The 105,687-nt window shown below is 59.1% G+C and carries 73 protein-coding genes (2 of these 73 running past the window's edge); 29 read left to right on the top strand and 44 right to left on the bottom strand.

Going from position 1 to position 105,687, the window contains the following annotated elements; genetic code table 11:
• From msrQ to OKW98_RS05390, 6 genes are all read right to left on the bottom strand, one after another.
• Positions 1-268 carry the beginning of a protein-methionine-sulfoxide reductase heme-binding subunit MsrQ gene (msrQ, locus tag OKW98_RS05415; RefSeq protein ID WP_265388268.1) on the bottom strand. Its footprint begins 353 nt before the window's first position, so 268 of the gene's 621 nt are visible here — the first part of the coding sequence; its start codon is at positions 266-268; its stop codon lies beyond the left edge, outside the window.
• Positions 268-1,281, bottom strand: coding sequence for a protein-methionine-sulfoxide reductase catalytic subunit MsrP (gene msrP / locus OKW98_RS05410; RefSeq protein WP_265388267.1), 1,014 nt, complete (start codon positions 1,279-1,281; stop codon positions 268-270). The genes msrQ and msrP overlap by 1 nt, the downstream gene beginning before the upstream one ends.
• Positions 1,282-1,352: 71 nt before the next feature.
• The gene (gene pssA, locus OKW98_RS05405; protein WP_265388266.1) at positions 1,353-2,201 is read right to left on the bottom strand and encodes a CDP-diacylglycerol--serine O-phosphatidyltransferase; all 849 of its coding nucleotides are present in this window, start codon (positions 2,199-2,201) and stop codon (positions 1,353-1,355) included.
• Positions 2,202-2,350: 149 nt separating this feature from the next.
• A complete protein-coding gene (gene ilvC / locus OKW98_RS05400) occupies positions 2,351-3,367 on the bottom strand; it encodes a ketol-acid reductoisomerase (protein WP_265388265.1) in 1,017 nt (338 codons plus the stop codon).
• Positions 3,368-3,413: 46 nt separating this feature from the next.
• Positions 3,414-3,905 (bottom strand): acetolactate synthase small subunit, encoded by a 492-nt coding sequence (gene ilvN, locus OKW98_RS05395; RefSeq protein WP_074892648.1) that lies wholly within the window; start codon positions 3,903-3,905, stop codon positions 3,414-3,416.
• Between the two features lie 2 nt (positions 3,906-3,907).
• Positions 3,908-5,632: an acetolactate synthase 3 large subunit gene (locus OKW98_RS05390; RefSeq protein ID WP_265388264.1), complete on the bottom strand. Its 1,725-nt coding sequence runs from the start codon at positions 5,630-5,632 to the stop codon at positions 3,908-3,910.
• 410 nt (positions 5,633-6,042) lie between these two features.
• Here OKW98_RS05390 and OKW98_RS05385 point away from each other — a divergent pair, with 410 nt between their 5' ends.
• A complete protein-coding gene (locus tag OKW98_RS05385) occupies positions 6,043-6,471 on the top strand; it encodes a DUF4124 domain-containing protein (protein ID WP_265388263.1) in 429 nt (142 codons plus the stop codon).
• Between the two features lie 3 nt (positions 6,472-6,474).
• On the opposite strand, the gene OKW98_RS05380 is transcribed toward OKW98_RS05385, so the two are convergent.
• The 3 genes from OKW98_RS05380 to mrcB are packed head-to-tail and all read right to left on the bottom strand — an operon-like array spanning position 6,475 to position 9,890.
• Entirely contained in the window at positions 6,475-6,804 is a 330-nt protein-coding gene (locus tag OKW98_RS05380; RefSeq protein WP_265388262.1) for a YqcC family protein, read from the bottom strand.
• Entirely contained in the window at positions 6,797-7,537 is a 741-nt protein-coding gene (locus tag OKW98_RS05375; RefSeq protein WP_265388261.1) for a tetratricopeptide repeat protein, read from the bottom strand. The genes OKW98_RS05380 and OKW98_RS05375 overlap by 8 nt, the downstream gene beginning before the upstream one ends.
• A 31-nt stretch (positions 7,538-7,568) precedes the next feature.
• Positions 7,569-9,890, bottom strand: a complete 2,322-nt coding sequence (mrcB, locus tag OKW98_RS05370) for a penicillin-binding protein 1B (protein ID WP_265388260.1) — start codon at positions 9,888-9,890, stop codon at positions 7,569-7,571.
• 133 nt (positions 9,891-10,023) lie between these two features.
• Between mrcB and OKW98_RS05365 the strand changes: the two genes are divergently transcribed.
• The 3 genes from OKW98_RS05365 (at position 10,024) to OKW98_RS05355 (ending at position 12,523) form a co-directional block, all read left to right on the top strand.
• Positions 10,024-11,559 (top strand): AAA family ATPase, encoded by a 1,536-nt coding sequence (locus OKW98_RS05365; RefSeq protein WP_265388259.1) that lies wholly within the window; start codon positions 10,024-10,026, stop codon positions 11,557-11,559.
• 102 nt (positions 11,560-11,661) lie between these two features.
• Positions 11,662-12,006 (top strand): pentapeptide repeat-containing protein, encoded by a 345-nt coding sequence (locus OKW98_RS05360; RefSeq protein WP_265388258.1) that lies wholly within the window; start codon positions 11,662-11,664, stop codon positions 12,004-12,006.
• A 238-nt stretch (positions 12,007-12,244) separates the two neighbouring features.
• Positions 12,245-12,523, top strand: a complete 279-nt coding sequence (locus OKW98_RS05355) for a TfoX/Sxy family protein (RefSeq protein WP_265388257.1) — start codon at positions 12,245-12,247, stop codon at positions 12,521-12,523.
• Positions 12,524-12,713: 190 nt separating this feature from the next.
• On the opposite strand, the gene deoC is transcribed toward OKW98_RS05355, so the two are convergent.
• The 3 genes from deoC to OKW98_RS05340 form a co-directional block, all read right to left on the bottom strand.
• On the bottom strand, positions 12,714-13,490 hold the full coding sequence (gene deoC / locus OKW98_RS05350; RefSeq protein WP_265388256.1) for a deoxyribose-phosphate aldolase: 777 nt from the start codon (positions 13,488-13,490) through the stop codon (positions 12,714-12,716).
• Between the two features lie 167 nt (positions 13,491-13,657).
• Complete coding sequence (locus OKW98_RS05345; RefSeq protein ID WP_265388255.1) at positions 13,658-14,425, bottom strand: heme ABC transporter ATP-binding protein; 768 nt, start codon at positions 14,423-14,425, stop codon at positions 13,658-13,660.
• Positions 14,425-15,408, bottom strand: a complete 984-nt coding sequence (locus OKW98_RS05340; protein WP_265389657.1) for a FecCD family ABC transporter permease — start codon at positions 15,406-15,408, stop codon at positions 14,425-14,427. Before OKW98_RS05340 ends, OKW98_RS05345 begins: the two co-directional genes overlap by 1 nt.
• A gap of 217 nt (positions 15,409-15,625) precedes the next feature.
• Here OKW98_RS05340 and OKW98_RS05335 point away from each other — a divergent pair, with 217 nt between their 5' ends.
• Entirely contained in the window at positions 15,626-15,955 is a 330-nt protein-coding gene (locus OKW98_RS05335) for a Rieske (2Fe-2S) protein (protein ID WP_265389656.1), read from the top strand.
• On the opposite strand, the gene sfsA is transcribed toward OKW98_RS05335, so the two are convergent.
• On the bottom strand, positions 15,933-16,676 hold the full coding sequence (sfsA, locus tag OKW98_RS05330) for a DNA/RNA nuclease SfsA (protein ID WP_265388254.1): 744 nt from the start codon (positions 16,674-16,676) through the stop codon (positions 15,933-15,935). The genes OKW98_RS05335 and sfsA overlap by 23 nt on opposite strands.
• A complete protein-coding gene (locus OKW98_RS05325; RefSeq protein WP_265388253.1) occupies positions 16,676-17,848 on the bottom strand; it encodes a pyridoxal phosphate-dependent aminotransferase in 1,173 nt (390 codons plus the stop codon). Before OKW98_RS05325 ends, sfsA begins: the two co-directional genes overlap by 1 nt.
• A 349-nt stretch (positions 17,849-18,197) precedes the next feature.
• Between OKW98_RS05325 and dksA the strand changes: the two genes are divergently transcribed.
• From dksA to pgi, 10 genes are all read left to right on the top strand, one after another.
• Complete coding sequence (gene dksA, locus OKW98_RS05320) at positions 18,198-18,641, top strand: RNA polymerase-binding protein DksA (protein ID WP_265388252.1); 444 nt, start codon at positions 18,198-18,200, stop codon at positions 18,639-18,641.
• A 177-nt stretch (positions 18,642-18,818) separates the two neighbouring features.
• Entirely contained in the window at positions 18,819-19,706 is an 888-nt protein-coding gene (gluQRS, locus tag OKW98_RS05315; protein ID WP_265388251.1) for a tRNA glutamyl-Q(34) synthetase GluQRS, read from the top strand.
• Between the two features lie 121 nt (positions 19,707-19,827).
• Complete coding sequence (locus OKW98_RS05310) at positions 19,828-20,004, top strand: hypothetical protein (RefSeq protein ID WP_002552060.1); 177 nt, start codon at positions 19,828-19,830, stop codon at positions 20,002-20,004.
• A complete protein-coding gene (locus OKW98_RS05305) occupies positions 19,988-22,942 on the top strand; it encodes a sensor histidine kinase (protein ID WP_265388250.1) in 2,955 nt (984 codons plus the stop codon). Before OKW98_RS05310 ends, OKW98_RS05305 begins: the two co-directional genes overlap by 17 nt.
• A gap of 22 nt (positions 22,943-22,964) precedes the next feature.
• Entirely contained in the window at positions 22,965-24,404 is a 1,440-nt protein-coding gene (locus tag OKW98_RS05300) for a sigma-54-dependent transcriptional regulator (protein ID WP_265388249.1), read from the top strand.
• 755 nt (positions 24,405-25,159) lie between these two features.
• Entirely contained in the window at positions 25,160-26,557 is a 1,398-nt protein-coding gene (locus OKW98_RS05295; RefSeq protein ID WP_265388248.1) for a polynucleotide adenylyltransferase PcnB, read from the top strand.
• A gap of 6 nt (positions 26,558-26,563) precedes the next feature.
• Positions 26,564-27,046: a 2-amino-4-hydroxy-6-hydroxymethyldihydropteridine diphosphokinase gene (gene folK, locus OKW98_RS05290; RefSeq protein ID WP_265388247.1), complete on the top strand. Its 483-nt coding sequence runs from the start codon at positions 26,564-26,566 to the stop codon at positions 27,044-27,046.
• Between the two features lie 210 nt (positions 27,047-27,256).
• Positions 27,257-28,057, top strand: coding sequence for a 3-methyl-2-oxobutanoate hydroxymethyltransferase (panB, locus tag OKW98_RS05285; RefSeq protein WP_265388246.1), 801 nt, complete (start codon positions 27,257-27,259; stop codon positions 28,055-28,057).
• Entirely contained in the window at positions 28,054-28,905 is an 852-nt protein-coding gene (gene panC / locus OKW98_RS05280; protein WP_265388245.1) for a pantoate--beta-alanine ligase, read from the top strand. The genes panB and panC overlap by 4 nt, the downstream gene beginning before the upstream one ends.
• Positions 28,906-29,250: 345 nt before the next feature.
• Entirely contained in the window at positions 29,251-30,915 is a 1,665-nt protein-coding gene (gene pgi / locus OKW98_RS05275; protein ID WP_265388244.1) for a glucose-6-phosphate isomerase, read from the top strand.
• Between the two features lie 69 nt (positions 30,916-30,984).
• Here pgi and OKW98_RS05270 read toward each other — a convergent pair whose 3' ends face one another.
• The gene (locus tag OKW98_RS05270; RefSeq protein WP_265388243.1) at positions 30,985-31,554 is read right to left on the bottom strand and encodes a hypothetical protein; all 570 of its coding nucleotides are present in this window, start codon (positions 31,552-31,554) and stop codon (positions 30,985-30,987) included.
• 323 nt (positions 31,555-31,877) lie between these two features.
• On the opposite strand from OKW98_RS05270, the gene OKW98_RS05265 reads away from it, so the two are divergent.
• Positions 31,878-33,056, top strand: a complete 1,179-nt coding sequence (locus OKW98_RS05265) for an acetyl-CoA C-acetyltransferase (RefSeq protein ID WP_265388242.1) — start codon at positions 31,878-31,880, stop codon at positions 33,054-33,056.
• 575 nt (positions 33,057-33,631) lie between these two features.
• On the opposite strand, the gene mgtA is transcribed toward OKW98_RS05265, so the two are convergent.
• Complete coding sequence (gene mgtA, locus OKW98_RS05260; RefSeq protein WP_265388241.1) at positions 33,632-36,367, bottom strand: magnesium-translocating P-type ATPase; 2,736 nt, start codon at positions 36,365-36,367, stop codon at positions 33,632-33,634.
• A 703-nt stretch (positions 36,368-37,070) separates the two neighbouring features.
• On the opposite strand from mgtA, the gene OKW98_RS05255 reads away from it, so the two are divergent.
• The 3 genes from OKW98_RS05255 (at position 37,071) to OKW98_RS05245 (ending at position 41,470) form a co-directional block, all read left to right on the top strand.
• Positions 37,071-38,087 (top strand): class I SAM-dependent rRNA methyltransferase, encoded by a 1,017-nt coding sequence (locus OKW98_RS05255; RefSeq protein ID WP_265388240.1) that lies wholly within the window; start codon positions 37,071-37,073, stop codon positions 38,085-38,087.
• Between the two features lie 111 nt (positions 38,088-38,198).
• A complete protein-coding gene (locus tag OKW98_RS05250; protein ID WP_265388239.1) occupies positions 38,199-41,153 on the top strand; it encodes a DUF748 domain-containing protein in 2,955 nt (984 codons plus the stop codon).
• A gap of 26 nt (positions 41,154-41,179) precedes the next feature.
• Positions 41,180-41,470, top strand: coding sequence for a DUF2845 domain-containing protein (locus tag OKW98_RS05245; RefSeq protein WP_265388238.1), 291 nt, complete (start codon positions 41,180-41,182; stop codon positions 41,468-41,470).
• A 373-nt stretch (positions 41,471-41,843) separates the two neighbouring features.
• Here OKW98_RS05245 and OKW98_RS05240 read toward each other — a convergent pair.
• The 4 genes from OKW98_RS05240 to OKW98_RS05225 all read right to left on the bottom strand — a co-directional run bounded on the left by OKW98_RS05240 (position 41,844) and on the right by OKW98_RS05225 (position 48,425).
• Positions 41,844-43,027 (bottom strand): IS3 family transposase gene (locus OKW98_RS05240; protein ID WP_265388237.1). Its coding sequence is split into 2 segments (ribosomal slippage): positions 41,844-42,763 and positions 42,763-43,027, totalling 1,185 coding nucleotides; the frame shifts between segments, so codons are not numbered across the junction.
• Between the two features lie 482 nt (positions 43,028-43,509).
• Positions 43,510-44,883, bottom strand: coding sequence for an HlyD family type I secretion periplasmic adaptor subunit (locus OKW98_RS05235; protein WP_265388236.1), 1,374 nt, complete (start codon positions 44,881-44,883; stop codon positions 43,510-43,512).
• Positions 44,873-47,026, bottom strand: a complete 2,154-nt coding sequence (locus tag OKW98_RS05230; RefSeq protein ID WP_265388235.1) for a type I secretion system permease/ATPase — start codon at positions 47,024-47,026, stop codon at positions 44,873-44,875. Before OKW98_RS05230 ends, OKW98_RS05235 begins: the two co-directional genes overlap by 11 nt.
• 49 nt (positions 47,027-47,075) lie before the next feature.
• Positions 47,076-48,425, bottom strand: a complete 1,350-nt coding sequence (locus OKW98_RS05225) for a TolC family outer membrane protein (RefSeq protein ID WP_265388234.1) — start codon at positions 48,423-48,425, stop codon at positions 47,076-47,078.
• A gap of 401 nt (positions 48,426-48,826) precedes the next feature.
• Between OKW98_RS05225 and OKW98_RS05220 the strand changes: the two genes are divergently transcribed.
• Complete coding sequence (locus OKW98_RS05220) at positions 48,827-60,856, top strand: retention module-containing protein (RefSeq protein WP_265388233.1); 12,030 nt, start codon at positions 48,827-48,829, stop codon at positions 60,854-60,856.
• 83 nt (positions 60,857-60,939) lie between these two features.
• The gene (locus OKW98_RS05215; RefSeq protein WP_074892614.1) at positions 60,940-61,278 is read left to right on the top strand and encodes a tryptophan synthase subunit beta; all 339 of its coding nucleotides are present in this window, start codon (positions 60,940-60,942) and stop codon (positions 61,276-61,278) included.
• 1,657 nt (positions 61,279-62,935) lie between these two features.
• On the opposite strand, the gene lapD is transcribed toward OKW98_RS05215, so the two are convergent.
• Both lapD and lapG read right to left on the bottom strand, forming a co-directional pair.
• Entirely contained in the window at positions 62,936-64,882 is a 1,947-nt protein-coding gene (gene lapD / locus OKW98_RS05210) for a cyclic di-GMP receptor LapD (protein ID WP_265388232.1), read from the bottom strand.
• A gap of 8 nt (positions 64,883-64,890) precedes the next feature.
• Entirely contained in the window at positions 64,891-65,586 is a 696-nt protein-coding gene (gene lapG / locus OKW98_RS05205) for a cysteine protease LapG (RefSeq protein WP_416148051.1), read from the bottom strand.
• A 170-nt stretch (positions 65,587-65,756) separates the two neighbouring features.
• On the opposite strand from lapG, the gene OKW98_RS05200 reads away from it, so the two are divergent.
• Positions 65,757-66,917, top strand: a complete 1,161-nt coding sequence (locus OKW98_RS05200; RefSeq protein WP_265388230.1) for a glycosyltransferase family 4 protein — start codon at positions 65,757-65,759, stop codon at positions 66,915-66,917.
• A gap of 11 nt (positions 66,918-66,928) precedes the next feature.
• Here the strand turns inward: OKW98_RS05200 and OKW98_RS05195 are convergent, their stop codons facing one another.
• Genes OKW98_RS05195 through OKW98_RS05185 form a run of 3 tightly spaced genes read right to left on the bottom strand, consistent with a single transcriptional unit; the run spans position 66,929 to position 71,452 of the window.
• Positions 66,929-68,341, bottom strand: coding sequence for a TolC family outer membrane protein (locus tag OKW98_RS05195; protein WP_265388229.1), 1,413 nt, complete (start codon positions 68,339-68,341; stop codon positions 66,929-66,931).
• Positions 68,338-69,663, bottom strand: coding sequence for an HlyD family type I secretion periplasmic adaptor subunit (locus OKW98_RS05190; protein WP_265388228.1), 1,326 nt, complete (start codon positions 69,661-69,663; stop codon positions 68,338-68,340). Before OKW98_RS05190 ends, OKW98_RS05195 begins: the two co-directional genes overlap by 4 nt.
• Before the next feature lie 25 nt (positions 69,664-69,688).
• Entirely contained in the window at positions 69,689-71,452 is a 1,764-nt protein-coding gene (locus tag OKW98_RS05185) for a type I secretion system permease/ATPase (protein WP_265388227.1), read from the bottom strand.
• A 602-nt stretch (positions 71,453-72,054) separates the two neighbouring features.
• Between OKW98_RS05185 and OKW98_RS05180 the strand changes: the two genes are divergently transcribed.
• The 3 genes from OKW98_RS05180 to cysC all read left to right on the top strand — a co-directional run bounded on the left by OKW98_RS05180 (position 72,055) and on the right by cysC (position 75,953).
• Positions 72,055-73,500 carry a mannose-1-phosphate guanylyltransferase/mannose-6-phosphate isomerase gene (locus OKW98_RS05180; RefSeq protein ID WP_265388226.1) on the top strand — a complete coding sequence of 482 codons (1,446 nt, stop codon included), beginning with the start codon at positions 72,055-72,057 and terminating at the stop codon, positions 73,498-73,500.
• Between the two features lie 630 nt (positions 73,501-74,130).
• A complete protein-coding gene (locus OKW98_RS05175; RefSeq protein ID WP_265388225.1) occupies positions 74,131-75,333 on the top strand; it encodes a sulfotransferase family 2 domain-containing protein in 1,203 nt (400 codons plus the stop codon).
• Entirely contained in the window at positions 75,330-75,953 is a 624-nt protein-coding gene (gene cysC, locus OKW98_RS05170) for an adenylyl-sulfate kinase (RefSeq protein ID WP_265388224.1), read from the top strand. Before OKW98_RS05175 ends, cysC begins: the two co-directional genes overlap by 4 nt.
• A 505-nt stretch (positions 75,954-76,458) precedes the next feature.
• Here cysC and OKW98_RS05165 read toward each other — a convergent pair.
• The 13 genes from OKW98_RS05165 to OKW98_RS05105 all read right to left on the bottom strand — a co-directional run bounded on the left by OKW98_RS05165 (position 76,459) and on the right by OKW98_RS05105 (position 93,573).
• Positions 76,459-78,990 carry a glycosyltransferase family 4 protein gene (locus OKW98_RS05165; protein ID WP_265388223.1) on the bottom strand — a complete coding sequence of 844 codons (2,532 nt, stop codon included), beginning with the start codon at positions 78,988-78,990 and terminating at the stop codon, positions 76,459-76,461.
• Positions 78,990-80,588, bottom strand: a complete 1,599-nt coding sequence (locus OKW98_RS05160) for a class I SAM-dependent methyltransferase (protein ID WP_265388222.1) — start codon at positions 80,586-80,588, stop codon at positions 78,990-78,992. The genes OKW98_RS05165 and OKW98_RS05160 overlap by 1 nt, the downstream gene beginning before the upstream one ends.
• Entirely contained in the window at positions 80,588-81,802 is a 1,215-nt protein-coding gene (locus OKW98_RS05155; protein ID WP_265388221.1) for an ABC transporter ATP-binding protein, read from the bottom strand. Before OKW98_RS05155 ends, OKW98_RS05160 begins: the two co-directional genes overlap by 1 nt.
• Positions 81,799-82,593, bottom strand: a complete 795-nt coding sequence (locus tag OKW98_RS05150) for an ABC transporter permease (protein ID WP_265388220.1) — start codon at positions 82,591-82,593, stop codon at positions 81,799-81,801. Before OKW98_RS05150 ends, OKW98_RS05155 begins: the two co-directional genes overlap by 4 nt.
• Positions 82,594-83,229: 636 nt before the next feature.
• Complete coding sequence (locus tag OKW98_RS05145) at positions 83,230-85,077, bottom strand: hypothetical protein (RefSeq protein ID WP_265388219.1); 1,848 nt, start codon at positions 85,075-85,077, stop codon at positions 83,230-83,232.
• A 236-nt stretch (positions 85,078-85,313) separates the two neighbouring features.
• The gene (locus tag OKW98_RS05140) at positions 85,314-86,246 is read right to left on the bottom strand and encodes a glycosyltransferase family 2 protein (protein WP_265388218.1); all 933 of its coding nucleotides are present in this window, start codon (positions 86,244-86,246) and stop codon (positions 85,314-85,316) included.
• On the bottom strand, positions 86,239-86,643 hold the full coding sequence (locus OKW98_RS05135) for a GtrA family protein (protein ID WP_265388217.1): 405 nt from the start codon (positions 86,641-86,643) through the stop codon (positions 86,239-86,241). Before OKW98_RS05135 ends, OKW98_RS05140 begins: the two co-directional genes overlap by 8 nt.
• Positions 86,630-87,565, bottom strand: coding sequence for an NAD-dependent epimerase/dehydratase family protein (locus OKW98_RS05130; RefSeq protein WP_265388216.1), 936 nt, complete (start codon positions 87,563-87,565; stop codon positions 86,630-86,632). The genes OKW98_RS05135 and OKW98_RS05130 overlap by 14 nt, the downstream gene beginning before the upstream one ends.
• Positions 87,562-89,277: a thiamine pyrophosphate-binding protein gene (locus OKW98_RS05125; RefSeq protein ID WP_265388215.1), complete on the bottom strand. Its 1,716-nt coding sequence runs from the start codon at positions 89,275-89,277 to the stop codon at positions 87,562-87,564. The genes OKW98_RS05130 and OKW98_RS05125 overlap by 4 nt, the downstream gene beginning before the upstream one ends.
• A 3-nt stretch (positions 89,278-89,280) precedes the next feature.
• A complete protein-coding gene (rfbH, locus tag OKW98_RS05120) occupies positions 89,281-90,594 on the bottom strand; it encodes a lipopolysaccharide biosynthesis protein RfbH (protein WP_265388214.1) in 1,314 nt (437 codons plus the stop codon).
• A 21-nt stretch (positions 90,595-90,615) separates the two neighbouring features.
• Positions 90,616-91,704, bottom strand: coding sequence for a CDP-glucose 4,6-dehydratase (rfbG, locus tag OKW98_RS05115; RefSeq protein WP_265388213.1), 1,089 nt, complete (start codon positions 91,702-91,704; stop codon positions 90,616-90,618).
• Positions 91,705-91,712: 8 nt separating this feature from the next.
• The gene (rfbF, locus tag OKW98_RS05110) at positions 91,713-92,486 is read right to left on the bottom strand and encodes a glucose-1-phosphate cytidylyltransferase (protein WP_265388212.1); all 774 of its coding nucleotides are present in this window, start codon (positions 92,484-92,486) and stop codon (positions 91,713-91,715) included.
• A gap of 13 nt (positions 92,487-92,499) precedes the next feature.
• Entirely contained in the window at positions 92,500-93,573 is a 1,074-nt protein-coding gene (locus tag OKW98_RS05105; RefSeq protein ID WP_265388211.1) for an FAD-binding oxidoreductase, read from the bottom strand.
• 423 nt (positions 93,574-93,996) lie between these two features.
• Between OKW98_RS05105 and gmd the strand changes: the two genes are divergently transcribed.
• From gmd to OKW98_RS05090, 3 genes are all read left to right on the top strand, one after another.
• Positions 93,997-95,028 (top strand): GDP-mannose 4,6-dehydratase, encoded by a 1,032-nt coding sequence (gene gmd / locus OKW98_RS05100; protein WP_265388210.1) that lies wholly within the window; start codon positions 93,997-93,999, stop codon positions 95,026-95,028.
• Positions 95,028-95,924, top strand: a complete 897-nt coding sequence (locus tag OKW98_RS05095) for a GDP-mannose 4,6-dehydratase (RefSeq protein ID WP_265388209.1) — start codon at positions 95,028-95,030, stop codon at positions 95,922-95,924. The genes gmd and OKW98_RS05095 overlap by 1 nt, the downstream gene beginning before the upstream one ends.
• A 135-nt stretch (positions 95,925-96,059) precedes the next feature.
• A complete protein-coding gene (locus OKW98_RS05090) occupies positions 96,060-97,181 on the top strand; it encodes a glycosyltransferase family 4 protein (RefSeq protein WP_265388208.1) in 1,122 nt (373 codons plus the stop codon).
• A 593-nt stretch (positions 97,182-97,774) separates the two neighbouring features.
• Here OKW98_RS05090 and OKW98_RS27425 read toward each other — a convergent pair.
• The 4 genes from OKW98_RS27425 to yedA form a co-directional block, all read right to left on the bottom strand.
• Entirely contained in the window at positions 97,775-97,870 is a 96-nt protein-coding gene (locus tag OKW98_RS27425; RefSeq protein ID WP_416148045.1) for a (2Fe-2S)-binding protein, read from the bottom strand.
• Between the two features lie 128 nt (positions 97,871-97,998).
• Positions 97,999-98,094: a (2Fe-2S)-binding protein gene (locus tag OKW98_RS27420; RefSeq protein ID WP_416148045.1), complete on the bottom strand. Its 96-nt coding sequence runs from the start codon at positions 98,092-98,094 to the stop codon at positions 97,999-98,001.
• A 1,046-nt stretch (positions 98,095-99,140) separates the two neighbouring features.
• Positions 99,141-100,478 carry a DEAD/DEAH box helicase gene (locus OKW98_RS05085; protein WP_133776094.1) on the bottom strand — a complete coding sequence of 446 codons (1,338 nt, stop codon included), beginning with the start codon at positions 100,476-100,478 and terminating at the stop codon, positions 99,141-99,143.
• 60 nt (positions 100,479-100,538) lie between these two features.
• A complete protein-coding gene (gene yedA, locus OKW98_RS05080) occupies positions 100,539-101,438 on the bottom strand; it encodes a drug/metabolite exporter YedA (RefSeq protein ID WP_265388207.1) in 900 nt (299 codons plus the stop codon).
• Between the two features lie 492 nt (positions 101,439-101,930).
• On the opposite strand from yedA, the gene OKW98_RS27320 reads away from it, so the two are divergent.
• Positions 101,931-104,279 carry a DUF4214 domain-containing protein gene (locus OKW98_RS27320; protein ID WP_322114167.1) on the top strand — a complete coding sequence of 783 codons (2,349 nt, stop codon included), beginning with the start codon at positions 101,931-101,933 and terminating at the stop codon, positions 104,277-104,279.
• 21 nt (positions 104,280-104,300) lie between these two features.
• On the opposite strand, the gene OKW98_RS05065 is transcribed toward OKW98_RS27320, so the two are convergent.
• Both OKW98_RS05065 and OKW98_RS05060 read right to left on the bottom strand, forming a co-directional pair.
• Positions 104,301-104,915: a PolC-type DNA polymerase III gene (locus tag OKW98_RS05065; RefSeq protein WP_265388206.1), complete on the bottom strand. Its 615-nt coding sequence runs from the start codon at positions 104,913-104,915 to the stop codon at positions 104,301-104,303.
• Positions 104,916-105,223: 308 nt separating this feature from the next.
• A protein-coding gene (locus OKW98_RS05060; RefSeq protein WP_108121635.1) for an NYN domain-containing protein crosses the window boundary here: on the bottom strand, positions 105,224-105,687 show its 3' portion. The gene runs 16 nt beyond the window's last position; the window shows 464 of its 480 coding nt (coding positions 17-480); the start codon falls outside the window, past its right edge — the gene reads right to left on this strand; the stop codon is at positions 105,224-105,226.

Here is a 105,687-nt window from a genome sequence, read left to right as displayed (position 1 = left end):
AACCCAGCAGGTGCAGTGACACATAAGTAAAACACCACAGCCCCAGCTGCCGGCGGACCGCGACCCAGCCGGGCCAGCCCGTCGTGCGCTGCAACGGGGTCATGGCCAGCGAGATCAAAAGCAGGGTCAATGTCCCCAGGCCCAAGCGATCAACCAACACTTTCCCTGGATCAGGCCCCAAAGCAAAGATCCACGCCTGGTATAACCAATACATGGGAACTACAGCCGCTGCGATGAACACCGACACTCGCCAGTAGATGAAACGCATCAATAGTTTTTCCGTAAATCCAGGCCTGTATACAGAGAAGCGACTTGCTCCCCATACCCGTTGAACATCTCGGTCTGGCGAATGTTCGGACTGAACAACCCGCTGGGTAGACGCCGCTCGTGTGCCTGGGTCCAGCGTGGGTGGTCCACTGTCGGGTTCACATTGGCATAGAAGCCGTACTCGCTTGACGCGATGCTTTGCCAGGTCGTCTTCGGTTGCTCGCTTGTCAGACTGATGCGCACGATGGACTTCACGCTTTTAAAGCCGTATTTCCACGGCACCACCAAACGCAACGGCGCACCGTTCTGATTGGGCAGCTCCCGCCCATACATACCCACCGCCAGAATCGCGAGCGGGTTCATCGCCTCATCAAGGCGCAGTCCTTCTACATAAGGCCAGTCGATCAACGCGAACCCTGAGCGCTGACCAGGCATCGTCTTCGGGTCCTGCAGCGTTTCGAAGCGGATGTATTTGGCGTTCGCCGTGGGTTCAACCTGTTTGAGCAGCTCGGAGATCGGGAAACCCAGCCACGGAATCACCATCGACCACGCCTCTACGCAGCGCAGACGATAGATACGCTCTTCCATCTGATAGGGCTTCATGAAGTCTTCAAGCGCATAGCGGCCAGGCTTGCCGACCTCCCCATCAATAACCACGCTCCACGGCTCGGTTTTCAAGGAGCCGGCGTTTTGCGCAGGATCTCCCTTGTCGGTGCCGAACTCGTAGAAATTGTTGTAGTGGGTCGCGTCCTTGAACGGCGTGATCGTCTCGTCCTTGACGGTAACGGCTTGCCACTTCGTCGCAGGCAATTTGCCTTTGAACCAGTCAGGAGCCGCGCCGGCTTCGACGTCGGCGTAGCGCGAGGCCTCATCGGCTTGGGCCCAACGCGGCATCGCGCTAACGGCGAGTCCGGCAAGTGAGCTGCCAAGCAATGCTCGACGCGAGAGGTAAAGGGATTCGGGCGTGACATCCGACTCTTTGCAATCGGATGTAGAGGGGATCTTGATCAGCATGATGACTCCGCAGTTATAGAGAACTGAAGCATCTATAGCTGCGGAGTATGCGGGAAATGCAGGCTGACTAACTACCTCTGGCGACGCAGACGCAGCAGGTATTGGATCGGACCCGATGCTGCATAGCCGAGGAAGATCAGCAGCAGAATACGCGGCGGATCACTGAACACGACGGCAAACACCAGAACCACCGCCAGGATCGCAACAAACGGCACGCGCCCCTTGAGATCCAGCTCCTTGAAGCTGTTGTACTTGATGTTACTGACCATCAGCATCCCGGCGGCTGCAACCAATAGCGCGACCAGGAACGACAATTTCGAACCCTGAATGCCGTAATCGCTGAATGCCCAGACGGTACCCGCGACAACGCCCGCGGCGGCAGGACTTGCCAGGCCAATGAAGTAACGCTTGTCAGCCTTGCCCACCTGAGTGTTGAAGCGGGCCAGACGCAACGCTGCCCCCGCGACATAGATGAAGGCGACCATCCAGCCGACCTTACCCATGTCACCCAGCGCCCAGCCAAACGCCAACAATGCCGGCGCCACGCCGAAAGCGACCATGTCGGACAGCGAGTCATACTCTGCGCCGAATGCGCTCTGGGTGTTGGTCATCCGTGCAACGCGGCCATCCAGACCATCCAGCACCATCGCAACGAAGATGGCGATGGCGGAAAACGCGAAGTATTTACTCGCACTCACCTGATCACCCGCACTCAACGCGCTCTGCGCACTCATGGCGCTGATGATTGCGTAGAAGCCTGCGAACAGGTTCGCGGTGGTGAACAGATTGGGCAGCAGGTAGATGCCGCGATGGCGCACCTTGCGCCCTTCCGCGTCCTGACCCTCTTCAATGTGTTCATCAATCGGTAGCAGGCTTTCGGCGTCATAAGCCTTGTTCGGCTCTTCGGGACGTTCGCTCATGGACAATACCTTGCAGCTGAAGAATTTCGACAAATGCTTGCGACCGCTCGGCCGTCAAACGATGCAGCTTTATACCAGATGAGCCCCCATAACGAAAAAACGCGACCCGAGGGCCGCGTTTTTTTCCTGCAAGAACCGGATCTGCGATGTTAGTTCTTGGCTTGGTCGACGATCTTGTTCTTCGCGATCCAAGGCATCATCGAGCGCAGTTGCTCACCGATAACTTCCAGGCCGTGCGCTTTGTTGTTACGACGCTTGGCAGTCATCGAAGGGTAGCCGCTGGCGCCTTCGGCGATGAACATCTTGGCGTATTCGCCGTCCTGGATGCGCTTCAGAGCGTTGCGCATGGCCTGACGGGATTCGGCGTTGATGACTTCCGGACCGGTCACATACTCGCCGTATTCGGCGTTGTTGGAGATCGAGTAGTTCATGTTGGCGATACCGCCTTCGTACATGAGGTCTACGATCAGCTTCAATTCGTGCAGGCACTCGAAGTACGCCATTTCCGGCGCGTAACCGGCTTCAACCAGTGTCTCGAAACCGGCTTTGACCAGTTCAACGGTACCGCCACACAGAACGGCTTGTTCGCCGAACAGGTCGGTTTCGGTCTCGTCCTTGAACGTGGTTTCGATAATGCCGGTGCGGCCGCCGCCAACGCCCGAAGCGTACGACAGAGCGACGTTCTTGGCGTTGCCCGAAGCGTCCTGGTAAACGGCGATCAGATCAGGGATGCCACCGCCTTTGACGAACTCGGTACGCACGGTGTGGCCCGGTGCTTTTGGCGCGATCATGATCACGTCGAGGTCGGCACGAGGAACAACCTGGTTGTAGTGGATCGCGAAGCCGTGGGAGAAGGCCAGTGTTGCGCCCTTCTTGATGTTCGGCTCGATTTCGTTCTTGTACAGCTGGGACTGGAATTCGTCCGGGGTCAGGATCATGACCAGGTCTGCAGCGGCGACGGCGGAAGCCACGTCGGTCACTTTCAGGCCGTGAGCTTCAGCTTTGGCGACAGTGGCCGAACCCTTGCGCAGGCCAACGGTGACATCAACGCCGGAGTCTTTCAGGTTGCACGCTTGAGCGTGACCCTGAGAACCGTAACCGATGATGGCAACTTTTTTGCCCTGGATGATCGAAAGGTCGCAGTCTTTGTCGTAATAAACTTTCATGAAATTCCCCTGATAACTTGGCCGCAAGGCCATTTGCAAAATGAGTTTAAATGCTCAGCACTTTGTCGCCACGGGCAATACCCGTGACGCCGCTTCGTACGGTTTCCAGAATGGCAGTGGTGCCAATCGCCTGAATGAAGCTGTCCAGCTTGTCGCTTGTCCCGGTCAACTGCACGGTATAGACGCTGCTGGAGACATCAACGATCTGGCCGCGGAAGATGTCGGTGGTGCGCTTGATCTCCGCACGCTGAGCGCCGGTGGCTTTCACCTTGATCAGCATCAGCTCACGCTCAATGTGGGCGCTCTCCGACAAATCGACCAGCTTGACCACCTCGATCAGCTTGTTGAGGTTTTTGGTGATTTGCTCGATCACTTCATCATGGCCAACGGTGGTCAGCGTCAGACGCGACAAAGTCGGGTCCTCGGTTGGCGCCACCGTCAGGCTTTCGATGTTGTAGTTGCGCTGCGAAAACAGGCCGACCACACGAGAGAGCGCACCCGGTTCGTTTTCCAGCAGTAGCGAAATGATGTGCCGCATGGTTATGTCCGCTCCGTCTTGCTCAACCACATGTCGCGCATGGACCCGTCTCTGATCTGCATTGGATAAACGTGCTCGCCGACGTCAACCTGGATGTCGAGGAACACCAGACGATCTTTCATGGCGAACGCTTCTTCCATCTTCGGCTTCAGATCCTTGAGATCGGTGATGCGCATGCCGACATGCCCGTAAGCCTCGACCAGCTTCACGAAGTCAGGCAGCGACTCCATGTAAGAGTGCGAGTGACGGCCGCTGTAGCTCATGTCCTGCCACTGACGGACCATGCCGAGCACGCCGTTGTTGAGCAGGATGATCTTCACCGGCAGGTTGTACTGCAGACAGGTCGACAGCTCCTGAATGTTCATCTGAATGCTGCCTTCGCCGGTGACGCAGGCGACATTGTCATTCGGGAAGCTCAGCGCAACCCCCATCGCGGCAGGCAGGCCGAAGCCCATCGTGCCGAGACCGCCGGAGTTGATCCAGCGATTGGGTTTGTTGAAGCGGTAGTACTGAGCCGCGAACATCTGATGCTGACCCACATCGGAGGTGACGTAGGCATCGCCTTTGGTCACTTCACACAGCGTCTCGATGACGGTCTGCGGCTTGATGACGCTTCCGTCGCCACGGTTGTACGGGAACAGGTCACCGCCGGCACGCCACTCTTCGATCTGCTTCCACCACGTCTCGACCGAATCCTTGTTAGGGGTTTCGGCCAGCTCTTTGAGGGTCGCAACCATTTCGGTCAACACGCTCTCAACCGGTCCGACGATGGGCACGTCGGCCTTGATGGTCTTGGAGATCGAAGCCGGGTCGATGTCGACGTGAATGATCTTGGCGTTCGGGCAAAACTTGGCCGGGCCGTTGATCACGCGGTCGTCGAAACGTGCGCCAATCGCCAGAATCACATCGGCGTGGTGCATCGCCAGGTTGGCGGTATAGCTGCCATGCATCCCCAGCATGCCGACAAACTGGCGATCAGTGCCCGGGTAGGCACCCAGACCCATCAGCGTGTTGGTGACCGGAGCGTTCAATTGCTGCGCCAGTTCGGTCAGTTGCGCCGAACCATTGCCCATGATCACGCCGCCACCGGCGTAGATGATCGGGCGCTTGGCCGCGACCAGCATTTCTACGGCTTTGCGGATCTGGCCGGAGTGACCACGGACCGCCGGGCTGTAGGAACGCAGCTTGGCTTTCTTGGGGAAGATGTATTCAAACTTTTCAGCCGGGTTGGTCATGTCTTTCGGGATATCGACAACGACAGGACCAGGACGACCGGATTGGGCGAGGTAGAACGCCTTTTTCAGGACTTCCGGGATTTCCGACGGGTGCTTGATCATGAAGCTGTGCTTCACGATTGGGCGGGAGATACCGATCATGTCGGTCTCCTGGAACGCATCGGTACCGACCATGTTGCTCGGGACCTGACCGGACAGCACCACCATCGGAATCGAGTCCATATAGGCGGTCGCGATACCGGTGATGGCGTTGGTTGCGCCGGGACCCGAAGTCACCAGCACAACACCTGCCTTGCCGGTGGCGCGGGCGTAACCGTCAGCCATGTGAGTCGCGGCCTGCTCGTGACGAACGAGGATGTGGCTCACAGCCGGCTCTTTGAACAGCGCGTCGTATATATGCAGGAGGGCACCGCCAGGGTACCCGTAGATGTGCTCTACGCCTTCGTCACGCAAAAAGCGGACGACCATTTCAGCGCCAGATAAAAGCTCCACGTTGTTCACCTCTAAAACGCCAGAATACCGTCCACACAAGCGAGGAGACGGGTCTTAATAGGTTTACTGCAAAGCAGAGCATGAGCGACGGTGGTCGCCGACTACGTCAGCACTGACTGAGCAAGTATTGGGATCGCCCCTTAAGTGTTTCGGGGTCTTCCCACCCAGCGCGAGGTAACGCGTTGCGGGTGTTACGGGTCGGCGCGGGTGTGCGCCTCATGATCTACCGAGACGGTCTGCTTCTGGCAGTCCCTCTACAGCGAACTTTGGATTGTTCGGATTCGCCCCTCGCAAGTCAAGTCATCGATGCGCTTTCTTCGTCCACCGCCCGCCAAAAGGTACCGAATGAGGTCGTGGCGTCACGCTTGTGATAGGTTTCCGGCCATTGCCACAGAAGTAAGGAATCGGGAATGCGCTGGATGATTCTTGCAGCGACGCTGACACTTGCCGTCGCCCCGGCGGTCGGCCAGGCCGCGCAGATATACAAATGGGTCGACGCTCAGGGCGTCACGCATTTCGACGCCCAACCGCCTGCCGGGCAGGCAGCGCAGGCAATCGATACAGGGAAACCCGTCGCAGCCCCACCTGCTCCGCCCCCGCGGAACCAGGACGGCGCGCGTGAGCAGGAAGCGGTCGACGCCAAGGTCAGGAAGCAGGTCGCCGCGCAGGAAGCGAAGCGCAAAGAAGCGTGTGACGAACAGCGCACCAACCTTGCGCAACTGCAGAACAACCCGCGGGTGCGACAAGAAGTGAATGGCGAGTTCAGGCGGTTCACGGAAGAAGAGCGCCAGGCACGCATCGCCGAGGTCAAGAAGTACCTCGACGATCAGTGCAACTGAGGGTCAGACGGACTCAGTGATTAACCGGTCAAAGTCTTTCAGCAGCACCAGCAGGTGGCGCGCCTCGCGGATACGGTTGGCGTAAACCATCTCCGCCATTTCCAGGATGCCGGATGCCGTGGGCAATGGCAGATCCTGCTCAAGGATGATCTTCATGCGCGGCAGGAAGATCCATTGCAGCCACTGATCAAAATCCAGCGTGTCGACGCAGAAGGGCTCGCGGCTGGACAGGGACTCATCGCTGGGCGGCACTTCCTTCCACCACCCCAGCACTCGCAACTCGCGCTCGATCAACAGCAACTCATCCGCAATTTTCGGAAAGCGTTTATCCATTGGCTTTCTGCCGCGCCAGTGCAGCGCCGGCTGCGTCACCCTGCTTTTCACGCGACTGGGCAATCAGGCCCCAAAGACTGGCTTGAAGGCTGGCGCGACCATTGGCGTAGGTGAGAGCGCGACGGGCCAGCTGCTCAGCCTGAGGCGCATCGCCCTGGGCCAGGCGCACTTGCGCCAGACGGTAAAGGACCTGAGGCTCACGGGGGGCAACGCGTTGCGCACGCTCAAGGCTCGATGATGCGCCGTTGAGGTCACCACCGGATTGCTGCTGCTGAGCGGTGGTCAGCAACGCCAGCACCGGCCCATCCAGTTGCTCGTCTTCCGACAACCCGCCGCTGGATGCAGACGGAATGCCGGTCGGTGCCGACGCCGGCATGTTGTAGGTATTGCTGGTCGCTGGCGGCGGTGTGTAGGTGTTGTTCACCGGGGCCTGATTGACCGGCGACGTGCTGATCGGCGCCGTGGTGGGTGGCACAAATGTCGAAATAGGTGCGCCACTGGCGTTAGCGCCGCCGGGCACCATGACCGTGACCCCGGAGTCTTCCTGAATGGTCTGCGACTGCGCAGGCGCCTGAACCGGCGCGCGGTAGGTGTTGTTGCGTGTCGACGAAACGCGCTCGCCGTTAGAAACGCGTGACCCTGAATCCACCACCGGAATCGCACTGCGCGTCTGGGACGCGCAACCGTTGAGCAAAGCCAGAGCCGTTACAGCCGGAATCCACCACTTGTTCACGTCACATCCTCTTTGCTTAATTCAACCAGGCTCAATTCAACCAGCCTTTGACCCAGTCCATTACCGAATCGGCGGGCGCTGCTGCCCCACCGCAGGTCGGGCCGGGTTGCGGCTCACTGCCGCGAATATACGGCATCTGCACGGCGTTCGGGCAGCTGGCGTCGGTGCCTTCGCCAGTAGTGGCATTGACCCAGGCCTGCACGACGTTATCGGGCATCGCCATGTCCAGTGGCAGCGGATCGGCCTTCTTCATGAAGCTGGTCCAGATCTGCAGTGCGCCCGTGGCCCCGGTAAACGGCGTCTTGCCGTTATCGTCACGGCCCATCCAGACGATCGCCAGCAAGTCCTGGCTGAAACCGGCAAACCAGCTGTCGCGCGAGTCGTTGGTGGTGCCAGACTTGCCCGCCAGATTCAGCGTGCTCGGCAGCACGTTGTAAACCGATTTACCCGTGCCTTCGCGCATCACCCGCTGCATGGCGTTCTGCAGCAGATAGATCGAACCCGGGTCGAAACGTTGCTGAATCTGGAACGGGTAGCGCTTGAGCGGCTCCCCTTCGGCGGTCAGTACGCTGCGAATCCCGCGCAACGGCGTGTTGAAGCCGCCGCTGGCGATGGTCTGGTACATCGTCGCCACTTCGATCGGCGTGAGCGCCCCGGCACCCAGAAGCATCGACGGGAAAGCCGGCCACTCGCGGGTGACGCCCAGCTTGGTGAGGGTTTTGAAGACATTCGGTATGCCCAGGTCCAGGCCCAGCTTCGCGCTGGACAGGTTGTAGGAATGCGCCAGCCCCTGATACAGGAAAATGTTGCCGTGAGCTTTGTGATCGTAGTTCTGCGGCTTCCAGATCTGGCCATCGGCGCCTTTGACCTGGAAGGGCTCGTCCGGGATCCAGCTGGTCAGCGAGTATTGCTGCGGACGTTCGAGAGCGGTGAGGTAGATGGCCGGTTTGACCAATGACCCAATCGGCCGAACGGCGTCCAGCGCCCGGTTGAAACCCGCGAAGCCTGCCTGCCGGCTGCCGATCAGCGCCTGGACTTCGCCGGTTTCCGGATTGGTCACGACCATGGCCGTTTCCATCTCGTCCGCGCCTTTGCGCCCAGAGATTTTGGCGAAGCTTTCGCGCACGGCGGCTTCGGACTTCATCTGCAGAATCGGGTCGAAGCTGGTGAAGATCCGCAGGCCCTCTTCGGTCAAGTCTTCGTCGCGATAATCCTGACGGAGTTGGCGCTTCACCAGGTCTAGAAAATCCGGGAACGAGCTGTCGGCCAGCGACCCGACTTTGCTCACGCCCAGCGGCATCTTCTTCGCCGCAGCCACCACTTCAGGCGTGGCGACACCCTGTTGCTCCAGCAGATCGAGGACCAGATTGCGTCGTTCCAGCGCACGCTCAGGATTGCGCCGCGGGTTGTAATAGGAAGGCCCCTTGACCAGACCGACCAGCAAGGCGACCTGATGCAGCTTCAATTCTGACAGCGGCTGGCTGAAGAAATACTGACTCGCCAGACCAAAACCGTGAACCGCACGCTGACCGTCCTGCCCCACAAACACTTCGTTAAGGTAGGCCTCGAGGATCTCCTGCTTGCTGTAATGGATCTCCAGAAGAATGGCCATCATCGCTTCGGTCAGCTTGCGGGTGATGCTGCGCTCGTTGGTCAGGTAGAAGTTCTTGACCAGTTGCTGAGTCAGCGTCGATCCGCCCTGGCGCATCTGGCCAGCGGATGCGTTGATCCAGAAAGCTCGCACGATCCCCTTGGGGGACACACCGAAGTGATGGTAGAAATCCCGATCCTCCACCGTCACCAGCGTGTCGAGCAAGTAAGGCGGCGCCTGATCGAGCTTGATCAGAATCCGGTCTTCGAGATTCTTCGGGTACAAGCCGCCGATCATCAAAGGCTCAAGCCGCGCGACAGCAAGCTTGGCGCCATTGGCGGCGGTCAGTTCCGCGACGTAATCGCCGGAGAAGCGCACATGGATCTGCTGCGCTGGATCAGCGCCTTCATAGAACTGGAAGCCGCGGGTGTTGAGATCGACATTGTTGCCGTTGACCGCAGCAGCGCCCGGCCCGTTGGCCACGCTTTCGCGGCGATAGCCCAACGCATCGAGCTCCAGCAGGAAGTCATCGCGTGAAAGCTTCTGGCCGACGAACAGCTCCAATGGCCGTGCATAAACCTTGGCCGGAATGGTCCAGCGCTTGCCGGAGAATTTTTCCTGGACGATGGAATCCAGGTAAACGGCGAAGCAGCCAAGGATCACCAGCCCGACAAGACTGAGTTTCAGGGCCCAGCCCAACAGGCTGCGCAGGCGGCTGTTGGTGGGTTTGGGGGATTTTTTCGAGGTGCGGGATCGGGTCATGGCGGCGGATTATACGCACTTTCAAAGGCCCCGACAGACCGCCCTTTAAGCGGTTTGCAGCAATGTCTCCAGCAGCCATAATGGCCGCCTTTCGCTACTTCTCTATCGACTTATCACCTTTCAAGGATCGTCCGTGAGCCAGACACTGATAGCCGCGCTGCAAAACCCCGCCCTGTTTCCTCACCCGGTCGAACAATTTCAGGTTATCGAAACGCATATTTCCTGGGTGCTGCTCACAGGTCCCTACGTCTACAAGATGAAGAAGCCGGTCAATTTCGGTTTTCTGGACTTCACCAGCCTGCCGGCGCGTCAGCATTTCTGTGAGCAGGAGCTGATGCTGAACCAGCGCCTGACGGACGATCTGTACCTGGAAGTGCTGCCTGTCACCGGGAGCATCGAGGCGCCGCAGTTGAATGGCGAAGGCGAGGCCATCGAGTTCGTGCTGAAAATGCGCCAGTTTCCGCAAGACGGATTGCTCAGCACTTTGCAAGCCAAAGGCGAACTGACCACCGCGCACATCGATGACATGGCCCGGCAGATCGCCGAGTTTCATCTCAACTCGCCTAAAGTCCCGATGGAAAACCCACTCGGCAGCGCCGACAGCGTCATGGCGCCGGTCACACAGAATTTCGAGCAGATTCTGCCCTTCCTCAGCGAAAAGTCTGACCTCATCCAGCTGGAAGCGCTGGAAGCGTGGGCCAACACCAGTTTCGAGCGCCTCAAGCCTTTGATGAACCAGCGCAAGCTCGACGGTTTTGTTCGGGAATGCCATGGCGACATTCACCTGGGCAACGCAACACTGATCGATGGCAAAGTCGTGATCTTCGACTGCATCGAATTCAACGAGCCCTTCCGCATGACAGACGTCTATGCGGACATCGGTTTCCTGGCCATGGACCTTGAGGATCGCGGCCTGAAAAGCCTTTCCCGTCGATTCGTCAGCCAGTACCTGGAACTGACCGGCGACTACGCAGGCCTGCAACTGCTCAATTTCTACAAAGCCTACCGCGCACTGGTTCGCGCCAAAGTGGCGCTGTTCAGCCTGAATGCCGACGCCGACCAGGTGCAGCGCGCTGCAACATTGCGCCAGTATCGCAACTACGCCAACCTGGCCGAGAGCTACAGCGCGATCCCGTCCAACTTTCTGGCCATCACCCACGGCGTTTCCGCGGTCGGCAAGAGTCAGGTTGCGATGCGGCTGGTGGAAGCGCTGGGCGCCATCCGTCTGCGTTCAGATGTCGAGCGCAAGCGTGTATTCGCCGACCATGAAGATCTGTATTCCGCCGACGTCAGCGCTGCTACGTATCAGCGCCTGAACGAGCTGGCGGGTGTCGTGCTCCGCGCAGGCTTGCCGGTGGTCATCGATGCAACCTATTTGAAGCTCGCACAGCGTCAGGCGACTGCGCAGATTGCCGAGGCGATGGGCGCTCCTTTCCTGATCATTGATTGCGCCGCGCCAAAGGCGGTTATCGAGGGTTGGCTGGCGCAACGTCGGGCACAGAATCAGGATCCTTCCGACGCAACCATGGAAGTCATTGAAGCGCAGCTGACCAGTCGCGAAGCGCTGACCGCCGACGAGATACTCCGCAGCCGGCATGTCGAGACCAACGTCAGCGGTGATCTGGACACGCTGGTCGCAGACATTCGTCAGCATCTCCCGGGGCTCTGATATCCCGAGCCCACCAGTGGTCGAGTCGTGAAGGATATTGCTTCACGGCCCGACATTGGTGGCATTATAGTGGCGTCAGAATTCCAACAAAGGAGAAGCCAGATGAACCAGCCCAAGCAGCTCGACTCGCCCCTCTTCGCACTGTTGCGAAAAGACGACGTAACCGCCTTCAATCTCGAACGGCCAAAACAGGGCCCGGTTGATCTGTCAGGGGGAGATTTTCGCGGTCTGGACCTGCGTGAACTCAATGCCGAAGAGGTCGATTTCAGCGATGCCTACTTCAGATCCGCTGACCTGCGTGGCGTTGATTTCCGGACAACCAGGCTCGAGGGTGCAAGCATCGCCCACGCGCAGATATCCGGGGCGTACTTCCCGTCAGAGCTGAGTGCTGACGAAATCCTCATGTCGGTCAATTTCGGTACGCGCCTGCGTTATCGCACCCGCTAAGGTCGTCGCACCCGCTAGACCTCGCTCTATTTCTCGCCCCGCATGCGCAGCCATGCCGGGCCTGCTCCGCCCCGCCTTAACTAACCCCTACCGTTCGGCAGCTGTCCTGCATTTCAAGGTCATCGCCTCGCAGTTTTTATTCGACGTCGTCTACGCTCAAGGGCATGGCTCGCCTTTTCAGTTTGTGTCGAGCTTATGGAGAAGTTATTACACGGAATGACAGGATGGATTTGCACCCATGGACGACGAATTGCTGGGCATGAAGAATCTAGGGAGAACCTCGGTTCAATGGCTTCACGCTGCGGGTATTCACACTATTGCTGACCTGCGCCGCCTTGGCGCAATCCAGGCCTACCGGGCCGTCCAGGTCAGGGGTTTCCGAGCATCCAAAGCGCTGCTGTATTCACTGGAAGGGGCGTTGTCAAATTGCCGTTGGAGCGAACTGCCCCAAGAGTACAAAGATGCCCTGGACATCAAATTGAAGAACGCCAGCCCCGGTCCGATCGGGGACCGCTGAGCACCGCTAGGAAAATAAAGCGCAGAACACTGTTGACATACAAATGAGAATCACTATGATTATCACATCCGGTCGCAAGACTGGCCGATAACCTGAAAGGCTCCTTGGTTCGGACTCTCAGATTATCTCCTCATCAGGCTAATCACGGTTTTTGACCCGGCTCTTTGCCGGGTCTTTTTTTGCCTGCGATTTAAGCGCCTACGCCCAAGTGGCCCAAAAGATCATCCAGCAGGCTGGTCGCCCCGAGCCGCAGCCTTCCCTGTTCAAGCCAGCGTGGGCCGAATCGTGCCTTGACCAGATCCATGTGAACCCGCGCTTCGTCGAGCGTCCGCACATTTCCGGAAACGTTGATGCCCACATGCGCGCCTGACTCGGCGATGGCCGAAATCAAAATCCGGCTGGCCTGGGGCGTTGCGTTAAGGATGTGTTTCCCTGTGCTGGTTTTCAGAAAGTTGGCGCCCTCCTGAATCGCCACACAGCTTGCGCCGTGAATGACCTGCGGATCACGCAGCACGCCGGTTTCCAGCGTAACGGTCAATGCTGCCCGACCGCACCTGGCTTTGCAGGCATTGACGATGTCCGCGCCAATCTGCCTGTCCCCGCCAAGCAAAGCATGAAAGGGATAGACCAGATCGATTTCGTCTGCACCCGCGAGGATGGCCGCCTGGGTTTCCGACTCGGCGGAGCTGACGGATGGCGAGCCGCTCGGAAAGTTAACCGCGGCCACGACTTTTATCTCCCGCGCATGAAGGCTGTCGAGCGTGCGCCGCGCCAGCCCTGCGAATCTGGGCATGACGCAGACGGCGGCAACATGCCCCACAGGCGTCAGGGCTCGATGACACAACGCAATAATCTTTTCCGGCGTGTCGTCGGCATTCAACGAAGCCAATTCCATCAGGCCAATCGCCAGTTGCGCCAGTGACGCATCGACGTCATACACGTCAATCGCTTCATTTATGTCGCTCATTACACACCCTCAATGCCTTTGATTGAGGCGACGATAATCGAGAACGGCTATGCCTGAACGGCCACAAAGACGCAAAAGAGCAGGCCTACGTGATTACAAGAATTGTCCGAAGGACGTTGCCCGCAAGAGCACCGAAAATGGGGCTGCTACATCGATAAGAGCCCGTTTCAGCGAGCGATCACCAGCGGATGCCCACGCTCGGGATGGGGCTGCACCAGCACATCCAGACCGAATACCGACTTCAGTGCCTCAGGCGTGAGCACGTGCTGTGGTGTGCCGGATAAATACACGCGACCTTGATCCAGCAACAAAAGGTGATCGCAATAACGGGCTGCCAGGTTCAAGTCATGCAGGATCACCATCACCGCACCGCCACGGTCGGCGAATGCGCGAACGGCCAGCAACGTGGTGTGCTGATGCAGCGGATCGAGCGCCGATGTTGGCTCGTCCAGCAATAGCATCTGGCCCTCCTCGCCCGGCCATACCTGAGCCAGCACCCGCGCCAGGTGAACCCGCTGACGCTCGCCGCCCGACAGCGTCAGATAGCTGCGACCCGACAGGTGAAGGCCATCGGCAGCTTCAAGGGCGTGCTGGATGATTTCACCGTCGCGTTGCTGACCGCTGTCATGGGGCAAGCGGCCCATCGCAACCACTTCCTCGACCTTGAATGCGAAACCCAATGTCGAACTCTGCGGCAGCACAGCCAGCCGCCGCGCCCGCTCGGGGCCACGCCATTGATTCAGGGGAATATCGTCCAGCAACACCTGGCCCTGGGTAGGGACAAGCTCGCCGCACAGGGCCGCCATCAGCGTACTTTTGCCGGCGCCGTTGGGGCCCAGCACGCCGAGTATCTGACCGGGCGCCAATGCCAAGTCGAGGTTGGCGAGCACCTGTTTGCCATCACGCATGATGCCGAGGTCATTGGCGATCAACATCAGCTACGCCCTCGAATCAACAGGAAAATAAAAAACGGCGCGCCAATGAACACGGTGACAATCCCGATCGGCAGCTCCGCCGGCGCCATCACCAGTCGGGCGAACATGTCTGCCAGGAGCAGCAGCGTTGCGCCTGCCAGCGCTGAAGCGGGAAGAACAACACGGTGGTCCGGCCCGGTCAGCAGTCGCACCATGTGCGGCACGATCAGGCCAATGAAGCCGATCAGCCCCGCCGCTGCAACCGCGGCCCCCACACCGAGGGCGATGCACAGAATCAGCTCGCGCTTGAGGCGTTCGACGTCGATGCCGAGGTGGCGCGCTTCCGATTCGCCAAGCAGCAGCGCGTTGAGCGCCCTGGCTCGGCGCGGCAGCCAGAGGATCACCGCCACGCAAACCAGCAAAAGAGGCCAGAGCCGCGCATAGCTGGCCCCGTTGAGGGTGCCCAGATTCCAGAACGTCAGCGTCCGCAGGCTGGCGTCGTCGGCCAGGTACGTGAACAGCCCGATGATCGAGCCGGCCAGCGCAGTCATCGCCACACCCGCCAGCAGCATGGTGCTGACGCTGGTTCGGCCATCGCGGCGTCCGAGCCGATAGACGATTGCGGTCACCCCAAGCCCACCGGCGAACGCGCAGATGGACAGCAGATACGGCTGGAGCGGCTCAGGCATTCCGCCAAGGGATGCTCCGGCGACAATGGCCGCCGCCGCACCCAATGCCGCGCCACTGGAAACCCCGACCAGACCGGGATCAGCGAGGGGGTTGCGAAACAAACCCTGCATCGCCACGCCGGACAAGGCCAGCACTGCACCCACCGCCAGCCCGAGCAACGTCCGGGGAAGACGGATCTGGCCCACGATCAGTTCCGCCTGCTGCAAGTTGTCCTCCGCCACAGGCACGCCCACCAGATGAAGAACCGCGCGCAAGGTGTCCATCATCGGCAGGCTGACAGGCCCGAGCGCGAGGGACAGCCATATCGCCAGCAAACAGGCTAAGCCCAGCGCGATGCCGATCAGGCGAGAGGTGAAGCGCATAAAAGGTGCGTCCTCTATAAAGGAAGGCGCAGTCGCTCACCTCACGGCACGACTGGCTGGATTTCGTTCATCGACTGGCGGGTTTGAGTGCTGGCAGAATGCGCAGCCGGCTACGGCCAGGCATTTGATAATTCTTTGCATTTGAGCGTCAAGCGCCAAGGAGAACACGCTGAAATACTTGTGCGACAGCGCTGCGCTGATTGAAGGCAAAAGCCTCGGGTTCGAGGTTGATGAACTCAGGATTCTGGCGGTCCGGCGAGCGGGTCAGGTGTACGTGTACGCCAATCGGTGCCCCCATCGCGGGGTGGCGCTGGAATGGCAGGCCGATGAGTTTCTCGATGCCAGCGCCAGCCTGATCCAGTGCGCCACCCACGGTGCTCTGTTCCTCATCGAGAGCGGCGAGTGCGTGGCGGGCCCCTGCGAGGGCAAGTCCCTGAGGGCTATCGACTGCGGCGAAGACGCTCAGGGCATCTGGATCAATCCAGTGGCACCGGACTGAGCGGGCGCGTTTCCATAAGGTGAATCTCAAGGCGGCGGTCAATACAGACTTCGTCGGGGGTCAGCTTCACGCCATAGGCAAGGACTTCAACCCCTGCCGCAGCCGCCTCAAGCAAGGCCGCGGCATAGGCCGCGTCGATTTCGGCGGCGGGCCGCACGGCGTCGATGCCTGTCAGGTTCACGCAATACAGCAACACCGCGCGCACGCCCTCACGGGCCAGGGCCGACAATTCGCGCAGGTGCTTGGCACCGCGCTGAGTGACCGCATCGGGAAATGCAGCGACCCGGCTGTCATCAAACCCCAAGGTCACGCTTTTGACTTCCAGATACAGCGGCCCATCGGGGTAATCCAGACGGAAGTCGACGCGGCTGTTTTCCTGACCGTAGGCGACTTCGCGCTTGAGCGCCGTAAACCCTGCCAACTCCGTGATCACCCCGGCCAGAAGTGCTTCTTCCACCAGCCTGTTGGCGCGCGCAGTGTTGACGCAGGCAAGCCGACCCTGAGGCGTTTCGGTGATTTCCCAGGTGCCCGGCAGCTTGCGTTTGGGGTCATTGGAGCGGCTGAACCAGACGCGGCCACCCGGCATCATGCAATTGAACATGGAGCCCGTATTGGGGCAGTGAATCGTCAGCAGATCGCCGCTGGCGGTCTCGATGTCGGCGAGAAAGCGCTTGTAGCGTTGAATCAGCCGGCCTTCTTCAAGGGGAGGAGAGAAACGCATCAGCCTTGCCAGCTCCGCAGGCCACGGCCTATTCGCTCGACCGCTTCCTCAAGCCGAGGCAGGCTTTGGGTGTAGGCGAAGCGCACATGATGGCCGGCGCGGTACCGGCCGAAATCCAGCCCGGGCGTGAACGCCACATGCTCGGTTTCCAGGAAGTGATGACAGAACGCGAACGCGTCGCCGCCGAACGCGCTGATGTCTGCGTATAGATAGAAGGCGCCCTCCGGCTCCACGGCTATGTTGAAGCCCAATTCGCGCAGTGCCGGAAGCAGATAGTCGCGACGGCGGGCAAACTCGGCACGACGTTGTTCAAGGATCTCGAGCGTCTGCGGCTCGAAGCAGGCAAGTGCCGCGCTTTGCGCCATGCTCGGCGCGCTGATGTAAAGATTCTGCGCCAGCTTTTCCAGATCACCGACCGCCGCCTCGGGGGCAACCAGCCAACCGAGTCGCCAACCGGTCATGCCGAAATATTTGGAAAAACTATTCAGCACGAAGGCGTCGTTATCGACCTCCAACACGCTGCTCGCGTCGGTGCCGTAGGTCAGACCGTGATAGATCTCGTCAACCACGAGGTGCCCATCCCGCGCCTTGAGCGACGCCGAAAGCGCAGCGAGTTCGTCGCGGTGCAGCAACGTCCCGGTCGGATTGGCCGGAGACGCCACCAGCGCACCGACGCTGTCCTCATTCCAGCATTGAGCCACCAGATCGGCCGTCAGCTGATAACGCACGTCCGGCCCCACGGGCACCAACTGCGCGGCGCCCTCCACCAGACGCAGAAAATGCCGGTTGCACGGGTAACCCGGATCGGCCAGCAGCCAGTGTTTGCCAGGATCGACCAACAGACTCGCCGCCAGCAGCAACGCGCCCGAACCGCCCGGCGTGATCAGAATTCTGCCCGGATCGACGTTCACGCCGTAACGCTGAGCATAAAAGCCCGAGATGGCCTCGCGCAGTTCCGGCAGACCACGGGCCGCCGTGTAACGGGTTTTGCCAGCGGCCAGCGCTGCCTGACCGGCCTTGATGATGGGCTCGGCGGTGGTGAAATCCGGCTCGCCAATCTCCAGGTGGATAACGTCATGCCCCGCCGCTTGCAGTTCATTCGCCCGCGCCAGCAGCGCCATGACATGAAAGGGTTCTATGGCGCGGCTGCGCGCACTGTAGGGCTGTGGCATGGGCCTTCCTTTGGTGAGGGGTGGCGAGATAATTCGCCGATTCTACCCACCCGCCTCGGCGGGCTACAGCGTTTATCGGCCTGGACGGCAGTGACTTGCAGCCGACAGTCCAGAAAACCGTGGGCTTACGCGGCAGGCACTAAACTCAGCGCACTGCAAATAGATAAAACCGGGCGCTCAGGCTGTGGTCATAGTCCACGTGCGTGCTGCGGGCCATCCTCGACAACCGGGAGTAGCGCGCTCCGATTCGATCTGGTAAGTTCGCCCGCTTGCAGCCGCAGGGCCGGCAGGTGTCGGCGATGGATCTTAACCTGTGTAATGGCTTAGAAGAGTGAGAGGCGGTCCGTTCATGCCCACCGAAGAAAAGCAAAAGAGCACCCCGGCAATCAGTGGTTTCGAACCCTACGTCGCGACGAAGGGCGAGGAATACATGGGCGAACCCATGCGCAAGCACTTCACCAAAATCCTGTCCAAGTGGAAACAGGATCTGATGGTAGAAGTTGACCGCACGGTTGTTCACATGAAGGACGAGGCGGCTAACTTCCCTGACCCTGCTGACCGTGCAAGTCAGGAAGAAGAATTCGCGCTGGAGCTGCGTGCACGTGATCGTGAGCGCAAGTTGATCAAGAAGATCGACAAGACGCTGCAGCTGATCCAGGACAAGGAATACGGCTGGTGCGAATCGTGCGGCGTCGAGATCGGTATCAAGCGCCTTGAGGCCCGTCCAACGGCTGACATGTGCGTTGACTGCAAGAGCCTCGCTGAAATCAAGGAAAAACAGGTCGGTAAATGATCCTGTTGATCCCGTAAAAAAGGACGCCTCGGCGTCCTTTTTTGTTGCCTGCAGGTATCGACCGAACTAGCGACGGCGTGGGCTGGAAAGTCACCTACCCGTGCGTCGCGCTTTCCCACATGGCACGACACGTCGTCCGGTATTTCGTACGTTTTATTTCCAGTACCATCAGCGCCCATGAAAACCCCTTCTTATATAGGGCGCTTTGCGCCAACCCCCAGCGGTTATCTGCACTTCGGCTCTCTGGTCGCAGCCCTGGCCTCCTACCTCGACGCCCGTTCGGTCGGCGGAAAATGGCTGATGCGCATGGAGGATCTCGACCCTCCACGCGAGGTTCCGGGTGCCCAGGCGGGAATACTCCAGACCCTCGAAGCCTATGGATTCGAATGGGACGGCGAACTGGTGAGGCAAAGCGACCGGCATGAGGCTTACCAGGCGATCATCCATCGGTGGTTCAGCCACGGCCTCGCTTACGCGTGCACCTGTTCGCGCAAGCAACTGGAAGGCTATAACGGCATTTACCCGGGTTTTTGCCGGAATGCGGGGCACTCACCCGAGAACGCGGCCATCCGGATTCGGGTGCCTGAGCTGGAATACCGCTTCGAAGACCGCGTGCAGGGCGAGTTTCGTCAACATCTGGGCCGCGACGCGGGCGATTTCATCATTCGTCGCCGGGACGGCTTTTACGCCTACCAGTTGGCGGTTGTCCTCGACGACGGCTGGCAAGGTGTGACCGACATCGTACGCGGCGCTGATCTGCTCGACTCCACGCCACGTCAACTGTACCTGCAAGAACTGCTGGGCCTGCCGCAACCGCGCTACCTTCATGTGCCGCTGATCACCCAGCCCGACGGCCATAAACTGGGCAAATCCTACCGTTCGCCGCCACTGCCGTCCGACCAGGCCACGCCGTTGCTGCTCCGGGGTTTACGTGCTTTGGGGCAAAAGACGCCGGGTGAACTGGACGACGCTAAGCCCCGAGAAGTGCTGGATTGGGCCATTGCGCACTGGGATGCCGATTCGATACCCCGCCTGGGCGCTATCGAGGAAGCTCGAATAGACTGATCTCGCGCGGCCGATTCACAGGGAGGCAGCACAAAGCTGGCGCAAACGTCGCTTGCAGCCCCATCGCCATCCGTTACCATGCCGCTCCGTCATCTTCTGGTCAGTCAACCTGGGAGGCCAAATGTACATTTATCGATTGGTCCTGCTGCTGGTGGTGGGCATCTATCTGTTTTCTCCGGCCATCATGGACTGGTGGATCGACGCCACGGGCGCCTGGTACAGGCCGTACATGCTGTGGCTGATCCTGATCGTCGTGACCTTCATTCTGCAGAGCCAACGAGATGCCGATGAGCTTTAGCCTGACCCAGATGATTCTGGTCAGTGCCGCCTATCTGACGGTGCTGTTCGGCGTTGCCTGGATCAGCGAACGTGGCCTGATCCCGCGCTGGATCATTCGCCACCCGCTGACCTACACGCTGTCACTTGGCGTCTACGCCAGTGCGTGGGCGTTTTACGGCACGGTGGGGCTGGCTTACGAATACGGCTACGGTTTTCTGTCCAGTTATCTGGGGGTGTCCGGCGCTTTCCTGCTTGCCCCCGTTCTGCTTTACCCCATTCTCAAGATCACCCGGACCTACCAGCTCTCGTCACTGGCCGATCTGTTTGCGTTCCGCTTTCGCAGCACCTGGGCGGGCGCACTGACGACCATCTTCATGCTGATTGGCGTCTTGCCGTTGCTGGCACTGCAGATCCAGGCCGTGGCCGACTCCATAGCCATCCTTACCCGGGAACCTGTACGCAACTACGTGGCGTTTGCGTTCTGCGTGCTGATCACACTGTTCACCATCTTCTTCGGCTCGCGCCACATCGCCACGCGGGAAAAACACGAAGGGCTGGTATTCGCCATCGCCTTCGAGTCGGTCATCAAACTGGTCGCCATCGGCGGCATCGGCCTGTACGCGCTGTATGGCGTGTTCGACGGGCCGCAGAGCCTTGAGCAGTGGCTGCTGCAAAACCAGAGTGCACTGGCGGCGTTGCACACGCCACTGCAGGAAGGCCCTTGGCGCACGCTGCTGCTGGTGTTCTTCGCCTCGGCCATCGTGATGCCGCACATGTATCACATGACCTTCACCGAAAACCTCAATCCGCGATCGCTGGTCAGCGCCAGTTGGGGGCTGCCACTGTTTCTGCTGCTGATGAGCCTGGCGGTGCCGCTGGTGCTGTGGGCCGGTTTGAAACTGGGCGCCACCACCAGCCCTGAATATTTCACCCTGGGTATCGGCATCGCCGCCCACAGCAAGACCCTGGCCCTGCTCGGCTATATCGGCGGGCTTTCTGCGGCGAGCGGGCTGATCATCGTCACCACGCTGGCGCTGTCCGGCATGGCGCTGAACCACCTGGTGCTGCCGCTTTACCAGCCGCCAGCCGAAGGCAATATCTATCGCTGGCTGAAGTGGACACGGCGCGGCCTGATTGTCGCGATCATCATGGCCGGCTTTGGCTTCTATCTTCTGCTTGGCGCCAAGCAGAATCTGGCGAACCTGGGCATCGTCGCGTTCGTTGCAACATTGCAGTTCCTGCCTGGCGTACTGTCGGTGCTCTACTGGCCAGCGGCCAACCGACGCGGTTTCATGGCCGGGCTGATCGCCGGCATTGCGGTCTGGACCGTCAGCATGTTGCTGCCGCTGATCGGCGACTTTCAAGGGTTTTATATCCCGCTGCTGAACATGATTTACGTACTGGACGACACCAGTTGGCACATGGCGGCCATCGCTTCTCTGGCGGCCAACGTGCTGGTGTTCACCCTGATTTCACTGTTCAGCAATCCCAGTCCCGAAGAAGCAAGTGCGGCCGAAGCCTGCGCGGTGGACAACGTCCGCCGCCCACAGCGTCGCGAACTGCACGCAGCCTCCCCCCAGGAGTTCGCCACTCAACTGGCCAAGCCCCTGGGGGCAAAAGCTGCACAGAAGGAAGTTGAACAGGCGTTGCGGGATCTCTATCTGCCGTTCGACGAGCGCCGGCCTTATGCGCTGCGGCGTTTGCGCGACCGCATCGAAGCCAACCTTTCCGGGTTGATGGGACCCAGTGTTGCGCAGGATATGGTCGAGACGTTTCTGCCGTACAAGTCAGGCAGCGAGAACTACGTCACCGAAGACATCCACTTCATCGAAAGCCGCCTTGAAGATTACCACTCCCGCCTCACCGGCCTGGCTGCCGAACTCGACGCCCTGCGCCGCTATCACCGCCAGACCCTGCAAGAGCTGCCGATGGGTGTGTGCTCCCTGGCCAAGGATCAGGAGATCCTGATGTGGAACAAGGCCATGGAGGAGCTGACCGGTATCGGTGCTCAGCGCGTTGTCGGGTCACGGCTCGAGACCATCGTCGATCCCTGGAAGCAGCTGCTGCTGGGTTTCATCAACGTCCCTGACGAGCACTTGCACAAGCAGCGCCTGGGCCTCGATGGTCAGACTCGCTGGCTCAACCTGCACAAGGCCGCCATTGACGAGCCGCTTGCGCCGGGCAACAGCGGGCTGGTGATTCTGGTTGAAGACCTGACCGACACCCAGATGCTCGAAGACAAACTGGTGCACTCCGAGCGACTTGCGAGCATTGGCCGACTGGCTGCAGGCGTTGCCCACGAAATCGGCAACCCGATCACCGGCATTGCCTGCCTGGCGCAGAACCTGCGCGAAGAACGCGAAGAAGACGCCGAGCTGACGGAAATCAGCAGCCAGATCATCGAGCAGACCAAGCGTGTTTCCCGCATCGTGCAGTCACTGATGAGCTTCGCCCACGCCGGCGGGCATCAACATGCCGACGAACCGGTGTGCCTGGCCGAGGTGGCGCAGGATGCCATTGGTCTGCTGGCGCTGAACCGGCGCAATTTCGAAGTGCAGTTCTATAACCTGTGCAACCCCAACCACTGGGTGGACGGCGATCCACAACGTCTCGCACAGGTGCTGATCAATCTGCTGTCCAACGCCCGCGACGCATCGCCCGCCGGCAGTGCGGTGCGGGTGAAAAGCGAAGTCTCCGAACACACGGTCGATCTGATCGTCGAAGACGAAGGCAGCGGTATTCCGAAAGCCATCATGGACCGCTTGTTCGAACCTTTCTTCACCACCAAGGATCCGGGCGAAGGGACAGGACTGGGGCTCGCGCTGGTCTATTCCATCGTTGAAGAGCATTATGGACAAATCACCATCGACAGCCCGGCTGACCCCGAGCACCAACGCGGAACCCGGATTCGGGTGACCTTACCGCGACATGTCGAAGCGACGTCCGCCGTGAACTGAGACCGTCGAGAGAACCGAATCAATGCCTCACATTTTGATCGTGGAAGACGAAACCATCATCCGCTCCGCCCTGCGTCGACTGTTGGAACGTAATCAGTACCAGGTCAGCGAAGCCGGATCCGTGCAGGAAGCTCAGGAACGTTTCAGCATCCCCTCGTTTGACCTGATCGTCAGCGATTTACGCCTGCCCGGCGCCCCCGGCACAGAGCTGATCAAGCTCGGCCAGGGTAAGCCGGTGCTGATCATGACCAGTTACGCCAGCCTGCGCTCGGCCGTGGACTCGATGAAAATGGGCGCGGTGGATTACATCGCCAAACCCTTCGACCACGACGAAATGCTTCAGGCCGTCTCGCGCATCCTGCGTGATCGCCAGACGCTGCAAAGCATGCAGGCCGAACGCGCCGCCAGCAGCAAGACGGCGCCCAATGACAAGGCCGGTCCGGACAACAGCAACGGCGAGATCGGCATCATCGGCTCATGCCCGCCGATGCAGGACATGTACAGCAAGATCCGCAAAGTCGCGCCGACGGACTCCAACGTATTGATTCAGGGCGAGTCCGGCACGGGCAAGGAATTGGTGGCCCGCGCGCTGCACAACCTCTCGCGTCGCGCCAAGGCGCCGATGATTTCGGTCAACTGCGCGGCGATTCCTGAATCTCTCATCGAATCCGAGCTGTTCGGCCACGAGAAAGGTGCGTTCACCGGTGCCAGCGCCGGTCGGGCCGGTCTCGTGGAAGCGGCGGACGGCGGCACCCTCTTCCTCGACGAGATCGGCGAGCTACCGCTGGAAGCTCAGGCGAGACTTCTGCGCGTTTTGCAAGAAGGCGAGATTCGCCGGGTGGGCTCGGTCCAGTCGCAGAAAGTCGACGTGCGCCTCATCGCAGCGACTCACCGCGACCTCAAGAGCCTGGCCAAAGTCGGCCAGTTCCGTGAAGACTTGTACTACCGCCTGCACGTGATCGCGCTGAAACTGCCCGCATTGCGTGAACGCGGCGCGGACGTCAATGAAATCGCCAATGCGTTTCTGGCGCGGCAAAGCCTCAAGGCCGGTCGTAATGACCTGCGTTTCGCACCGGATGCCGAGCAAGCGATTCGACACTATTCGTGGCCAGGTAACGTGCGGGAGCTGGAGAACGCCGTCGAGCGCGCAGTAATCCTGTGTGAAAGCCCGGACATCTCCGCAGAGCTGCTGGGCATCGATATCGAGCTGAGCGACCTTGACGTCAACGAGTTCATCGGCCTTGCACCGCAGACGTCAGGCTCGTCGAGTTCCACCGCCGGCGAGCCAACCGAGGACCTGTCGCTGGAGGACTATTTCCAGCACTTCGTTCTGGAGCATCAGGACCACATGACCGAAACCGAACTGGCTCGCAAGCTGGGCGTCAGCCGCAAGTGCCTGTGGGAGCGTCGTCAACGCCTGGGCATCCCGCGACGCAAGACCGGAGTGGCCAGCGAAACGTGAGCGCATCCCTGCGCGGGCTCTGGCACGCGGGTTACGGGGAATGTGAAAAAACTGTTACCTCGAAGAGGGTGACGTAACAAAACCGGGGCGTACGGTAACGAACCCCGGTTTTTTTTCGTCCGCGCAAAATAGCGTCAATTTGCCACACCCTTGATTTCAGCGGCGTGCAGCACGTTTTGCAAAAGTTGGCACAGGTACTGCTATAGGTATTCGTACAAGAACAACAAAAATCAGTCACCCGAAACACCAACATAATAAAAACAAGACGAAACGACTCACGCATAACAAGAACAACACGGCGGAGGCGCAGCTAACTGATTCTTTTGGAGAGGCGTTGCATTTGGGACTTGTCCCGCAACCAGGCCGAGAACAACAAAAACTACCCTTAGGTAGAGCCTGAACTGGTTGGATCGATAGATCACTGCCGCACAGCGACCAAAGCAATCCGTTTGCTCTTGACTCCCGATTGGGAGGTTTCACAGGCGAAAGCCGTGAATTGGGCGGTCAACAATAATAAAAAGCCCATCAGACAATAAAAATAAGAGCACGCACTTTGGGGGAGCTTCGGCTCCCCCAGTAGCATCTGTAATAAGCTCCGGCCCTTCGTAACACCCCGCGCTACGCCCCGCATCAAGCTCCCATACGCCCCCATCGCGCTGCTTCCTACACCATCCCTCGACTAAATGCTAGAATCCCCGCCCATCGTGCGGTCACTCTTCGAAATTGGCCGAATATTCCTTCAAACAGTGCCTCCCATGCTGAAGAAGCTGTTCCAGTCATTCCGTTCCCCACTGCGCAAGCCGCAGCAACATGTGCGCACAACGCCTGAAGTGCTCAGCAGCAGTCAGCATTCGTTGCAACGCAGTCAATTCAGCCGCTATGCGGTGAACATCGTCGAGCGCCTGCAGACCGCCGGCTACCAGGCCTATCTGGTTGGCGGCTGTGTCCGGGACATGATGCTCGGCATCACGCCCAAGGATTTCGACGTCGCCACCAGTGCCACGCCCGAGCAGATCCGCGCCGAGTTTCGCAACGCCCGGATCATCGGCCGCCGCTTCAAGCTGGTTCACATCCATTTCGGCCGTGAAATCATTGAAGTCGCGACCTTCCGCGCCAATCACCCGATCGACGACGACGATGAAGACAGCAATCAGTCTTCACGCAACGAGAGCGGGCGCATTCTGCGTGACAACGTCTACGGTACCCTCGAAGACGACGCCCAGCGTCGGGACTTCACGATCAACGCCCTGTATTACGATCCGGTCACCGAGCGCGTCCTCGACTACGCCAATGGCGTTCACGACATCCGCAATCGCCTGATTCGTCTGATCGGTGATCCACAGCAGCGTTACAAGGAAGACCCGGTGCGCATGTTGCGGGCCGTGCGTTTCGCCGCCAAGCTGGATTTCGGCATCGAGAAGCACAGTGCCACGCCGATTCGCCCGTTGGCGCCGATGCTGCGCGACATCCCTTCGGCGCGTCTGTTTGAAGAAGTGCTGAAGCTGTTCCTCTCGGGTTACGCCGAAGCGACGTTCGAGATGCTCGTCGATCTCGAACTGTTCGAGCCGCTGTTCCCGGCCAGTTCCAAAGCCCTGGAAGACAACCCGACTTATACCCACACGCTGATTAGCGAAGCCTTGGCCAACACCGATCTGCGCATCAAGCAGAACAAACCGGTCACGCCGGCGTTCCTGTTTGCCGCATTGTTGTGGCCTGCCCTGCCCGCCCGCGTGCTGCGTCTGCAAGAGCGCGGCATGCCGCCGATACCGGCCATGCAGGAAGCGGCTCACGAGCTGATCACCGAACAGTGCCAGCGGATCGCGATTCCGAAACGCTTCACCATGCCGATCCGCGAGATCTGGGACATGCAGGAACGTCTGCCGCGCCGCTCGGGCAAACGCGCCGACCTGCTGCTGGAAAACCCGCGTTTCCGTGCCGGGTACGACTTCCTGTTGCTGCGCGAGTCCGCTGGCGAAGAAACCGACGGCCTGGGTGAATGGTGGACGGACTATCAGGACGCCAATGACTCCGGACGTCGCGACATGATTCGTGACCTGGGCAGCAAGCCCGACGCCACCGGCCAGGGTCCGCGCAAACGTCGTCGCAGCAGCAGCGGCAAGCGCAAACGCGCCGGTGTCGACGGAGCGGAATAACACCCGATGATCGAGCGCGTTTATGTCGGCCTGGGCAGCAACCTGGCCGACCCCGCCGAACAGTTGCGCGAAGCGATCAAGGCCATGGGCCTTTTGCCGCAGAGCAGTCTGTCAGGCGTTTCCTCTTTTTATGTCAGCGACTCGCTCTTGCCGGGTCAGCCGCGTTACACCAACGCGGTTGCTGCGCTCGACACCTCGCTCCCCCCGCTGGCGCTGCTCGACGCCTTGCAAGGCATTGAAAACGATCAGGGCCGAGAGCGCCTCGAACGCTGGGGGCCGCGCACGCTGGACCTCGACATCCTGCTGTTCGGCGATTGGCTTATCGATGAGCCGCGACTGAAGGTGCCGCATTATCAGATGCAGGTGCGCGCGTTTGTGCTGTATCCGCTGGCCGAACTGGCGCCTGGGATCATCCTGGCTGATGGCCGCGCGCTGAATGAGCTGCTTGCCCAGTGCCCCTTCGAAGGCCTGGAACGATTGCCGAGCTGACGCCGCTCTGCAGGCACGTTGAAACCGGCAACACCCGGAATTGACTTCCCGCCCCCTCCTCACGAAGATAAGCGTCCCAAAGCCGGACGACCGGCCACAAGGCGCGGATCAGGCCGTTGCAAACATCGCGAAACGACGATGTGCCTGCCTCCCAAGATGAATCACGCGTTGCTCGCCGCAGTATTCACAGCGCCTGAATGAGGACTTTCCATGCCCGATATTACCGTTACGTCCCTGCTGGCTCTGAAGCAAAAAGGTGAAAAAATCACCATGCTGACCTGCTACGACGCGACTTTTGCCCACACCGCCAGCCAGGCCGGCGTGGAAGTGCTGCTGGTCGGCGACTCGCTGGGCATGGTCCTTCAGGGCCATGACAGCACGCTGCCCGTCACCACCGCTGAAATGGCGTACCACGTGGCCGGCGTCAAACGCGGCAACCAGGGCGCGCTGATTCTGGTGGATCTGCCGTTCATGTCCTACGCCACTCCCGAGCAGACCTTCGCCAACAGTGCCATGCTGATGCAAGCGGGCGCACACATGGTCAAGATCGAGGGCGCGGCGTGGCTTGCCGACTCGATCCGGCTGCTCGCCGAACGCGGCGTTCCCGTCTGTGCGCACATGGGCCTGACGCCTCAGGCGGTCAACGTGCTGGGTGGCTATAAAGTGCAGGGTCGTCAGGAGTCGCAGGCGCGGCAAATGCGGGCCGACGCAATTACCCTTGAACAGGCCGGCGCCGCGATGATTCTGCTGGAGTGCGTGCCGAGTGAATTGGCCCAGGAAATCACCCACGCCGTGAAGATTCCGGTGATCGGGATTGGCGCCGGCAGCGCCACAGACGGTCAGGTGCTGGTGCTTCACGACATGCTCGGGCTGTCGATCAGCGGCCGTGTGCCCAAGTTCGTGAAGAATTTCATGGCCGGTCAGCCGGACATTCAGTCGGCGATCGCGGCGTATGTCAGCGCGGTCAAGGACGTCAGCTTCCCCGCTCCAGAACACGGATTCTCGGCATGAACACAGTTAAAACCGTTCGCGAGTTGCGCGCCGTCGTCGCCCGCGCACGCAGCGAGGGCAAGCGCATCGCACTGGTGCCCACAATGGGCAACCTGCACAGCGGCCATATCGCTTTGGTCACCAAAGCCGTTCAACGCGCTGATTTCGTTATCGCCAGCATCTTCGTCAACCCGCTTCAGTTCGGTCCCAACGAAGACCTCGCGTCCTACCCGCGCACCCTGGCCGCCGATCAGGAACAATTGCTTCAGGCCGGTTGCCACCTGCTGTTTACGCCGACGGTCGAAGAAATGTACCCCCATGGCATGGCCGATCAGACCATCGTGCGCGTGCCGGTGGTGTCTGAAGGTCTGTGTGGCGGCAGCCGTCCGGGTCACTTCGACGGCGTTTCGACGGTGGTCAGCAAGCTGTTCAACATGGTGCAGCCGGACATCGCGATTTTCGGTCAGAAGGATTTCCAGCAACTGGCAGTGGTCAATGCGCTGGTGCGTGACCTGAACATGCCCATTCAAATCATCGGCGAACCCACCGTGCGTGCCGCCGATGGCCTGGCACTGTCGTCGCGCAATGGCTACCTGACCGAAGAGCAGCGCGCTGCAGCGCCTGCGCTGTACCGCGTGATCAAACACATCGGCGCGGCACTGCACAATGGGGAGCAGAATCATGAGCAGTTGATCAGCGATGGCGTCAAAGCCCTCGAAGCCGCGGGCTTTCGTCCTGATTATCTGGAGATTCGCAATGCCGTCAGCCTGCGCCCTGCGACGCCGGATGATCATGATCTGGTGGTGCTGGGCGCGGCGTTCATGGGCAAGACGCGCCTGATCGACAACCTGCACCTGGTCCAGGAATAGCCTGCCCACCCGGATGAAGGATGCGTCCGGTCACGTGTAAAGCAAAAGTCACGTGATCGGATCACCATCTACGCCTATGCTCACTGCGCGAAACCGGTTGTGCAGCGCAGGCGTTGGCCTTCGCAGGGCGCTGGCGATGAACTTAGCCAGACCCGCAATGCCATACCGATACAGTTCGTGTCAGACCAGCAACTCTACTCTGTGAGAAAAAGTACCGAGCAAAGGTAAAGCAAGGCGCAGACATTAGCGTTGCCGGGGACTAGTCTCTGATGCACCCACGAATTCATGTCAAATCCTGCTTTTCAGTGTCCAAAAGGCAGTTCAAGTACAAGGAAACCCGCAGCGATGGCGTACTACCGCACTCCTCATGACGTCACTACCCTGCCCGCCTGGCAGGCGCTCAAAGATCACCGCGAAGCGATGCAGAATTTCAGCATGCGCGAAGCGTTCAACGCAGACCCGAAGCGTTTCAACGAATTCACGCTCAGCAGTGCCGGTCTGTTTCTCGACTACTCGAAGAACCTGATCACTGCCGAGACCCGTCAGTTGCTGGTCAATCTGGCCAATGAAGTCGGCCTGAAAGAAGCCATCAAGGCGCAGTACGACGGCGAACTGGTCAACGCTTCGGAAGGTCGCCCTGCACTGCACACCGCGTTGCGTCGGCCGGTTGGCGACAAGTTGCTGGTCAACGGCGTCAACGTGATGCCGGAAGTGCACAAAGTGCTGAACCAGATGACTGATCTGGTGGGACGCATCCACGACGGTCTGTGGCGCGGCTACACCGAAAAGCCGATCACCGACGTGGTCAATATCGGCATCGGCGGCTCGTTCCTTGGCCCTGAGCTGGTGTCCGAAGCGCTGTTGTCCTACGCGCAGAAAGGCGTTCGCTGCCATTACCTGGCGAACATCGACGGCACCGAGTTGCACGAGCTGACTCAGAAGCTGCGAGCCGAAACCACGCTGTTCATCGTGTCGTCCAAAACCTTCACCACCCTCGAAACCCTGAAGAACGCCACCGCTGCCCGCGCCTGGTACCTCGCCCAGGGCGGGTCCGAGGCCGAGCTGTATCGCCACTTCATCGCGGTGTCGAGCAACAACGCCGCCGCCGTTGCGTTCGGCATTCGTGAAGAGAACATCTTCCCGATGTGGGACTGGGTCGGCGGCCGTTACTCGCTGTGGTCGGCCATCGGTCTGCCTATCGCGCTGGCGATCGGCATGTCCAACTTCAAGGAGCTGTTGTCCGGCGCCTACACCATGGATCAGCACTTCCAGAACGCCGAGTTCGAAGAGAACATGCCGGTGCTGCTGGGGTTGCTGGGTATCTGGTACGGCAATTTCTGGGACGCGCAAAGCCACGCGATCCTGCCGTACGACCACTACCTGCGCAACATCACCAAGCACCTGCAACAGCTGGACATGGAATCCAACGGCAAGAGCGTTCGCCAGGACGGCGTGCCGGTCAAAACCGACACGGGCCCGGTCATCTGGGGTGGCGTCGGCGCGAACGGTCAGCATGCTTATCACCAGTTGCTGCACCAAGGCACCCAGATGATCCCGGCCGACTTCATCGTGCCGATCGTCAGTTTCAACCCGGTGTCTGACCACCATCAGTGGCTGTACGCCAACTGCCTGTCCCAGAGCCAGGCCTTGATGCAGGGTAAAACCCGCCCCGAAGCGGAGGCCGAACTGCGCGCCAAGGGCGTACCGGAAGAAGAAGTGCAGCGTGTTGCGCCGCACAAGGTCATTCCGGGCAACCGTCCGAGCAACACCATTGTCGTCGAGCGCATCAGCCCTCGCCGCCTGGGCGCACTGGTCGCGATGTACGAGCACAAAGTGTTCGTGCAAAGCGTGGTCTGGGGCACTAACGCCTTCGACCAATGGGGTGTTGAGCTGGGCAAGGAGCTGGGCAAAAGCGTTTACAGCCGCCTTGTCGGCACCGACGAAACTGCCGCTGAAGACGCGTCGACCCAGGGCCTGATCAGCTACTTCCGCGGTCGTCACCGCGGCTGATCTGCCGTCCTGTAACACCCTCGAAACCCGCTCTCTCGCACGAGGCAGCGGGTTTCGTGCATCTGGGTTTTAGTCTTCGATATCAGGAAGCACCGTCGGGTCGAGTTGAACGGTGTGCTGCGCCGGATTGCGCACGCAGATGAACTGATCGTCACGCGGGCCTTCCTTGGGGCCGACGCGGCGCAGGTGCATCAACGACCCGCACCACGGGCATTGTGCGGTCAGACGATTGACCCGAAGACGCCCCGTATTGCTGATCTCCAGATAGTGCCGGGAGCCGAAGAAATGCTCGAATTTGCGTCGACGAAGCGCGGCTGACAGTGCGACGGCCAGACCCGCGACGATGAATGAAAACATGAAGAATGTTGACCACGAGCTCTGCTCGCCAAAGGGCGGCCGGAACAGGGTGAAGTACAGCCCGATCATGGTGCCCAGCCCGGTGATGTAACCGAAGACGGAAACACTCTTGCTGTCGAGACTGCGCCCGCCAAACGCCGGATGGCGCTCAATGTGCAATTGCTCGGGTGTAAACGTGGGGCGCTCGTTGTGGCTGATGTTCACATTGGCGCCACGGAAATCGCCGACGCCTACGTTCAGGCTGTTGTCGCCGCTTTGATCGCCATGATTGTCGTTTGGCAAAAGGGGGTCTCCTGGGACGTGGCCGCTGAAATGGCCGGCGATTGTCCCTGCCTCCGCCCTCAGCAAAAATCAGCCGTTTCCCGGCTTTGCGTGGGAACCTGAGACGCTTCATGCCATATGTTTCTGTAGGAGAAGTCCGCAGACTTACCGCCGGAAGGGGGTGATTTGAGCGCCGTAACAACGAAATCCGGGCGACAAAGGGCTTAAATTATCATCGTCATTCATGCAACCATGCTGCCCCTAGATCCGGCTGCCCGTGCTGCCTTCTCCATCTATTCACGCCCGGGCCGGCGCCGCGTCGCACACCACTGAGGATTCGCACCATGCAAGACGTCGTAATCGTTGCCGCTACCCGCACGGCTGTGGGCAGTTTCCAGGGTTCGCTGGCGAATGTTCCCGCGGTGGATCTCGGTGCTGCCGTCATCCGCCAACTGCTGGCGCAGACCGGTCTGGACGGCGCGCAGGTCGATGAGGTGATCATGGGTCAGGTGCTGACGGCGGGTGCCGGGCAGAATCCTGCACGTCAGGCCGCGATCAAGGCAGGCTTGCCGTTCACAGTGCCGGCCATGACGCTGAACAAGGTCTGCGGCTCGGGCCTCAAGGCGCTGCATCTGGGCACGCAGGCGATTCGCTGCGGCGACGCGGAGGTGATCATCGCCGGCGGCCAGGAAAACATGAGCCTGTCCAACTATGTGATGCCGGGCGCGCGAACCGGTCTGCGCATGGGCCACGCGACGATGGTCGACACGATGATCAGCGACGGCCTGTGGGATGCGTTCAACGATTACCACATGGGCATCACTGCCGAGAACCTGGCCGATCAATACGACATCAGCCGTGAGGCGCAGGATGCGTTTGCTGCGGCGTCGCAACAGAAAGCGACTGCCGCCATTGAGGCCGGGCGCTTCGTGGATGAAATCACCCCGATCCTGATCCCTCAACGCAAAGGCGACCCGCTGTCTTTCAGCACCGACGAGCAGCCTCGCGCGGCTACCACTGTCGAGTTACTGGGCAAGCTCAAGCCCGCCTTCAAAAAGGACGGTTCGGTCACGGCAGGCAATGCGTCGTCGCTGAACGACGGTGCGGCGGCGGTCATTCTGATGAGTGCCCGAAAAGCGGAAGAACTGGGCTTGCCGGTGCTGGCGCGGATTGCCGCTTACGCGAATGCCGGCGTTGACCCGGCGATCATGGGCATCGGCCCGGTGAGCGCCACCCGCCGCTGCCTGGACAAGGCGGGTTGGTCGCTGGATGAACTGGATCTGATCGAAGCCAACGAAGCCTTCGCCGCGCAGTCCTTGTCGGTTGGCAAGGAGCTGGGCTGGGACATGGACAAGGTCAACGTCAACGGCGGCGCTATCGCCATCGGCCACCCGATCGGCGCGTCGGGCTGCCGGGTGCTGGTGACCCTGCTCCACGAAATGATCAAACGCGATGCGAAAAAAGGCCTGGCGACGCTATGCATTGGTGGCGGACAAGGCGTGGCGCTGGCGTTGGCGCGCTAAAAGCAAAGGCTCTTGTAGGAGCGCGCTTGCCCGCGAAGAGGCCGGCGTGAACACCCTGAATTTTACGGTGTGACGCCCGACGCCTTCCCGGCTAAAGCCAGTCCCACTAAATGCACGCGGTCAGTCAGTGGGACCGGCTTCAGCCGGGAAGAGGCCGGTTCGAACACCCTGAATTTTACGGTGTGACGCCCGACGCCTTTCCGGCTAAAGCCAGTCCCACTAAATGCACGCGGTCAGTCAGTGGGACCGGCTTCAGCCGGGAAGAGGCCGGTTCGAACACCCTGAATTTTACGGTGTGACGCCCGACGCCTTTCCGGCTAAAGCCGGTCCTACTAAAAGCACGCGATCAGTCAGTGGGACCGGCTTCAGCCGGGAAGAGGCCGGTTCGAACACCCTGAATTTTGCGGTGTGACGCCCGACGCCTTCCCGGCTAAAGCCGGTCCTACTAAAAGCACGCGATCAGTCAGTGGGACCGGCTTCAGCCGGGAAGAGGCCGGTTCGAACACCCTGAATTTGGCGGTGTGACGCCCGACGCCTTCCCGGCTAAAGCCGGTCCCACAAGTGTCATCTGACCTTCACTGCCAGCCAAACTTGCGCACATAGAACCCCTTCACCGCCTGAGTCAGCGCCACATAGGCGATGAGGATCACCGGCAGGATGGCGAAGTACAGCGGCGGCAGCGCCTGCAGTTTGAAGTAGTGCGCCAGCGGGCCCATCGGCAGGAAAATGCCCACGGCCATGATCACCCCGGTCATCACCATCAACGGCATCGCTGCGCGGCTTTGCAGGAACGGGATTTTTGGCGTGCGGATCATGTGCACGATCAGTGTCTGCGTCAGCAGCCCCACGACAAACCACCCCGACTGAAACAGCGTCTGATGCTCAGGCGTGTTGGCGCCGAACACGTACCACATGACCGCAAACGTGGTGATGTCGAAGATCGAGCTGATCGGCCCGAAAAACAGCATGAAGCGCCCTACATCCGCAGGCTGCCAGCGCTGAGGCTTTTTCAGCAGTTCCTCATCGACGTTATCGAACGGGATGGCGATCTGGGAAATGTCATACAGCAGGTTCTGCACCAGCAGGTGCATGGGCAGCATCGGCAGAAACGGGATGAACGCACTGGCCACCAGCACCGAGAACACGTTGCCGAAGTTGGAACTGGCCGTCATCTTGATGTACTTGAGCATGTTGGCGAAGGTCCGGCGCCCTTCCAGCACGCCCTCCTCCAGCACCATCAGGCTCTTCTCCAGCAGAATGATGTCGGCCGCTTCCTTGGCGATGTCCACCGCGGTGTCCACGGAAATACCGATGTCGGCGGTGCGCAGCGCAGGCGCGTCGTTGATGCCGTCGCCCATGAAACCCACCACGTGCCCGTTGGCCTTGAGCAGCCGCACGATGCGCTCCTTGTGGGAAGGCGTCAGCTTGGCGAACACGTTGGTGGTCTCGACCGCGACCGCCAGCTCAGCGTCGCTCATGCGCTCGATATCTCCGCCCAGCAGCAGGCCTTGGCGCTCCAGCCCGACTTCGCGGCAGATCTTCGCGGTGACGCGCTCGTTGTCGCCGGTCAGCACTTTTACCGCCACGCCATGCTCGGCCAGCGCTTTAAGGGCCGGCGCCGTGCTTTCCTTCGGTGGATCGAGAAACGCCACATAACCGATCAGGGTCAGGTCGCTTTCGTCAGCCAGGCCGTAGGTGTCGCGACCTGCCGCCATGGGACGCGCGGCCACAGCTACCACGCGCAGACCTTCTTCGTTGAACGCTGCGGTGACGCTCAGAATGCGCTCGAGCAGTTCAGGCGTCAGCGCTTCCTCGGCATCGCCGTGGCGCACGCGGTTGCACACGCTCAGCACTTCTTCCAGCGCGCCTTTGCAGATCAACAGATGGGGTTCGCGCTGCTGTTGCACCACCACCGACATGCGCCGGCGATTGAAGTCAAAAGGGACCTCATCGACCTTGCTGAACGCGGTGCCGACTTGCAGCTCGCGGTGAATCTCGACGTGCTCCAGAACGGCGACGTCCAGCAGGTTTTTCAGGCCGGTCTGGTAGTAGCTGTTGAGGTAGGCCATTTCCAGAACGTCGTCGGACTCATCGCCCCAGACGTCGACATGGCGTGCGAGAAAAATCTTGTCCTGGGTCAGCGTGCCGGTCTTGTCGGTGCACAGCACGTCCATGGCGCCGAAGTTCTGGATGGCGTCGAGGCGCTTGACGATGACTTTCTTGCGCGACAGAAACACCGCGCCCTTGGCCAGCGTCGAAGTGACGATCATCGGCAGCATTTCCGGGGTCAGGCCGACAGCGATGGACAGCGCGAACAGCAGCGCTTCCATCCAGTCGCCCTTGGTGAAGCCGTTGATGAACAGCACCAGCGGCGCCATCACGAACATGAAGCGGATCAGCAACCAGCTGACTTTATTGACCCCGGCCTGAAACGACGTCGGCGCGCGATCAGTGGCGCTAACCCGCTGCGCCAGCGCGCCGAAATAGGTGTTGTTGCCGGTGGCAAGAATGACGCCCGTTGCAGCGCCGGACACCACGTTGGTGCCCATGAACAGAATGTTTTCCAGGTCCAGCGGGTTGCCTGTATCGACGTCCTGACGCCGCGCAAATTTCTCCACCGGCATGGATTCGCCGGTCATCGCGGCCTGGCTGACGAACAGGTCCTTGGCGCTGAGCACGCGGCAGTCCGCAGGGATCATGTCGCCAGCAGACAGCACGATCAGGTCGCCCGGCACCAGTTGCTTGATCGGCAGCTCAATGCGTTTTTGCTTTGCGTTATCGGAGGCGTCGAACGCGCTGTCGGCGCGGCGCATGACGGTCGCGGTGTTGCTGACCATCGCCTTGAGCGCGTCGGCGGCCTGATTGGAGCGCGCCTCCTGCCAGAAGCGCAGCAGCGTGGAGAGCACGACCATGGAGAAAATCACCGTGGCGGCCTTCATGTCTTCGGTCAGCCACGAGATGAACGCCAGCAGGGTCAGCAGCAGGTTGAACGGGTTTTTGTAGCAGTGCCACAGGTGCACCCACCATGGCAGCGGCTGTTCGTGCTCGACTTCGTTAAGGCCGTGTTGCTCGCGCAGGCTTTGCGCTTCGGTTTCGGTGAGGCCATCGGCGTGGCTGCTCAGGCGTGCGAGCAATTCAGGCACATCGCTGTTGGCGCCGCGGGTCAGGGTTTGCGCGAGGGTGGGCGGCACTTCGCGGCTGACGGTGGCCTCGGCCACGCTGTCGAGCGTCGCCAGCCGACGGAAGTGCCGGCCGAGTTTGCGGGTGCGGACGAAGTCTGCAAGGAATTCTTTCAGGAGGGTGTACTTCATGGTTATGTCCCCTGGACTGAAGGCTGCTGGAGCTGAAAGCACAGGAACCTTGAGCAGGTACGGCAAACCTCAGGCGCCGCGCTCGTTCATGAGCAGGCACCGCAGGCTGGCCCGCGCAGCAAAAGCCGCGCGCGTCCGATGCGCAGACGAACGACAGAGGCGTCGGTCATCACGCAGGATGGGGCGTCAGGGAAAGGACAGGGAGGCAGGCTCTGATCAGAGTCCGCTGGCACTGCCGCTTCTCACGTTGTCGGCGAGATAGCGGCAGTAAAAAGACTGCGCGTTATCGTGCCGAGGATGGGCCGGTCGTTATCACCGGCTGACGTCTGTCACTCGAACAAGTACCCACTGTGGGTCTCCGCATTGGTTGAAAACGGGCGAAGCATACGCCCGGGTTTTATGAGAGTAAATCGCCAGCACGGAGGGTGTGCGGGTTTTGCTGAAGTCTTCAGGAACGGTTCAGAAATCGGACGCTGACACCCGTTGTAGGAGCGCGCTTGCCCGCGAATGCGGTGGGTCAGCCGGCAAGTGAGGTGCCTGAATTGACGCTTTCGCGGGCACGCGCGCTCCTACAGGGTTTGCGCCGGATGGGTGATTGTGGTGGTCCAAACCGTAGGAGCCGGCTTGCTGGCGAACAGGCGGCAACACCGGCATTGGCCTAACTGCTAAACTGCCGCGCCTCATTCCTGCCCCAAGGCCGAGCATGTCTTCGTTGAATCAGGCGCTCAGCGTCGCCCTCGATAACCGTCAATCCCTGCTCGCGGAATTGCACGCCCAAGGCACCGACTGTTATCGCCTGTTCCACGGCAGCCAGGAAGGCGCGAGCGGGCTGACCGTCGACCGCTACGGCCCGCAACTGCTGGTGCAGAGTTTCCACAACAGCCTGGATATTGATTCGCTGCTGGCGCTGCATGCCGCCGTCAATGCGCGGCTGGGCCTGGAACTGATGCTGGTCTACAACGACCGCTCCCAAGGCAACTCCCGGGTTGACCGGACAGACCCGATCTACAAAGCCGACGATGATGCGCTGGCCGATCTGGTCGGCCATGAGTGGGGCCTCAATTACCGGGTGCGCGGTCGTCATGCCGGGCAGGATCCGCTGCTGTTTCTCGACCTGCGCAACGCGCGCGGGTGGGTCAAACAACATGCCGCCGACAAAAGCGTGCTCAACCTGTTTGCCTACACCTGCGGCGTTGGCTTGAGCGCGGCGGCGGGTGGCGCGCGCGAGGTGTGCAACCTGGATTTCGCCGAGGGCAACCTGGCCGTCGGGCGCGAGAACGGTCTGCTCAATCCGCAGCTGCCGACGATGCAGTTTGTACAGTCCGATTACTTCCCGGCCATTCGCCAACTGGCCGGGCTGCCCATCGCATCTCGTCGCGGCCACAAGCTGCCGAGTTACGTGCGCCTTGAGCAGCGCCAATATGACTTGGTCTTGCTGGATCCGCCGGCCTGGGCGAAGAGCGCGTTCGGCACCGTCGATCTGCTGCGTGATTATCAGAGCCTGCTCAAACCCGCGCTGCTGACCACCGCCGAAGACGGCGTGCTGATCTGCTGCAACAACCTGGCGAAAGTCAGCCTGGACGACTGGCGCGAGCAAGTGTTGCGTTGCGCGAGCAAGATCGGCCGGCCCGTGCGCGACTGCCAGGTGCTGACCCCGGGCGCCGACTTTCCGTCACAGGACCAACAGCCCCCGCTCAAGACATTGATCTTGCAGCTGTGATGCTCAAACGGGCCTAAGGAAATTTCCCACAAGGATTGAAGCGACTGGATTCGGAACCAGATTGGCGTGCCATACTCCAAGGACCTCCCATCGAGAGAGTCGGCGACCTACATGCCCAAAGGATTGAAACGCGCCATCGGCGCCCTGCTGGCCGTATTCGCCATTTACAGCGTGCTGGGGTTTCTGATCCTGCCAGGCGTGGCATTGCGAATCATCAATCAACAGCTGGCGAATTACGCCACGGTGCCGGCCCGGCTGGACCGCCTCGAACTCAATCCGTACAGCCTGGAAGTCACCCTCTGGGGCCTGAACATCGGGGCGCCGGGCAAGGAGCAGATCGGTTTCGCACGGCTTTACGCCAACCTGCAAATCGACAGCCTGTGGACCAAGGCCCTGCACCTCAAGGCCGTCGAACTCGAAAAACCCAAGACCGAACTGCTGTTCGCCAAAGACGGCACGCTCAATCTGGCCGGGCTGTTCAAGCTGCCCGCCAGCGAACCCGCAAAACCCGACGAACCCCCAAGCAAGCCGTTCCCGCTGCGCATTGGCGAGATCAAGCTGGCCGACGGTTACGTCCACTTCCAGGACATGCGCCCCGGCGAGCCCATCGAGTTTCTCTACGACGCGCTGAATTTCGAGCTGAAAAACCTCAGCACGCTGCCGGAAGACAACGCCGACATGACCCTGGTCGCCGCCGGACCTAACGGCGGTCAGATCGACTGGGTCGGGCGCATCAGCCTTGTGCCCATCTCGTCCGAAGGCACGCTCAAAGTCACCGACGGCAAGATGGAGGTCTGGTGGCCCTACGTGCGTGACGCGCTGCCGCTGGTCCTCAAAGACGGCGTGATGAATTTCAACACCCATTACAAACTCAGTCTGGCCAAGGAAACCGAGCTGCTGCTGGACAACACGTCCCTGAGCATCGCGCCCTTCGCCATCGATGCCCCGGACGGCAGACCGCTGGCGCGCCTGAAAAAACTGAGCGTGAGCGAGACGTCGATCGACCTGGCCAAGCAGTTGGTGACCGTCGGCAAGATTCGCAGCGAAGGCCTGGAAACCTGGGCGACGCGGGAGTCAGACGGCGAGCTGGACTGGCAAAAATTGTTCGCCGGCCAGCCGTCCAAAGCACAAGCCAAGAAGGTCGAGGCTGAAAAGCAGCAGCCCGCGACCGCCACTGAAACCACCACCAGCGCAAAACCAGCGGCGCCGAGCAAACCCTGGCGGGTGTTGTTGCGCGATACGCAGCTGCGCGATTACCAGATTCATCTCGCCGACAAAGTGCCGAAAGAGCCTGTGGCGATTGATGTTGGCCCGCTGAACCTGGACCTGACCGGCTTCGACAGCCTGAACAAGTCGCCCTTCAAGCTCAAGCTCGACACCGGCGTGGGCAAACAAGGCAAGCTGACCGCCGAGGGCGAAGTGAATCTGGCGCCGGTTCGCGCCAATCTCAATGTCACTACGCGCGACATCGACCTGCGGGTCGCTCAGTCCTACGTCACGCCGTTCATTCGTCTGGAAGTGCGCAGCGGCATGCTCAACACCGATCTGGCGGTGGACCTGAAAAGCACCGAGCCGTTGGCGCTGGGCATTACCGGCAAGGCGCAGGTTGACCAGTTGCACACACTCGACACCCTCAAGTCGCGGGACTTCGTGAAGTGGCAGCGGCTGAATGTCGACGGGCTGAATTTCCAGCTGGGCGACAGCCTGACCATCGCCTCGATCAATGTCGATCAGCCATATGCGCGCTTCGTGATCGCTGACGATCGCTCGACCAATATCGACGACCTGTTGATCCCACAGCCTGCGGATCAGGCACCTGCCGCGCCGAAAGCCAAGGCTGCCGCCAGCAGCGAAAAGCCGATGGGCATTCGCATTGGTGAGGTCAACATCACCAATGGCTCGGCCAACTTCGCCGACTTCAGCCTTACGCCGAACTTCGCTACGGCCGTTCAGCAACTCAACGGCAAGATCGGCACGCTGGATAACCGCCAGGACAAACCGGCGACGGTGAATATCAACGGCAAGGTGGATCGCTATGCGCCTGTGACCATCAAGGGCGCGCTGAACCCGTTCAACCCGATGGCGAGTCTGGACATTGCGACCAGCTTCAAACGCGTGGAACTGACCACGTTGACGCCCTACTCCGGCAAGTTCGCCGGTTATCGCATTCGCAAAGGGCGGTTGAATCTGGATCTGCATTACCTGATTACCAAAGGCCAGCTGAAGGCCGAGAACAAGGTGGTCGTCGAGCAGCTGCAATTGGGTGAGAAGGTCGACAGCCCGGACGCGGTGAACCTGCCGTTGAAACTGGCGATTGCCCTGCTCAAGGATACCGATGGCAAGATTTCCATCGAGTTGCCCGTCACGGGCGATCTCAACAATCCGCAGTTCAGCGTGATGCCGATTGTCTGGCAGACGCTGCGCAATCTGGTGGTGAAGGCTGCGGCGGCGCCGTTCAAATTCATCGGCGGATTGATCAGCGGCGGTGGCGGATCTGAGGACTTGGGCACGGTGGCCTTCGCGCCGGGGGCTGATGAGTTGAGCCCTGAGGCGATGGCTTCGCTGGACAAGCTGGCGGCAGGATTGAAAGCGCGTCCGGCGTTGCGCCTGGAGATTGAAGGCACCAGCGCTGAAGCGAGCGACGGGCCGCTGATCGCCCAGCAACGGCTGGAGCGCGAATACCAGAGCACGTACTACAAGATTCTCCAGCGCCGCGGCGACAAGGTGCCTGCGCAGCCGAGTGATTTGACGGTGCCTGCGGATGAAAAGGCGCCGATGCTTGACGGGATTTATCGCACGCGCCTGAAACAGCAACCGCCGGCGGAGTGGGTGAATCTGGGCAAGGAAGAGCGTCAGAACAAGCTGCGCGAGGCGGTGCTCAACTCCTGGAGTTCGAGCGCACTGCTGTTGCGTCAGCTCGGTCAGGCCCGGGCTGGAAGCATCAAGGACTACTTGGTGGACAAGGGCCAACTGGCAGACGAGCGGGTGTATTTCATCGACACCACCCTCGGCCAGCCGGAAAAAGACGGCCGTGTCATCAGCCCCCTGCACCTCGACAGCGAGTAATGATTTTGAAGAATGCGATAACGAGGATGGCGTTGGCTGTTGGTTTAACCGCGCTGATTGGCGTAGCTCAGGCGGGTACGCTGCGCTGTGGCAGCCAGTTGATCAGCGAGGGTGACCGTATGTTTGAAGTGCAGCAGAAATGCGGCCAACCGGTCAGCCAGGACATCATCGGCTACAAGGAAACCGTCAACCACTACCGCCAGGTGGATCAGGTGCAGGTCCAGGAATGGATCTACGGCCCAAGCAACGGCATGTATCAATATTTGCGGTTTGAAGGCGGGCGCTTGGTGAGGATTGATAGCAAACGCGGTAAATGATGGCGCCTGCCCTGACGCCTTCCCGGCTGAAGCCGGTCCCACTATTAGTGCGCGGTGCTTCAGTAGGATGTGTTTAGCCCCCCGCGGACTCAAGCCTGCCGCACTAGAGGGCGCGCCGCGTCGCTTTTAGTGGGACCGGCTTTAGCCGGGAAGAGGCCTGGGTGAACACCATAGATTCCGGTGTTGCACCCGACGCCTCCCCGGCTAAAGCCGGTCCCACTATTAGTGCGCGGTGCTTCAGTAGGATGTGTTTAGACCCCCGCGGACTCAAGCCTGCCGCACTAGGGGGCGCGCCGCGTCGCTTTTAGTGGGACCGGCTTTAGCCGGGAAGAGGCCTGGGTGAACACCATAGATTTCCGGTGTGGTGTAGTGGTCAACTAATTCCGGACACCTCGATAGGTGGTTTCGACGCCATCGTCCGTTCGTAAACGGTCGGTGGCAGGTACCCCAGTTTCGAGTGCAGCCGCTCGTTGTTGTAATACCCAACGATGTATTGAGTGATGTCGCGTATCGCTTCGCCATGGTTAGCGTAATTGCGCCGCCATACCCGCTCCATTTTCAGGCTCAGGAAGAAACGTTCCATCACCGCATTATCCCAGCAGTTACCTTTACGGCTCATGCTTTGCTGCATGGCGTGTCTGGCCAGCATCGATCTGTAGAGTGCACTCGCATATTGGCTGCCGCGATCGGAGTGGGCGATCAGGCCAGGCGGCGGTTGACGCTGCGCGACGGCCATCTGCATCGCGCTGCACACCAGCTCTGCAGGCATGTTGGGGGCCATCGCCCAGCCCACCACCTTGCGTGAGAACAAGTCCAGCACGACGGCCAGGTAGAGCCAGCCGCTGCGCGTGCGGATGTAGGTAATGTCGGCGACCCAAGCGGTATTCATAGCCTGCGGCTCAAACTGACGGTTCAACACATTCTCGGCGATTGGCAGGTCATGCTTGCTGTCGGTCGTATGCACAAACTTGGGTTTCCACGCCGAGCGCAAACCGTTGGCTCGCATCAAGCGGCGGACTTTATAGAGGCCTATTTTCATGCCCTTGGCCCGCAGAGCCCTGGTCAATGGGCGGCTGCCGGAGCAGCCGTCGCTCGCGGCAAACGCTGCCTTGAGCTGCACGACAACGGGGCAACTTAACCGAACAGGCGCTTCTGCACGCTTTCTGGCCTCGTAAAAACCTGATCGACTGACGTTCAGCAAACGACAGACATGCGCCACCGGATAAGCCTTCTGTTGCAGTTGCCGAACCAAGCGATACGTCACTTCAGTTCGCGGGCAAAGAAGGCGGTAGCCTTTTTTAAGATGTCGTTGTCCGTCTTGAGCTGCCGGTTTTCCTGCTCCAACTGCCGAATGCGCTGCTGCTCAGCCGTCAGCGGATTTCCAATCCCTGCCTGGCCCAACTGTTCAGCGTCGTATTGGCGGATCCACCGTCGTACGGCCGTCTCACCGAGATTCTGGTCCTGGCAAACCTGCGGAACGGTCAGGCCCTGATCCCTGACCATCTTCACGACTTCCAATTTGTAGCTGTCATCAAACCTGTTACGTTTTCTGGTCATGAAAAACTCCTCGATAAATGTATTTTCCACTTATCGAGGTGTCCGGGGAAATTAGACCACTGCATGGCACCCGACGCCTTCCCGGCTGAAGCCGGTCCCGCTATTAGTGCGCGGTGCTTCAGTAGGATGTGTTTAGACCCCCGCGGACTCAAGCCTGCCGCACTAGGGGGCGCGCCGCGTCGCTTTTAGTGGGACCGGCTTTAGCCGGGAAGAGGTCAGTTCAAACACCATCAGATTTGCGGTGTCACGCCCGACGCCTTCCCGGCTGAAGCCGGTCCCACTGGTGGTGCGCGGTGCTTCAGTAGGATGTGTTTAGACCCCCGCGGACTCAAGCCTGCCGCACTAGGGGGCGCGCCGCGTCGCTTTTAGTGGGACCGGCTTTAGCCGGGAAGAGGCCTGGGTGAACACCATAGATTCCGGTGTGGCACCCGACGCCTTCCCGGCTAAAGCCGGTCCCACAAAAAGCACGCGGCCCTCTGCCATCAACGCTCGTGCAACGCCTCGGCGCGGGCTTTCAGCACGGGTTTGAGCATGTAGCTCAGGATGGTTTTCTTGCCGGTGATAATGTCCACCGAGGCGACCATGCCGGGGATGATCAGCAGCGGGTGCTCATCGGTGCCGAGGTGGCTGCGGTCGGTGCGCAGTTTGATCACGTAGAAGGTGTTCTTCTTCTCTTCGTCCTGAATGGTGTCAGCGCCGATCTGTTCCAGCTTGCCTTTCAGCCCGCCGTAGATCGTGTAGTCGTAGGCCGTGAATTTGATCATTGCTTCCTGCCCCGGGTGCAGGAAGGCGATGTCTTGCGGACGAATGCGCGCTTCTACCAACAGCGTGTCATCCAGCGGCACGACTTCGGCAATGTCGCTGCCCGGCTGAATCACGCCGCCGACGGTGTTGACGAGCATCTGCTTGACCACGCCGCGCACCGGCGACGTCACCATCGTACGGTTGACGCGGTCTTCAAGGCCCTTGGCCGTCGACTGCGCCTTCGAAAGGTTGGTGCGCGCCTCATTCAACTGCGTCAGCGCGTCGCTGCGGAATTTGCCACGGGTTTCGTCAATCTTGCGCTGCACTTCGGCTATCGCCGCTTGTGCGCGAGGGATCGCCAGCGTGGTGCCGTCCAGCTGACCACGGGTTTCAACCTCGGAGCGTTTCAGCCGCAGGATGTCCACCGGCGACACCGCGCCCTGGGACACCAACGGCTCGGACATGCCGATCTCCTGGCGCAACAGGCCCAGGCTGCTGCGGTATTGCTCCTGCTTGGAGGCAAACTCACGCAATTCCTGCTGACGTTGAATCAATTGCTGCTGCAAACCACCGATCTCATCGACCAGTTGCTGACGACGGCTCTTGTACAGCGACTCTTCGTTGGACGCCTGATTCGGCACCAACTTGCGCGCCTCGGCGCTGATGTTCAGTGGACGGTCATCGACCTCGGCGCTCAGGCGCTCAACGCGCAACTGCATGGCCAGACGATCAGCCTCGGTTTCGCCAACGTTGGACGCAAAGCGCGTGTCGTCGAGGCGAATCAGCGGGGCGCCGGCGTCGACGATCTGGCCGTCGTGGGCGTAGATCTGCGCGACGATGCCGCCTTCCAGGTTCTGAATTTTCTGGATCTTGGTCGACGGAATGGCCTTGCCCTCGCCCTTCGTCACTTCATCGATCACGGCGTAATTGGCCCAGACCAGCAAGAAGACGAAGAACAGGATCACGGCCCAGATGGTCAGCCGCACGATGCGCGGGGCGTCGTCCACCAGTGCCTTTTTGACTTCCGGCAGTGCCTGGCCTTCCAGCGAAGGCGAGCCCTTGAAGTAGCCGAAGATGCCGCCACCGGAGTTTTGACCTGACTTAAGCAACACTGATCTGCCCCTTCTTCAACGCTTCCATAACGGCGGCTTTCGGGCCGTCGGCCACGATCTGGCCGCGGTCGATGACCACCAGGCGATCAACCAGGCTGAGCAACGAAGCGCGGTGTGTCACAAGAATCACGGTCTTTTTCTCGATAACGCCATACAGGCGCTGCTTCAAACGTTCTTCGCCGGTGTTGTCCATGGCGCTGGTGGGTTCGTCGAGCAAGAGGATCGGCGGATCGAGTAACAAGGCCCGCGCCAGGGCGACGTTCTGTCGCTGACCACCGGACAGGTTCTGCCCGCGCTCGCCCACCTGCAGCTCGTAGCCCTGGGGATGCAGGCTGGCGAACTCATGCACGCCGGCCAGTTCAGCGGCCTGCAGCACCATCTCGTCGTCCACGTAACGCGCGCCGGAAATCAGGTTGTCGCGCAGCGTGCCCGACAGCAGTTGAATGTCCTGAGCGACATAGCCGATGTTGTGGCGCACTTCACTGACGTCGATCTGGCGAATGTCGACGCCATCGACCAGCAGCGAGCCTTCATCCGGCTGATAAAGCCCGACCAGCAACTTGGCCAGGGAGCTTTTCCCCGAACCGCTACGGCCGATGATGCCGACCTTCTCGCCCGGACGGATCACCAGATTGATGTTGCGCAGCGCCAGGTTTTGCTGGTTCGGGTACGTGAACTCAAGGTTGCGGAATTCCATGGCGCCTTGCAGGACCTGACGGCTGAGCGGACGCTCGTCGAAGTTGCGTTCCTGCGGCAGCTCCATCATCTGATCGACCGAGACCATGGTCACTTTCGCTTGCTGATAACGCGTCAGCAGGCCGGACAGTTGCGCCAATGGGCCAAGGGCGCGACCGCTGAGCATGTAGCACGCCACCAGGCCGCCCATGCTGAGAACACCGTCCATGATCATGTAGACGCCGAAACAGATCATCGCCACGCCGGCCAGTTGCTGGATCAGCAGGGTGATGTTCATGGCCAGACCGGAAAGCACTTTGACGCGCAATTCCAGACGGCTGAGCGTGCCGATGGTGTGTTCCCACTGATACTGACGCTCGCTTTCGGCGTTGTTGACCTTCACCGCGTCGAGGCCGGCGAGGGTTTCGATCAGGCTCGATTGACGCTCGGCCCCCAACGCCATGGTGCGCTCGAGGGTGGAGGTCAGCGGCTTTTGCAGGAAGTGGCCGATGCCCAGCGCCAGCGGAAAGGCGATGATCGGAATCCACACCAGATGCCCGCCCAGCAGCGCGATCACCAACAGGATGATCAGCGTGAACGGCAGGTCGATGAGGCTGGTCAGGGTCAGCGACGTGAGGAAGTCACGCATGCCCTGGAACTCATGGATGTTCTGGGCGTAACTGCCGACCCGCGCCGGGCGAAACTTCATCGCCATGCCGACGATTCGTTCAAACAGCGTGGCGGAGATGATCAGGTCGGTTTTCTTGCCGGCCAGGTCCAGGCACAGACTGCGCAGGCCCTTGAGCAAAAGGTCAAACAGGAACGCGCCACAGATACCGGTCGCCAGCACCCACAAGGTTGCGGTGGCCTGGTTGGGCACGACACGGTCGTAGACGTTCATCACGAAAAGAGGGGTAGCCAACGCAATCAGGTTGATCACGAAGCTGGCAGCGATCGCGTCGACGTAAAGCCAGCGAGACAGCTTGAGGGTGTCCTTGAACCAGGAACGAGCGCGCGGGATGAGCGAGCCTTGGGTCACGTCAAATTTATGCTGCGGTTGTGCGAAAAACACCCGACCACTGTAGTCCTGCGCCAGGGTTTCGGTCTCGATCAGCACTTCGCCGCCGTTGCTTTCGCTGATCAGCAGGCGGGCCGATTCGCCCTCCCAACCGACCAAAACGGCAGAGCGCCCGTCTTTCAGCAACAGCAAGGCGGGCAAGGCAATCTCGGGAATCTGAGTGAGTTTGCGTTGCAGCAAACGCCCCTGCAAACCCGCCCGGGCTGCGGCGCGAGGCAGCAAATCCGGGCTCAGGCGCTGGTCGGGCAATGGCAGACCGGTGGTCAGCATGGCCCGGCTCGCCGGCTTGTGATGCAGGGCACAGAGTGTCAACAGCCCGTCGAGGAGCGGATCGTCGTGCTGGCTGCGTGGATCATGACCTAATTGAGCCGAAGGTAATTCCAAGTCCACGCTGACACTCTCTTTCTTAACGGTTAAAAGAAGCTGACTCCGTCAAGAATCAGTTCATGCCCGGCAGCTGAACTGTCGGTTTCACATCGTTCTGCACAACCGATGCCATCGGCGCCACAACGCCCTGGCTTTTCAGCAGAGTGCCCATGTCCGCCTTGATGCGGTATTGGGTGTACGTCTGCAGGTTCTTCAGCTGCACCAGACGCTGTTGCGCGGTGAACAACTCGTTCTCGCTGTCGAGAAGGTCGAGCAGGGTACGCTCTCCCAGACTGAATTGCTGCTGGTACGAGGTACGCACGCTGTTGGCACGCTCGACGTATTGCTGAGCGATCGGCACCTGGGCGTTGGCGTTGTTGTAGGCGTTCCAGGCCAGGCCCAGTTCTTCGTTCAACTGACGCAGCGCGTTGTTGCGGATATCCAGTGCCTGGCTCGACAGGTACGACTTGGATTGCAGGTCAGCCTTGTTGCTGCCACCGGCGTACAGGTTGAAACGCATGCGCACCATGGCTTCCCAGCCATTGTTGTGGCCTTCGTCGCCGCCAATGTTGTTATCGGCATTACGGCCCAGTTCTGCATCGAAACGCGGGTAGTAATTGGACTGCGCCGAGGTGTACTGCTTTTCAGCAGCCACGATGTCGGCTTCGGCCGAGCGCAGCACCGGGCTGTTTTCCAGCATCTGGCGGCGGGCTTCGTTCAGATCGGCAGGCATCATCGCGAACGGCGACGGTGCTTCAAGTTGATCAGCTTCCAGACCAACGGCGCTCAAGTAATTGGTTTGTGCGTCGGCCAGGTTGGTTTGTTCGGTGATCAGGTTGTTACGGGCCTGTGCCAGACGGGCATCGGCCTGGTCCATATCGGCCATACGACCCACACCGCGAGAAGTGCGCAGTTTGATTTGGTCGTAAATACGTTCGTGACTCTTCAGGTTTTCTTCGGCCAGCCGAACCATTTCACGTTGAGTAAGAACATCCAGATAGACCTGTGCAACAGTCAAACCCGTACGTTCAGTTGTATTTAACAGGGAGTATGCCCGGGAATTGGCGGTGGCTTGTTGACGCGCAACTTCGTTACTTGTTGCAAAGCCATCAAACAGCATTTGCTGAAGACGGATTGCTGACTCGCCACGGTCCAGGGTCTGGTAATCGTGACGACCGGTAGAGGCACGGGTGCTTGGCGTATCGGAACCGGCCCGGCCGTAGCCCGCCGTGACGTCGACACGCGGCAGGTAGCCGCCTCGTGCAGCGCGGAGCGCATAGTCCTGGGCGATGCGGGCATTAATGCCCGCCTGCACCTCGGGATGCTCGTCCATGGCTTTCTGCATGGCGGACTGTAGCGTCTGGGCCTGGACGAAGCCGGCACAAAGGATAAGGGGTACAGCAGTGAAGAGGTGCTTACGCATTTTGGTGATTCCCGAGAACATACTTGTTCAAAATGCAGCAATACACACTGCCGCATCGTAAAAATGGCCATTGAAAGTGAGCGTTTCGAGCGTGTTCTGAAGGGCGCTTGCGATCACACTGCAGAAATCCGCGATCTCATCAAATATCAATGTGACATTACGGAAGCGATTGTTTAGGATGTCGCGGAATAGGTCAATACTTTGGCAGAAAGTTAATTCCTGTGCCGACCTGCTGTTAATAAATTGACGCCAGATTACGTGCAACTTAATTAGTTCCCTAAGTTGTTATCTGGCATCGAAACAAATGCGAATCTTTACGTATTCCAGTATGAAGCGGCGTTAGTTAAGGCCGGTCGGCATGATGGATACCAACTGAACGGTTATTTCGGAGAGTCACCCCCATGAGCAGTGTTGTTGCCATCGTCAAAAGCATTGTTGGCCAAGTAGTCGCAGTTTCCCCGGAAGGGATTCGTCGTGTGCTCATCGAGGGTGACCGGTTGTTCACCGGCGAGCAGGTTCTGACAGGCCCGGGAGGCGCAGTCACGCTGCAGCTTGCTGACGGCCGTCAACTTGACATCGGCCGTGACAGCCAGTGGAGCGCAGACGCACCGGCTTCCACTACCAACCTTGCCGAAGCCACCGCCCAAGCAGCACCGTCAGTGGCTGAACTGCAGCAGGCCATCGCGGCCGGCGCCGACCCGACCAAAGACCTCGAAGCCACTGCAGCCGGTCCGCAAGCAGCCCCAGGTGATGGCGGCAACGCAGGCGGCGGCCACAGCGTGGTGATGCTCACCGAGACGGCGGGCGAAGTGAATCCGACCATCGGCTTCCCGACCAACGGCCTGGGGACAACAACCGCGCCGCCTCCTACGCTGAGCAACGGCCTGGCCATCGACAATGGCAACGGCAACACCGTCGCGCCGCAGCCGACTGGCACGCTGAGCCTTACCGCCACCCAGACGCTGACCGAAGCCGGCGGCGCGCTGGTGTACACGGCGAACGTGACACAGGCCCCGACGTCGGACCTGACGATCACCCTGTCCAACGGGTCGACCATTGTCATTCGTGGCGGCGACACCTCGGGCTCAACCACTGTTCAAGTGGCTGACACCAACACCCCGTACATCGACCCTTCAGTCATCAGCACTACCATTACCGGCACAACGGGCGGTGGCGGCCTGGTCGTGACCACCGATACGACCCCTGCGGTGACTAACATCACCGACACCATCGACACCACCACGGTCAGCCTCAGCGCTGCGCCGACGTCTGTCGAAGGCACTTCGATCACCTACACGGCAACCTTGACTAACCCGGCCCAGACGCCGGTCAACGTCACCCTGTCCGACGGCTCGACCATCACCATCCGTGCGGGGGAATCCACCGGCACGGTAGTCGTCGCGGCGCCAGCCAATGACGTCTACAACACCGACACCGTGATCAGCACCACCATCACCGGCGCAACCGGCGGCAACTTTGAAAATCTGGTGCCAAACACGGCGCCGGCTGTTGTGCAGATCGTCGACACCATCGACACCACCGTTGCCAGCATCACCGGCACCCAGTCAGTGGTTGAAGGCCAGGCCGCCACGTACACCATTACGCTGAGCAACCCGGCGCAGACCGAAGTCACGATCAACCTGACCTACAGCGGCACCGCTACCGACGGCACCGACTACACGCAAGTGGTCAGCGTGAAGATTCCTGCCAACAGCAGCAGCGTCACCTTCGACCTGAACACCCTTAATGACACGATCCCGGAAGGCGTTGAAAACGTCACCGTCGCGATCGGCGCCATCACCGGCGGCAACTTCGAGAACATCGTTGCCAGTGCGACCAATGGCAGCGTCACCACCACCATCACTGACAACGACGCTCTGCCGGTTGTCGACCCGAATGGCGGCGGTAACGGCACCAACAGCGAAACCACTTTCACCGAAGGCCAGGCCGGCGTTTCGATCGCCGACCAGTTGACCGTCACCGACGCCGACAGCCCGAACCTGCAAGGCGCGAAAGTCACCCTGACCAACGCTCAGGACGCCGACACCCTGGTGGTGGGCACCCCGAACGCGAACATCGCGGTCACTACGGCCACCGTCAACGGCCAGATCGTACTGACCCTGACCGGCGCCGCCACCGCTGCCGAATACGAAGCCGTGATCAAGTCGATCACTTTTCAAAACAGCAGCCAGGACCCGAGCGTTGCTGATCGCACCATTACTGTGACCGTGAACGACGGCCAGAATGATTCCGTGCCGGCCACCAGCATCGTGCACGTCGTCGCCGTCAATGACGCCCCGACCGTCACGTTCACCAGCACCGATTACGTCGAAAACGGCGCGCCTCAGGCACTGGTCAACAACCTGCAGATCGGCGACGTCGACGGCGGCCAGTTGAGCGGCGCGAAGATCACCGTGACCGGCGTTCAGGCCGAAGACCTGATCGCTTCGCCGTCCTTCCAGGGTGGCAACACCGGCACCACGGGCTCGGGCATCAGCTACACGCTGGGCAACGACGCCAACGGTAACGTCGTCATTCAGTTGAGCGGCAATGCGTCGATCGCCGACTACACCACGCTGATCAACTCGATCACCTACGCCAACAGCAGTGACGCCCCGATCACCACCCCGCGGGGCGTGACGATCGAAGTGACTGACGTGGACACCCACGGCACCAACAATCTGACGGGCAGCGCCACCGGCGAAGTCGACATCACCCCGGTCAACGACGCACCGACCGTCGTCGACGCATCGGGCAAAGGCGACGAAGACACCACCATCGCGGTCAAGCTGACCGGCACTGACGTCGACGGCACCATCGACCACTTCAACCTGGTCACCCTGGCGGCCAACGGCACGTTCTACGCCGATGCTGCCGGTACCCAGGCGCTGACCAACCTCAGCAACATCGCCGCCACCGCCAACGGCGCGACGATCTACTTCAAGCCGAACGCCAACTGGGCCGGTGACACCAGCTTCACCTACACCGCGGTCGACAATCAGGGCCAGCCAGCCGGCGCACCCGCGAACGGCATCATCAACGTCACGCCAGTGGCCGATGCGCCGATCGTCACCGTGGCTGACGCCCAAGGTAATGAAGATTCGGCGATCAAGCTGACCCTGAGCACCGCGCTGGTCGACACCGACGGCTCCGAATCCCTGGGCCCGCTGGTTGTGTCCGGCATTCCGGTCGGCGCCGTGCTGACGGACGGCACCCACAGCTACACCTCGATTCCGACAGGCGACGGCGCTGTTTACATCGACGGTTGGGATTTGAACAACCTGACGATCACCCCGCCGAAAGACTTCAACGGCCCGATCAACCTGCAAGTGAGCTCGACGTCGACCGAAGGCGCCAATAAAGATTCGGCCACCACGACGCAGTCTCTGATCGTCAACGTGACGCCAGTGAACGACGGTCCGGCGGTCAACTTTGACAGCGTGACCTACACCGAAAACGGTGCACCGATCGCACTGGTCAACAACTTCAGCATCACCGACATCGACAGCACGCAACTGAGCAGCGCGAAGATCACGCTGACCGGTATTCAGGCTGAAGACCTCGTTGTGTCCCAGTACTACAAAGGTGGCACCACCGGCGTCACTGACCTGGGCATCACCTACACCCTGAGCAACGACGCCAACGGCAACATCGTGATCGACCTGACGGGCAATGCCTCGGTCGCCAACTATGAAACCCTGATCAAGTCGCTCACCTACGCCGACAACAGCGAAAACCCGAGCACCGTTCCGCGCGGCGTAACCATCTCTGTCACCGACCTGGACGCCAACGGCACCACTAACCTGACCGCCGTGCACGACGGCCAGATCAACGTGATCGCCGTTAACGACGCGCCGACCGTCAACGCAGCACTGGGCCAGGGCGACGAAGACACCGCCATCGCGGTCAAGCTGACCGGCGCTGATGTCGACGGCACCATTGACCACTTCAACCTGGCCACCATGGCCGAGCACGGCACGTTCTACGCCGACGCCGCAGGGACCCAGGCGCTGACCAACCTCAGCAACATCGCCGCCAGCAACAACAGCGCGACGATCTACTTCAAGCCGGACGCCAACTGGGCCGGTGACACCAGCTTCACCTACACCGCGGTCGACAATCAGAACCTGCAAACGGGCGCGCCAGCCAACGGCATCATCAACGTCACGCCGGTGGCCGATGCACCGATCGTGACCGTTGCCGACGCCCAAGGTAATGAAGATTCTGCGATCAAGCTGAACGTGAGCACCGCGCTGGTCGACACCGATGGCTCGGAATCTCTGGGCCCGTTCGTGGTGTCCGGCATTCCTGTGGGCGCCGTGTTGACTGACGGCACCCACAGCTACACCTCGATTCCGACCGGCGACGGCGCGGTCTACATCAACGGTTGGGATTTGACCAACCTGACAATCACGCCGCCGAAAGACTTCAACGGCCCGATCACCTTGCAGGTGAGCTCGACCTCGACCGAAAGCGCCAACAAGGACTCGGCCACCACGATTCAGTCTCTGACTGTCAACGTCGGGCCGGTCAACGACGCGCCAACCGTCACCTTCACCAACCCTGACTACGTCGAAAACGGCGCACCTCAGGCATTGGTCAGCAACCTGCAGATCGGCGACGTCGACAGCAGCCAACTGAGCAGCGCAAAAATCACGCTGACTGGCATTCAGGCTGAAGACCTGATCGTTTCCCAGTACTACACCGGTGCAAACAGTGGCACCACTACGCTGGGAATCAGCTACAACCTCAGCAACGATGCCGATGGCAACATCATCATCGACCTGACCGGCAAGGCGTCGATCGCTGACTACACGACGTTGATCAACTCGATCACCTACGCCAACAGCAGTGACGCCCCGATCACCACCCCACGCGGCGTGACCATCGAAGTGACCGACGTTGATGCCAATGGCACCAACAACCTGTCGGGCAGCGCCACCGGCGAAATCGACGTGACGGCGGTCAACGATGCACCGACCGTGAACACAGCTTCCAGCGTAGGCAACGAAGACACCACCATCGCTGTCAAGCTGACCGGCTCTGACGTCGACGGCACGATTGGCCACTTCAACCTGGTCAACACGCCAGCCAACGGCACGTTCTACTCCGACGCTGCCGGCACTCAGCCGCTGACCAACTTGACTAACATCGCCGCCAGCAACAACGGCGCGACGATCTACTTCAAGCCGGACGCAAACTGGGCAGGCGACACCAACTTCACTTACACCGCTGTCGACAACCAGAACCTGCCAGCCGGCAACACAGCAACTGGCACGATCAACGTCACGCCTGTGGCTGATGCCCCGATCGTCACCGTCACCAACGCCCAGGGCGCTGAAGACTCGGCGATCAAGATCAATGTCGGCACGGCTCTCGTTGACACCGACGGTTCGGAAAGCCTCAGCGGCCTGACCGTTGGCGGCATCCCGGTCGGCGGCGTGCTGACTGACGGCACCCACAGCTACACCTCGATCCCGACCGGCGACGGTAAAGTCATCATCGACGGCTGGGATTTGACCAAGCTGACCCTGACGCCACCGGCTGACTTCAACGGCCCGATCACCCTGCAGGTGAGCTCGACCTCGACTGAAATCACCGGCCAGAAAGCGACAAACACCGAGTCGCTGACCGTTAACGTCACGCCGGTCAACGACGCGCCAGTGGTCAACTTCGAAGGCACCACCTACACCGAAAACGGTGCACCGGTTGCGATCGTCAACAACTTCGCCATCACCGACGTCGACAGCACTCAGCTGAGCAGCGCGAAGATCACGCTGACCGGCATTCAGGCTGAAGACCTGATCGTCACCCAGTACTACAAGGGCGGCACCAGCGGTGATACCGGTCTGGGCATCAAGTACACGCTGAGCAACGACGCCAACGGCAACATCTTTATCGACCTGACTGGCAAGGCTTCGGTTGCCAACTACGAAACCTTGATCAAGTCGATCACCTACGCCGACAACAGCGAGAACCCAAGCACCGCGCCGCGCGGTGTGACCATCGCTGTCACCGATGTGGACGCCAACGGCACCAATAACCAGACCGTCGTTCACAACAGCCTGATCAATGTCGTGGCCGTCAACGATGCGCCGGTTGTGAACGCCGCTTCGGGTGCAGGCAACGAAGACACCACCATCGCCGTCAAGCTTTCCGGCTCCGATGTCGATGGCACCATTGGCCACTTCAACCTGGTCACTGCGCCTGCACACGGCACCTTCTACTCGGACGCCGCCGGCACCCAGCCGCTGACCAACTTGAACAACATCGCCGCCACGGACAACGGCGCGACGATCTACTTCAAGCCGGACGCCAACTGGGCGGGCGACACCAACTTCACCTACACCGCTGTCGACAACCAGAGCCTGCCAGCCGGCAACACAGCAACTGGCACGATCAATGTCACGCCGGTGGCTGATGCCCCGATTGTTACTGTCACCAACGCCCAAGGCGATGAAGACACCGCCATCAAGCTGGACCTGAGCGCGGCACTGGTCGACACCGACGGTTCTGAGTCCCTCGGACCGGTCATTGTGGGCGGCATTCCAGTGGGCGCGGTGCTGAGCGATGGCAACGGCCACAGCTACACCTCCATCCCTGTTTCTGAAGGCGGCGATGGCGAGGCTTACCTCACTGGCTGGAACCTGAGCACCCTGACCATCACGCCGCCGAAAGACTTCAACGGCTCGATCAACCTGCAAGTGAGTTCGACATCGACCGAAGGCGCCAACAAGGATTCGGCCACCACGACGCAGTCGCTGACCGTGAACGTCGCGTCAGTGAACGATGCGCCGCTCGTTAACACGGCCACAGGCAATGGCAACGAAGACACGCTCGTCGCGGTCAAGCTGACCGGCTCCGACGTCGACGGCACCATTGGCCACTTCACCCTGGTCAACACGCCTGCCAACGGCACGTTCTACTCGGACGCCGCCGGCACCCAGCCGCTGACCGGCACTACCAGCATCACCGCCACCGACAACGGTGCGACGATCTACTTCAAGCCTGACGCCAACTGGAATGGCAGCACGCCGTTCACCTACACCGCTGTCGATAATCAGGGCACGGCTTCGACCACCCCGGCAACCGGCACCATCACCGTTACGCCTGTCAACGACGCGCCTGTCGTCAACTTCGGCAGCATCACGTACACCGAAAACGGTGCACCGATTGCGATCGTCAAAGACTTCAGCATCGCTGATGTCGACAGCACTGAGCTGAGCAGCGCGAAGATCACGCTGACCGGCATCAAAGGCGAAGACCTGATCGTTTCCCAGTACTACAAAGGCGGCACCGACGGCACCACCGGTACTACCGATCTGGGTATCAGCTACAAGCTGAGCAACGACGCCAACGGCAACATCGTTATCGACCTGACCGGCAAGGCTTCGGTTGCCAACTACGAAACCCTGATCAAGTCGATCACCTACGCCGACAACAGCAACAATCCGAGCACTGCGCCGCGTGGTGTGATGATCGCTGTGACCGACGTGGATGCCAACGGCACCAACAACCAGACCGTCGTACACGACAGCAAGATCAGCGTGATTTCCGTCAATGATGCGCCGGTGACCAAGCCAGCGTCGGCCACGGGCGACGAAGACAACACCCTCGCGGTCAAGCTGACAGGCACCGACGTCGACGGCACCATTGACCACTTCAACCTGGTCAACCTTGGGCAGCACGGCACGTTCTACGCCGACGCCGCAGGCACTCAGGCACTGGACGGCACCAGTGTCATCAAGGCGACCGGCAACAGCGCAACCGTCTTCTTCAAGCCGGACGGCGACTGGAGCGGCAGCACCCAATTCACCTACACCGCCGTCGACAATCAGGGGCAGGCAGACACCACACCGGCGACCGGCACCATCAAGGTCAACCCGGTCACTGACACCCCTGCCCTGTCCCTCGTGGACGACCAGACCGTGGCTTCGCTGAACGTGAACGGCGCGACCACGACCGTGATCGGCAACATCGGCAGCGGCGCGTGGCACACCGACAACAGCGGCGGCACCGTTGAAATCCGCACCCCGGGCACCTACGGCGTTGCCGGCAACAGCAACAACAGCCAAGTGCTGGAGCTGGAGCGCAACAGCGGCGACCCGAGCAACCTGTACACCAACATCGACGCAAAAGCCGGCGCGACCTACACCGTTTCGCTCGATTACTCGGTCCGTGCAGGCGCGGTCGACAACTCGCTGATCAACGTCTTCTGGGGCGGCAAGCTGGTCGGCACGCTGACCAATACTGTAGTGGGTCTGAAGACCTACACCTTCGACGTGCCGGTCACCACAGACGGCAGCGCGAAGCTGGAATTCAAGGCCGGCGACGCGAACTCCTTCGGCGGCGTGGTCAACAACATCAGCGTCACCGAGCACCTGAACAGCGGCCTGGAAGACAACGCGATTCTGCTGTCGACCATCAAGGCAGCGACCACTGACGTCGACGGTTCCGAAACCCTGACCGTCAGCATGAAGGGCATCCCGGTTGGCGCTTCCCTGAGCGACGGCACGCACACCTTCAACGCCACGGCCGGCGCTACCGCCACCGACGTGACGGATTGGGACCTGAGCAAACTCAAGCTCACCCCGCCTGCCAACTTCAGCGGCGACATTGCCCTGACCGTCACCGCTACCGCCCAAGACGGCGCCGCGGCTCCGGTCAGCAAAGACCTGACGTTCAACGTCCATGTGGCCGCGGTTGCAGACGCCCCGACCGTGATCGCGCCTGCGGTTACCGGCCCGGAAGACACGGCCATCCACCTGAACATTGGCACCACCCTGGTCGATAACGACGGTTCCGAGAGCCTGAGCCATCTGACCGTTTCCGGCGTTCCAGTCGGTGCTGTCGTCACTGATGGCACTCACAGCTACACGTCAACTGCCGGCGGCAACGGCACTGCAGCGCTCGACGGCTGGGACCTGACCAAGGTGACCATCACGCCACCGGAAAACTTCAACGGCCAGATCGACCTGATTGTCAACGCGACGTCCACCGAACTGAACGGCCCGTCGGCAACGACCCAACAGCCGCTGACCGTCAATGTCACGCCAGTGAACGACGCACCGGTCGTTAATTTCGACAGCATCACCTACACCGAAAACGGCGCGCCGATCGCGATCGTCAAAGACTTCAGCATCACTGACGTCGACAGCACCCAGCTGAGCAGCGCGAAGATCACGCTGACCGGCATTCAGGCTGAAGACCTGATCGTGTCCCAGTACTACAAGGGCACCAACAGCGCCACGACCGATCTGGGTATCACTTACACGCTGAGCAACGACGCCAAAGGCAACATCGTCATCGACTTGACCGGCAAGGCTTCGGTTGCCAACTACGAAACCTTGATCAAGTCGATCACCTACGCCGACAACAGCGATAACCCGAGCACTGCACAGCGCGGTGTGACCATCGCTGTCACCGACGCTGATGCCAACGGCAGCAATAACCAGACTGTCGTACACAACAGCCAGATCAACGTGATCGCCGTCAACGACGCGCCGGTGACCAAGTCAGCTTCGGCAACGGGCAACGAAGACACCACTATCGCGGTCAAGCTGACCGGCACCGACGTCGATGGCACCATTGACCACTTCAACCTGGTGGACATGGCCGCACACGGCACCTTCTACGCGGATGCAGCCGGTAAAGTGGCGCTGACCAGCCTGAGTAACATCGCGGCAGTCGGCAACGCTGCAACGGTGTACTTCAAGCCAGCCGCCGATTGGGCGGGCAGCACCTCGTTCACCTACAAGGCCGTCGACGATCAGGGTCTGACGAGTTCGGTCAAAGCCACCGGCGCCATCAGCGTGGCACCTGTCGCCGACCAACCGCTGGTGACACTGGGTACCGGCGTCGTTCAGTCGACCGGTCTGGTCAAGGACGTCTACGTCGGGACGCTGACCAATATGGGCACCAACGGTCAGGGCGCCAACGAAGCGACCATCAAGGCCGGCTTCAACACCACCGTCGCGTCGACCTCTCACACCGTCGCCGCCGCAGCGCAGGACGCTTCCGTCGCGGTCGGTACCGGCACCAAGTTGTCCGGTCTGGTCTACATGGAAGCCGGCCACACCTACACCTTCTCCGGTACCGCGGACGACAGTCTGCTGATTACCGTCGCTGGCCAGACCGCCGCCAACGCTACATGGGGCGCGGGTGGCAAGATCCAGAGCGCGGGCTTCACGCCGACAGAGTCCGGCTACTACACCCTGGACATCTACCACTACAACCAGGCAGGTCCGGGCAACTACAGCATCAACCTGGTCGACAAGAACATCAGCACCGGCGCCACTCAGACCGTGGCCCTGAACAGCACCAACGTGCTGCTGTTCGCAACGGTCGATGACCTCAAGGCTTCCGGCCTGAACGTCTCGCCGCTGCACGAAGGCACGGTTGGCAGCGGTGAGGGTTATTACACCGGTTACGAGCTGAACCACGGCACCGAAGGCACCGCGATCAAGCTGAGCCCGGTCAAAGCGGTGTTCGGTGACAGCCTTGACGGTTCGGAGACTCACGTCACGACCCTGAGTGGCGGCGCACCGGCCGGCTCGATCCTGACCGACGCCGCAGGCCACACGGCCACCGTGACGACTCACGTCGAAAACGGCAAAACCGTGATGGACACGATCGATGTCAGCCAGTTCGACCTGTCGACGCTGAGCATCACCACGCCTGACTACTTCAGCGGCAAGTTCACGCTGAACGTCACAGCGACGGCGACCGAAGCAAACGTTCCAGGCGTACCAAGCGCCGTGGCCAGCGCCAGCGACAGCAAGGCGATCACGGTCACCGTTGAGTCTCAGACCTACAACTCGAGTGAAGGCCTGGCCGGCACCGACCCGACGCCGATCACTGGCACCACCGGTGGCGACATCATCGTCGGCGACGTCAGCGGCACGACCATCGTGCAGGGCAAGAGCTATAACATCGCCTTCATCGTCGACAGCTCGGGCAGCATGGGCAAATCCCTCGACACGGCGAAGACGCAGCTGCAGTCGGTCTTCGAGAAACTGGCGAACGGTGCTCAGACGGCCAACGCCGGCAAGATCAACGTGCTGCTGGTGGATTTCGACACCAACGTACGCTCTACCGTTTCCGTGGATATGTCTGACAAGGCCGCAGCCCTGAAAACCCTGGCCGCTGCACTGGCGACCATGACGTCGGGCGGTACAACCAACTACGAAGACGCCTTCAAGACCACGGCGAACTGGTTTGCCGGCTTGAACAGCACCAACCCTACAGGCGAGAACCGCACTTACTTCATCACCGACGGCGAGCCTAACGTTTACCAGAACACCAGTACCGTGCTCGGCACTGTCAGTGGTACGACCATCACGCTGGCGACGGCCCTCGAAAGCTGGCATCTGGGCAGCACCTACACGGTGAACGGCAAAGTCGCCATCGACACCGTGGGCCATGTGTACAGCTACGCCAGCAACAGCAACGGCGCGCTGGTCGGCACGCTTGCCAGCCACGCCGACGGCAAGGGCGGTTATGAATACAGCCTGAATTCACCTGAAACCAACGGCAGCAGCGTTGTGCTGGCGGAAGCGGACACCGGCTACGCCCTGTTGCTGAAGCAGTCGCCAACCATCGAAGCGATCGGCCTGAACTCGGCCGTCAAGGCGAGCACGCTTGATCACTACGACAGCGACGGTCATGCACTGAGTAATGTCAACGCGGATGATCTGGCGAAAGCGGTACTGGGCGACCAGAAAGATATCGCTCCGGGCAGCGACACCCTCAACGGTGGCGACGGCAATGACATCCTGTTCGGTGATCTGATCACCTACAACACCCAGGGCGGCATCACGGCGCTCAAGGCGTTCGCGGCAGACACCCTGCACGTGAACGTGTCGACCATCGATGACAAGACGCTGCACTCATTCGTGACCAACAACCTGGACGCGGTGGCTCACCTGGCCAATTCGTCGTCAACGTCGCAGGACGGCAACGACACCCTGCTCGGCGGCAATGGCAACGACATTCTGTTCGGCCAGGGTGGCGACGACATCCTCAATGGTGGCAACGGCAACGACATCCTGGTGGGCGGTAAAGGCAACGACATCCTCACCGGTGGCGCAGGGGCCGATACGTTCGCCTGGAAAGCGGGCGACACCAACAGCGGTGGCTTTGACGTGATCAAGGACTTCAACAAAGGCGAAGGCGACCGTATCGACCTGCGTGATCTGCTGCAAGGTGAAGACACCGACACCCTCAGCAAGTACCTGCAAGTCACCAACGATGGCCGTGACACCATTCTGCAAGTCAGCACCACCGGGCAGTTCGCGTCGAATGTCTCTGCGGCTGCCGCGGCGACCACGGCCGATGTGCACATCAAGGTGGAAGGGGTGACCTGGAGCAATGCCATGGTCAACTCGCTGGTGAGCGGTGCGGATCCGACCATCAAAGTCGATCACCACTGATAGCTGAGCCGCGAGAGCTGTTGTACTGTGCTGGCAGCCGTCCCTGACGGTTGCCAGCCCGGTTAGTCCCTGAGGAATGAGCCATGTTTTACGTTCAGCGCGATGCCGATGGCACGCTAATTCGCGTGGAAGCGACGGCTTTTGCCGAAGCGAGCGAGCAACTGCCGCCCGATGACCATCAGGTGCAAGCCTGGTTTGCCAACGAAGTGGTCGAGAAAAGCCTGATCCAGCTCAAGTCCAGCGACATGGACATGATCCGGGTACTGGACGACTTGATTCAGGTCCTGACCAGCAAAGGCATCCTCAACATCACCGACCTCCCCTCCGCCGCACAGGCGAAACTGATGGATCGAACCCAGGCCCGGGAAACACTGGGCGGCCTGAGTGACTTGATCAATGATGATGAACAACGGCTGATCTGAAGCCCACCTCCCCGGCCTGAGGCGCTTACCCGCTTACGGAATGCCATTCGAAAAAATAATGCTGGCTGACGCGCTCCTACAGTTGAGTGGCGGCGTCGGCTAACCGGTGCTCCCGCTGGTATTGCGCGTTGAATGATCCCCAGGTTGGTCTGCGGGATGAAATAGCATGGATCGCGGTCTGCCTCTGCCCGAAGGGCGTAGGAGCGCGCTTGCCCGCGAACGCGGTTTCCGAGGCGCAGACATGAGCACCTGACACAACGCACACTCATCAACCCACCCAATTCGTAGGAGCGTGGCTGGCGCAGCATCCCTGTTCGCCGTAGATACAAATCCGTAGGAGCCGGCTTGCTGGCGAACGCGCTCTGTCGGTTAATACAAAGGTGACTGACCCACCGCAATCGCGAGCAAGCTCACTCCTACAATTTCTGCGCCCGCATCCAAATCAACGTCGAACGGATTTGCGTACCCGCATCCAAAATCCGCGTCGCACGCAAATCCACTGTAGGAGCAATCGGAGGTTACGACGGTCGCGAAGCGGCGGGTCTGTGACATCAATGCCGTCTGACACACCCCCTTCGCGGGCAAGCGCGCTCCTACAGGGGATTTGCGCCGGCCATTAATCTGCGTTCCTGTTGGTAATTCGCGTTGGATGATCATCCCGTAGCTGTGCAATCGCAGAATGAAATGGAATGGATCGCGGTCCGCCTCTGCCCGCAGGGCGTAGGAGCGCGCTTGCCCGCGAATGCGGTTTCCGAGGCGCAGACATGAGCACCTGACACAACGCACACTCATCAACCCACCCAATTCGTAGGAGCGTGGCTGGCGCAGCATCCCTGTTCGCCGTAGATACAAATCCGTAGGAGCCGGCTTGCTGGCGAACGCGCTCTGTCGGTTAATACAAAGGTGACTGACCCACCGCAATCGCGAGCAAGCTCACTCCTACCATTTCTGCGCCCGCATCCAAATCAACGTCGAACGGATTTGCGTACCCGCATCCAAAATCCGCGTCGCACGCAAATCCACTGTAGGAGCAATCGGAGGTTACGACGGTCGCGAAGCGGCGGGTCTGTGACATCAATGCCGTCTGACACACCCCCTTCGCGGGCAAGCGCGCTCCTACAGGGGATTTGCGCCGGCCATTAATCTGCGTTCCTGTTGGTAATTCGCGTTGGATGATCATCCCGTAGCTGTGCAATCGCAGAATGAAATGGAATGGATCGCGGTCCGCCTCTGCCCGCAGGGCGTAGGAGCGCGCTTGCCCGCGAATGCGGTTTCCGAGGCGCAGACATGAGCACCTGACACAACGCACACTCATCAACCCACCCAATTCGTAGGAGCGTGGCTTGTCCCGCGATCTGGCGCGAAGTGGCAGTCAACCCGGTGAACGCGGTGTGCTAGCGATAAATGCGTCGGGAGGTTTGACGACTGCTGCGCAGCCGATCGCGGGACAAGCCACGCTCCTACACCGTACGGTGTCTGGCGCAGCATCCCTGTTCGCCGCAGATACAAATCCGTAGGAGCCGGCTTGCTGGCGAACGCGTTCTGTCGGTTGATAGAAAGGTGACTGACCCACCGCCTTCGCGGGCAAGCGCGCGCCTTCACATAGCGCGTCAGCCATCATTATTGAGTTAAAACAGCGGGCACATTCCTCAGCCCATCACTTCCACGGCGCAGGGTCGCCAAACAGCCGCCCTTGCACCCCTTCAATCCCCATTTCCAGGATTACCCGGTGTTCGCCTTCCGTCTCAACACGCTCGGCAATCAGTGGCAGGTCGATGCTGTGGGCCGCGCGCTGGACCGCTTCGATGAACAACCGTTTGTGGCTTTCCTGGTCGATGGTGCGGATGTAGCTGCCATCGATCTTCAAATACGCCAGCCCCAGATGCGCCAGGTTGCCGATCATGCTGAAACGCCCACCAAAGCGCTGCAGCGCCAGGGAATACCCGGCTTCTTGCAGACGTCGCGTCAGCTTCTCCAGCACCACCTGCTCCGGCACCTGCTCCTCGCCAATCTCGAAGGTCAGGCGTGCGCCCAGTCTCGGGTGCAGGCGCAGCGCGTTGAACACCTCGTTCAACGCCGACGCATCGTTGAGCGTCGCCGCCGACAGGTTCAGCGCCAATCGCTCATTGTGCGTGCCCAGATGCGCCAGCACTTGTCGCAACATCAACAAATCCAGCCGGCTCGACCAACCAAAGCGCTCCAGCCACGGCAGAAAGCGCCCGGCCGGAATCGTTTCACCGTCGGCATCGACCAAGCGCGACAGCACCTTGTAATGCAACACGCTCGCCCCATCGCCCGACGCGACCACTGGCTGAAAGAACAACTGAAACCGCCCGTGCTCAAGGGCGTGATCCAAGGTCCTGTGCCACGCGTGCTGATCCTCACCCAGATCACCAATCGCCCCACGCTCGATGCAATACCACGATTGCTCGCCACCGCTTTCAGCCTGGGACAACGCCTGATCGGCCAGCGCCAGCAAGGTAAGCGAGGCATCGCCCGGGCTGTACGGCGCCAGCCCCATATGCGCAACCGGCGAGACATCAGAGGCGCCGGTGGCTTCCAGACTCAGCAGCGCCGCCTCTAGATTCTGCACCAGCTGCACGGCCTCATCGCGAACCATGCCCGGCGCCAGCACCGCAAACTCACCGCCACGGCTGCGGCTGATGAGGTTGCGGGTTTCGGGATATTTTTCGCAGTGACGGACCAACTGCTCGGCAACCGCCACCAACAAGGCATCGGTGCGCTTGCCACCCAGACGCTGGTTCAAGCCGGCCAGGTCGTTGACGCGCAACATCATCAAATACCCCGCGCGGCCGTCCTCCAGATGACTGACGTGCGCATTGAGCTGCATGTCGAAATAACGGCGGTTCGACAGCCCGGTCAGGCTGTCCTGATACGACTCGATGCGCAGCTTCTCACTGCGCTCGGTGCTTTCCTGAAACAGCGCCTTGAGCTTCTCGACCATCTGGTTCATCGCCTGCACCACCCGGCGCAGCTCCGGCGTGCGCGGCAGCTCGGGCAGAACCAGGAACTCACGACGGCCAATCGCCTGGGACTGCGCCACCATGTAATCCAGCGGCTTGAGCTGCCGACGCAACAACATCGCGCCCAGAATCGCACTGACCACGCCGCACACCAGCAACCAACCGAGGCTGCCCAGCGCGCTCTGCCACAACTTGGCCAGCGCGAACATCGGATGGCTCACCACCTCGACCCGCGCCGTCTGCTGCCAGCCACGACTGACAATCGCCTCGCCGCCCGCCGGCTCAAGCCCGATCGCGTTGATGAACCACTGCGGCACGCCCTGATTGTCCGGGGTCGCACTGCGCTCGACGAGGGTGTCGCCACTGGCCAGATCCACCACGCGGATGCTTGCGTAATAACCGCTGTCGAAGATCGACGCCACCATCAGCTCGACCATCGCCGGGTCGTCGATGTTGGACGTCAGCGACAGTGCCAACGAGGTCGCGGCGTCCTGGGCGTGGGAGCGCAACTGATTGACGTACTGCGCCCGCGAGCTTTCCAGGCTGACGACAAAACTCCCCGCAAAGGCAACCACCAGAAACAGACAGATCGCGATCAACAGCTGTTTGAACAGAGACATCAGTACTCCTAATTCTCGGGCTCGGTGGGGAAGCCTTCTGCGGTCATTTTTTTCAGCACGTCCTGCCACCGGGACAGACGTTTGGTGTCGCTCACTTTCTTGTTGCCTTGCGCGCCCGGCAGCCACAGTCCTTCAGCGTTGAAGGCATACACCGGCAACAGGTCCGTACGTTCGCTGGCGGGCTTGATGTCGTTGATCAGGCTGTCGAGCACCAGCGGCATGGCGTTCGGGCTCGAGTAATAGGTCAGCACCATGTGCGCGCGGTTCAGGCGCAGCGCCTTGACGTAGGTGATCAGCAGCTTCTCGCTGGGCACGCCGAGGCGGCGCAGGCTGAAATACTTGGCGATCGCATAATCCTCGCAATCCCCCGCGCCTTTTATCAACGACTCGACCGGCGTCGCCCAGTAATCAACCTCATGCCAGACGTCGATGTCTTCGGCATAGTGGATCTGCTGGTTGAAAAACAGGTTCACGACTTTCAGCTTGTCCAGCTCGCTGACCTGCTTCTCGGTCGCCAGCAAGTTCTGCCAGGCATCGATGCGCTGCTTGCCGGCGCCCAACGGCCCATACAGCGCTTCGGCGCGGCGGCTGATCAGGGAAAAATCCCAATCCGCGCTCAGATAGCCGACACACGCCGTGCACGTCAGTGCAAGCGCTAGAAGCATCCATAATCCAGGGCGCTTTTGAGCCGAACGTGCTGCCAATTTGTCTAGTCCATCGGGCAATGGATAACGGAAAGCGATGGTGAGGGGTCGGGGCAGGAAACGCAATGGCGCGGTGAGATCATGCACGGAAGGAAATGCCCGAAAACGCGACTCATGGTAGGCTCGCGCCCCTTGATTTCATGACTCACCGGGTTGGTTTGGAAACGCGTATGGATATTGGTTTGAGCTGCACCGTCTGGGCAGGATGTGAACGTGCCGGTCATCTGGATGGTATCGGCGTGTACACCCGCTCTCTGTGGCAGGCGATGGAAGCGCTCAAGCGAAGCGAAGAGCCAGGCATCAACGTCAAGCCTTATGCGTTCGGCAAGCATTTGCCCGAACTGGCGTGCGGCGTACCCAAAACGCTTTCGGCTGATTTCCGTATTCAGGTGCTGGCGAGCGGCTTGCTTAGCTTGCCGCTGCCCAACTCCTCCACCATCGCTCGCGATGTCGACATCCTCCACGCCTCCGATCACCAGATCCCGAGAATCAGCGGCGTGCCCGTCATTGCCACGGTCATGGACGCCATTCCGCTGATTCATCCGGAGTGGATCCGACAAAACCTCAAAACCCTCAAGGGCTGGCTGTTCGCGCGAAGCGTGCACAGCGCCGATCACCTGATCACCATCTCCGAACACAGCAAGCAGGATCTGGTCACGCACATGGGGATTGCCCCCGAGAAAATCAGCGTAACGCCGCTGGGCGTGGACCCGGTGTATTTCGAGCGCATCCCGCTTGAAACCCGCGACGCTGTGCTGGACAAGCACCAACTCAAACCCGGTTTTTTCCTCTTTATTGGCACGCTGCAACCCCGCAAGAACTTGCCGAAGGTGCTGGAGGCGTTCATTGCGCTGCCGGAGTCGGTGCGCAAACAGCATCCGTTGATTGTGGTAGGACGTGATGGCTGGGCCAACGAAGAGCTGATTCCACAGCTCAAGGCGCTGGAAGCAAAAGGCGAAGGGCGCTGGCTCAGCTACCTGCCGCAATCCGACGTGTTCGCACTGCTCCAGAGCGCCAGCGCGCTGGTGTTTGCGTCTTTATACGAAGGATTTGGCCTGCCGGTCATCGAAGCATTTGCTGCCCAGTGCCCGGTTATTGCGTCGAATACCACGTCACTACCGGAAGTCACCGGCAATGCCGCCTGGGCGGTTGATCCGCTGGACGCTTCGAGCATCTCGGCAGCGATGCTTGATGTGTTGAGTAACGACGCACTCAGAAGCGAACGGGTTGAAATAGGGCTCGAACGCGCCCGTCAATTTACCTGGCAGGAATGCGCACGGCAGACGCTGGCGGTATACCGCAAAGTATTGGCGGCACACCCCAAGGCGTAAGTTGCTGCAGGCTACTTAGGGATTGCTTTGGTGTTATTAGGTGCTGAATTGTTCAGGTCTTTCAGCGCTTCCGAATCATCGCCGCCAAGCCAGACATTCACACTGGCAACGCTCTCTTGCGACAGCTTGCCGGCCCAGCGATTCAGAATGAACAGGTTGGTGATGAAGTCGTACTGCGATTTGAGCAGGTCGCCACGGGCCTTGAATTCGTTCTGCACAGCGGTCAGCACATCGACGGCGTTAACCACCCCATAGCTGAACGCCTTCTGCGCCGCGATGCTCGACTGCTTGGCCGAAGACAGGGCATTCTGCCCCGCGCGGATCTTGTCCACCGCGGACTGGGCCGTCAGATAAGCGTTAGTGGTTTCTTTCACCACTTGCCTGCGCACCCCCTCCAAATCCTGCTCGGCTGCATATTGCTCGTCATACAGCCCGCTCACACGCGCAGACGTCGAGCCGCCGCTGTAGATCGGCACTTTCAGGCCAATGGTTGCGACATAGCTGTCGCTGCGCGGGGTCAGCGTGTTGTCGTAACCCACGTCACTCTGCGAAGCCCCGAGGTTAAAACTGAGTGAGGGGTAGTGACCGCCCTTCCCTTCACGTACTGCCGCATCGGCCGCCGCCAGGTTGTTTTCGTAGGCTTTGAGTCGCGGGTTGCTGTCGAGCGCCTGGGCAATCCAGGCGTCCAGCGGCAGCGTCGGCGCTTCCAGTGCGATGTCGTTTCGGATCCGGCTCAAGCGATCATTGATCGGGCGACCGACAATTTCCGACAACCCTTCCCGGGATAGACGCACCTGATTGCGCGCTTCAATTTCCTGAGCAATCAACAAGTCGACCCGGGCTTTAAGGTCCAGCATGTCGGTGATCTTGGCCATCTGCCTGGCGTACAGAGCGTTCACGCGGTCAAGACTGCCCTGGGTCGCGCGCCGCTCGGCCGAGACCAGCTCCAGCGCATCGTCGGCGGCAAGCGCGGCAAAATAGCGCTTGGCCAGATCCACCGTTGCTTCGGCTTGAGAGTCCTCGGACTGCGAACTCTTCTGCAGCGTGACGCTCTTGGCCTTCTGATATCGCTCCCACGCTTCCTTGTTGTAAATGAATTGACTGAGGTTCAGCCCATAGCTTTTGTTGTCATAGATATCCCGCGACTGCTCGTCCTTGCGCAGAATCCGGTTGATGTTGCTGCTCGCCGACACCTGGGGCAGCAACCCGCCAAACGCTTCACGCTCCTGCTGCTTGGCAGACCGTGCACGGGCATAGGCCGAAAGGATGCGCGGATCTTCGAGCCGCGATTCCTTGTACAGCGTCATCAGGTCAAGGGAATAGGTCGACGCGCTGACCTGTTGCGGGGCAGCGGGCTGCGCGGCATTGGCATTTAGCGCAAACAAACCAAAAAGCAGACCGGGAAGCATGCGAACCACGGTCATTCCTCGATCATCGATTTGGCGAACATGTTGCGCGCAGGCTTGAGCAGGTACTGCAGCATCGTGCGTTCGCCCGCGTTAATCAGCACCTCCGCTGGCATGCCCGGTTGCAGCTTGCGGTTGCCCAATCGCTGCATGCCTTCGTCGGTAACTTTCACGCGCACCAGGTAATAGCCCTCGCCAGTCTTCTCGTCAGTGAGACGGTCAGCGGAAATTCGCGTGACCTGTCCCTGAATCACCGGCGTGGTCGCAGCGTTGAACGCGCTAAAGCGGATGTCGGTGAGCTTGCCCAAGGTGATGCGGTCGATGTCGTTGGTTGACACATGCGCCTCGACCACCAGATCCGAAGACTCCGGCACGATATCCAGCAGTGGCGTCCCGGCGCTGACCACCCCGCCGATGGTGTGCACTTTCATCTCCAGCACCATGCCGTCTTCCGGGGCGCGGATGACGATGCGCGACAGCCTGTCCTTGAGCGCGCTGGCCTTTTCTTGCAAGTCGAAGACCTGCGCCTGCACGTCGCTCAAGTCCTTGGCCACATCGGAGCTGAATTTCTGGTTGGTCTGAACAATCTGCATCTCGGTTTCGTTGATCTGCAGACGGGTCTTGGTGATCGTCGACTGGTGATCAGCGACCTCTGACTTGAGCATGTCCAGCTTGCGTTCCTGTTCAAGCAGGCGCTGCTTGTCAACGAATCCCTGCCGCAACAGGTCCTTCAGCTCGGTGATCTCACCGGTGTAGGATTTTTCGAGACTGACCTTGGTGGCGATCATGTCGTTGAGGCCGATAATCTGCTGCTTCAATTGTCCGATGCGCTCTTTCTGCACGGATATCTCGCCCAGGCGCGCGTCATGCCGCGACCGGAACACCTGCGCTTCACCATCGATGGCCTCACGGGCACGATCACTTTCGACGCCGTCTATCTTCAACGCCGGAATGACCGGCTGATCGTCACGCTCGGCGCGAAGGCGAGCCTCTTTGGCGCGCGCGGTGATGAGCTGGTTGCGGGTGGATTCGTACTCTGAACTCAGCTGGCCATCGTCAAGGATGATCAACGGATCGCCCTTGTGCACCGTGTCACCGTCACGGGCGAGCAGCTCTTTTACGATGCCGCCCTCAAGGTGCTGGACGGTCTTGCGGTAGCTCTGCACGGTGACAACACCTGAACCGTAAACGGCGTTGCCCAGCGGGGCGAAAGCGGCCCAGGTGCCGAACAAGCCAAAGGTCACCAGAACAATCGTCATGCCGACCCGGCGGATACCGCGGTCGGACGTCGGCATGTCATCTGAATGCTCGTCGAGCACGGTTATCGCGTTGCTGGTCATTCAAAAATTCCTGTCAGGCGCTGGGCTAAATGGCGCCGGTCGGTGCCGGAGCAACCCGGGGCGGGGTCTGACCTTGTGCCTGGGCTTGGGCCTGGGCTTGAGCTTTGGCCTGCTGTTGAGCCAGTTCGGCGATCACTTGATCACGTGGGCCATACATCGTCAGGGTGCCGCTGTTCAAGACCATGATCCGGTCAAGCCGCGACAGCACGTTAGGGCGGTGGGAAATGATGAACACCGTCGCGCCGGTTTCTTTCATCTTTTGCAGCGCCACACCCAGCGCACGTTCACCGACCTCATCGAGGTTGGAGTTGGGCTCATCCAGCACGATCAGCCGAGGGCTGCCATACACCGCGCGCGCCAGACCGATGCGCTGACGCTGACCGCCGGAGAGGTTGACGCCTTCGCTGCCGATCACCGTGTCGTAGCCGTCGGGCAGCTGCAGGATCATTTCGTGGACGCCAGCCGTGCGCGCCGCCAGCACGACCTTCTCGGGGTCGATCTTGCCGAAACGGGCGATGTTGTCGCTGATGCTGCCTTCGAACAGCTCGATGTCCTGAGGCAGGTAACCCAGGTGCGGGCCGAGCTTTTGCTTGTCCCACGCACTGATGTCAGCGCCATCGAGCCTGACAACGCCATGCTGTGGCGGCCAGATGCCGAGCAACGCACGCGCCAGCGTCGATTTGCCCGCCGCGCTTGGCCCGACGATACCGACGATGCTGCCGGCGGGCGTCACGAAACTGATGTTTTTGATCACCGCCGCTTTCGCACCCGGCGGCGCCACGAACAGGCTTTCGACCTGTACGTGGCCTTCCGGATTCGGCAAAGACATGCGCTCGGGCTCGGCGTTGAGCTTGTCCAGGGTTTCATTCAAGCGCTGGTACTGCACGCGCGCTGAGACGAAGCCTTTCCAGCTGCCGATCATCTGATCAATCGGCGCGAGTGCACGGCCCAGCAGTATAGAACCGGCCATCATCAAGCCAGGATTGATCTCATGGGTAATCACCAGGTACGCGCCTGCCGCCAGCATCATCGACTGGGCCCAGGCCCGGAACGTCTTAGAGATGGATGTGATCACGCCGCTCTTGTCGCTGGCCCCGGACTGCAACACCAGCACCCGCCGCTGCCGAACCGCCCAGCGCCCCATCAGGGTGTCGAGCATGCCCATCGACTCGATGACTTCAGCGTTGCGCAGGCTTTTGGTGGTGTGCAGATTGGCGGTAAGGCTCTGCTTGTTGGCCTCGGCCAGCGCGGCGCCGGTGTAGCGATGATTGACGTACGCCAGCGCCACCAGCACAACCGCGGAGACCACCGTCATCCAGCCAAACCAGGGGTGAAACAGAAACATCACGGCGGTGTACACCGGAAGCCACGGCGCATCGAAGAACGCAAACAACCCGTTACCGGTGAGAAATTGCCGCAGCGAGGTCAGGTCATTCAGGGACTGCGCCGACGCGTCCATTCCGCCGCTGTTCAACGCTTTCCTGAAGCTGGCGCGGTACACGTCGCGACTGAGCAGCACATCCAGCCGATTGCTGATGCGCACCATGATGCGCGACCGGACCCACTCCAGCGACCCCAGCGTCAGCATCAGGACAGAGAGAATAAGGGTGAGCATGATCAGCGTGGACGTGCTGCTGCTCGGCACCACCCGTCCCGAAACCTGAATCATGTAAAAGGTCGGAACCAGCATCAACGTGTTGACGAAAAGACTGAAGAACCCGACCGAGAGGAAACTCCCGCGACAAGCCTTTAGCGCCGCTTGCAGGTTATTTTCGTGTGAGCGACTCATAGAATCCATGGCTGAAGATAGAGGGCTGCGAAGCCAAGGAAGTGCGGAAACGGCTAAGGCCGGCAGCATAAGAGCCGTCAACCGACGTAGCGTTCCGCGTTCAGATTCATTTCCTGCTATCTCGACACTGGACTACCGGTCTTATTCGTTGCCGAGCGCTCAATCCGACGAGCTGCTGACCCCGAGATCTGACCTGATCAAGTAGTCCTGATGCCAGCTCGATATTGCAGCGATTGCGGATAGCGTGCCACTACCGTTGCTCGCTTAAAGCGACCTGCTCCCCTGACCGGCGCCATGTTATCGGCGCCCCGGCCATGTTGATTCAGGGGCTATGTTGTCCGGATGACAAGCCCCGAAGCCGGATCCTGTCGGATCGCCACGGCCGCGCCCGCTGACGACTGAAACGTCCTACAGCATGCAAACCCACTCGGGGGCACCCGCATACCGATGCCACTCTGATATTCTTGCGTCCTTTGCACGGGCCGCTCCACGAAAAAACGACAAGCGCCCCCTGCTAACCGAATTTGTCGGATGAAGCCAAGCGTTTGCGTCCGACCTCACTTCAGACATCACTGCCTGGCTATGCGCAAGGATTTAGAAATATGGAATTGATACCGGTAATTTTGTCCGGCGGTGTAGGTAGCCGGTTGTGGCCCGTCTCGCGCGAGGCCCACCCAAAGCCGTTCATGACATTGCCCGACGGACAGAACCTCATTCAGAAAACCTTCCTGCGCGCGGCTGCGCTTGAAGGGGTCTCGGAGATTCTGACGGTCACCAACAAAGAGCTGCTGTTCAAGACCGAGGACGAATACCGGAATGTCGCCAAATCCGGTCCGGCTCAAGCGTTCATCCTTGAACCTTTCGGCCGCAACACCGCTGCAGCCGTCGCCATGGCCGCGTTGCAACTGAAGGACGCGCATGGTCCGGAAGCGTTCATGCTCGTGCTTGCCGCCGACCACCTCATCCAGAATGAAGTCGCCTTTTCCGAGGCCGTCGCCAAAGCGGTTCGACTGGCCGCCAACGGTTGGCTCGTCACATTCGGCATCAAGCCGCAGTACCCGGAAACGGGTTTCGGGTACATCGAAGCCGGCGAGCCTATCCCGAGCGAAAGCGGCCTGAAAGTCGCGCGCTTTGTGGAAAAGCCAGATCTGACAACCGCCCAGTCCTACGTGGCAGCGGGTAACTACTTCTGGAATTCGGGCATGTTCTGCTTCCAGGTGGGCGCTGTTCTTGAAGAACTCGCAAAGCATGCACCTGACGTTCTGTCCGCTGCTGCCGAATCCATCAGCCTGTCTCGTCAGACCAAAGGCGACGCCTACCGCTGCCTGAACCTGGACGCAGAGTCCTTCGCCAAAGTCCCGGACATCTCGGTTGACTACGCACTGATGGAACGCTCTGACAAGGTCGCGACCGTGCCTTGCGACATTGGCTGGAGCGACATCGGCTCGTGGAACGCAGTGAGCGAACTGACCAGCGCCGATGCCAATGGCAACCGTTTTGAAGGTGAAGTGCTGTCCCACGGCGCCCGAAACAACTACGTCAACAGCGAAGAACGCCTGACCGCACTGGTCGGCGTGCAAGACCTGCTGGTCATCGACACCGCCGATGCCCTGATGATCGCGCACAAGGATCATGCCCAGGACGTCAAACACATCGTCACCCAGCTGAAGAAGTCCGGCCACACGCTGCATCAGCTGCACCAGACGGTGCATCGCCCATGGGGTACTTACACAACCCTGGAAAACGGCGAGCGCTTCAAGATCAAGCGCATCGTGGTCAAACCCAAAGCGTCGCTGTCCCTGCAGATGCACCACCACCGCAGCGAGCACTGGATCGTGGTCAGCGGCATGGCGATTGTCGTGAACGACGATCAGGAGCTGATGCTGAATACCAATGAATCGACGTTTATTCGCGCGGGGCATCAGCATCGCCTGACCAACCCGGGCGTGATCGACCTTGTCCTGATCGAAGTGCAGAGCGGCGATTATCTGGGTGAGGACGATATTGTTCGTTTTGAAGATGTCTATGGCCGCGCCGGAGAGCAGTAGACCGGATACTGACATGCCTTAATGCTTAGCGCGGCGTCAAAAGCGTGCATGTTTTACATGCACCGTCTCGTCGTCGCGCTGGCTTGACCGCCTGCGAGGTCTCAAGCGGCACCTACCGGATTTAAAGGCTCGGAGCTGATGATAAGCAAACGCAGCAGCTTGCTCAGCACAGACTTGCCCCACCTTAGCCACCCAAAATTCAACTCGCCAAATACAGGCCCGCATTAACGTACGATACACGCGGAGTAAAGCGCCACCCCGTTGGTGCGGGGATGATGGTCAAGCAGCTGTGTTCCGCAAGATTGCGAGACTATTAGGCTGCCATCCATAAAGCTAACCGAAAGAGACCGGAGTTTTTGGCGGATGACATCGCTGGCATTGTGCCACAGCAGAATGTCCGATTTGGGCCATCGAATAATACGATGCTCACTAATGGATCGACACTCCGCACCCCCGGTCAGATCCCACAGCGTACAGAGCGCAAAAAACTTGCCTTAAGTTGGGTTTGCTCTAATGTTTACTACGGTAGAGCCTGACCGCCACCGGCATGTAGTTCTTGGGTTTTATATACAACCGCCGATTTCTGGCAGGACCCTACAACTGGGACAACTTCTTCGGAGCAATCTTCCAGTGAGCGATCCAATTTATTATCTGCACATACCCAAAACCGCCGGCACTTCTGTGATTTCGTACCTAGACGAGCAATTTGCTCAAGAACGTATATGCCCGGCACAGCTCCTCCCAGAACTTTTCAAGTTAGAAAAGAACCGGCTACTGAATTATCATCTGTTTCGCGGCCATCTCTGGGCAGGCGTCGACCAATACACAGGTCTCAAGCTTAACTATATAACAATGCTACGCGACCCCCTACAACGAACTATTTCTTGGTACTCACACGTCAAGCGTGACCCACATGCTTACCGGCATGATCAAATGTTAGCTGAGGACTGGTCTTTATTACAGTTCGTCACAGACTCCGAAACACAGTGGGACATAGTCAATGCCCAAACCATATTTCTCGCCGCAGATCTGGACTACAATAAGCTCTCTAAAGATCCAGTGGGATACGGAACCGCGGTTATACGAGAGTATGCATCACGTAAAACTGATCGAACACTTCTAGACTTGGCCAAATCAAGACTTGAGAAGTTTGTCTTCGTTGGCATTGTGGAAAGAATGAATCACTCACTACAACTAATGTCGCACACACTGGGCTTCCACCCCCACTTCTCAGATCAGAAATTGAATGTTTCGTCCGGCGGACCAAGAAGCAGCGAGCTCTCTACCGACGTAATAAATGCCATAGCCGAAATAACATATTTGGATCGAGAGCTCTATAGCTGGGCATCCGCTGCTTTCGAAGCGCATTACGATAAATTTGTTAACTCACTACTCGTGGACGCTTATTACGCTGACCCCCTTCACTCAAAAAGTAGTCAGAATGCTCCACTACTACTGAAAGACAGAAAAAAACTTAGCATACAGACTATTCTAGCGCCGGCACGATCGCATCAAGGCTCTCTTTTTCAGGTTCACGTGAAAATAGTTAATAACTCAAGTTTCATCATCGAAAGCTATGGCCACTACCCAATATTCATCAGCTATCACTGGCTTGACAAAAGCAACAACGCGCACCTAGTGTTTGAGGGAATACGAACCGAAGTAGAACCGAAGTTATTAACTAATCAAACAGCGATTATCAGTGCAAATGTCGTAGCACCGAAATCTGTGGCGTTGTGTACGCTTAGAATGACTTTTGTCCAAGAAGCGGTGGCATGGTTTGATGAGCCGGATTGTGCAGTATTTTCCGAGACGGAGATTCTCGTAGAATGAAACAAGGGACCAGCAATCTCACCTGGCATACGACAGCATTAACGCGAGAGGACAGGCAATCCAACTTGCACCAGACAGCCATGACTATTTGGCTTACCGGATTGAGCGGCTCTGGAAAGTCCTCTCTAGCCTTTGGACTGGAAAGCAGCTTGGCGGCTCAGGGGAAGTCATGCTTCGTGCTAGACGGTGACAACATTAGACATGGGCTTTGCAGCGATTTAGGGTTTACCCTCGTCGAAAGATGTGAAAATATCAGGCGAATTGCCGAAGTTTCAAAGTTAATGAATGACGCTGGCCTAATCGTAATCGTGGCGATTATTTCACCACTCATCGAACACAGAACACTTGCATCTAATATAATCGGAACAGCTAACTTTCACGAGATATATGTAAGCACGCCGCTAGATATTTGCGAAAAAAGAGACCCCAAAGGACTATACCTAAAAGCCCGTCGCGGTTCTCTTGGGGATTTTACGGGAGTCTCGTCGCCGTATATACCCCCTCCATCGCCCCGCTTAGTAATCGACAATACTAACGACTCAATTGAAGCTAACATCAAACGCCTCAGTGAATATTTAGAGATCTGTAACAATACCAAAACCACGAAACACCCTGATTAATCTCGCCAACTCGCTCCTCGCTCATGTAGATACCTACTTAGAAGGTAACGTTAGTCTTTTGCGCAAAGTTATTTGTCCTTCAACCTGACTAGTGGAGCTGTTGATGCTTTCAACGCTTGACGTGGCTGAACTGAGAGAACTTCAGGGCACATAACTTTGAAAGCGCCTCACGCAGACTGCTACGGTATGCACGCCTGCGCCGATGTTGTGCGACGCCTTTGCCATCAACATAACTCTGATTACTCAGTTAAACAAAAGATCATCGCCGAGATTCCACTAATGTGGTCAAGTCATCAAATTGCCGGTCTCGCGGCCCTAGCCATACTGGAAATTACTGTCGCTAGAATTGGCCTTACAATTTTCGTAGGAACTGCTTAGGCGTACGAAAAACGGCTTTGACAACACACGACACGTGGCGCTAGCTAAGGCTTTAAGCACTTGAGTCTTATCGACGTTACTAGCGACTTTCAGGTCTCCACCACAGTAGTGCTAGAGACCTGAAATTTTAGAGCGCGCAGCTACCAATTTCACGAATGAGTTGCTGCGCACTGCCCTTCCATGTGAGCCAAGGCATCTCCCCGGACTGGGGATGCTGCTGGCTCTCATAGAGCTTTAACCACTCTGTGAGACTATTCGCAATATCTTGCGAAGTTACGCCAGCAAAATACCAAGCATGTTCTCCTGCAACCTCACGGAACACCGGAAGGTCTCTTGCGACAATGGCGAGTTTGTATTGGGCCGCCTCAATCAATGGCAACCCAAAGCCCTCGCCGTAAGAAGCAGCAATCAGACAATCACATCGGTTATAGAGGTGCTCAAGATACTCATCACTAGCGCCCTCAAGCCAAAGCAAGCGTCGACCAAGCTCAGGGTGACTCACGAGCCGCGATGCCAAGTCGTCCACCAGCCAACCGTGCTTGCCCACGATGATGAGGTTTGCATGTACACCAGCTGCCCATAGCACTTCGAAAGCATCCAGCGTCTGCGCGTGGCCTTTCCGAGGCTCCAAAGTGCCAACCATAAGGAAGTTCGGATTGGGCTCCAAGGACTCTATTCGAAGCGCAGGATTTTCTGGCAGGCCCGTGGATGGCATGGACTGATCAATATCAGCTCCCAAATGAAATGCGCCTATCTGGAACGGCCGAGCGCGCGGCGGCGCATTATCCACTAGCCATTCGCTAAGCTCATCGGCAACCGCCTGGGAAATACACATCGCCCCATCGTACTGAGCGACCGCATGAATCCACTTCACATAATGAGCCTGCAGACTGTCTACGAAACAGTGCGGAAGTTGCAGGATAAGCAGGTCGTAGACCACGAAGAAAATGCTTACGCCATGGGCCCGCATCGTGTCGAGATACGACTGCTTGTGGGGTAATACGTCCATGAGCAGGTCAAGGCAGAGATAGATGTCTCCCGCTGCATAGCTGATAGGCTCATCCAGCTCTGCCTCTTCGGGCTCTTTACCCAAAAACATGGTAGTGAAATGTGCCGCATAGCGGTAAAACGGCTCACCGGCCTGTGTGTACACCGGTTTGATCACGTAGCCAGGTGGCGGGTTGGTTAGCCACTCCAGCAAAATACTTCGCACAACTCGTTGGATACCGCTTTTCCCGTCGTGCTTGCACAGTTCGGATATGTCCACGAACAGAGTCGGCTCGCCTGCCGGGCCTTGTAGCGAGTAGTCAATGGCCTTGGCGAGCACTGGAATATCCATTGATCCGGTATGTAAATGGCCGCTATCTGCCAATGACTCAATCAACCTCTCGAATGACTCGGCCGACGGTTTACCTTCACCGGATTTATCATAAGGCTCATGAGTTACCAAAGCCTGCTCGAACGCCGCTATCGCGGCCTTACCGGTGAGATCCCACGAGAACTGCCCAGCTCTTTGAAGCCCATGACTCGCTAACTCGGCACGGAAGGCGTCATTTTCAAGCACTTGACGAAGCTTCGCGGCGACAGAGTGAACATCGAACGGATCAAAGGTGGCCTCTTTCAAGCCAATCACCTCAGGCACGCTAGAAGTGTTAGCACCAATAACTGCAGCACCACATTTCATTGCTTCAAGCGGTGGCAACCCAAAACCTTCGTGCCATGACGGGAACACGTACACGTGACACAGATTATAGAGCGCGACCAGCTCAGGATCAGTCACGTAGCCTGTGAAGATAAGGTCGCCCGGACCGAAGCCATGCTTTACTGCGACATTGCGATACTCGCTGATATGCGACGGAGGCATTTTTCCTGCGAAAACAAGCTGGATATCACCGAAATCAGCTCGTGCAATTGAGAAGGCCTCAATCAACTGCGGCAGGTTTTTCCGCTCATCGGCCCCACCAGAATAAAGTACGAATTTGTCTCGAAGATCGAATTTTTCCGTAAGCGTATGGCGCTCGTCCAGGCTCAGCGCAACCGGCCGAAAAATGTCATCCGCCGCAGTAGAAACGTTGACCACTTTAGCTTTATCGAGCGGCAATAATGCCAAAGCTTCTTCGCGAGCGAAGTCTGATATAGACAGCAGCAAGCTGTAGTTTTTGAATGCCTCAACCTTTTCCAGGTAGTGCTTCTTGTAGCCCGGATTGGGGTCAAGGTACTGTTTCGGAGTGATCAACGGAATCAAGTCGTAAAGTGTCGCGCTGACCAGCGCACGCGAATCTAGCTCCGGACTCCCGATAACTGCATCATCGCCGTAACCTTCGACCGAGCTAGTGACGTGTACGACGTCGGGACGAAGCTCATCAATGCACGCTTGTCGGATGCGCTGAGCGATTTCTTTCCGGGCATGATTACCGGGGTCCTGATCACACACTGGGCCTTGAGCGTACCAGACGCGAATATGGCTTTGGGGTAACAGGCCGATGAAGGCTGTGCGGATGCTCTCGATACTCTCGCTGAGCATGCCGTTTAACACGAGGTAGACTTCGTGATCGCCGCGATTCCGGACGATGCCCTGAGCGATGGACAGACTGTATCGACCAATACCCCGAAACCTGCTTTCCGTCTGCGCGCCTTGCATGTCAATTACGATACGCATTAATTCCGGCCTTTTGTCATGGCGTTACGAAGGGCAGCCTCAATAGCTCGGCCCCGCTGGCTCAGTGGAGCATGGTCAATGACACCGTGCTGAGGATCGCTGACGTGCGTGGTCGGGTCAGGGTGCAAGCTGCTCACGTAAAGCGCACGAAGCTTCGGACTTACCCACGGGATTCGAGTGACAACAGCCATGACGGGACGCTGGATAGAAGGTCTTTCAGCGACCCAGCGTCGCGCGCGCACAAGGCCACGGCCCAGCGTTTGCCTTAGTGGCGGCTTATTGGAACGAAACGGCCATCTAATCGCATGCACGATTAAGCGAAGCGGTGCGGTGATACGCCACGATGTACTTTGCTCGAATGCAGTGAGCTTCTGCTCGTACGTTGTGGCGCGTACATACCAGTTGTGCGCATTAGAAAGGGACTCGTTGAGCGCTGCCTGGACCGCTTCCAACTGGGCTGCAGCCGCTTCGATACTTGAATCGCGCTGTTGTTGCACAACGCGTAGCTTCTCGGCCGTCGCAACCGAAAGACTGTCTTCATATCGCTTTTGCATGAGCTGCAACTGCTCTGACTGCTGCATCTGCTCGGCGAGCAGCGCATCGGCTTTGGCCGCCGCAGCCGCAATTCCCTCTGCGTACCGCTCGTGCGTAAGCATCAGTTGCTCAACCTGCCGGATTTGCTCAGCGACCAATGCCTCTGCTTTCGCAGTCGCAGCCGTGATTCTTTCGTCATACCGCTCTTGCATCAGCCGCAACTGCTCTGCTTGCAAGCTTTTGACACTCTCCATCGCATCTAGGTAGTCCGCGCGGCCTGTCGACATTTTTTCCTCTAACTCTGAAAATCTGCTTTTCAAGCCTAGGTCGTATCGCACAGCCAACTGATCAAGTGATACGCCGTAGCTGGACTCGAACACGCTGTCAAACAGGGCTAGCTCTTCGGGATCAGACAGTTTCTGGGCCACGACAGCATAATCCGGACTAGTCCCGGAGAGAACATCCCAGAGACCCAGCTCATTTGTCTCGTCCCGCAACGCCGGTGTTTCTTGCAGACGCACGATCTTTGATCTGGCGAAGCCGCTGTGCTCCGTTAGAAACGACAACAACAAATTTGGCAGAGGCCGCTCGTGAGTCGGGTCTAGGTAAAAGTGGTTGGTGCCTACGACAAGACTTTCCGCGTTTGGGGTCTCGAGAATCAGCAATCCTCCCGGGCACAGTACTCTCAGTGCCTCGGTAACCCAATGCTGCAAAACTTTGAACGGGACATGTTCTGCAATGTGAAAACCTGTCACTGCTACCAAGCTGTTATCAGGGAGGCGCTGCAAAGCAACGAGCGCGTCGCCTTTTTGCGCTCGCAACCCCAAGGTGCTGCACGCTTCAAGCATGCCGTCGTCGAGATCCACGCCGAACGCCTGAAATCCTTCACGTCCAAGGAGTTCTAGCCATTCTCCCCGGCCACATCCCAGGTCGAGAACCGACAAGTCTTCACGGAGCGTCTTTAACGGCGCTAAAAACGGAAGATATGCTTCCAGCCGTTCGCTGATTATTGCCCTTGAACCGCGGTACCTGTCTTCGAAAGCCCGGTAAAAACGATCATCCATCAGTTGCACTCCACGGTCGGCGGCATCCAGGCCAAGCCGACAAACTCACTTTGCGAAATATTGACTACGGTAAAAACCAAAGTGAGATCTACCCACTCGTAGTTACGCGCGATATGACTGTCCGCCGTATGTAGGGCGACAGCGACCGAATAAGAACCGACGCCGAGATTCGCCGCAAAGTTAAATGAGTAACTGACCGTTTCACCAGCGTCAAGTGCTTGAGTCTTGCACCGCAGATGGTGGGTGTTAGTGCCAAATACCGGCTGACCCAGCCTGTCCTTAATCAGGTAACCAACCACCAACTCAGGAATCGCACTGTTAACTTTTGTACTGACGCGCAGCGAGACATTTTCGCCAACCGTTACATACTCGATCGGGGCACCAGCGGCGTTGTGCAAAGTGACAGAGGCGATGGTCGCCTCACCGCTGCCAGATCTAGTTTGAACTGATCCATCCTCGAGCTCACGAACTTGTACGGTCGCGTTTTCCTTTTCTGCAATCAGGGCGTTGTAGAAGTCCATGACCTCTTCCGGTCGTCCGTCCTTTATCACTGTGCCCTTTTCAAGCAGGATGGCGCGATTGCACAGCGCTTGGATTGAGCCGCGATCATGCGAAACGATAAGTAGCGTCGTGCCCTGGGCCTGGAACTCACGGATGCGATCAAAACTTTTGTGCTGGAAATAGCTGTCGCCTACAGATAGCGCTTCGTCGACAATGAGTATCTCAGGGCGGATCGCTGTCGCTACCGCAAACGCCACGCGCATCTGCATCCCGCTAGAATAAGTCCGCACTGGTTCATCGAAGTACTCGCCGATCTCGGCAAACCCCTCGATGTCCGCAATCACATCTGTGATCTGGTCAGCGGAAAACCCCATCAAACCAGCGGCGTGAAAGACATTCTGCCGCCCTGTGAGATCAGGGCTAAAACCCATGCCAAGCTCGAGAATAGCGGCGATACGCCCGTTAACCTGAACACTCCCCTCGGTGGGCTGAAGGGTTCCGGTGATCATCTTCAGGAGCGTTGATTTACCCGCGCCATTCTGGCCAACAATTCCGATCGCCTCTCCGGGCTGGATGGCAAAGCTGATGTGTTTGAGAACCCAGTGTTCTTCACTGGGTTTGGTCGGGATACCGAACCAACGGCCTATTCGCTGGAATTCAGAAGCATAAACGCGGTAAGCCTTACCAAGGTTACTGACAGTCAGCAGGCTCATAATACGTCCACCATTTCAGGCGCAGCGCGACGAAACATAAACAAACCCAGCAATAGAAGGCCTAGGGAAATAAGGGTGGTAACGGCGATCTGCTGAATGTCAGGAGTCTTCGCGTACACCAAAATGTCGTGATAGGCGGTGACAATCGGATACATGGGGTTCATGTCCATGTAGGGCCTGAACCGGTCAGGAATGATGTTCGCGGGGTAAACCACCGGCGTAAACCAGAACCAGACCTGAAGCAGGATAGGAATGACCTGGCCTACATCTCGCACGAAAACGTTCAGCACACCCAATACCAAGCCCAAGCCGACCGCCAAAGCGGTGACTGCAACGGTCAATGGGATCAGCCATAACATCTGGAGATGCGGCCACTGACCAAGCAACGCAAAAACCGCCAATAGCGCGACGAACAGCAGCACATAATTGAGCAGGCACGACCCGACTACGATCACAGGCAATGTGATGCGCGGGAATCGCATTTTCTTCATTAAATTGCCCTGATCTATGAACAAGGTCAGGCATCGGCCGATGATTTCGGAAAACAGGCTCCAGGCCAGCATCCCTGACATCAGATAGAGGGCATACGCGTATTTGTTCTCGATGCCTGGCAACTTGGCCGCCAGCACGTTGGACAGTACCAGAGCGTAAATGGCTACCTGAGCTAGAGGGTTGATGATCATCCAGAGGCCGCCTAGCCGGCTACGAGCGAATCGGGCGGAAAATTCGTTGCGTATGGATGAAAAAACGAAACCTCGGTAACTCCAGAGGCTTCTGATTAGCTCCAACATTCCTTACTCCTGGTAGAAATGAAGCAGAATGCTTCATCCTCGGCGGTGTACGTACGGCCCACAGGCCAAGGCGGGGTAGACCCCTCGTTGAGACAGGCCAGACACAAGGTAGGTCCCGGCAGATTCCCGGCGCGCATTATATAGGCTTCGATCAATAACCTCTGAAAAAAAAGCTTCACCTGACGATGTTTCTGACCAATCGGCAAGGGGTGAAAAAGGCTTATACAGTCCGGCCACCAGGGATTTGCGTACCAACCCAGCCACTCCATTACACTGCAGACGAGCATCCGACCACGTTCAGCGCGACTGGTGCAGTCTGGACCATCTCCGCGCCCTGTGAGGCGAGCAGCAGACGTGGGGCCATTTGACAGTCCGGACGCTAAATCTATTGATCGTGCTATGCAAAATGCAAGGTTGATGGTCGCACAACAAAAATTGCGTACTTAGGGACAGCTAAACCACTACGCAGCCTCGCGCCGATCAACTCACCGACCGCTGATCGCGCGCCATATCTCGGGCTAGACAGCTGTGCCTGTATGTCACCGCTCAACGAGCGAAATGAGGCGATCATTCGCGAGTTGAAGAAGGCAACACATTGAAGCGCCAAAGTGTTGCCCAACCGTCACTACCTGGCCGTTAGGGGATAGCTCGAAGAACCATCGTTTTAACCCCCAGCCCAATCACCCTGGCATCCTCGGACTGTCCGAGCTCCTTGGGTGATACAGAACCTGGAGCTTTCAGTGCTACTCTTAAAGACCCATCCTTGATAAGCCCTTTGGGAATATCAGCAGATCGAGAGCCGGCTGGTTCGGCAAGACTAAACTGCCATTTCGCGATCTCAGTTCCGTTCGCTTCTACCACAATGGTTTGAGATGGATGCTGGGCGTTCAAATAGGCCCTTCCATCAACAATCAACTGATACGAGCTAATCGGCACATTGAGTTGAATTACGCCTTCAACATCGCCGAGTGACCATGCACCCCAAGCCTCCGTATTACTCCACCCACCAGCAATGTATTGCCACGAATTACCCCCCACTGCGAAGCTAAGTTGCTCGCCCGGAATGTACGTATGTAAGCATGAGGGATCGACTACTACCAACCCTCCGGAGTTTGCGAGCTTGGAGTCGCAAATAGTGTCAATGTAAGAGGTGCGTCGAACCATTACGTATCCCGCGCCGTCTTTTATCGAAGCGCCACGCAGCCAAGATATCGCCCTAGCATCGAATGGATGCTGAAACGCCGTAAGGGATACCATCACATTACCCATTAGCGGGAGCGTAGTGTCATCGGATACTGTACTCCCCGGTACGAAATTAGGCAGTTGAAATTGAACAAGGTGGTCAGCGTAGTTTAAAGCGCGAACTATTGGGCCTACCGGGGTGGTATACCCTTGCAGTGCAAATATAGATGCAAGGCCAGCCAAGACAGGAGTAACTAATCCGGGGGCAAGACTTTTCTCAGCACTCCAATTCGATGCTATGACCCGAACTACGTTCATCATCCCCAACGTCACTACAATAAACATGTGCTTCTTGATCGCGTAGTCTGATCCGTCGCCATGCAGCTTCAGTAGCGCAAATTGGAGGATAACGAGACCCACGGCTGCGACAACGGCTGAGCCCAACACCACATCGGTATATTCACCTTTGCCGTTCCAGTACCGACGTAAATTCCAAGCCCCTATCGCCCCACATATAAGTGCTACGGGCATAGCTGCAGGATATCCGAATACGAGATAACCATCATTCGAAGCAATTTGACGCATCACTCTGAAAGCCGGATTTGTAAAGACGATCAGGATCGCCCCAACAATCATTATCAATAAACAAACAGCATTCGCTCGACGCGTAGTTTTGCCTTTACCCCAATCGGTCCATAGTGGGAATGCCATCAAGGCACATCCAGCTGCAAGGATATGAACCGCGACCAACGGCTGAACCCACATAGTCGCGTAACCGGCCAGTAAAAATGTAGCTGTTTGCTTCCAGCCCTCTCTATTATTAACCGCCCAATACAGTGCACCAAAATAGAACGCATCAGCTACAAGCTGAGGATAGAAGTAGTTTTCAACTATCTCCCACCCTATCAGCGAGTGGGTGAACATGAGACCCAAGAAAGCCGCCGTTATGAGCAAGGCGCGCGTAATCGATCCAACGCCCACAAGCCCGATAATCAACACATAGCACAGATACAGCGAAACGATGGAGACAATAGATATCCCCACAAGCCCAGAACCGCCTATCCAGCCAATGACTACCGCCATCCAATGAGCCGCAGGGGGATAAAGCGCCATTGCGCCAATTCGCTCAAATGCGCCAGGCTGTACGCTCCCGTACCTCGACAACTCATCAACCAGAAGCAAATGCTGGACCAGATCAAAGCTACTTGTTTGAATGTAGCGGGCGAACCAAAAAGTCAAAAACGAGAGAATACAGAAACCAAGCAAGAGATGAATTCTTTGGAGCTCAAGTTTATTTTTCATTATTAAACCTGCATCGAAATTATTGACTGAGGCGCCATGCACCTGCGGCCGGGGCCAACGTTTTGGAGCTCAACAATTTCTGTATCATGCCTCATTACTCGAGCACCTTTCTTTGGTATTGACCGCAAACACAGCGACCGCAACTTCCGTTATTAACAATCAACGGAAGAGTTGCAACATGCGCACCCGCAAGCACACTTATAGACTCATGTTCTGCCAGCATCTCTGCCGGGCTATTAGTCAAAATTTACGCGTTCGCTTTCAACCACGAGCGGCATGTTGCGAATTTTGGTATGGACCGAACCCAGATACTCCCCAAGCATTCCCAGAAAAAGAATCTGGACCGAGCTGAAAAAGAACAGTGAAATGAGCAGTGGGGCGATACCCACCTGAAAAGAGTTCCAGAATACGAGCTTCGCGATCAGGAACCCGAATGCCGCCAGCAGGCTAAGTCCTGCAAGGACAGCGCCGCCCATTACCATGAGCCGAAGCGGCACTTTGGAATGGTTGGTGATTCCCAGCATGGCAATGTCATACAAGGTATAGAAGTTGTTGCTGGTGATACCGCGCATGCGCCGTGGTTGCTTGAACGGCACGGTGGCAATCGGGAAGCCGATTTCACACAGCAGACCACGGAAGTACGGATACGGATCGTCGATCTTCTTGAGAATGTCCAGGACCGCACGATCAAACAGGCCTGCGCCTGTTGCGTTCTGCACAAGCGGGACTTCGGAGATGCGAGTGACGAAGCGGTAGTAAGCGCGGCGTGCGATGAACATCAATCGCGACTCTTCGCTTTCTGGCTTCACCGCCATCACGGTCTTGAAGCCCTCCTCCCACTTTTTGACGAACTCTTCGATCATCTCTGGCGGGTCTTGCAGGTCGGAGGCGATCAGCACGGCCGCGTCGCCTCGCGCCTGAAGCAAAGCGTAGTACGGCGAGCGAATATGGCCGAAGTTTCGGGCATTCAGAATCAGCTTAACGCGATTGTCCTGTGCAGCCAGAGCACGCAACTTGACGATGCTGCTGTCAGTCGAGCAGTTATCAATGAAGATATGTTCGTAGTCGTAGTCAAGGCGGGACATCACCTCGACGATGCGCTGGTACAGCTCATCAATATTGGCTTCTTCGTTGTAGCAAGGGGTCACTATGCTGATGAGCTTACGCATAATTGAAAACATACCTGTTATTAATGACGAATGAGAGTAAAGCCATGGGCACGATTAGCGCGATGCCGGCTAAGTAGGGGTTTACGCCCAGCAACTTCAGCGCGGCGATCCCGGCCACGTTGGCTGCGTAGACAACGGCATAGCCGGCCACGAAACGAAAGATGAGTTTGTTGTTCTTCGAACCGAACACCAGGGCGCCAGTGCTCTTGAAGTTGAACAATACGCCCAGAATAGTGGCGAGCAGCAATGCCATGCTGTAATGCAGACCGAGGTAGAGGAAGCCGGCAAAGCAGCCGTAGCCGAACGCCGCGTTCAACATCCCCACCAACGCAAACCGGACCAATTTTATCTTGAGAAGCGCGTGAAGCCGTGGCCACGCTTTTTCAGTCTCTTGCATGCAGCGCCTGCCTGATCTCACGCAATACACCGCTTAGCGATGAATCGCCGGGTACATAGCCAAACAATTGCTCAGCCCTGTGATTGTGCGAATAGTAATGAGCCTTGGGTCCCGTAGCATTGACCCGCGCCTGCTCACCGGCAACCGTAAACTTCAGACCGAACTCCTCGCTCACCGCTGCCAGCAATTCGAACTTGCCCACCGGCGCAAGGCTGTAGCAGTCCACTGCATCGTTACCGGGAGGTGCCTGCAAAACACGGTCGATCAACTGCATGAAATCTGCAGGCGTGAGGTAATCGCGAAGCATGTCATCGGGCGCAACTTCCAGCACGGTTCCAGTATGCAGGGACCGCAGGATGTCACTGAGGAAGAACCGCGCCTCGCACGACTGGCGATGGCTGAAGTAGCTGAAGACTCGCACATCGGTGATGGCCGCTTCCGGCAGCGCTCGGTGGCGACACTCGGCCTGAAACTTGGCCGCGCCATACCAGTGCTGCGGCTGCAGCGCGTTGATGGGGAACACGGCAGCCGAGTCGTCAGTGATCGGCGCTGAGAAGTTGGTGCCGTAGGCGGCGCCGCTGCTCAGGTAGATGTATTTGCAGGCAGGGCGGCTACGCAAGTAGGCCAGCGCCAGATTGTCGTACTGCTCCGTGACGCTGAAAATCGCCTGGCCCATCTGTACGGCCCGCGCCGGATCGCCTACACCAACGAAGTTGATAACTGCATCGAACTCGCAGCTGTCATCGAAAGCGGCGTAGTCGAGAACCGCAAAGCCCTCGCGTGCCGCGATCATTTGCACGCCTGCGTCCAATTTGGCTGGCGTACGCACAAACAGCGTGCATGTGTACGCCGTGGATTGAGCGAGACTGGCTATCAGGTCCTTGGCGATGTGGCTGCTGGCTCCAAGGATGGCAACCTTCATTGACCCATGTCCAGCAACGGCGACTGCTCGTGGATAGGACGGCCGAACTCAAGGCGCGGTCGGCATTCGCGGGCGTCTGGCATTAATACTTCGATAAGCATCGGCTTACCGTTTGCCAGGAACTCCACGACCGCAGACTTGAACGCCTCCAGGTCGATCACGCTGCGCGAATCAATGCCGTAGGCTTCGCCCAATGCCTTGAATTGGGAGGTATAGCCATCCCAGTACGTCGAGGAGTTACGCCCCTCGAAATACATTTCCTGAAAGCCGCGCACCATGCCCAACGAGTGGTTGTTCAAGACCACGGTCAGGATAGGCAGCCGCTCACGGGCAATGATGTCCAGCTCTTGGATATTCAGCTGGGCCCCGCCGTCGCCGGTAATCACCACAACTGGCTTGCCACCTGCAACGCAGGCGCCCACTGCCGCCGGAATGGCAAAACCCATTGTGCCGAGACCGCCGGAGTGGTGCATGGCTTGACCGGGGTTCAGGCGCAAGGTGTGCGCCGCCCACATCTGGTTATTGCCTACATCGGCGACGTAATCGAGCGCCCGGCCTTCGGTCAATTCGTTGAGGGCACCGAACAAAGCGAAAGGGCTGAAACTCCAGTCGGTGTACTCGTCCTTGAACGATTGCTCGAATACCTGCGCCAAACTTGCATGCCAGGACGGCGGCGCGGATGGCAGCATCGGAGCGCGAGCAATGAAGGAGGCGAACACCCCTTCAAGGTCGGCGTGGATCGAATGCTGCGCCTTCACCCTGTTGTCCAGTTGAGCGGCATCCAGGTCGAATTGCACAATGTGCGCGTGTTGCGCGAAGGTTTCGGGCTTGGCGCCGGTTTGGCGTACGTCCATGCGGCTGCCGAGAACAATCAGCAGGTCGCAATGCTGCACGGCGTAGTTGGCCGCCCTCGTCCCGTAAGCACCGAGCATCCCGATGTAGTGCTCGCTGGCGGGCACCTTCTCGGCGCCCTTGAGGCTCGCAACGTGAGGGATGCCCAGTCTACGGACCTCGCTCAACCATTGGCTGAACTGAGGCGTATTCACGGCACCGCCACCGATCAGGAATAGCGGTTTCTGAGCTTTTTCCAACAACGCCCAGACGTCCGCATGCGAGTCTTTCTGCGCCGGCGCAACGTCCGACTCACGAGCCCATGCGTTCAGCAATTCCTCAAGCACAGCGTCGTCAACTTCGGCGCGCTGAACGTCCATGGGAATGTCCAGAAGCACGGGCCCTGGCCGGCCTTCGCGGGCGGTTGTAATCGCCTTGAGCAAGCAGGGAATCAGTTCGTCAACATGGGTGACCTGGTGAGCGTACTTGGTGATGCTGCTCACCAAGGCGACGCTGTCCAGTTCCTGGAAACCCTGCTGGCGGATAGCCCGTTCGCCCTTCAGCTCATGGGTGTTGACCTGGCCGGTCAGGAACAGGCACGGATGGCTGTCCAACCAGCAGTCTGCAATTCCTGTGATCAGGTTGGTGGCACCCGGGCCGCTTGTGCCCAGTGCCACGCCCATCACTTTGTGATTCGTCGCGCGTGCGACGGCGGATGCAGCGAAGGCGGCGCCTTGCTCATGGTGCATGGATACCAACTTGGTCTTGCCGAGTAAGTTAATACTGTCCACCAAGTGGGCAATCATTCCGCCGATGAGCTCGAAACCGTAGAGGACTTGAGTGTCCGCCAGAACCTTGGCTACTGCATCCGATGCTTTCATAAGTTAGAAACCGATCCCGAAGAACTCTTCCAGTTTTTCACCAACGTAGTCGAACTGCTCCTGACCCAGCGCCGGTTGCACGCCCAGCCAGAAAGTCTGGTTCATCGTACGGTCGGTATTGGTCAGTTCGCCCACTACGCGGTGCTCAACGCCATGGAAATACGGTTGGCGAGTCAGGTTGCCTGCGAACAGCAGACGGGTGCCGATCTTGTTCTGATCCAGGAACTTCAGCAGATCCACACGCTTGACGCCGGACGACTCTTTGAGAGTGACCGGGAAGCCGAACCAGGAAGGATCGCTGTTAGGCGTAGGCTCGGCGATTTCCAGGAAGTCGCTCAGGCTGGACAGACGCTCTTTCAGCAGCTGGAAGTTGCGCTTGCGGGTTGCGATGAACTCCGCCGCGCGGTCGAGCTGGGCCAGGCCGCAGGCCGCTTGCATGTCGGTGATCTTCAGGTTGTAGCCCAAGTGCGCATACACGTACTTATGGTCGTAACCTTGTGGCAGGCTGCCGAACTGCTGCCCGAAACGGTTGCCGCACGTGTCGTCGCAGCCTGGCGCGCAGTAGCAATCGCGGCCCCAGTCACGGAACGATTCAGCGATCATTCGCAGTTGAGCGTCGTTGGTGAACACCGCCCCGCCTTCGCCCATGGTGATGTGGTGAGCCGGGTAGAAGCTGAGCGTGCCGATGTCACCAAAGGTGCCGACCATCTTACCGTCGTAAGTCGCACCCAACGCGTCACAGCAATCTTCGACCAGCCACAGGTTGTACTTTTCGCACAGCGCCTTCACCTTGCCCAGATTGAACGGGTTGCCCAAGGTGTGAGCGAGCATGATGGCCTTGGTCTTGGGCGTGATGGCCGCTTCGATCAAGTCTGCATTGATGTTGTGGGTGTTCATTTCCACGTCGACGAACACAGGGATCGCGCCGAACTGAACAATCGGGTTGACGGTGGTCGGGAAACCCGCCGCAACGCCGATGACTTCGTCGCCCTTCTTGATTGCACGATCACCCAGTTTCGGTGAAGTGAGAGTGCTGAACGCAACCAGGTTGGCCGAAGAACCTGAGTTCACGGTCAGCAGGTGGTTCACGCCCAGGAACGCAGCGAGTTTCTTCTCGAATTCAGCGTTGAAGCGACCAGTGGTCAGCCAGCCGTCCAGCGAAGCCTCAACCATCAGCTGCAGTTCACGCGCGCCGATTACCTTGCCCGACGGAGGGATGACGGTTTCGCCCCCGACAAAGGGTTTGGCCGCCAAGGCAGTCTGGGCGTAGCGCTCAACGAGCTGGCTGATTTCCTGACGGAGCATATCGGGGGTCATAGTATTTCCTGCTCAAGCTAATTATCGGTTAGGCGCCAGTGGCATGGCTGCCATGTAGCTATTGATTTCTTCTACGCAACGGACATGCATGTCGGCACTCTCCATCCAGGCTCTGTGCCAGTTGACGATGCGAGTCAGCGTTGTTTCCAGGCCCCAGGTTGGTTCCCACTTCAGGTGAGCGCGGGCCTTGGATATGTCCAGTTTCAAATAGCGTGCTTCGTGCGGCTGTGGGTCATTGTCGAGCTGCCAGCTAGCGCCAGCACCCCACGCCTGCACCATGTGATCAAGTATCCATTCGACAGGCTGAGCGTCGTCGTCTCGCGGCCCGAAGTTCCAGCCCTGCGCAAACGAATGGCCATGCTCCCATAGGTGTTGGGCCAGAACAAGGTAACCGCTGAGCGGCTCAAGTACGTGCTGCCAAGGGCGGGTAGCCTTGGGATTACGGACTACCACGGGCTTGCCCTGTTCGACCGCACGCAAAATGTCCGGGATCAACCGGTCGTCGGCCCAATCGCCACCGCCGATGACATTGCCGGCGCGAGCCGAGGCCAGTGCAGCGGAGTGTTCGGTATTGAAGAACGAGTTGCGGTAGGCGCTGGTGACCAGTTCCACACAGCCTTTACTGTTGCTGTACGGATCGTGGCCACCCATGGGCTCATTCTCGCGATAGCCCCATTCCCATTCCTGGTTCTCGTAACATTTGTCGGTGGTGACATTGACAATGGCACGCAGGCCGGGGCATTTGCGCGCGGCCTCCAACACATGAACGGTGCCCATGACGTTAGTGGCGTAGGTTTCAACCGGTTCCCGGTACGACAGCCTGACCAGCGGCTGCGCCGCCATGTGAATCAGGATGTCCGGATTGAAGGCAACCATGCTTTCGGTCACAGCCTGCAGGTCGCGGATATCGCCGATTTGCGACTCCATGCCCTGCTCCACCTGCGCCTGCTCGAACAGTGAAGGCGTAGTCGGCGGCGCCAGGGCAAAGCCTTTCACCTGCGCCCCCATGCCCTGCAGCCACAGAGCCAGCCAGCTTCCTTTGAAGCCGGTGTGGCCGGTGAGGAAAACCTTTTTGTCTTTCCAGAAATCAGCGGAGACAGAAGCTTTCATAGTTGTTCTCAGTCCCAGAATTTCCAAGGCGCGTCGCCGCTCTGCCACAATTTCTCGAGCAGATTTTTATCGTGCAGGGTGTCCATCGGTTGCCAGAAGCCCGGGTGCTCGAAGGCCATCAGCTGGCCCTGTTCGGCGAGGCTCATCAACGGACCTTGTTCCCAGACCGTGCTGTCGCCTTCCAGATAATCCAGCACCTGCGGAGAAAGCACGAAGAAGCCGCCATTGATCATGGCGCCGTCACCTTTAGGCTTTTCCTTGAAGTTCAGCACCCGGCCTTCGGCGATGTCCAGTGCGCCAAAGCGGCCTGGCGGGAAGGTGGCGGTCAGCGTGGCGGCTTTGCCGTGGCTCTTGTGGAAGGCGACGGCAGCGCTGATGTCCATGCTTCCAACGCCATCGCCGTAGGTGAAGCAAAAAGCCTCATCATCGCGCACGTAGTCCGCAACCCTGCGCAGACGGCCGCCGGTCATGGACGTCTCGCCTGTATCGACCAACGTCACATTCCAGTCTTCAGCGCGCTGGTCGTGAACTTTCATGGTGTTTTCGCGCATGTTGAACGTGATGTCCGACGTGTGCAGGAAGTAGTTGGCGAAGTATTCCTTGATCATGTAGCCCTTGTAGCCACAGCAAATGATGAAATCATTGATGCCGTGAGAGGAGTACATTTTCATGATGTGCCAGAGAATCGGCTTGCCACCGATTTCAACCATTGGCTTGGGGCGAGTACCTGTCTCTTCGCTCAAGCGCGTACCCAGTCCGCCTGCCAGAATGACTGCTTTCATAACCGCTCCCTTGTTAATTCGAACTCACGAATGCATCGGAGTAAAAGTGTTTTACAGGCAGCCCGGCGCTCGTCAGGGCCTCACGGGCAGAATGAATCATGGTTTCCGAACCACAGGCATAAACCACCGCATGGGTAAGGTCGATGCCGTCATCAAGCAACGCGGCCTGTACGTAGCCAGTACGGCCCCGCCAGTCCGCATCAGGTCGAGACAGCACAGGAATAAAAGCTGCGTTCAATCCATCAAGTTGGGGTGCCCAGTAGAAGTCGCCAAGCGCCCGCCCGCCCCAATAGATGAGAATTTTCTTGCCCGTGACCAGTTCTGGAGTGCCCTGCAATTGCTCCAGGATGGCCTTCACGGGCGCAATACCGGTTCCGGTAGCGAGAAACACCAGCGTGCTGGCTTTTTTGTCCCGCAAGCAAAAAGTACCCAGCGGACCCTCCAGACGCAGAAGATCATTAGGTTTGGCGCTACCAAACCAGTAGCGCGACATCGCGCCTTGCTCGACCTCGCGAATCTGAAGCTCCAGCTTGCCATCGTCACGCGGGGCGTTAGCCACGGAGTAACTGCGGCGCAAGCCACCCTCGCCAATAACATCGAGGTACTGACCTGGAAGGTACTGAAGCTTGCTGGCAGGCGGCACGCGCAGAATCACTTGAACGACGTTCCCCGCCAGACGGGTGATCGTATCGATGCGGCATGGGAGAGTTTTGACCTCTATCCCGCCCAGAGCACCTATGTCTTCAGCATCAATCTCTACATCGGTCACGGCGCGGCGGCAGCAGGTGAGAATCATGCCGGCCGCAAGATCCTCTTCAGTCAAAGACGTTTCGCCTTTGATGACCTCTGTTTCACCGCTGAGCACGGTGGTTTTGCAAACGCCACAACGACCCGTGCGACAGCTGTATTCAAGGGTGATGCCGGCTGCTTTGGCGCTATCCAGCATTGACGCGCCGGGCTCGGAACTGAATGACTGCCCGTTGTGGAGCTTTACTGAAACCATGGATTTACCGGATCTGAATACTGAAAGGCTGCAGTCATTGCTGCTTGCTGACGCCTGTGACAAGGTCTTGGAGACGATGAACATAACAAAAGCTGCGTGCGGAAGATGCTTCATGACCGGGGCGCGAATCTACCCGGTACGACGCACACATAGGGTGCTTCTGAAGATGCTTCGGGGGACGGAGTTTACACTCTGATGCCCTGTTAAGTGCAGGATTTTGCGACGCAGCAGGGGGAAGGATTTCCACCCAAGACGGGCCGGGCACGGTATTCAGCATGCTGGCCTAGTCCAGGCAGCCCTCTAACGCCTCGGACTAGCGAAGGACCGGGAAGCGGAATAGTCCAATGCTCTACTCAACTATGGGACGCATATTTCACCCTCCCTACTCGAGCCCATCGCCGGTTCCGTGTATATTTCCCGGCAAACTTTTCGCGCACGCCAGCAACCACTGCGACGCTGTCGGTTTCTGCCACCTATACGTCTATACGAACGGAGTTTGATCCCCGCATGAAAGCAATTGTTACCGGCATCACTGGTCAAGACGGCGCCTACCTGGCTGAACTGCTGCTTGGCAAGGGCTACACCGTCTACGGCACCTATCGTCGTACCAGTTCTGTCAATTTCTGGCGGATCGAAGAACTGGGCATCCAGAACAATCCAAACCTGCACCTGGTCGAGTACGACCTGACCGACCTGTCGGCCAGCATCCGCCTGCTGCAGACCACCGAAGCCACCGAGGTGTACAACCTCGCTGCGCAGAGCTTCGTGGGCGTTTCCTTCGAACAGCCAATCACCACCGCCGAAATCACCGGCCTGGGCGCTGTGAATCTGCTGGAAGCCATCCGTATCGTTAACCCGAAAGTCCGCTTCTACCAGGCGTCGACTTCCGAGATGTTCGGTAAGGTTCAGGCCATTCCTCAGGTTGAAGACACGCCGTTCTACCCGCGCAGCCCTTACGGCGTCGCCAAGCTGTACGCTCACTGGATGACCATCAACTATCGCGAGTCGTACGGCATTTTTGCGACCAGCGGCATTCTGTTCAACCACGAGTCGCCACTGCGCGGCCGTGAGTTCGTAACACGCAAAATCACTGACACCGTTGCCAAGATCAAGCTGGGTCTGCAGGACTCGCTGGTACTCGGCAACATGGACGCCAAGCGCGACTGGGGCTTTGCCAAAGAGTACGTCGAAGGCATGTGGCGCATGCTGCAGGCTGATGAGCCGGACACCTTCGTTCTGGCCACTAACCGCACTGAAACCGTCCGTGACTTCGTCGCGATGGCATTCAAGGCTGTCGGCATCACCATCAACTGGAGTGGTGAAGCAGAAGAAGAGAAAGGCACCTGCGCCGCCACTGGCAAGGTTCTGGTCTCGGTCAATCCGAAGTTCTACCGCCCGACCGAAGTTGAGCTGTTGATCGGTGACCCGGCCAAAGCCAAGGAAGTCCTGGGCTGGGAGCCTAAGACCAATCTGGAAGAGCTGTGCCGCATGATGGTCGAAGCGGACCTGCGTCGTAACGAAAAAGGGTTCTCGTTCTGATGAGTATCGCCGGCAAGCGAGCGCTGATAACGGGTATTCATGGATTTACGGGACGCTACATGGCCGCCGAGCTCACAGCCCAAGGCTGCGAGGTTGTTGGCCTGGGCAGCAATCCCTCCGATGAAGCCAATTATTATCAGGCCGACCTCACCGATCTGGTGGGTCTGAGCAAGCTGCTGGCGGACCTTCAGCCGGACATCGTCGTTCATCTCGCGGCGTTGGCATTTGTCGGGCACGGCGCGGCGGATGCGTTTTACCAGGTCAACCTGATTGGTACGCGCAACCTGCTCGAAGCCATCGCCAACTGCGGCAGAGCGCCTGAAAGCGTTTTGATCGCCAGCAGTGCCAACGTGTATGGCAATGCGTCGGAAGGGTTGCTCGATGAGAGCACCAGGCCAGCGCCCGCCAACGATTACGCCGTGAGCAAGCTGGCCATGGAGTACATGGCCAGTTTGTGGTTCGGACGGTTGCCGATCATCATCGCGCGCCCGTTCAACTACACCGGCGTCGGCCAGGCGGAAAACTTCCTGCTGCCGAAGATCGTCAAACACTTCCGAGAGAAGGCCGAAAAGATCGAGCTGGGCAACCTGGATGTCTGGCGCGATTTCAGCGACGTCCGTGCACTGGTGGCCGCTTATCGCGGGCTGCTCGAAGCCAAGCCTTTTGGTCAGTTCGTCAACGTCAGCTCAGGCAAGACTCACTCGCTGCGTGAAGTGATCGACATGTGTCGCGCCATCACCGGCCACGACCTCACCGTCGAAGTGAATCCTGCTTTCGTGCGGGCCAACGAGGTCAAGACCTTGTGCGGCGACAACAGCAAGCTGAAGTCGCTAGTCCCCGGCTGGCAGACACCCGAGCTGAGCGACACGCTTGGCTGGATGCTGGCCGACGCGTAACGCCGCTATACCCAACCCGAAGCGCTGTGAGGCGCTTCGGGTTTTCCTTTATTCTCCGCACCACACATCCCCGCTTTGCCCGCAACGCACCTATCGCGAGAACAGCGGACGTTATCGTTTCGTCAGAGAATCCTGATGACCAAAGTTTTGCACTTCTTCAAGACCTACTTCCCGGAAAGCAAGGGCGGTGGCGTCGAGCAAGTCATCTTCCAGCTGGCACAGGGTTGCCAGGCCCACGGGATTGAATCCCAGGTGCTGTCGCTGAGCAAACAAGGCGCGGCGCGTAACGAGACGGTCGGCAATCACATCGCGCACCGCTCCAAACAGGATCTATACGTCGCTTCTACAGGCTTTTCGCTGTCGGGCATTCGGGACTTCAAGGAGCTCGCGCGCGACGCTGACATCGTGCACTACCACTTCCCGTGGCCGTACATGGACATCGCGCACTTCGCCGCGCAGATCAAAAAGCCGACGGTGGTGAGTTACCACTCGGACATCATCAAGCAGAAAACGCTGGTCAAGCTGTATGCGCCGCTGATGAACCGGTTTCTGGGCAGCGTCGACCGGATTGTCGTGTCTTCGCCTAACTATGCCGCCAGCAGTGAGGTGCTGACCCGGTTCAGGGATAAAGTTGAGATCATTCCGTTTGGACTTGATCGGGCCACCTACCCTGCCCCGTCTCAGGCGAAACTCGAGCACTGGAAACAGCAATTGGGCGAGCGCTTCTTTCTGTTCGTGGGTGCGCTGCGCTACTACAAGGGTCTGGATTTCCTGCTTGAAGCCGCGCACAAGAATCGCCTGCCGGTGGTGATCATGGGCGGCGGGCATCAGGAGCTGGAGCTCAAGGCGAAGGCCAAGGCGCTCGGGCTTAGCAATGTCGTGTTTGTGGGCAGCCTGCCGGATGAGGACAAGAATGCGCTGCTGATGCTTTGTGAGGCGTTTGTGTTCCCGTCGCACCAGCGTTCGGAGTCTTTCGGCATCTCGTTGCTGGAAGCGGCGATGTACGGCAAGCCGATGATCTCCTGCGAGATGGGGACTGGCACCACGTTCATCAACATCGCGGACGAAACGGGGCTTGTTGTCCCGCCACGGGATTCAGATGCGTTAGCTGTAGCGATGAACACGCTGTGGAATGACAGAGAGCGGGCGAAGCAGATGGGGTTGAAGGCGGTGCAGCGGTTTGAGTCGATGTTTACGGCGCAGAAGATGGTGCAGGGGTATGCGGATCTTTATCAGGATGTGCTGCGCAGGCGTTAAGTGACTGGGTGAACTGGGTGTCCCAGCGGGACCGGCTTGAGCCGGGAAGGCGTCGGGCGTCACGTCGGCATATTGATGGCGTACAAACGGCCCTCTTCCCGGCTGAAGCCGGTCCTACTGACAGCACGCATTCATCCAGTGGGACTGGCTTTAGCCGGGAAGGCGTCGGGCGTCACACTGCAAAAGTGATTGTGCTCACACTGGCCTCTTCCCGGCTGAAGCAGGTCCTGCTGACAGCACGCATTCATCCAGTGGGACTGGCTTTAGCCGGGAAGGCGTCGGGCGTCACACTGCAAAAGTGATGCCTCACACTGGCCTCTTCCCGGCTGAAGCCGGTCCTACTGACAGCACGCATTCATCCAGTGCTACTGGCTTTAGCCGGGAAGGCGTCGGGCGTCACGTCGCAAATCTGATGGTGCGCACACTGGCCTCTTCCCGGCTGAAGCCGGTCCTACTGACAGCACGCATTCATCCAGTGGGACTGGCTTTAGCCGGGAAGGCGTCAAACTGCAAAAGTGATGGTGCTCACACTGGCCTCTTCCCGGCTGAAGCCGGTCCCACTGACAGCACGTATTCATCCAGTGGGACTGGCTTTAGCCGGGAAGGCGTCGGGCGTCACACTGCAAAAGTGATGCCTCACACTGGCCTCTTCCCGGCTGAAGCCGGTCCCACTGACAGCACGAGTTCATCCAGTGGGACTGGCTTTAGCCGGAAAAGCGTCGGGCGTCACACCGCAAAATTGATTGTGCTCACACTGGCCTCTTCCCGGCTGAAGCCGGTCCCACTGACAGCACGCATTCATCCAGTGGAACTGGCTTTAGCCGGGAAGGCGTCGGGCGTCACACTGCAAAAGTGATGCCTCACACTGGCCTCTTCCCGGCTGAAGCCGGTCCCACTGACAGCACGAGTTCATCCAGTGGGACTGGCTTTAGCCGGGAAGGCGTCAGGCGTCACACTGCAAAAGTGATGGTGCTCACACTGGCCTCTTCCCGGCTGAAGCCGGTCCTACTGACAGCACGCATTCATCCAGTGGGACTGGCTTTAGCCGGGAAGGCGTCGGGCGCCACGTCTGCATATTGATGGCGTACAAACGGCCCTCTTCCCGGCTGAAGCCGGTCCCACTCACAGCACGCATTCATCCAGTGGGCCTGGCTTTAGCCGGGAAGGCGTCAGGCGTCACGTCGGCATATTGATGGCGTACAAACGGCCCTCTTCCCGGCTGAAGCCGGTCCCACTGACAGCACGTATTCATCCAGTGGGACTGGCTTTAGCCGGGAAGGCGTCGGGCGTCACGTCGCAAATCTGATGGTGCGCACACTGGCCTCTTCCCGGCTGAAGCCGGTCCTACTGACAGCACGCATTCATCCAGTGGGACTGGCTTTAGCCGGGAAGGCGTCGGGCGTCACACTGCAAAAGTGATTGTGCTCACACTGGCCTCTTCCCGGCTGAAGCAGGTCCTGCTGACAGCACGCATTCATCCAGTGGGACTGGCTTTAGCCGGGAAGGCGTCGGGCGTCACACTGCAAAAGTGATGCCTCACACTGGCCTCTTCCCGGCTGAAGCCGGTCCTACTGACAGCACGCATTCATCCAGTGGGACTGGCTTTAGCCGGGAAGGCGTCGGGCGTCACACTGCAAAAGTGATGCCTCACACTGGCCTCTTCCCGGCTGAAGCCGGTCCTACTGACAGCACGCATTCATCCAGTGCTACTGGCTTTAGCCGGGAAGGCGTCGGGCGTCACGTCGCAAATCTGATGGTGCGCACACTGGCCTCTTCCCGGCTGAAGCCGGTCCTACTGACAGCACGCATTCATCCAGTGGGACTGGCTTTAGCCGGGAAGGCGTCAAACTGCAAAAGTGATGGTGCTCACACTGGCCTCTTCCCGGCTGAAGCCGGTCCCACATTGATCGCTCTGAAGTCCGGGCAATGGATCTTGCCCGGGCTGTGCCGCCATTCTTCTTATGGCTTGCGCTTGCGCGGTCCTGTGTTGAACACCGGCACTTTGCGCACTGGCTTGACCGCTGGCACGTCTGCCGCCGCTTCCCCGCTCTCCACCCACTTGCCCAGATTGCGTTTGCCGCCTCCGCCGCCGCTTTTCGGTTTCTTCGGCTTTTTCGGCTTTTTCAGAACCTGCCCGGTCGCGTCGGTGGCAGGTACGCGGTGTTCTGGAATGAAATCCGGTTCTTCGCGGCGCTGCAGAGTCTGGCGGGTAAGCATTTCGATGGCGCTGAGCAGGTCGACTTCGTCAGCGCACACCAGGGAGATCGCTTCACCGGTCTGGCCCGCGCGACCGGTGCGACCAATACGGTGGATGTAGTCTTCGGCAACGATCGGCAGGTCGAGGTTGACCACGGTCGGCAAGTCGTCGATGTCCAGACCGCGAGCCGCAACGTCGGTGGCGACGAGGATCTGCACGTCACCGCTCTTGAAGCGATCCAGCGCGCGCTGGCGAGTGGCTTGGGGTTTGTCGCCGTGAATGCCGTCTGCGTTGAGGCTCAGGCCTTGGAGGCGCTCCACCAACTGGTCGACGCCGACGCGGGTTTTCGCGAAGACCAGCACCTGACCCCAGCGATGCTTCTTGAACAGATGAATGAACAGCTCGCTCTTGCGCTTCTTGTCGACGGTGACGATCCACTGCTTGACCGATGATGCCGCCACATTGCGCGGGCTGACTTCGATGGTCAGCGGGTTGTCGAGCATCTGCCCGGCCAGCGCGCGAATCGCATCGGAGAAGGTTGCCGAGAACAGCAGCGTCTGGCGGCGCTTTGGCAGTGCGGCGTAGATGTCGCGCAGCTCTTCGGAGAAGCCGAGGTCGAGCATGCGATCGGCTTCGTCGAGGATCAGGGTCTGCAGCTGGGAGAACTTCACGGCGTTCTGGCGATACAGGTCGAGCAGGCGGCCGGGGGTGGCGACCAGCACGTCAACGCCTCGGCGCAGCTTCATCATTTGCGGGTTGATGCTGACGCCGCCGTAGGCTGCGTACGTGGTCAGCGGCAGGTGTTCGGCGTATTGCGCGATGGCTTCGTGAACCTGCTCGGCCAGTTCGCGGGTCGGCACCAGCACCAGCGCGCGCACGGAGTTGGCAGCGACCTTCGGGCCTTCCATGGTCAGGCGTTGCAGCAATGGCAGCGCGAAACCTGCGGTTTTGCCAGTGCCGGTCTGGGCGGCGGCCATGAGGTCGCGGCCTTCGAGCACGGGCGGAATCGCCTGGGCCTGAACGGGGGTGGGAGTCTGGTAGCCCAGTGTTTCGAGGGCACGCAGCAGGGGTTCGATCAGGCCGAGGGAGGCGAATGTCATTTCAGTACCGTTGGAAAAAGGTCAGCGCACAAGAGTCTGTAGAAGACAATGGCGCGCAGTTTACCCTTTCTGCAACGGTTTCTGCTTGCGCCACTGCGGCAGGCCGATGAGCACGACGGCGCTGATGATCACCGCCATCGCCGCACCTTCCGCCCAGCCGATGTGTTCCCCGGCGAACCACACGCCCAGCAACACCGCGACCGCCGGGTTGACGTAGCAATAGCTGGTCGCGGCGGCGGGCCGCACGTTCTTCAGCAGGTACATGTAGGAGCTGAACGCGACGATGGAGCCGAACACCACCAGATACGCCATCACCAGCCAGCCGGACACGCCGGGGGATTGGGTCATGCGTTCGCCGCTGATGAAGCTGCCAAGCAACAGCACCGCGCCGGCCACCAGCATTTCGCAGGCGCTGGCCATGGGTCCGGCGGGCAATGGCAGGTAGCGGCTCCACACCGAACCGAACGCCCAGGTCGCGGCGGCGAAGATCACCAGCGCGGCGCCCATGGGACTGGCTTGCAGGTTCGAGCCCAGGTTGAGCAAAGAGATGCCGACAAGGCCGAGCAAAATGCCGGCCCATTCCAGCCCGGTATTGCGATGGCCCCAGATCAGGCCGAACAACAACGTGAACAACGGCACCACAGCGACGGCCAGTGCCGCGACACCGGAAGCAACGCCTGCGTGTTCCGCAAGGGTCACGCCGCCATTGCCGCAGGCAAGCAACAGAAAGCCGATCATCCCTGCGGATTTCCACTGTTTCCAGGTCGGCATCGGCGCGCCACGAAAGCGCATGAAGGCAAACAGAATGGAGCCGGCAATAGTGAAGCGCACCCCGGCCATCATCAGCGGAGGCCAGGTTTCGATGCCGATGCGGATGGCGAGATAGGTTGAGCCCCAGATCACATAAAGCGCGAAAAAGGCTCCGATGAGCAGCAGGGGAAAACGGCGGGCGGCAGGCATGAAAGGCTCTAGTACAGTCGTTTATTGTGGGACTGATTCTAGAAATGTCCGAGCCGCCCATGTCAGCTACAACGGAGGTTTATTCGACCCATACACTTTTGCCGGCAAGGTGTTTTGCAGCCGCTGACGTGGGCGCGGCGAGATGATCGGGAAAGAAAGTACGCAAAACTCTCCAAATCATCTTCTCCCCAGCCAGAGCGCTTACTCCAGCCTCTTCCAGCGGTATTTCGTCGGCCTTGGAAAAAACCGCCTTCAGTCGCCAGAAAGCATGCCGACAACTTCATCAGGAATGGGCATTGAGCATCTTCGACCATGCCCTGCCGTACCTTCTCGAAGAGCCACACCATCGTTAAGACCAAGGCGGGTCAAACGCGCGTGAAGGTCATGTAGCCAGCTTTCAAACCTGGCTCAGCGGATTGAACTTGTCACCGATCCATACCCGATTATTGCGTCATTGACCTGGCCAGGCCTGCCTTGCCCCGGAGTTTCTACATGTGTTCGATGTGCGATGCGCTCGCCCTACTCTGGACGGACGGAGCGACCAGCCAAGGTGTGAGCCAACAGACAGCCACCAGCCAAGCGACGCTTGGGCACCTGACGCTTGATCAGCAAGCCAACTACCTGACTGATGGCTATTGGCACGACGCCTATGGCGGTTCCCAGCACCACTTTGACGTGCACGCCGGTGGGTCCCTCACCGTCAACCTGGCCAGCTTGAGCGCAAACGCTCAAGTTGTTGCCAGATATGCGCTGCAAACCTGGACCGATGTCAGTGGCATCAACTTCGTGGAAACCACCGCTGCCGCTGCAATCAATTTCAGCGAAAACAACAGCGGTGCATACAGCAGCTCCAATTATGCAGGCAGCATCATCTCGGCCAGCAGCGTCAACATCGCTTCGGATTGGGTGAATTACGGTTTGTATTACCAGCAAACCTACATTCATGAAATCGGCCACGCGCTGGGGTTGGGCCATGCGGGCAATTACAACGGCAGCGCGACCTTCCCCAACAATGCCTTCTATCAAGAGGACAGCTGGAAATATTCAGTGATGTCCTACTTCAGTCAGGACCAGAATACCTATTCCAATGCCTCTTTCGGCTATGTCGCTACTCCCATGCTGGCGGACATCGTAGCCATCCAGTCACTGTACGGCACCGCCGTCACCCGCACGGGTGACAATACCTACGGTTTCAACATCAACACCGTAACCGACTTCCCCCCCGGCCTGGTGGGGACGATCTATGATTCGGGCGGCAACGACACGATCAACGTCAGCACCTATGCCGGCGCTCAAACGGTCGATCTGAGAAGTGAAGCTTTTTCCAGCGTATACGGCGGTCTATCGAATATCGCCATCGCGCGCGGTACGGTTATCGAGAACGCCATAACGGGTGCAGGCGCGGATACGCTGATCGGCAATGCCAGTGACAACTTCCTCAACGGAAACGCGGGCAATGACCAGTTGTCAGGCGGCGATGGCAACGATCGGCTGATGGGTGGGGCGGGCTCGGACATGCTCAATGGTGGCAACGGCATCGATACCGCCTCGTATGCCGAAGCAGGTGCCCGCTACTTTGCAAACTACGATGCCGCGCTTGTGAGTGGTGCCAGCCTCAGCGTTCATGATGCGCAAACGTCCGATGTGGACAGACTTTCAAGCGTCGAAAAGCTGGCTTTCAGCGACCGCAATGCCAATCTTGACGAACTGCTCATGGCTTTTCACAGCCGGTATGGCGCCTTCAACGCCGAGAGTAACGCCACGGTTTCGTTGAGTTTTGGCACGGACCTTCATCATATCGCGCTCACCGAGGATCAGGCTGACATTGCCAGGCTCTACTCCCTGTTCGGTCGGACGCCCGATTATCAGGGCTTGAATGGCTGGCTGACGCAGCAGGCGATGGGCAGTTCGGATGCAGAGATTCGGGATGGCTTTCTGAATTCCGCTGAAGCGACGCAGCACTATGGCGGGCTTGGTGATCGGGACTTTGTCCTTGCCCTCTATCGGACCATTTTGCATCGCACAGGCGAAGAATCTGGTGTGTCGTCCTGGAGCATGCTGCTGCAGGCGGGTGGGAGTCGAACAACGGTCGCTGATGGCTTCCTGAATTCGCGCGAGAGCCATAACCTTTCTGAAGGCGAGACGGGGTTCATCAGGATCGTGGCTCATAACGCCTGGAACAATCTGGATATGGTGGTGGGCAAAGGCGTGGCAGCCGGCACGGCTGGCGACGATGAGATCAGTGAGCAAGAAGTCAGGCTTGACACCAACGCGGTTTCGCATCTGGCCGGCAACGCCGGTATCGACACCTTTATTTTCAACGACGTTGCATCCGCCTACACGATCAGCGCGCTCGATACCGACACGCTATCAGTCAGTCGTTCCACGGGAGCTGCGGCAAAATTTGAACTGAGTGGCTTCAATGTGCTCGATTTCGTAGATCACGAAGTGTTCGTTCTCGACGCGGCGCAGGCAAACACTGGTCGTCTCTTTACCATTCTGGATCGTGCTGCCGATATCGAAGGCCTGAAGTTCTGGCTGGCTCAGGGCGCCGCAGGCGCAACCGGTGCCCAGATGGCGGCTGGTTTTGTGCAATCTGCCGAATTTACCCAACGCCTGCCCGATGGCAGCAGCAATACAGCCTTTGTCGAACAGCTGTATCGCAATGTCCTGGACCGAGGCAGCGACGCTGACGGCCTTGCCTCTTGGGTCCACTCGCTGGAAGGCGGCACAAGCCGTGGGCAGGTCGCCTTCAGTATCGCCAACTCCGCGGAGTCTGCTGCACTGACTCAAGGCGATGCCGGCTTCATTCACCTCGTAGGGCATGCTGATTGGGTTTGAGGCACCTGCGCCAAAGACTGGCTAGAGCCCCCGATGCTTGCTGATCGCATCCGCAATCTTCTTCGCCGGGACTTTTTGCAGGGTGCACAGCAACTGGTGGGAAACGCCGTCGAGCCCATGGGTGTCGCGCAGCTGGTGGCCCAGGTGCAGCGTGAGGTTGGCGGCCATTTCCGCGTCGGCCATGGCCCGGTGAGCCTTGCCGGTGTGGGGCAAGCCAGCCCAACTGGTGAGCGTGCCGAGCTTGTGGTTCGGCGCATGGGGCAGGAGACGTCGCGCCAGCAGCATGGAGCAGGCAAAGCTCTGCACGCGATTGCGCTTGATGCGCGACAGCTCGAAGTCCCAGAACTTCTGGTCAAACGAGGCGTTGTGCGCCACCAGCGGCGTCAGGCCAACAAACTCGGCGACTTCGTTCATGACGTGCTCAGCGGACGGCGCCGTGCGCAGCATGCTGTTGCTGATACCAGTCAGGGACTCGGTGAAAAACGGGATGCGCACGCCGGCGTTCATAAGGCTTTGATAACGCTCAACGATAACGCCCTGCTCCACGATCACCACGGCGATTTCGGTGGCGCGGCAGTGGCTGCCGGGGGAAATGCCGGTGGTTTCGAAGTCGATGACGGCGATGCGTTCTTGCATGGGAGAGACCTTCAGAAATAGCTGGTTTTTGCGTTTTGCTCGGGAGCGCCTGGCTGATATCGCGTCGGACATCGCTTGCGTGTCGCGCCTCTGTAGGAGCTGTCGGAGCTAACGACGGTGGCGAACGCGGTGGCTCAGTTGGCGCATGTTTACCTGAACGGGCCGGGTTCGCCAGCAAGCCGGCTCCTACAGATTTGCGGCGCTTGTCAGCCTGCGCTACGTCACGCTCTGAGCAGCGGCCTGCCCACAATCGGAATATACGGCCGCGCGGATCAACGAATTGGCGGCGTTCGTTTGCCTGCGTTGCATCAAGTCTTGAGCAGCAACCCGCCCTCGATCGGCACATAACGACTCGCCGCGCGGATCAACGAGTTGGCGGTCAACCCCGGCACGCCGTAGGCAATCGCTTCGACGCCGTGCTTGCTGATGATGCGCTCCAGCAACAGGTCAAAATCGCCATCGCCGGACGCCAGCACGACTTCATCGACATTCGGCGCAACGTCCATGATGTCGATGGTGATGCCCACGTCCCAGTCGCCTTTGGCCGAGCCGTCACTGCGCTGGATGTAGGGTTTGAGTTTGACGGTAAAACCGAGGTTGCGCAGGATCTGCTGGAATTGCTGCTGCTTGCTGTCGCCACGGTCGATGGCATACGCATACGCCTCGACGATCTGCCCGCGCTGGCTGATGTCAGCCCACAGGGCGGCGTAATTGAAGTGACAACCGTGAGCCTGACGTACTGTGTAATACAGGTTCTGTACGTCGGCGAAGA

This window comes from Pseudomonas sp. KU26590, from assembly GCF_026153515.1.
Taxonomy (GTDB): Bacteria; Pseudomonadota; Gammaproteobacteria; order Pseudomonadales; family Pseudomonadaceae; genus Aquipseudomonas.
The sequence above is the reverse complement of the archived record's forward strand: the minus strand, read 5'-3'. Positions and strand labels throughout refer to the sequence as shown.

What these genes read in the sequence shown, in the direction of transcription:
- msrP (WP_265388267.1), bottom strand. Translation starts at nt 1,281, where the DNA reads ATGCTGATCAAGATCCCCTCTACATCCGATTGCAAAGAGTCGGATGTC.
- pssA (WP_265388266.1), bottom strand. Translation starts at nt 2,201, where the DNA reads ATGAGCGAACGTCCCGAAGAGCCGAACAAGGCTTATGACGCCGAAAGC.
- ilvC (WP_265388265.1), bottom strand. Translation starts at nt 3,367, where the DNA reads ATGAAAGTTTATTACGACAAAGACTGCGACCTTTCGATCATCCAGGGC.
- ilvN (WP_074892648.1), bottom strand. Translation starts at nt 3,905, where the DNA reads ATGCGGCACATCATTTCGCTACTGCTGGAAAACGAACCGGGTGCGCTC.
- OKW98_RS05385 (WP_265388263.1), top strand. Translation starts at nt 6,043, where the DNA reads ATGCGCTGGATGATTCTTGCAGCGACGCTGACACTTGCCGTCGCCCCG.
- OKW98_RS05380 (WP_265388262.1), bottom strand. Translation starts at nt 6,804, where the DNA reads ATGGATAAACGCTTTCCGAAAATTGCGGATGAGTTGCTGTTGATCGAG.
- mrcB (WP_265388260.1), bottom strand. Translation starts at nt 9,890, where the DNA reads ATGACCCGATCCCGCACCTCGAAAAAATCCCCCAAACCCACCAACAGC.
- OKW98_RS05360 (WP_265388258.1), top strand. Translation starts at nt 11,662, where the DNA reads ATGAACCAGCCCAAGCAGCTCGACTCGCCCCTCTTCGCACTGTTGCGA.
- OKW98_RS05355 (WP_265388257.1), top strand. Translation starts at nt 12,245, where the DNA reads ATGGACGACGAATTGCTGGGCATGAAGAATCTAGGGAGAACCTCGGTT.
- deoC (WP_265388256.1), bottom strand. Translation starts at nt 13,490, where the DNA reads ATGAGCGACATAAATGAAGCGATTGACGTGTATGACGTCGATGCGTCA.
- OKW98_RS05345 (WP_265388255.1), bottom strand. Translation starts at nt 14,425, where the DNA reads ATGTTGATCGCCAATGACCTCGGCATCATGCGTGATGGCAAACAGGTG.
- sfsA (WP_265388254.1), bottom strand. Translation starts at nt 16,676, where the DNA reads ATGCGTTTCTCTCCTCCCCTTGAAGAAGGCCGGCTGATTCAACGCTAC.
- OKW98_RS05325 (WP_265388253.1), bottom strand. Translation starts at nt 17,848, where the DNA reads ATGCCACAGCCCTACAGTGCGCGCAGCCGCGCCATAGAACCCTTTCAT.
- dksA (WP_265388252.1), top strand. Translation starts at nt 18,198, where the DNA reads ATGCCCACCGAAGAAAAGCAAAAGAGCACCCCGGCAATCAGTGGTTTC.
- gluQRS (WP_265388251.1), top strand. Translation starts at nt 18,819, where the DNA reads ATGAAAACCCCTTCTTATATAGGGCGCTTTGCGCCAACCCCCAGCGGT.
- OKW98_RS05310 (WP_002552060.1), top strand. Translation starts at nt 19,828, where the DNA reads ATGTACATTTATCGATTGGTCCTGCTGCTGGTGGTGGGCATCTATCTG.
- OKW98_RS05305 (WP_265388250.1), top strand. Translation starts at nt 19,988, where the DNA reads ATGCCGATGAGCTTTAGCCTGACCCAGATGATTCTGGTCAGTGCCGCC.
- OKW98_RS05300 (WP_265388249.1), top strand. Translation starts at nt 22,965, where the DNA reads ATGCCTCACATTTTGATCGTGGAAGACGAAACCATCATCCGCTCCGCC.
- OKW98_RS05295 (WP_265388248.1), top strand. Translation starts at nt 25,160, where the DNA reads ATGCTGAAGAAGCTGTTCCAGTCATTCCGTTCCCCACTGCGCAAGCCG.
- folK (WP_265388247.1), top strand. Translation starts at nt 26,564, where the DNA reads ATGATCGAGCGCGTTTATGTCGGCCTGGGCAGCAACCTGGCCGACCCC.
- panB (WP_265388246.1), top strand. Translation starts at nt 27,257, where the DNA reads ATGCCCGATATTACCGTTACGTCCCTGCTGGCTCTGAAGCAAAAAGGT.
- panC (WP_265388245.1), top strand. Translation starts at nt 28,054, where the DNA reads ATGAACACAGTTAAAACCGTTCGCGAGTTGCGCGCCGTCGTCGCCCGC.
- pgi (WP_265388244.1), top strand. Translation starts at nt 29,251, where the DNA reads ATGGCGTACTACCGCACTCCTCATGACGTCACTACCCTGCCCGCCTGG.
- OKW98_RS05265 (WP_265388242.1), top strand. Translation starts at nt 31,878, where the DNA reads ATGCAAGACGTCGTAATCGTTGCCGCTACCCGCACGGCTGTGGGCAGT.
- mgtA (WP_265388241.1), bottom strand. Translation starts at nt 36,367, where the DNA reads ATGAAGTACACCCTCCTGAAAGAATTCCTTGCAGACTTCGTCCGCACC.
- OKW98_RS05255 (WP_265388240.1), top strand. Translation starts at nt 37,071, where the DNA reads ATGTCTTCGTTGAATCAGGCGCTCAGCGTCGCCCTCGATAACCGTCAA.
- OKW98_RS05250 (WP_265388239.1), top strand. Translation starts at nt 38,199, where the DNA reads ATGCCCAAAGGATTGAAACGCGCCATCGGCGCCCTGCTGGCCGTATTC.
- OKW98_RS05245 (WP_265388238.1), top strand. Translation starts at nt 41,180, where the DNA reads ATGGCGTTGGCTGTTGGTTTAACCGCGCTGATTGGCGTAGCTCAGGCG.
- OKW98_RS05225 (WP_265388234.1), bottom strand. Translation starts at nt 48,425, where the DNA reads ATGCGTAAGCACCTCTTCACTGCTGTACCCCTTATCCTTTGTGCCGGC.
- OKW98_RS05220 (WP_265388233.1), top strand. Translation starts at nt 48,827, where the DNA reads ATGAGCAGTGTTGTTGCCATCGTCAAAAGCATTGTTGGCCAAGTAGTC.
- OKW98_RS05215 (WP_074892614.1), top strand. Translation starts at nt 60,940, where the DNA reads ATGTTTTACGTTCAGCGCGATGCCGATGGCACGCTAATTCGCGTGGAA.
- lapD (WP_265388232.1), bottom strand. Translation starts at nt 64,882, where the DNA reads ATGTCTCTGTTCAAACAGCTGTTGATCGCGATCTGTCTGTTTCTGGTG.
- OKW98_RS05200 (WP_265388230.1), top strand. Translation starts at nt 65,757, where the DNA reads ATGGATATTGGTTTGAGCTGCACCGTCTGGGCAGGATGTGAACGTGCC.
- OKW98_RS05195 (WP_265388229.1), bottom strand. Translation starts at nt 68,341, where the DNA reads ATGACCGTGGTTCGCATGCTTCCCGGTCTGCTTTTTGGTTTGTTTGCG.
- OKW98_RS05190 (WP_265388228.1), bottom strand. Translation starts at nt 69,663, where the DNA reads ATGACCAGCAACGCGATAACCGTGCTCGACGAGCATTCAGATGACATG.
- OKW98_RS05185 (WP_265388227.1), bottom strand. Translation starts at nt 71,452, where the DNA reads ATGAGTCGCTCACACGAAAATAACCTGCAAGCGGCGCTAAAGGCTTGT.
- OKW98_RS05180 (WP_265388226.1), top strand. Translation starts at nt 72,055, where the DNA reads ATGGAATTGATACCGGTAATTTTGTCCGGCGGTGTAGGTAGCCGGTTG.
- cysC (WP_265388224.1), top strand. Translation starts at nt 75,330, where the DNA reads ATGAAACAAGGGACCAGCAATCTCACCTGGCATACGACAGCATTAACG.
- OKW98_RS05165 (WP_265388223.1), bottom strand. Translation starts at nt 78,990, where the DNA reads ATGCGTATCGTAATTGACATGCAAGGCGCGCAGACGGAAAGCAGGTTT.
- OKW98_RS05160 (WP_265388222.1), bottom strand. Translation starts at nt 80,588, where the DNA reads ATGGATGATCGTTTTTACCGGGCTTTCGAAGACAGGTACCGCGGTTCA.
- OKW98_RS05155 (WP_265388221.1), bottom strand. Translation starts at nt 81,802, where the DNA reads ATGAGCCTGCTGACTGTCAGTAACCTTGGTAAGGCTTACCGCGTTTAT.
- OKW98_RS05150 (WP_265388220.1), bottom strand. Translation starts at nt 82,593, where the DNA reads ATGTTGGAGCTAATCAGAAGCCTCTGGAGTTACCGAGGTTTCGTTTTT.
- OKW98_RS05145 (WP_265388219.1), bottom strand. Translation starts at nt 85,077, where the DNA reads ATGAAAAATAAACTTGAGCTCCAAAGAATTCATCTCTTGCTTGGTTTC.
- OKW98_RS05140 (WP_265388218.1), bottom strand. Translation starts at nt 86,246, where the DNA reads ATGCGTAAGCTCATCAGCATAGTGACCCCTTGCTACAACGAAGAAGCC.
- OKW98_RS05135 (WP_265388217.1), bottom strand. Translation starts at nt 86,643, where the DNA reads ATGCAAGAGACTGAAAAAGCGTGGCCACGGCTTCACGCGCTTCTCAAG.
- OKW98_RS05130 (WP_265388216.1), bottom strand. Translation starts at nt 87,565, where the DNA reads ATGAAGGTTGCCATCCTTGGAGCCAGCAGCCACATCGCCAAGGACCTG.
- OKW98_RS05125 (WP_265388215.1), bottom strand. Translation starts at nt 89,277, where the DNA reads ATGAAAGCATCGGATGCAGTAGCCAAGGTTCTGGCGGACACTCAAGTC.
- rfbH (WP_265388214.1), bottom strand. Translation starts at nt 90,594, where the DNA reads ATGACCCCCGATATGCTCCGTCAGGAAATCAGCCAGCTCGTTGAGCGC.
- rfbG (WP_265388213.1), bottom strand. Translation starts at nt 91,704, where the DNA reads ATGAAAGCTTCTGTCTCCGCTGATTTCTGGAAAGACAAAAAGGTTTTC.
- rfbF (WP_265388212.1), bottom strand. Translation starts at nt 92,486, where the DNA reads ATGAAAGCAGTCATTCTGGCAGGCGGACTGGGTACGCGCTTGAGCGAA.
- OKW98_RS05105 (WP_265388211.1), bottom strand. Translation starts at nt 93,573, where the DNA reads ATGTTCATCGTCTCCAAGACCTTGTCACAGGCGTCAGCAAGCAGCAAT.
- gmd (WP_265388210.1), top strand. Translation starts at nt 93,997, where the DNA reads ATGAAAGCAATTGTTACCGGCATCACTGGTCAAGACGGCGCCTACCTG.
- OKW98_RS05095 (WP_265388209.1), top strand. Translation starts at nt 95,028, where the DNA reads ATGAGTATCGCCGGCAAGCGAGCGCTGATAACGGGTATTCATGGATTT.
- OKW98_RS05090 (WP_265388208.1), top strand. Translation starts at nt 96,060, where the DNA reads ATGACCAAAGTTTTGCACTTCTTCAAGACCTACTTCCCGGAAAGCAAG.
- OKW98_RS27425 (WP_416148045.1), bottom strand. Translation starts at nt 97,870, where the DNA reads ATGAACTCGTGCTGTCAGTGGGACCGGCTTCAGCCGGGAAGAGGCCAG.
- OKW98_RS27420 (WP_416148045.1), bottom strand. Translation starts at nt 98,094, where the DNA reads ATGAACTCGTGCTGTCAGTGGGACCGGCTTCAGCCGGGAAGAGGCCAG.
- OKW98_RS05085 (WP_133776094.1), bottom strand. Translation starts at nt 100,478, where the DNA reads ATGACATTCGCCTCCCTCGGCCTGATCGAACCCCTGCTGCGTGCCCTC.
- yedA (WP_265388207.1), bottom strand. Translation starts at nt 101,438, where the DNA reads ATGCCTGCCGCCCGCCGTTTTCCCCTGCTGCTCATCGGAGCCTTTTTC.
- OKW98_RS27320 (WP_322114167.1), top strand. Translation starts at nt 101,931, where the DNA reads ATGTGTTCGATGTGCGATGCGCTCGCCCTACTCTGGACGGACGGAGCG.
- OKW98_RS05065 (WP_265388206.1), bottom strand. Translation starts at nt 104,915, where the DNA reads ATGCAAGAACGCATCGCCGTCATCGACTTCGAAACCACCGGCATTTCC.